At 73.6% G+C, this 111,335-nt stretch carries 111 protein-coding genes, 5 tRNA genes and 1 pseudogene (2 of these 117 only partly in view); 72 read left to right on the plus strand and 45 right to left on the minus strand.

Going from position 1 to position 111,335, the window contains the following annotated elements:
* From BJY28_RS06780 to BJY28_RS06805, 6 genes are all read right to left on the minus strand, one after another.
* A protein-coding gene (locus tag BJY28_RS06780) for an SGNH hydrolase domain-containing protein (protein WP_179462336.1) crosses the window boundary here: on the minus strand, nt 1-16 show its start. It extends 956 nt beyond the left edge of the window; only the first 16 of its 972 coding nucleotides appear in the window; the start codon lies at nt 14-16; the stop codon falls past the left edge of the window.
* Between the two features lie 122 nt (nt 17-138).
* A tRNA-Phe gene (locus tag BJY28_RS06785) sits at nt 139-215 on the minus strand.
* 25 nt (nt 216-240) lie between these two features.
* Nucleotides 241-314, minus strand: a tRNA-Asp gene (locus BJY28_RS06790).
* Between the two features lie 24 nt (nt 315-338).
* Nucleotides 339-411, minus strand: a tRNA-Glu gene (locus BJY28_RS06795).
* 110 nt (nt 412-521) lie between these two features.
* Complete coding sequence (locus BJY28_RS06800) at nt 522-1,610, minus strand: PHP domain-containing protein (RefSeq protein ID WP_179462337.1); 1,089 nt, start codon at nt 1,608-1,610, stop codon at nt 522-524.
* Between the two features lie 33 nt (nt 1,611-1,643).
* A complete protein-coding gene (locus BJY28_RS06805) occupies nt 1,644-3,095 on the minus strand; it encodes a GuaB1 family IMP dehydrogenase-related protein (RefSeq protein ID WP_179462338.1) in 1,452 nt (483 codons plus the stop codon).
* 34 nt (nt 3,096-3,129) lie between these two features.
* Between BJY28_RS06805 and BJY28_RS06810 the strand changes: the two genes are divergently transcribed.
* Complete coding sequence (locus tag BJY28_RS06810; protein WP_246313362.1) at nt 3,130-4,395, plus strand: DUF445 domain-containing protein; 1,266 nt, start codon at nt 3,130-3,132, stop codon at nt 4,393-4,395.
* A 17-nt stretch (nt 4,396-4,412) separates the two neighbouring features.
* On the opposite strand, the gene BJY28_RS06815 is transcribed toward BJY28_RS06810, so the two are convergent.
* Nucleotides 4,413-5,426, minus strand: a complete 1,014-nt coding sequence (locus BJY28_RS06815) for an Abi family protein (protein WP_246313363.1) — start codon at nt 5,424-5,426, stop codon at nt 4,413-4,415.
* A gap of 127 nt (nt 5,427-5,553) precedes the next feature.
* On the minus strand, nt 5,554-6,654 hold the full coding sequence (locus tag BJY28_RS06820) for an acyltransferase family protein (protein ID WP_179462339.1): 1,101 nt from the start codon (nt 6,652-6,654) through the stop codon (nt 5,554-5,556).
* Between the two features lie 87 nt (nt 6,655-6,741).
* Between BJY28_RS06820 and BJY28_RS06825 the strand changes: the two genes are divergently transcribed.
* From BJY28_RS06825 to BJY28_RS06850, 6 genes are all read left to right on the plus strand, one after another.
* Nucleotides 6,742-8,121 (plus strand): alpha-amylase family glycosyl hydrolase, encoded by a 1,380-nt coding sequence (locus BJY28_RS06825; RefSeq protein ID WP_179462340.1) that lies wholly within the window; start codon nt 6,742-6,744, stop codon nt 8,119-8,121.
* A gap of 69 nt (nt 8,122-8,190) precedes the next feature.
* Nucleotides 8,191-8,266, plus strand: a tRNA-Lys gene (locus BJY28_RS06830).
* A 192-nt stretch (nt 8,267-8,458) separates the two neighbouring features.
* Nucleotides 8,459-9,304, plus strand: a complete 846-nt coding sequence (locus tag BJY28_RS06835; protein WP_179462341.1) for an SDR family oxidoreductase — start codon at nt 8,459-8,461, stop codon at nt 9,302-9,304.
* Between the two features lie 75 nt (nt 9,305-9,379).
* Nucleotides 9,380-9,976 carry a TetR/AcrR family transcriptional regulator gene (locus BJY28_RS06840; protein ID WP_179462342.1) on the plus strand — a complete coding sequence of 199 codons (597 nt, stop codon included), beginning with the start codon at nt 9,380-9,382 and terminating at the stop codon, nt 9,974-9,976.
* A gap of 61 nt (nt 9,977-10,037) precedes the next feature.
* A complete protein-coding gene (locus BJY28_RS06845) occupies nt 10,038-10,520 on the plus strand; it encodes a glutathione peroxidase (RefSeq protein ID WP_179462343.1) in 483 nt (160 codons plus the stop codon).
* On the plus strand, nt 10,517-11,233 hold the full coding sequence (locus BJY28_RS06850) for an alpha/beta hydrolase (RefSeq protein ID WP_179462344.1): 717 nt from the start codon (nt 10,517-10,519) through the stop codon (nt 11,231-11,233). Before BJY28_RS06845 ends, BJY28_RS06850 begins: the two co-directional genes overlap by 4 nt.
* Here the strand turns inward: BJY28_RS06850 and BJY28_RS06855 are convergent.
* The gene (locus BJY28_RS06855) at nt 11,194-11,889 is read right to left on the minus strand and encodes a class F sortase (RefSeq protein WP_179462345.1); all 696 of its coding nucleotides are present in this window, start codon (nt 11,887-11,889) and stop codon (nt 11,194-11,196) included. The genes BJY28_RS06850 and BJY28_RS06855 overlap by 40 nt on opposite strands.
* Nucleotides 11,890-11,917: 28 nt before the next feature.
* Nucleotides 11,918-13,066: an excalibur calcium-binding domain-containing protein gene (locus BJY28_RS15835; protein ID WP_218875229.1), complete on the minus strand. Its 1,149-nt coding sequence runs from the start codon at nt 13,064-13,066 to the stop codon at nt 11,918-11,920.
* Nucleotides 13,067-13,464: 398 nt separating this feature from the next.
* On the opposite strand from BJY28_RS15835, the gene BJY28_RS06865 reads away from it, so the two are divergent.
* The 4 genes from BJY28_RS06865 (at nt 13,465) to BJY28_RS06880 (ending at nt 17,174) form a co-directional block, all read left to right on the plus strand.
* Entirely contained in the window at nt 13,465-14,199 is a 735-nt protein-coding gene (locus BJY28_RS06865) for an enoyl-CoA hydratase-related protein (RefSeq protein ID WP_179462346.1), read from the plus strand.
* Nucleotides 14,200-14,208: 9 nt separating this feature from the next.
* Nucleotides 14,209-14,811 (plus strand): hypothetical protein, encoded by a 603-nt coding sequence (locus tag BJY28_RS06870; protein ID WP_343037001.1) that lies wholly within the window; start codon nt 14,209-14,211, stop codon nt 14,809-14,811.
* Nucleotides 14,812-15,552: 741 nt separating this feature from the next.
* Nucleotides 15,553-16,176, plus strand: a complete 624-nt coding sequence (locus tag BJY28_RS06875; RefSeq protein WP_179462347.1) for a DUF47 family protein — start codon at nt 15,553-15,555, stop codon at nt 16,174-16,176.
* Nucleotides 16,177-16,178: 2 nt separating this feature from the next.
* Nucleotides 16,179-17,174 carry an inorganic phosphate transporter gene (locus BJY28_RS06880; protein ID WP_343037002.1) on the plus strand — a complete coding sequence of 332 codons (996 nt, stop codon included), beginning with the start codon at nt 16,179-16,181 and terminating at the stop codon, nt 17,172-17,174.
* A gap of 153 nt (nt 17,175-17,327) precedes the next feature.
* On the opposite strand, the gene pstB is transcribed toward BJY28_RS06880, so the two are convergent.
* The 8 genes from pstB to BJY28_RS06920 form a co-directional block, all read right to left on the minus strand.
* Complete coding sequence (pstB, locus tag BJY28_RS06885; protein WP_179462348.1) at nt 17,328-18,107, minus strand: phosphate ABC transporter ATP-binding protein PstB; 780 nt, start codon at nt 18,105-18,107, stop codon at nt 17,328-17,330.
* Between the two features lie 27 nt (nt 18,108-18,134).
* Nucleotides 18,135-19,244 (minus strand): phosphate ABC transporter permease PstA, encoded by a 1,110-nt coding sequence (pstA, locus tag BJY28_RS06890; protein ID WP_179462349.1) that lies wholly within the window; start codon nt 19,242-19,244, stop codon nt 18,135-18,137.
* A complete protein-coding gene (gene pstC, locus BJY28_RS06895) occupies nt 19,244-20,155 on the minus strand; it encodes a phosphate ABC transporter permease subunit PstC (protein WP_218913056.1) in 912 nt (303 codons plus the stop codon). Before pstC ends, pstA begins: the two co-directional genes overlap by 1 nt.
* A gap of 142 nt (nt 20,156-20,297) precedes the next feature.
* Nucleotides 20,298-21,401, minus strand: a complete 1,104-nt coding sequence (gene pstS / locus BJY28_RS06900; protein WP_179463993.1) for a phosphate ABC transporter substrate-binding protein PstS — start codon at nt 21,399-21,401, stop codon at nt 20,298-20,300.
* A 211-nt stretch (nt 21,402-21,612) separates the two neighbouring features.
* Nucleotides 21,613-22,566, minus strand: a complete 954-nt coding sequence (locus BJY28_RS06905) for an NUDIX hydrolase (protein ID WP_179462350.1) — start codon at nt 22,564-22,566, stop codon at nt 21,613-21,615.
* A gap of 2 nt (nt 22,567-22,568) precedes the next feature.
* Nucleotides 22,569-24,842 carry an RNA degradosome polyphosphate kinase gene (locus BJY28_RS06910; RefSeq protein ID WP_179462351.1) on the minus strand — a complete coding sequence of 758 codons (2,274 nt, stop codon included), beginning with the start codon at nt 24,840-24,842 and terminating at the stop codon, nt 22,569-22,571.
* Between the two features lie 17 nt (nt 24,843-24,859).
* Nucleotides 24,860-25,759: a mycothiol synthase gene (gene mshD / locus BJY28_RS06915; protein ID WP_179462352.1), complete on the minus strand. Its 900-nt coding sequence runs from the start codon at nt 25,757-25,759 to the stop codon at nt 24,860-24,862.
* Entirely contained in the window at nt 25,756-26,466 is a 711-nt protein-coding gene (locus BJY28_RS06920) for a response regulator transcription factor (RefSeq protein WP_179462353.1), read from the minus strand. Before BJY28_RS06920 ends, mshD begins: the two co-directional genes overlap by 4 nt.
* A gap of 69 nt (nt 26,467-26,535) precedes the next feature.
* Between BJY28_RS06920 and BJY28_RS06925 the strand changes: the two genes are divergently transcribed.
* From BJY28_RS06925 to BJY28_RS06965, 9 genes are all read left to right on the plus strand, one after another.
* On the plus strand, nt 26,536-27,375 hold the full coding sequence (locus tag BJY28_RS06925; RefSeq protein WP_179462354.1) for a hypothetical protein: 840 nt from the start codon (nt 26,536-26,538) through the stop codon (nt 27,373-27,375).
* Between the two features lie 48 nt (nt 27,376-27,423).
* Complete coding sequence (locus tag BJY28_RS06930; protein ID WP_179462355.1) at nt 27,424-27,918, plus strand: heme-binding beta-barrel domain-containing protein; 495 nt, start codon at nt 27,424-27,426, stop codon at nt 27,916-27,918.
* 92 nt (nt 27,919-28,010) lie between these two features.
* Nucleotides 28,011-29,039: a CAF17-like 4Fe-4S cluster assembly/insertion protein YgfZ gene (gene ygfZ / locus BJY28_RS06935; RefSeq protein ID WP_179462356.1), complete on the plus strand. Its 1,029-nt coding sequence runs from the start codon at nt 28,011-28,013 to the stop codon at nt 29,037-29,039.
* Nucleotides 29,040-29,234: 195 nt separating this feature from the next.
* The gene (locus BJY28_RS06940; RefSeq protein ID WP_179462357.1) at nt 29,235-29,927 is read left to right on the plus strand and encodes a helix-turn-helix domain-containing protein; all 693 of its coding nucleotides are present in this window, start codon (nt 29,235-29,237) and stop codon (nt 29,925-29,927) included.
* Nucleotides 29,924-30,583, plus strand: coding sequence for a hypothetical protein (locus tag BJY28_RS06945; protein ID WP_179462358.1), 660 nt, complete (start codon nt 29,924-29,926; stop codon nt 30,581-30,583). The genes BJY28_RS06940 and BJY28_RS06945 overlap by 4 nt, the downstream gene beginning before the upstream one ends.
* 58 nt (nt 30,584-30,641) lie before the next feature.
* A complete protein-coding gene (locus tag BJY28_RS06950) occupies nt 30,642-31,631 on the plus strand; it encodes an asparaginase (protein ID WP_179462359.1) in 990 nt (329 codons plus the stop codon).
* Nucleotides 31,632-31,638: 7 nt separating this feature from the next.
* Complete coding sequence (gene dtd, locus BJY28_RS06955) at nt 31,639-32,079, plus strand: D-aminoacyl-tRNA deacylase (RefSeq protein WP_179462360.1); 441 nt, start codon at nt 31,639-31,641, stop codon at nt 32,077-32,079.
* A 9-nt stretch (nt 32,080-32,088) separates the two neighbouring features.
* Nucleotides 32,089-32,409, plus strand: a complete 321-nt coding sequence (locus tag BJY28_RS06960) for a DUF2516 family protein (RefSeq protein WP_179462361.1) — start codon at nt 32,089-32,091, stop codon at nt 32,407-32,409.
* A 138-nt stretch (nt 32,410-32,547) separates the two neighbouring features.
* Nucleotides 32,548-32,913, plus strand: coding sequence for a cupin domain-containing protein (locus tag BJY28_RS06965; protein ID WP_179462362.1), 366 nt, complete (start codon nt 32,548-32,550; stop codon nt 32,911-32,913).
* On the opposite strand, the gene BJY28_RS06970 is transcribed toward BJY28_RS06965, so the two are convergent.
* The gene (locus BJY28_RS06970; RefSeq protein WP_179462363.1) at nt 32,901-33,743 is read right to left on the minus strand and encodes an O-methyltransferase; all 843 of its coding nucleotides are present in this window, start codon (nt 33,741-33,743) and stop codon (nt 32,901-32,903) included. The two genes, BJY28_RS06965 and BJY28_RS06970, sit on opposite strands and share 13 nt — an antisense overlap.
* Before the next feature lie 57 nt (nt 33,744-33,800).
* On the opposite strand from BJY28_RS06970, the gene BJY28_RS06975 reads away from it, so the two are divergent.
* The 4 genes from BJY28_RS06975 (at nt 33,801) to BJY28_RS06990 (ending at nt 37,148) form a co-directional block, all read left to right on the plus strand.
* A complete protein-coding gene (locus BJY28_RS06975) occupies nt 33,801-34,556 on the plus strand; it encodes a hypothetical protein (RefSeq protein ID WP_179462364.1) in 756 nt (251 codons plus the stop codon).
* Nucleotides 34,553-35,830 (plus strand): D-inositol-3-phosphate glycosyltransferase, encoded by a 1,278-nt coding sequence (mshA, locus tag BJY28_RS06980; protein WP_179462365.1) that lies wholly within the window; start codon nt 34,553-34,555, stop codon nt 35,828-35,830. The genes BJY28_RS06975 and mshA overlap by 4 nt, the downstream gene beginning before the upstream one ends.
* Complete coding sequence (locus tag BJY28_RS06985) at nt 35,827-36,348, plus strand: type III secretion system chaperone family protein (protein ID WP_179462366.1); 522 nt, start codon at nt 35,827-35,829, stop codon at nt 36,346-36,348. Before mshA ends, BJY28_RS06985 begins: the two co-directional genes overlap by 4 nt.
* Nucleotides 36,349-36,416: 68 nt before the next feature.
* Entirely contained in the window at nt 36,417-37,148 is a 732-nt protein-coding gene (locus BJY28_RS06990) for a phosphoglyceromutase (RefSeq protein WP_179462367.1), read from the plus strand.
* A 220-nt stretch (nt 37,149-37,368) separates the two neighbouring features.
* On the opposite strand, the gene phoU is transcribed toward BJY28_RS06990, so the two are convergent.
* On the minus strand, nt 37,369-38,046 hold the full coding sequence (phoU, locus tag BJY28_RS06995) for a phosphate signaling complex protein PhoU (RefSeq protein WP_179462368.1): 678 nt from the start codon (nt 38,044-38,046) through the stop codon (nt 37,369-37,371).
* A 155-nt stretch (nt 38,047-38,201) separates the two neighbouring features.
* Here phoU and BJY28_RS07000 point away from each other — a divergent pair, with 155 nt between their 5' ends.
* Entirely contained in the window at nt 38,202-39,392 is a 1,191-nt protein-coding gene (locus BJY28_RS07000; protein ID WP_179462369.1) for an ATP-binding protein, read from the plus strand.
* Nucleotides 39,389-40,069 carry a response regulator transcription factor gene (locus BJY28_RS07005; protein ID WP_179462370.1) on the plus strand — a complete coding sequence of 227 codons (681 nt, stop codon included), beginning with the start codon at nt 39,389-39,391 and terminating at the stop codon, nt 40,067-40,069. The genes BJY28_RS07000 and BJY28_RS07005 overlap by 4 nt, the downstream gene beginning before the upstream one ends.
* A gap of 117 nt (nt 40,070-40,186) precedes the next feature.
* On the opposite strand, the gene BJY28_RS07010 is transcribed toward BJY28_RS07005, so the two are convergent.
* Nucleotides 40,187-40,699, minus strand: a complete 513-nt coding sequence (locus BJY28_RS07010; protein ID WP_179462371.1) for a hypothetical protein — start codon at nt 40,697-40,699, stop codon at nt 40,187-40,189.
* 207 nt (nt 40,700-40,906) lie between these two features.
* Between BJY28_RS07010 and BJY28_RS07015 the strand changes: the two genes are divergently transcribed.
* The 9 genes from BJY28_RS07015 to BJY28_RS07055 all read left to right on the plus strand — a co-directional run bounded on the left by BJY28_RS07015 (nt 40,907) and on the right by BJY28_RS07055 (nt 52,280).
* Entirely contained in the window at nt 40,907-41,389 is a 483-nt protein-coding gene (locus BJY28_RS07015) for a CarD family transcriptional regulator (RefSeq protein ID WP_179462372.1), read from the plus strand.
* Nucleotides 41,390-41,399: 10 nt separating this feature from the next.
* Nucleotides 41,400-42,119 carry a 2-C-methyl-D-erythritol 4-phosphate cytidylyltransferase gene (ispD, locus tag BJY28_RS07020; RefSeq protein WP_179463994.1) on the plus strand — a complete coding sequence of 240 codons (720 nt, stop codon included), beginning with the start codon at nt 41,400-41,402 and terminating at the stop codon, nt 42,117-42,119.
* A gap of 165 nt (nt 42,120-42,284) precedes the next feature.
* Entirely contained in the window at nt 42,285-43,694 is a 1,410-nt protein-coding gene (locus BJY28_RS07025) for an MFS transporter (RefSeq protein ID WP_179462373.1), read from the plus strand.
* The gene (locus tag BJY28_RS07030; RefSeq protein ID WP_179462374.1) at nt 43,694-45,841 is read left to right on the plus strand and encodes a molybdopterin oxidoreductase family protein; all 2,148 of its coding nucleotides are present in this window, start codon (nt 43,694-43,696) and stop codon (nt 45,839-45,841) included. Before BJY28_RS07025 ends, BJY28_RS07030 begins: the two co-directional genes overlap by 1 nt.
* Nucleotides 45,838-47,262 (plus strand): FAD-dependent oxidoreductase, encoded by a 1,425-nt coding sequence (locus BJY28_RS07035; RefSeq protein ID WP_179462375.1) that lies wholly within the window; start codon nt 45,838-45,840, stop codon nt 47,260-47,262. The genes BJY28_RS07030 and BJY28_RS07035 overlap by 4 nt, the downstream gene beginning before the upstream one ends.
* A 69-nt stretch (nt 47,263-47,331) precedes the next feature.
* Entirely contained in the window at nt 47,332-49,935 is a 2,604-nt protein-coding gene (gene nirB / locus BJY28_RS07040) for a nitrite reductase large subunit NirB (protein ID WP_179462376.1), read from the plus strand.
* On the plus strand, nt 49,932-50,321 hold the full coding sequence (gene nirD / locus BJY28_RS07045) for a nitrite reductase small subunit NirD (RefSeq protein ID WP_179462377.1): 390 nt from the start codon (nt 49,932-49,934) through the stop codon (nt 50,319-50,321). Before nirB ends, nirD begins: the two co-directional genes overlap by 4 nt.
* Nucleotides 50,318-51,130, plus strand: a complete 813-nt coding sequence (gene cobA, locus BJY28_RS07050; RefSeq protein ID WP_179462378.1) for a uroporphyrinogen-III C-methyltransferase — start codon at nt 50,318-50,320, stop codon at nt 51,128-51,130. Before nirD ends, cobA begins: the two co-directional genes overlap by 4 nt.
* Before the next feature lies 1 nt (nt 51,131).
* Entirely contained in the window at nt 51,132-52,280 is a 1,149-nt protein-coding gene (locus tag BJY28_RS07055; RefSeq protein ID WP_179462379.1) for a uroporphyrinogen-III synthase, read from the plus strand.
* A 115-nt stretch (nt 52,281-52,395) separates the two neighbouring features.
* Here the strand turns inward: BJY28_RS07055 and BJY28_RS07060 are convergent, their stop codons facing one another.
* Nucleotides 52,396-52,698 (minus strand): YdeI/OmpD-associated family protein, encoded by a 303-nt coding sequence (locus BJY28_RS07060; RefSeq protein ID WP_179462380.1) that lies wholly within the window; start codon nt 52,696-52,698, stop codon nt 52,396-52,398.
* A gap of 68 nt (nt 52,699-52,766) precedes the next feature.
* Between BJY28_RS07060 and ispF the strand changes: the two genes are divergently transcribed.
* Nucleotides 52,767-53,255 (plus strand): 2-C-methyl-D-erythritol 2,4-cyclodiphosphate synthase, encoded by a 489-nt coding sequence (ispF, locus tag BJY28_RS07065; RefSeq protein ID WP_179462381.1) that lies wholly within the window; start codon nt 52,767-52,769, stop codon nt 53,253-53,255.
* Nucleotides 53,256-53,305: 50 nt separating this feature from the next.
* Here the strand turns inward: ispF and BJY28_RS07070 are convergent, their stop codons facing one another.
* Nucleotides 53,306-54,022, minus strand: coding sequence for a type 1 glutamine amidotransferase (locus BJY28_RS07070; RefSeq protein WP_179462382.1), 717 nt, complete (start codon nt 54,020-54,022; stop codon nt 53,306-53,308).
* Between the two features lie 188 nt (nt 54,023-54,210).
* Here BJY28_RS07070 and BJY28_RS07075 point away from each other — a divergent pair, with 188 nt between their 5' ends.
* The gene (locus BJY28_RS07075) at nt 54,211-55,299 is read left to right on the plus strand and encodes an S-(hydroxymethyl)mycothiol dehydrogenase (protein WP_179462383.1); all 1,089 of its coding nucleotides are present in this window, start codon (nt 54,211-54,213) and stop codon (nt 55,297-55,299) included.
* A complete protein-coding gene (locus tag BJY28_RS07080; protein WP_179462384.1) occupies nt 55,299-55,928 on the plus strand; it encodes an MBL fold metallo-hydrolase in 630 nt (209 codons plus the stop codon). The genes BJY28_RS07075 and BJY28_RS07080 overlap by 1 nt, the downstream gene beginning before the upstream one ends.
* A 121-nt stretch (nt 55,929-56,049) precedes the next feature.
* Here the strand turns inward: BJY28_RS07080 and BJY28_RS07085 are convergent, their stop codons facing one another.
* The 4 genes from BJY28_RS07085 to BJY28_RS07100 all read right to left on the minus strand — a co-directional run bounded on the left by BJY28_RS07085 (nt 56,050) and on the right by BJY28_RS07100 (nt 60,319).
* Nucleotides 56,050-56,310, minus strand: a complete 261-nt coding sequence (locus tag BJY28_RS07085; protein WP_179462385.1) for an HPr family phosphocarrier protein — start codon at nt 56,308-56,310, stop codon at nt 56,050-56,052.
* Nucleotides 56,311-56,326: 16 nt separating this feature from the next.
* Nucleotides 56,327-58,468, minus strand: a complete 2,142-nt coding sequence (locus tag BJY28_RS07090) for a PTS fructose transporter subunit IIABC (protein WP_179462386.1) — start codon at nt 58,466-58,468, stop codon at nt 56,327-56,329.
* A gap of 103 nt (nt 58,469-58,571) precedes the next feature.
* Entirely contained in the window at nt 58,572-59,555 is a 984-nt protein-coding gene (locus BJY28_RS07095) for a hexose kinase (protein WP_179462387.1), read from the minus strand.
* Entirely contained in the window at nt 59,552-60,319 is a 768-nt protein-coding gene (locus BJY28_RS07100) for a DeoR family transcriptional regulator (protein ID WP_179462388.1), read from the minus strand. Before BJY28_RS07100 ends, BJY28_RS07095 begins: the two co-directional genes overlap by 4 nt.
* A gap of 202 nt (nt 60,320-60,521) precedes the next feature.
* Between BJY28_RS07100 and ptsP the strand changes: the two genes are divergently transcribed.
* Nucleotides 60,522-62,219 carry a phosphoenolpyruvate--protein phosphotransferase gene (gene ptsP / locus BJY28_RS07105; protein ID WP_179462389.1) on the plus strand — a complete coding sequence of 566 codons (1,698 nt, stop codon included), beginning with the start codon at nt 60,522-60,524 and terminating at the stop codon, nt 62,217-62,219.
* A gap of 7 nt (nt 62,220-62,226) precedes the next feature.
* On the opposite strand, the gene BJY28_RS07110 is transcribed toward ptsP, so the two are convergent.
* Complete coding sequence (locus BJY28_RS07110) at nt 62,227-62,859, minus strand: TetR/AcrR family transcriptional regulator (RefSeq protein WP_179462390.1); 633 nt, start codon at nt 62,857-62,859, stop codon at nt 62,227-62,229.
* 269 nt (nt 62,860-63,128) lie between these two features.
* On the opposite strand from BJY28_RS07110, the gene cysS reads away from it, so the two are divergent.
* The 4 genes from cysS to BJY28_RS07130 are packed head-to-tail and all read left to right on the plus strand — an operon-like array spanning nt 63,129 to nt 66,648.
* Nucleotides 63,129-64,562, plus strand: coding sequence for a cysteine--tRNA ligase (cysS, locus tag BJY28_RS07115; RefSeq protein ID WP_179462391.1), 1,434 nt, complete (start codon nt 63,129-63,131; stop codon nt 64,560-64,562).
* On the plus strand, nt 64,563-65,516 hold the full coding sequence (gene rlmB, locus BJY28_RS07120; protein WP_179462392.1) for a 23S rRNA (guanosine(2251)-2'-O)-methyltransferase RlmB: 954 nt from the start codon (nt 64,563-64,565) through the stop codon (nt 65,514-65,516).
* On the plus strand, nt 65,513-65,992 hold the full coding sequence (locus tag BJY28_RS07125) for a hypothetical protein (protein WP_179462393.1): 480 nt from the start codon (nt 65,513-65,515) through the stop codon (nt 65,990-65,992). The genes rlmB and BJY28_RS07125 overlap by 4 nt, the downstream gene beginning before the upstream one ends.
* Entirely contained in the window at nt 65,989-66,648 is a 660-nt protein-coding gene (locus BJY28_RS07130) for a hypothetical protein (RefSeq protein WP_179462394.1), read from the plus strand. The genes BJY28_RS07125 and BJY28_RS07130 overlap by 4 nt, the downstream gene beginning before the upstream one ends.
* Nucleotides 66,649-66,669: 21 nt before the next feature.
* Here the strand turns inward: BJY28_RS07130 and BJY28_RS07135 are convergent, their stop codons facing one another.
* The 5 genes from BJY28_RS07135 to BJY28_RS07155 all read right to left on the minus strand — a co-directional run bounded on the left by BJY28_RS07135 (nt 66,670) and on the right by BJY28_RS07155 (nt 71,786).
* The gene (locus BJY28_RS07135; RefSeq protein ID WP_179462395.1) at nt 66,670-67,404 is read right to left on the minus strand and encodes an RDD family protein; all 735 of its coding nucleotides are present in this window, start codon (nt 67,402-67,404) and stop codon (nt 66,670-66,672) included.
* A complete protein-coding gene (locus BJY28_RS07140; protein WP_179462396.1) occupies nt 67,401-68,651 on the minus strand; it encodes a DUF4032 domain-containing protein in 1,251 nt (416 codons plus the stop codon). The genes BJY28_RS07135 and BJY28_RS07140 overlap by 4 nt, the downstream gene beginning before the upstream one ends.
* A gap of 16 nt (nt 68,652-68,667) precedes the next feature.
* Nucleotides 68,668-69,384 carry an ABC transporter ATP-binding protein gene (locus BJY28_RS07145; RefSeq protein ID WP_179462397.1) on the minus strand — a complete coding sequence of 239 codons (717 nt, stop codon included), beginning with the start codon at nt 69,382-69,384 and terminating at the stop codon, nt 68,668-68,670.
* Nucleotides 69,385-69,537: 153 nt separating this feature from the next.
* A complete protein-coding gene (gene otsB / locus BJY28_RS07150; RefSeq protein WP_179462398.1) occupies nt 69,538-70,320 on the minus strand; it encodes a trehalose-phosphatase in 783 nt (260 codons plus the stop codon).
* Nucleotides 70,317-71,786 carry a trehalose-6-phosphate synthase gene (locus BJY28_RS07155; RefSeq protein WP_218875238.1) on the minus strand — a complete coding sequence of 490 codons (1,470 nt, stop codon included), beginning with the start codon at nt 71,784-71,786 and terminating at the stop codon, nt 70,317-70,319. Before BJY28_RS07155 ends, otsB begins: the two co-directional genes overlap by 4 nt.
* 76 nt (nt 71,787-71,862) lie before the next feature.
* Between BJY28_RS07155 and BJY28_RS07160 the strand changes: the two genes are divergently transcribed.
* The 6 genes from BJY28_RS07160 (at nt 71,863) to BJY28_RS07185 (ending at nt 77,952) form a co-directional block, all read left to right on the plus strand.
* Nucleotides 71,863-72,291 carry a CBS domain-containing protein gene (locus BJY28_RS07160; protein ID WP_179462400.1) on the plus strand — a complete coding sequence of 143 codons (429 nt, stop codon included), beginning with the start codon at nt 71,863-71,865 and terminating at the stop codon, nt 72,289-72,291.
* Nucleotides 72,292-72,423: 132 nt separating this feature from the next.
* Entirely contained in the window at nt 72,424-74,139 is a 1,716-nt protein-coding gene (locus tag BJY28_RS07165) for a serine/threonine-protein kinase (protein WP_179462401.1), read from the plus strand.
* The gene (locus tag BJY28_RS07170) at nt 74,136-75,725 is read left to right on the plus strand and encodes a threonine/serine exporter family protein (RefSeq protein ID WP_179462402.1); all 1,590 of its coding nucleotides are present in this window, start codon (nt 74,136-74,138) and stop codon (nt 75,723-75,725) included. Before BJY28_RS07165 ends, BJY28_RS07170 begins: the two co-directional genes overlap by 4 nt.
* Before the next feature lie 218 nt (nt 75,726-75,943).
* Nucleotides 75,944-76,717: a transglycosylase family protein gene (locus BJY28_RS16595; protein ID WP_179462403.1), complete on the plus strand. Its 774-nt coding sequence runs from the start codon at nt 75,944-75,946 to the stop codon at nt 76,715-76,717.
* Nucleotides 76,718-77,031: 314 nt separating this feature from the next.
* A complete protein-coding gene (locus BJY28_RS16600; protein ID WP_179462404.1) occupies nt 77,032-77,754 on the plus strand; it encodes a transglycosylase family protein in 723 nt (240 codons plus the stop codon).
* 125 nt (nt 77,755-77,879) lie between these two features.
* Nucleotides 77,880-77,952: transfer RNA gene (locus tag BJY28_RS07185), tRNA-Thr, on the plus strand.
* Nucleotides 77,953-78,001: 49 nt separating this feature from the next.
* Here the strand turns inward: BJY28_RS07185 and BJY28_RS07190 are convergent.
* Both BJY28_RS07190 and BJY28_RS07195 read right to left on the minus strand, forming a co-directional pair.
* Nucleotides 78,002-78,310 carry an AzlD domain-containing protein gene (locus BJY28_RS07190; protein WP_179462405.1) on the minus strand — a complete coding sequence of 103 codons (309 nt, stop codon included), beginning with the start codon at nt 78,308-78,310 and terminating at the stop codon, nt 78,002-78,004.
* Nucleotides 78,310-78,993 (minus strand): AzlC family ABC transporter permease, encoded by a 684-nt coding sequence (locus BJY28_RS07195; RefSeq protein ID WP_343037003.1) that lies wholly within the window; start codon nt 78,991-78,993, stop codon nt 78,310-78,312. Before BJY28_RS07195 ends, BJY28_RS07190 begins: the two co-directional genes overlap by 1 nt.
* Nucleotides 78,994-79,068: 75 nt before the next feature.
* On the opposite strand from BJY28_RS07195, the gene BJY28_RS07200 reads away from it, so the two are divergent.
* The gene (locus BJY28_RS07200; protein WP_343037004.1) at nt 79,069-79,605 is read left to right on the plus strand and encodes a helix-turn-helix domain-containing protein; all 537 of its coding nucleotides are present in this window, start codon (nt 79,069-79,071) and stop codon (nt 79,603-79,605) included.
* A gap of 15 nt (nt 79,606-79,620) precedes the next feature.
* On the opposite strand, the gene BJY28_RS07205 is transcribed toward BJY28_RS07200, so the two are convergent.
* Nucleotides 79,621-80,034, minus strand: coding sequence for a type 2 periplasmic-binding domain-containing protein (locus tag BJY28_RS07205; RefSeq protein ID WP_179462408.1), 414 nt, complete (start codon nt 80,032-80,034; stop codon nt 79,621-79,623).
* A gap of 23 nt (nt 80,035-80,057) precedes the next feature.
* Nucleotides 80,058-80,729, minus strand: a complete 672-nt coding sequence (locus BJY28_RS07210; protein ID WP_343037005.1) for a response regulator transcription factor — start codon at nt 80,727-80,729, stop codon at nt 80,058-80,060.
* A 123-nt stretch (nt 80,730-80,852) separates the two neighbouring features.
* Between BJY28_RS07210 and gabT the strand changes: the two genes are divergently transcribed.
* The 6 genes from gabT to BJY28_RS07240 all read left to right on the plus strand — a co-directional run bounded on the left by gabT (nt 80,853) and on the right by BJY28_RS07240 (nt 86,133).
* Entirely contained in the window at nt 80,853-82,199 is a 1,347-nt protein-coding gene (gabT, locus tag BJY28_RS07215) for a 4-aminobutyrate--2-oxoglutarate transaminase (RefSeq protein WP_179462410.1), read from the plus strand.
* Nucleotides 82,200-82,386: 187 nt separating this feature from the next.
* The gene (locus tag BJY28_RS07220) at nt 82,387-82,722 is read left to right on the plus strand and encodes a PadR family transcriptional regulator (RefSeq protein ID WP_179462411.1); all 336 of its coding nucleotides are present in this window, start codon (nt 82,387-82,389) and stop codon (nt 82,720-82,722) included.
* Nucleotides 82,719-83,243: a hypothetical protein gene (locus BJY28_RS07225; protein ID WP_179462412.1), complete on the plus strand. Its 525-nt coding sequence runs from the start codon at nt 82,719-82,721 to the stop codon at nt 83,241-83,243. Before BJY28_RS07220 ends, BJY28_RS07225 begins: the two co-directional genes overlap by 4 nt.
* A 279-nt stretch (nt 83,244-83,522) precedes the next feature.
* The gene (locus BJY28_RS07230; RefSeq protein WP_179462413.1) at nt 83,523-84,521 is read left to right on the plus strand and encodes a glucosyl-3-phosphoglycerate synthase; all 999 of its coding nucleotides are present in this window, start codon (nt 83,523-83,525) and stop codon (nt 84,519-84,521) included.
* Nucleotides 84,518-85,384, plus strand: a complete 867-nt coding sequence (folP, locus tag BJY28_RS07235) for a dihydropteroate synthase (protein ID WP_179462414.1) — start codon at nt 84,518-84,520, stop codon at nt 85,382-85,384. The genes BJY28_RS07230 and folP overlap by 4 nt, the downstream gene beginning before the upstream one ends.
* Nucleotides 85,381-86,133 (plus strand): class III extradiol ring-cleavage dioxygenase family protein, encoded by a 753-nt coding sequence (locus BJY28_RS07240; protein ID WP_179462415.1) that lies wholly within the window; start codon nt 85,381-85,383, stop codon nt 86,131-86,133. Before folP ends, BJY28_RS07240 begins: the two co-directional genes overlap by 4 nt.
* 7 nt (nt 86,134-86,140) lie before the next feature.
* Here BJY28_RS07240 and BJY28_RS07245 read toward each other — a convergent pair whose 3' ends face one another.
* Nucleotides 86,141-86,905, minus strand: coding sequence for an SDR family NAD(P)-dependent oxidoreductase (locus BJY28_RS07245; RefSeq protein ID WP_179462416.1), 765 nt, complete (start codon nt 86,903-86,905; stop codon nt 86,141-86,143).
* Between the two features lie 156 nt (nt 86,906-87,061).
* A complete protein-coding gene (locus tag BJY28_RS07250; RefSeq protein WP_179462417.1) occupies nt 87,062-88,219 on the minus strand; it encodes an acyl-CoA dehydrogenase family protein in 1,158 nt (385 codons plus the stop codon).
* Between the two features lie 46 nt (nt 88,220-88,265).
* Here BJY28_RS07250 and BJY28_RS16820 point away from each other — a divergent pair, with 46 nt between their 5' ends.
* Entirely contained in the window at nt 88,266-89,435 is a 1,170-nt protein-coding gene (locus BJY28_RS16820) for an LCP family glycopolymer transferase (protein ID WP_179462418.1), read from the plus strand.
* Between the two features lie 36 nt (nt 89,436-89,471).
* Here the strand turns inward: BJY28_RS16820 and BJY28_RS07260 are convergent, their stop codons facing one another.
* On the minus strand, nt 89,472-90,260 hold the full coding sequence (locus tag BJY28_RS07260) for an SGNH/GDSL hydrolase family protein (protein ID WP_343037006.1): 789 nt from the start codon (nt 90,258-90,260) through the stop codon (nt 89,472-89,474).
* Nucleotides 90,257-90,934, minus strand: a complete 678-nt coding sequence (locus tag BJY28_RS07265) for a uracil-DNA glycosylase (RefSeq protein WP_179462419.1) — start codon at nt 90,932-90,934, stop codon at nt 90,257-90,259. Before BJY28_RS07265 ends, BJY28_RS07260 begins: the two co-directional genes overlap by 4 nt.
* Before the next feature lie 34 nt (nt 90,935-90,968).
* Between BJY28_RS07265 and BJY28_RS07270 the strand changes: the two genes are divergently transcribed.
* From BJY28_RS07270 to BJY28_RS07335, 15 genes and pseudogenes are all read left to right on the plus strand, one after another.
* Nucleotides 90,969-92,330, plus strand: a complete 1,362-nt coding sequence (locus BJY28_RS07270) for a pyridoxal phosphate-dependent decarboxylase family protein (protein ID WP_343037007.1) — start codon at nt 90,969-90,971, stop codon at nt 92,328-92,330.
* Between the two features lie 177 nt (nt 92,331-92,507).
* A complete protein-coding gene (locus BJY28_RS07275; RefSeq protein WP_179462420.1) occupies nt 92,508-92,795 on the plus strand; it encodes a DUF3263 domain-containing protein in 288 nt (95 codons plus the stop codon).
* An 8-nt stretch (nt 92,796-92,803) separates the two neighbouring features.
* On the plus strand, nt 92,804-93,247 hold the full coding sequence (locus BJY28_RS07280) for a GNAT family N-acetyltransferase (protein ID WP_179462421.1): 444 nt from the start codon (nt 92,804-92,806) through the stop codon (nt 93,245-93,247).
* A 205-nt stretch (nt 93,248-93,452) separates the two neighbouring features.
* Complete coding sequence (locus tag BJY28_RS07285; protein ID WP_179462422.1) at nt 93,453-93,926, plus strand: hypothetical protein; 474 nt, start codon at nt 93,453-93,455, stop codon at nt 93,924-93,926.
* Between the two features lie 138 nt (nt 93,927-94,064).
* On the plus strand, nt 94,065-94,637 hold the full coding sequence (locus tag BJY28_RS07290) for a hypothetical protein (RefSeq protein ID WP_179462423.1): 573 nt from the start codon (nt 94,065-94,067) through the stop codon (nt 94,635-94,637).
* A gap of 300 nt (nt 94,638-94,937) precedes the next feature.
* On the plus strand, nt 94,938-95,288 hold the full coding sequence (locus tag BJY28_RS07295) for a hypothetical protein (protein WP_179462424.1): 351 nt from the start codon (nt 94,938-94,940) through the stop codon (nt 95,286-95,288).
* Nucleotides 95,289-95,291: 3 nt separating this feature from the next.
* Entirely contained in the window at nt 95,292-95,534 is a 243-nt protein-coding gene (locus BJY28_RS07300) for a hypothetical protein (protein WP_179462425.1), read from the plus strand.
* Nucleotides 95,535-95,761: 227 nt separating this feature from the next.
* Entirely contained in the window at nt 95,762-96,370 is a 609-nt protein-coding gene (locus BJY28_RS07305; RefSeq protein ID WP_179462426.1) for a cupin domain-containing protein, read from the plus strand.
* A gap of 193 nt (nt 96,371-96,563) precedes the next feature.
* Nucleotides 96,564-98,189, plus strand: coding sequence for a chaperonin GroEL (groL, locus tag BJY28_RS07310; RefSeq protein WP_179462427.1), 1,626 nt, complete (start codon nt 96,564-96,566; stop codon nt 98,187-98,189).
* A 222-nt stretch (nt 98,190-98,411) separates the two neighbouring features.
* Nucleotides 98,412-99,956 (plus strand): Ig-like domain-containing protein, encoded by a 1,545-nt coding sequence (locus BJY28_RS07315; RefSeq protein ID WP_179462428.1) that lies wholly within the window; start codon nt 98,412-98,414, stop codon nt 99,954-99,956.
* Nucleotides 99,957-100,105: 149 nt separating this feature from the next.
* A complete protein-coding gene (locus tag BJY28_RS07320; protein WP_179462429.1) occupies nt 100,106-101,566 on the plus strand; it encodes an Ig-like domain-containing protein in 1,461 nt (486 codons plus the stop codon).
* Nucleotides 101,567-101,738: 172 nt separating this feature from the next.
* Nucleotides 101,739-101,792: pseudogene (locus BJY28_RS16825) on the plus strand (hypothetical protein); the annotation flags it as partial.
* A 121-nt stretch (nt 101,793-101,913) separates the two neighbouring features.
* Nucleotides 101,914-103,227, plus strand: coding sequence for an AMP-binding protein (locus BJY28_RS07325; RefSeq protein WP_425485720.1), 1,314 nt, complete (start codon nt 101,914-101,916; stop codon nt 103,225-103,227).
* A gap of 292 nt (nt 103,228-103,519) precedes the next feature.
* Nucleotides 103,520-104,275 (plus strand): ABC transporter ATP-binding protein, encoded by a 756-nt coding sequence (locus BJY28_RS07330; protein WP_179462430.1) that lies wholly within the window; start codon nt 103,520-103,522, stop codon nt 104,273-104,275.
* A gap of 1 nt (nt 104,276) precedes the next feature.
* A complete protein-coding gene (locus tag BJY28_RS07335) occupies nt 104,277-106,823 on the plus strand; it encodes an ABC transporter permease (protein ID WP_179462431.1) in 2,547 nt (848 codons plus the stop codon).
* Nucleotides 106,824-106,858: 35 nt separating this feature from the next.
* Here the strand turns inward: BJY28_RS07335 and BJY28_RS07340 are convergent, their stop codons facing one another.
* From BJY28_RS07340 to BJY28_RS07355, 4 genes are all read right to left on the minus strand, one after another.
* Nucleotides 106,859-108,238 (minus strand): condensation domain-containing protein, encoded by a 1,380-nt coding sequence (locus BJY28_RS07340; protein WP_246313665.1) that lies wholly within the window; start codon nt 108,236-108,238, stop codon nt 106,859-106,861.
* Nucleotides 108,239-108,329: 91 nt separating this feature from the next.
* Nucleotides 108,330-109,724, minus strand: coding sequence for a condensation domain-containing protein (locus BJY28_RS07345; protein ID WP_179462433.1), 1,395 nt, complete (start codon nt 109,722-109,724; stop codon nt 108,330-108,332).
* Nucleotides 109,725-109,929: 205 nt separating this feature from the next.
* On the minus strand, nt 109,930-110,226 hold the full coding sequence (locus BJY28_RS07350) for a WXG100 family type VII secretion target (protein ID WP_179462434.1): 297 nt from the start codon (nt 110,224-110,226) through the stop codon (nt 109,930-109,932).
* A 44-nt stretch (nt 110,227-110,270) separates the two neighbouring features.
* A protein-coding gene (locus BJY28_RS07355) for a DUF2339 domain-containing protein (protein ID WP_179462435.1) crosses the window boundary here: on the minus strand, nt 110,271-111,335 show its 3' portion. Its footprint extends 1,059 nt past the window's final position; only the last 1,065 of its 2,124 coding nucleotides appear in the window; the start codon falls outside the window, past its right edge; the stop codon is at nt 110,271-110,273.

The raw sequence follows: 111,335 nt of genomic DNA on the forward strand, positions 1-111,335 counted from the left end.
TCCGGGCGGTCGGCATGGCGGCATCGTCGCAGCCTCGCGGCCGAGATCTGGTCGGACACGACGAGACGCCGCCGGGTCGCCGGCAGGGGGACGACGAAGGGCGCCCCGCTCGGGGCGCCCTTCGTCATGCAGATCTCGTGGTGGCCAGGGGCGGGGTCGAACCGCCGACCTTCCGATTTTCAGTCGGACGCTCGTACCAACTGAGCTACCTGGCCGGGTCACGCCCGCTGACGTGACGAGCGACCCTGACGGGACTCGAACCCGCGACCTCCGCCGTGACAGGGCGGCGCGCTAACCAACTGCGCTACAGGGCCTTGTGGTGCAAGGCAGGACTTGCGTATCCCCAACGGGATTCGAACCCGTGCTACCGCCGTGAAAGGGCGGGGTCCTAGGCCGCTAGACGATGGGGACCTGTCGACCAGACCCCTCGCCGCGCAGCAGGCAGCACCCGAATCCGTCGAGGACGTCGAGAAGCATACGTCCCGAGCCCGCCAACGCCAAAACCGGCAGCAGGGCGGAGGTCAGGGTCCCGCCCAGCCGAGCAGCCGGTCGGCCGACCAGGTCGTCACCACCCGGTCCAGCGGAACCCCGAGCCGGGCGGCGCGCTGGGCGCCGTAGGCCTTCATCTCCAGCTGCCCGGGGGCGTGCGCGTCGGAGTCGATGGCGACGAGGCAGCCGATCTCCAGCGCCAGCTCGAGCAGGTCGTCCGGCGGGTCGCAGCGCTCGGGGCGGGAGTTGATCTCCACGGCGACGTCGTGCTCGGCGCACGCCTCGAAGACGGCCCGCGCGTCGAACTCGCTCTGCGGCCGGGTGCCCCGCGAGCCGGTGACCAGCCGCCCGGTGCAGTGCCCGAGCACGTCGACCCGCGGGTTGCGGACCGCGGCGAGCATCCGCTCGGTCATCGCCCCCTTCGCCATCCGCAGCGTGCTGTGCACGCTCGCGGTGACCACGTCGAGCCGGCCGAGCATCTCCTCGCTCTGGTCCAGCGAGCCGTCGTCGAGGATGTCCACCTCGATGCCCTTGAGCAGCCGGAAGGAGTCGCCGAGCGAGCGGTTGATGCCGTCCACCAGCCGCAGCTGCTGGCGCAGCCGGTCCGCGGACGGGCCGTTGGCCACCCGCAGCCGCGGGGAGTGGTCGGTGAGCACGAGCCACTCCTGGCCGAGCTCGACCGCGGTGAGCACCATCTCCTGGATCGGGCTGCCGCCGTCGGACCAGTCGGAGTGGCTGTGGCAGTCGCCGACGATCGCCGCGAGGTATTCCGCGGCGGCCGGGTCGAGGGTGGAGTCGCCTGCGCCGGCGGCAGCCTCGTCCTCGACCAGTGGTCCGCCGTGCTCGCGCTGCTGGCGCTCCAGGTAGTCCGGCAGCTCGCCGGCGACCGCCTGGGCGATCACCCCGGCGGTGGACCCGCCGATCCCGGCCAGCTCGGTGAGGGTGCCGGCCTCGGCACGCTCGCGGATCTCGTCTTCGCCGACCTCGTCGACCACGGCCACCGCCCCGCGGAAGGCCTCGACCCGGCGGCTGTGCTGGCGGCCGCGCTCGAGCAGGTAGGCGGTCCGGCGCAGCGCCTCGCGCGGCTCGACCGGAGCGGTCAGCGGGTCCAGCTGGTGCATCGGTACTCCCTTCGTCGCGGTGGGTCGGCCGGGTCACCACGAGGTGTGCAGCGGGCGCCCCTCGGCGTATCCGGCGGTGGACTGGATGCCGACGACCGCCCGCTCGTGGAACTCGGCCAGGCTGCTCGCCCCGGCATAGGTGCACGAGCTGCGCACCCCGGCGACGATCTCGTCGATGACGTCCTCGACACCGGGGCGCTCGGGGTCGATGTACATCCGGGCCGCCGAGATGCCCTCCTCGAAGAGGCCCTTGCGGGCCCGGTCGAAGGGGGAGTCCTCCGCGGTCCGGCCGCGCACCGCCCGGGCCGAGGCCATCCCGAAGGACTCCTTGTACTGCCGTCCGTCGGCGTCGACGACGAGGTCGCCGGGCGACTCCAGGGTGCCGGCCAGCCAGGAGCCGATCATGACGTTGCTGGCGCCGGCGGCCAGCGCGAGCGCGACGTCGCGGGGGTGGCGCACCCCGCCGTCGGCCCACACGTGCGCGCCCAGCTCGCGGGCCGCGGCGGCGCACTCCAGCACCGCGGACAGCTGGGGGCGGCCGACCGCGGTCATCATCCGGGTGGTGCACATCGCGCCGGGCCCGACGCCGACCTTGACGATGTCCGCGCCGGCGTGGATGAGGTCGCGGGTGCCCTCGGCGGAGACGACGTTGCCGGCGACCAGCGGCACCTGCGGGTCGAGCCCGCGGACGGTGCGCAGCGCCTCGAGCATCTTCTCCTGGTGGCCGTGCGCGGTGTCGATGACGAGCACGTCCACGCCGGCCTCGAGCAGCGCGGCCGCCTTGCCGGCGACGTCGCCGTTGATGCCGACGGCGGCGGCGACCCGCAGCCGCCCCTGGTCGTCGACGGCCGGGCGGTACATGCTCGCGCGCACCGCGGCCTTGCGGGTGGCGATGCCGACGAGACCGCCGTCGGCGTCGACCACCGGGGCGACGTGCCGGCGCGCGGCGTGCAGCGCCTCGAAGGCGGTCCGCGGGTCGTCCTGATCGCGCACCGTCATCGGGTCGGGGTACATCACCTGCTCGACCTGGGTGAAGCGGTCCACGCCCTGCAGGTCGCGCGCGGTGACCAGCCCGAGCACCCGCGGGCGGGCGCTGCCGGCGTCGGCGACGACCACCCCGGCGCCGTGCGCCCGCTTGCCGAGCAGCACCAGCGCCTCGCCGACGGTCTCGTGCGGGGCCAGGGTCACCGCGGTGTCGTGGACGAGGTGCCGGGACTTGACGTGCGCGACGACCTCGCGGACCACGTCGACCGGGATGTCCTGCGGGATGACGGTCAGCGCGCCGCGGCGGGCGGTCGTCTCGGCCATCCGGCGCCCGGCGACCGCGGTCATGTTGGCCACGACGAGCGGGACCGTCGAGCCGGTGCCGTCGGTGCTAGCCAGGTCCACCCCGTGGCGCGAGGCGACGTCGCTGCGGCGGGGAACCATGAAGACGTCGTCGTAGGTGAGGTCGTGCGTCGGCAGCAGGCCGTTGAGGAACTCCACGACGGTCCAGTCTAGGTCTGGTCCGTGGGAGAGGATGTGCGCCGTGAGCTTCCTCCAGGAGTCCCCGGCCGACGAGCGGCGACGGGCCGGGCTGCGCCGGATGCGTGCGGTGGCCACCGGGCTGCTGCTGCTCGCCGCGCTCGTCTACGTGCTCACCCTGCGCCTGGACCACGACGGGGTGTGGGGCTACGTGAGCACCGCCTCCGAGGCCGCGATGGTCGGCGCGCTGGCCGACTGGTTCGCCGTCACCGCGCTCTTCCGGCACCCGCTGGGGCTGCCGATCCCGCACACCGCCCTGGTCAAGCGCCGCAAGGACGAGCTCGGCCGCAACCTGCAGGAGTTCGTCACCGAGAACTTCCTCACCGAGGAGATCGCCCGCGACCGGCTGGCCTCCGCCCGGGTGGGGCAGCGGCTGGGCACGTGGCTGGGCGACCCGGCGCACCGTGAGCGGGTGCTGGTCGAAGGGGTCCGCGCCGGCAGCGCCGGGCTGCAGCGGCTGCAGGACGACGCCGTCCGGGACTTCCTCGACGAGCTGCTGCTGCCGCGCCTGGCGCGGGAGCCGGTGAGCCCGCTGCTCGGGTCGCTGCTCGAGGGGGTCGTCGAGGCCGGCAACCACACCGGTCTGGTCGACCTCGGCCTCGAGGAGGTGCACGGCTGGCTGACCGACAACCCGGACGCCTTCGCCGAGGTGGTCGGCGAGCGGGCCCCGTGGTGGAGCCCGCCGTGGGTGGACGAGCGGGTCATCTCCTGGACCTACCAGCAGGCGCTGGCCTGGCTGGCCGACGTGCGCGCCACCCCGGACCACCCGGCCCGGGTGGCGCTGGACGACCTGCTGCGGCGGCTGGCCGACGACCTGCAGCACGACCCCGAGGTGATGGCCGGCGCCGAGGCGCTCAAGGAGCGGCTGCTGGGCCACCCGCAGGTGCCGGAGACCGCGGTGGCGATCTGGCAGTCGGTGCGCACCGCGCTGCTCGCGGCGATGGCCGACCGGGAGAGCTATCTGTGGCGCCGCGGCGACGAGCTGCTGGCTCACCTCGGGGAGCACCTGGTGCACGACGAGGCGTGGCGGGCCCGGCTGGAGACCCACCTCGGCGAGGCGGTCGCCTTCGTCGTCAACACCTACGGCGACGAGCTGGCCGGGGTCATCTCGATCACCGTCGAGCGCTGGGACGCCGAGCAGGCCAGCGAGCGGATCGAGCTCTTCGTCGGGCGGGACCTGCAGTTCATCCGGATCAACGGCACGGTGGTCGGGGCGCTCGCCGGGCTGGTCATCCACGCCGTCAGCCAGCTGCTCTCCTGACGCGGTCAGCGGGACAGTCAGCCCAGATGACGGCTCCAGAAGGGGTCGGCCGACCAGTCCTCCGGGACCCCCATGCCGCGCATGTTCATGGCCGGGCGCGACTCGATCAGGTGGTGCAGCCTGCCTGCCCAGCTGCTGCGCGGCGAGACCGTGTCGAGGACCGATTGCAAGGACACCAGGGCCGGGTACACCCGTCGTCGCGACCTCTCGGGCAGCGCCTGATCGTGCTCCAGCCACGAGACCGACGGCGACCGGGGGATCTTCGGGTAGACGCCGAGACCGACGTTCCAGAGGCGGCCGTGGTGGGCGCAGATGTTGCGGATGCGGACGTAGGTCTGGAGCCACGAGGACAGGAGCGGCTCGTTCAGGCCGAGGCTGCGCGCGACAGCGGACTGGTCTGCACGGCTCTGGAGGTTGCGGTAGAGAGCGCTCAGCTGCCCGAGGGTCAGGGTCTCGACCATCAGCCAAGAGGGCGGGAGGTCGGGTGATCCGTAGGTCAGCAGGTAGTGCTCGAGAGCGGAGCGGTGGTCGAGGGAGCCTTCTGCCGTCTCGGCCCGGGTACGCAGCTTCTCCTGGCACGTCTCATGCACGATCTTCAGGAGCCGGTCGTGCTGGCTCTCCTGGCTGAAGTGGCGTGCGTGCGTGTACCAGTGGGGGTCGCCGTAGTGCGTGGACATGTGGTCGGTGATCGCTGCCCGCACCGCCACCTCCACCCGCTCCACGGCGTCGAGCACCAGGAGCCGCAGCGCCCGGTCGAAGGCGTAGAGGTCGAGCACCTGGTCGAACGTCGTCCCGTCGACGAACGCGTGATCTGAGCCGTCCTGCTGGAACGGGATCGTGTAGGGGGAGAGGCGGAAGTACCCGATGTGCCGGAGATAACGACGAGCCCGGTCTCGATCCGGTACCTGGAGACCGCGGTCGACCATGCGGGTGACGAGGTCATCGGCGCTGAGCGGAGGCTTCTCGTACGTGCGGGGGCCGCGCTGTCGTGCTGCGGCCATGTCGCCCCCCGTGCAGAGAAAATCCCCCAAGTGCGCATCGTGGAGAGGCGTGGGGGATGTTGTGCTCTTGAGGCTAGCAGGATTGGCGGGCCGAACGGCTGCTTCTGGCTCCGATGCCTGTGGACAACGGGATGCTGCAGCTTCGTCGCGCCGATACTCAGCGGATCGACCCGAGGCTGTGGTGCGGATCCAGCGAGGTTGCCGGTCGCACCGTCATCTCGCGCGTAGGCAGCAACGTCACCGGGGCGGCCCGCCCTGCCCGCAGCGCGGGCCGCTCCGCGAGCCGCCAGGACACCGCGGCCAGCGGCAGGGTGAGCGCCACCGACACCGCGGCGAAGCCCCAGACGGGCAGCAGCGCGCCGACCCCGAGGAGGGCGAGCAGCTGCTGCACCGGCCAGCCGTAGACGTACAGCCCGTAGGAGTGGTCCGCGCCGGAGCCGAGCGTCGTCTGCCAGGTCGCCCCCACGTGCAGCAGCAGGTAGGTCAGCGGCAGCGTGCCCAGCAGGTGCAGCGCGCTCGGGCCGGCCACGGCGAGGCCCAGCACGAGCGCGGTCGCGGCCAGCGCCGCCGGGGTCGAGGGGCGCAGCCGGTCACGCAGCGCGTAGGCCAGCATCCCGGCGGCGAAGAAGCCGAATAGGCGCAGCGCGCTCTCCAGCATCGTCAGGCTCCCCGGCAGGTCGCCGAGCGTCCAGGCGAGAGCCGGGATGCCCAGCGCCAGTACCGCCGAGGTGGCCAGCAGGTGGCGCCGGACCCACGGGATCCCGAGCAGCGCGCCGCACAGCAGGTAGGCACCGAGCTCGTACATCAGCGTCCACAGCGACCCGTTCCACTGGCCCGGCGACGGCGCCCCGGCGAGGGTGGCGCCGATGCTGTGCTCGGTCATCACCAGCAGCCCGTTGCCCAGGACGTAGTCGAGGGAGTCGCCCGGCTCCCAGCCGCGCCCGGTGACCAGCCCGCCGAGCGGCGCGAAGACCAGCGCGACGACGAGCAGCGCCACCCAGAAGCCGGGCAGGATCCGCCGGGCCCGCCGCGAGGCATAGGTGATCAGGTCGGTGCGCACCCGGCTGCCGGCGATGAGGTAGCCGGAGAGGGCGAAGAAGCCGCTCACCGCGACGTCCGCGACCTGCTGCAGGCGGCTGTCCTCGTAGCCGCCCAGCGACCAGGAGTGGCCGAGGATGACGGCGGCGGCCAGCACGAGACGCACCGCGCCCAGGGCGTTGTCGCGTCCGGACAGGGCGGAGCCGAGCGAAGGGGACATCGCCGCAGACCCTGACGTCCGCGCCGCAGAGGAACGTGGGCGGCCGCTGTGAGGACGCTGACCGCGCCGGTGGGTAGCGTGCGTGCCATGGAGCCGGAGTGGGTCGAGCACAGCATCTGGTGGCACCTCTACCCGCTGGGCTTCCTCGGCGCCGACCCGACCGGTGCTGACCGGACGCCCGGGCGCACCCTGGCCGACCTCGTGCCCTGGCTCGACCACGCCCAGGAGCTCGGCTGCTCGGGGATCGCGCTCGGCCCGATCTTCGCCTCCTCGACGCACGGCTACGACACCCTCGACCACTTCGCCATCGACGAGCGGCTGGGCACCGAGGCCGACTTCGACACCTTCGTCGCCGCCTGCCACGAGCGGGGGCTGCGGATCATGCTCGACGGGGTCTTCAACCACGTCGGCCGCCAGCACCCTGACCTGCTCGCCGCGCTCGAGGGCGGCCCGCAGGCGCCGACCGCCGGGATGTTCGCGCTGGAGTGGGACGAGCACGGGCGGGCGAGCATCGGCGACTTCGAGGGGCACGACCTGCTCGCGGCGCTGGACCACGGCTCCCCGCAGGTGCGCCGCCTGGTCACCGACGTCATGACCCGCTGGTGCGCGAAGGGGGTCGACGCCTGGCGGCTCGACGCGGCCTACGCGGTGCCGGCCGACTTCTGGGCCGGGGTGCTGCCGGCGGTGCGCGAGGCGCACCCCGAGGTCTACGTCGTCGGCGAGGTCATCCACGGCGACTACGTCGACATCGTCGAGCGCTCCGGGATGGACGCGGTCACCCAGTACGAGCTGTGGAAGGCGATCTGGTCCGGGCTGGAGGAGCGCAACCTCTACGAGACCGCGTGGACGATGGGCCGGCACGAGGAGCTGCTGGACCGCTTCGTGCCGTGGACCTTCGTCGGCAACCACGACGTCACCCGGATCGCCAGCCAGCTCTCCGACGAGCGGATGCTCGCGCACGCCCTCTTGCTGCTGCTCACCCTCGGCGGCACCCCGGCGATCTACGCGGGGGACGAGCATGCCTTCCGCGGGGTCAAGGAGGAGCGCGAAGGGGGCGACGACGAGATCCGTCCGCCCTTCCCGGACACCCCCGAGGGGCTGTCGTCGCTGGGCGAGCCGACCTATCACCTGCACCAGGAGCTCATCGGGCTGCGCCGTCGGCACCCGTGGCTGCACCGCGCGAGGCACGAGCAGCGGCACCTGGCCAACGAGCAGCTGCTCTACGTCATGTCCCCCCGGGAGGGGGCGACGGATGACGGGTCCGGGGGCGACGACGGGCAGTCCCGCGACGGTGACGACGGTGCTCCGGGCGGGGAGCGGCTCGTCGTCGCGCTCAACCTCGCCGACGACGGCGCGGTGCTGCCCGCCGACCCGGAGATCGCCGGTCTGCCGGTGCTCGCCGGCCAGGCCGAGGCCACCGAGGACGGGCTGCTGCTGCCGCCGCTGGGCTGGGCGGTCCTGGGCTGAGCTGCGTCGGCTCCGGGGTTGCTCCCTGGGCTCGGCCCTTCGGCGCTCGCGGCTACCCTGTGCCCGCCAGGGCCTCTAGCTCAACTGGCAGAGCTGCGGACTTTTAATCCGTAGGTTGTGGGTTCGAGCCCCACGGGGCCCACCACGCCACTCAGCGCCGGTCGATCCGCAAGGTGGTGCTGCGCGCCGGCTCCCGGTTCAGCGCCTGCGCCGGGCCGCCGTACTGGCAGTACCTGCCTGCTGCGCCGGTGCCGCGCGAGCATGGTTGGCTGAGGCTCGCCGTGAGCACGCCCGACACCGTGGGTCTCTGCCGGACCGCGGCCCGCCAGGAGGAACCATGGACACCCCGACCCCGATCGTCGTCACCGGCGCCACCGGCCGCCTGGGTGGCCGGGTGGCCAGGCTGCTGGCCGACCGCGGCGTGCCGCAGCGCCTCGCGGTGCGCTCGCCGGAGCGTGCACCGCAGCTGCCCGGCGCCGACGTGCTGCGCTGCGACTACGCCGACGGCGATCTCGTCCGCAGCGCCCTGGCGGGCGCCGAGACGGTCCTCATGGTCTCCGGATCGGAGACCCCGGACCGGGTAGACCAGCACCGCACCTTCATCGACGCGGCCGCCGACGCGGGGGTGGACCGCCTCGTCTATGTCTCCTTCTACGGCGCCTCGCCGACGGCCACCTTCACCCTGGCCCGGGACCACTGGGCGACCGAGGAGCACCTGCGCGCGAGCGGTCTGGCCACGGTGCTGCTCCGCGACTGCTTCTACCTCGACTTCCTCCCGGAGCTCGTGGAGGCCGACGGGGTCATCCGTGGACCGGCGGGGCAAGGACGGGTCGCCGCCGTCGCCCAGGACGACATCGCCGCCGCGGCCGCCGCGGTCCTGCTCGACCCACGACCCCACGAGGGTGCCACCTACGAGCTCACCGGCCCCGAGGCGATCACCCTCGGGGAAGCGGCCGCGACCATCGCCGCGGCGACCGGCCGGTCGGTGACCTACGAGGACCAGAGCGTCGCGGAGGCCTACGCCGGCCGCGCCGGGCAGGCGCAGGACTGGCAGCTGGACGCCTGGGTGAGCACCTACACGGCCATCGCCGCAGGCGAGCTGGCCGACGTCACGGACGCCGTGCCGCGCCTGACCGGCCGGCCGGCGCGGTCCCTGGCCGAGCTGCTGGCGCAGCGGGGCTGACGCCGCGCGGGCAGCACCACCCCCGGCGTATCGTGGTGCGCTGCAGCCGCACCGACGACGTCAAAGGGAGCCGGGATGAGCCTGGGCACCCCGCCGTCACCACCGGTGGACCGGCGCGCCCGGCGACGTCAGGCGACCGACGCCAAGATCGCCGCCACGGTGATCGAGCTGCTCCGGCGGGTGGGCCCGGACGGGGTGACCATGGACGCGGTCAGCGCCGCCTCCGGCGTCGCCAAGACCACCCTCTACCGCCGCTACGACGACCGCTACGCCCTGCTCGAGGCGGTGGCCCAGCAGCTCGAGGTGGAGACCCCCTTCGACGTCATCGCCACGGGGGAGCCCGGGCTGCGGGACCTGCTGCGCCGGCTGCAGGTGGACTTCGAGTCACGCCTCGGCTCGCAGGTGGTGGGTCGGCTGCTCGCGGCCGACGACGAGTTCATGGCGCAGTGGCGCGAGCGGCTGGTGCGTCCCCGGGTGGAGTCGCTCCGGGCTCATCTCGAGCGCGGCGCGGCCCGCGGGGACCTGCGCGCCGACCTCGATCCGCAGCTGGTCATCGAGATGATCGTCGGCAGCGCGGTGGTCGCCGACGCCATGCGCGGCGGGCTGCCGGCGGACTGGGCCGACCAGCTGGCCGCCACGCTCTGGCCGACGCTGGCGCCGACGTCAGCGTGACTCTGTCCGCTGCGCCGAAGATCACGCCGGACCAGCCGCCGCCGTCACCTACCGTGGAGTCATGACTGCACTCACCGACTTCACCGCCGACCGCCTCGAGGGCGGCGAGATGGACTTCGCCGAGCTGGACGGCCAGGTCGTCCTCGTCGTCAACACCGCCAGCGAGTGCGGCTTCACCCCGCAGCTGGAGGGTCTGGAGCAGCTCTGGCAGGACTACCGCGACCGCGGGCTCGTCGTCGTCGGCTTCCCGTGCAACCAGTTCGGCGGGCAGGAGCCCGGCGACAGCGAGGAGATCAGCGGCTTCTGCCAGCGCAACTACGGCGTCAGCTTCCCGATGATGGCGAAGGTGGACGTCAACGGCGACGACGCCCACCCCGTCTACCGGTGGCTCCGCGAGGAGAAGGGCGGCGTCCTCGGCTCGAAGATCAAGTGGAACTTCACGAAGTTCCTCGTCGGCCGCGACGGCCAGGTCATCGCCCGCTACGGCTCGACCACCAAGCCGCAGAAGCTCACCGGGGACATCGAGCGCGCGCTCGCCGCATGAGTGACCGCCCCGGCGCGACCGGACTCGACCGGGGCGTCCCCGACGTCATGGCGGCGATCCGTCCGGGCCGGCTGCGGATGACGGCGCGCACCGAGGCGATCGTCCTGCTGCTGCACGGCGGCCGTGCCGAGGAGCCTCAGCCGCACGCCTGGCGGGACGTCTCCTGGCTGCGGATGCTCCCCTTCGCCCGGGCGGTCCGTCGTGCCGGCCGCGGTCGGTTGGCCACGCTGCTGGTGCACAACACCGACGGGGGCTGGGTCGCCGCCAGCGGCAGCGGCGTGCTCCAGTGCCGCGAGCTCGTCCGGCGCCTGCAGGCCGAGCACGGGCTGCCGGTCGTGCTGCTCGGCCACTCCTCGGGCGGCTGGGTGGCGCTGCGCGTCGGGGGCGATCCTGGGGTGGCCGGTGTCGTCGCCCTCGCCCCGTGGGTGGCCGAGGACGAAGGGGTGGACCACCTCGTGGGTACCCCGGTCCGGGTCGCCCACGGCGACGCGGACACCGTGTGCAGCCCGACCCGGGCCGCCGCCTTCGTCGACCGGCTACGCGCCGCTGGCGGAGACGGGGTCTACCGCTCCGTGCCGAAGGGGGACCACGCCCTGCTGCGCCACCCGACCCGATGGCACCACCTCGCCGCGGCGGCGGTGCAGGACGTGCTGCCCGCCGGCGAGGGCTCGGGTCAGGCCGGGACCGCGGTGAGCACGACGTTGTCCCGGTAGTGGTGCTCGCCGCCGACCTCGATGATCGGGCCGCCGCAGGTGACCACCGCCAGCCGCCGCTCGCCGCCGACGTCGAAGAGGTCCCGCGGCAGCCCGGTCTTGATGTAGGTGCTCAACCCCGAGGCGACGAAGGTGGACCGCTCGCCGCGGGCGTCGGTGACGTAGACCAGGGCGCCCGGGGCGATCTCGCCCAGGCCGCGCAGCGCTCCCGGCACACCGTCGTGGTCGACGTGCCCGGCCAGCAACGTCGTCCCCGAGGCCGATCCCAGTGGCGCGGACCCGGTGTCCAGCCCCACGCGCCAGGCCTCGCCCGGCAGGGAGAGGCGGCCGCCGCTGAACCCTTCGTCGGTGAGCGTGGCGTAGACCCCCAGGCTCGGCACGTAGAGCCGGCTCGCGGCCATCTCGTCGGGGCTCATCGCCACCTCGGCCGCTGTGCTGCTCGATCCGGAAGCCTCGGACGTCCGGGTCGCGTCGTCGGGGTTGGCCTCGACCTCGGCGGAGCGCTGGTCGTCCGGGCTCGGTGAGGCCACGGCGTAGGTGCGCTCGGGCAGGGGCACCGCCGGGGGCGGGTCGCCGACCGTCAGCGCGCGGTAGCCGATCACCCCGCCGGTGACGACCAGGGCCAGGGCGAGCAGGCCCAGCAGCAGCCGTCGCACCGTGCGTCGCGTCAGGTGTGCCGGCTGGTCAGGCGCGGCGGCGGGCGCGCAGCCCCAGCGCGGCACCGGCGGCGACGAGCAGCCCGCCCGCGGTCAGGCCGGCGACGTCCGTGGTGCCGGTGGGGGCACCGCTGTCGATGTAGACCGGGTCGGTGCGCGGCGAGGAGTCGTAGGCGTGGTCCTCGCAGGCGATGCCGTCGTCGTCGGCGTCCAGCCGGTGGCTGTCGCTGGCCGGGCCGCCGTTGCTGGTGAAGAAGGTCTGGGCCTCGGCCTGGGTGGCGAAGTCGGCGCAGTCCTTGTCGTCGGCGGAGGCGCCCACCGTGACGTCGGCGGAGTCGTCGTCGGAGGCGGCGGCGACCGTCACGGACGAGCCCGACGCGTCGGACGCCTCGGTCCCGGTGGAGCCGTAGTCGTAGTCGTCGCAGGCCAGGCCGTCGTTGTCGCGGTCCAGGACGTCAGGGTCGCCGACCTGACCGTCCAGGTGGGCCTGGGCCTCGGGCTGGCTGGAGAAGTCCTCGCAGTTCTTGTCGTTCGCAGCGGCCGGTGCGCTCTGCGCGGCGGCGACCTCGTCGGCGACGGGAGCGGCAGCCTCGTCGGACGCCTCGGCCTCGGCGGCGCCGTCCTGGGAGGCAGCCTCCTGCGCAGCGGAGCTCTCCTCGGTCGCGGTCTGCGCGTCCGTGGTGGCGGCAGCGGCGGCAGTGTCGTCCTCGGTGCTCCCGGCCTCGTCGCCGGTGCTCTCGTCGGCCTCGTCGGCGGTTGTGTCCTGGGGGCTGGTCCCGCAGGTGGCGTCGACCAGCCCGGCGAAGGCCGCGGTGTCGCCACCGAGCGCGGCGTGAGCGACGTCCGCGCCGTCCGCCGGGACCGAGGCCCCGTCGTCGACGAAGGCGGCGGCGAGGGTGCTCGGGTCGCCGGTGGGGGAGAGCTGGTCGGCCGGGGCGATCACCACGGTGACGTCCGCGCCGGCACCGGACGGGGTCAGTCCGCGCCCGGTCAGCACATCGGAGACCGCGCCCTGCGTAGCGGCGTCGACCGACCCCCGGGCGTCGACGGCGAAGGTGGAGCCGGCCGAGCAGCTGACCGTCGCAGCGTTCGGGGCTGCCGAGGCGACGGAGGCGCCGAGCAGGCCGGTGGCGCCCATGGCGAACGTGGACGTGAGCAGCAGCGCAGACCGGCGCATCGAGACCCTCCCAAGTCGGTGCGTACGCGCGATCACGTCGGTGCGTACGCGCGAAAGGTACCAGCAGCCCGCCCCCTTCACGTCTCTTGCGGCCCCATGACCTGCGCAACTGCCCGGGCAGTTGCTCGTTCTGGTCCGCAACTGCCCGGGCAAATTGCAGTCCACCTCCGCAACTGCCCGGGCAATTCACACTCCTCCCGCAACTGCCCGGGCAATTCACACTCCTCCCGCAACTGCCCGGGCAAATTGCAGCCACCTCCGCAGCCGCCCGGGCGAACGCGAGTGGACGGGCGAACGCGAGTGGACGGGCGAGCGGCGGACAGTTGCGAAGGGGATGGGCGGTCGTCGGGTCACCGGGTGGGCTGCGCGGGGTCGGCGCGCGTGGCTACAGTCGTGCCGTGCCCGTGAGATACAGCGCCCCCGCGAGAGACAGCGCCGACGACCGGGTGGCCCGGATCGTCCTGGACCGCGCCGACGCCGGCAACGCCCTCGACCTCGTCACCGCCCGCGAGCTCAGCGACGCGGTCCGCCGCGGCCTGGGCAACCCCTACGCCGACGCGTTGGTGATCACCGCCGCCGGCCCCGACTTCTGCGTGGGCTCCGACATCACCGCCGCCGAGGCGGCCGACGACCCGACCAGCGCCACCTTCGACCTGGCGGCCGCCCTGGACGACCTCTTCACCACCCTCAACAGCTCCCGCAAGCCCGTCCTCGTCGGCACGCACGGGCTCGCGGCCGGCTCGGGGCTCGGGCTGGCGCTGGCCGGCGACCTGACCTTCAGCACCGGGGACGCCACCTTCGCCGTGCCGCCCCGCGGCGGCAGCGGCGCGCCCGACCCCGGCCTGGCCTGGCTGCTGCCGCGCGGCATCGGGCAGCAGCGGGCGCTCTCCTTCGCCCTCAGCCGGCGCACCCTGGACGCTGCCACCGCCGAGGACTGGGGGATGGTCATCGTCGCCGACGACGTCGCCGCGGCGATCGAGGAGGCGGTCGGTTGGCTGGGCGGCGAGAACGTGTGGTCCAGCAGCGAGACCCGTCGCCTGCTGCGCTCCTCGTGGGAGACCTCGCGCGCCGAGCTGTCCCACTCCGAGGCGGCGACCATGGTCCGGGCCGTGCTCAACCGAAGCCGGGCCTGAGGGGACGTCGTGGACGAGCAGCGTCGCCCCCGCCGGCCGTTGCACTTCGGCCCGGACGCGATGGAGGCCCACGGCGGCACCACCCCCGACCCGGCGGAGGCGGCCGAAGCGGCGCACCAGGCGGCGCTGACCGTGATCGAGGCCGGTCGCCAGGGAGCCTCGCCGGAGACCACCGCCCGGCTCGTGCGTCTCGTCGACGAGCTGGGCATCGACACCCTCGCGGAGCTGTGGTCGGCCCGCCCGGCGCGGAGCCTGCCCGGGGCGCTCTGGCGGCTCTACATGCTCCGGGAATGGGTGCAGCGCCAGCCGGAGCAGGCCGCGCGCGAGTACGGCGCCGGCATGGCCGCGGCCCCGGTGGCGCACGTGGTCACCGGGATCGCCGAACCACCCGGCCCGGCGGAGGTGCTCACCCTCGCCGACCGCATCCTCGGAGGCGTCTTCGACGGTGACCTGGCCGTGGCGCTGGAGCGGGCCGGGTCCTTCTGCCGGGTGATCGCCACCGGGCGAGCACATCTGGAGGACTCCGAGGTGACCGCCGCGTCGCTCATGCTCGGCACGGCCGAGGACCTGGAGGCCGCCGCGGGGGCCTGGCGGGCCGGCGCCCTGCACTGATCCGGCCGCCGCCGGCGCCCTTCGACCTGTGGTCGTGTCGCCCCGTTCGTCCGCAGCTGCCCGGGCAGCTGCGCAAGGGGCGAAATTGCCCGGGCAGTTGCGGGGGAGGGGTGACATTTGCCCGGGCAGTTGCGCAGGAGGGGTGACATTTGCCCGGGCAGTTGCGGGAGGAGTGTGAACTGCCCGGGCGATTGCGGGAGGAGGGGTGAAATTTGCCCGGGCAGTTGCGGAGGTGGGTGAAGTTTGCCCGGGCAGCTGCGGAAGGGGGAGGCGGCGCGGGAATGCATCGGGGGGCCGGGAGAGTTAGGCTCCCGTGAGGTGCACCGGGCTGCGGTAGCCCCGGGTCCCACAATTCGCCGCTACGAGCGGCCGCGCGCCGTGAGGCGCTCCCGGCCCGGTGCACCTCTCACACCCTTCCCGGCCTGCTGGCCTCTACCCTCCTGCGGGCCCCTCACCTCGGCTCCACTCCTCGCAGCCGCCCTCCCTCTCCGCCTCGGCCCTCTCCGCCGTCCCCACTCTCCGCACCGCGTCGGCTCCTGACCGTCACCGCTGCGTCACCGCCCTGACCTGCGCAGACGCCGCCGAGCCCAGCGCTCTGCCCCTCCCCGGGTGGACGGCCGGTGAACGACCGGTTTTCTACAGATGTCCGGGTGGCTCTACGCTGGGCCCGCCCACCTGGACCTCCCGACCCGGGACGCGCCTACCTGGACCTGCCCCACCTGGACACCGCTCGGAGCTGCTGTGGCCTTCCGCCTCACCCCGCAGGACACCTCGTTCCACGAGCTGTTCGCGGTCGCCGCCCGTCACGGGGTCGCCGCCGCCGAGCAGCTCGTCGAGCTCGCCGTGGCGGACCAGGACGACCGGCCGGCCGTCCTCGAGCGGCTCACCGCCACCGAGGCGACGGCCGACGAGACCACCCACGAGATCGTCCGCACGGTCAGCTCCTCCTTCATCACCCCCTTCGACCACGTCGACATCGTCGATCTGGCCGCCGCGCTGGACACCTGCGTCGACGAGATCGAGGCGACCGGCGCCCTGGTCGTCGCCTACCGGATGGGTGAGCTGCCCACCGGCTGCCTCGAGGTCACCGAGATCCTCGCCCGGATGGCCACCCTCACCGCCGAGGCGATGCCGCGGCTGCGCAACCTGCGCCACCTCGAGGGCTACTGGACCGAGGTGAACCGGCTGGAGAACCGCGCCGCGCAGATCCACCGGCGGCTGCTCGGCGAGCTCTTCGACGGCCGGACCACCGACCCGGTGGAGATCATCAAGCGCAAGGACGTCCTGGAGCGCCTCTCCGCCGCCGCCGACGCCTTCGAGACCGTGGCGCACCGGGTCGAGCGCATCGTCGTCAAGGGGTCCTGAGGGTGGACTGGCTCCCCGTGGCCGGGGTGGTGCTGCTCGCCATGGGCTTCAGCTACACCAACGGCTTCCACGACGCGGCCAACGCCATCGCCACCTCGGTCTCCACCCGGGCGCTCACCCCGCGCGCCGCGGTCGCCATGGCCGCGGTGGCCAACCTCTGCGGCGCCTTCTTCGGCACCCGGGTCGCCGAGACCGTCGGCAGCGGCATCATCGACCCGCCGAGCGGCTCCGAGGGCCTGCTGATCTGCACCGCAGGTCTGCTCGGGGCGATCAGCTGGAACCTGCTCACCTGGTGGCTGGGGCTGCCCTCGTCGTCCTCGCACGCCCTCATCGGCGGCCTCGGTGGCGCCGCGCTGGCCGGGGGCGCCGCGGTGCACTGGGAGATGGTGCTGTCGAAGGTGGTGCTGCCGATGGTCGCCAGCCCGCTGGCCGGCCTGCTGCTGGGCTACCTCGTGATGACCGCGATCCTCTGGCTCTTCCGGGACGTCCGCCCGGGGCGGGTCTCCCGGGGCTTCCGGGTGGCGCAGACCGGCTCGGCGGCGGCGATGGCCTTCGGTCACGGCATGCAGGACGCGGCGAAGACCGCCGGTGTCGTGGTCCTCGCCCTCACCGTCGGCGGGTACCAGTCCGGCGGCGACCAGGCGATCCCGCTGTGGGTGCTGGGGATGAGCGCGGTGGTGATCAGCGCCGGGACCTACGCCGGGGGCTGGCGGATCATGCGCACCCTGGGCCGCCGGATCATCGACCTGACCCCGCCGCAGGGTTTCGCCGCCGAGGTGAGCGCGGCCGCGATCCTCTACGTCGCGACCGCGCTGCACGCCCCGATCTCGACGACGCACGCGATCACCTCCTCGATCATGGGGGTGGGCGCGACCCGTCGGCTCAAGGCGGTCCGGTGGAGCGTGGTGCGCTCGATCGTCGGCGGCTGGGTGCTCACCTTCCCCGCCGCGGGCGCGGCCGCCGCGGCGCTCATGGCGCTCCTCGGCCTCGCGCTCTGACCGACCGTCGACCGCCGCCCCCTGCCGGTCGGCCCGATCCGAGCTGTCCGTCCCGTCCGGCCGACCAGCACCGACCGACCCCCGGGCACGGGGAAGGGCCGGCAGATCCCCCCTGTCGGATCCGCCGGCCCCGTCGGTGGGCCCCCGCCGCGCTCAGCCGAAGCGGCCCGAGATGTAGTCCTCGGTCGCCTTCTCGCTGGGGTTGTTGAAGATCTTCGTCGTGTCGTCGAACTCCACGAGGTGACCCGGCTTGCCGGTGCCCTCGATGTTGAAGAAGCCGGTCCGGTCCGAGCACCGGGCCGCCTGCTGCATGTTGTGGGTGACGATGACGATCGTGTACTTCTCCTTCATCTCGGCGATGAGGTCCTCGACGGCGAGGGTGGAGATCGGGTCGAGCGCCGAGCACGGCTCGTCCATGAGCACCACCTCGGGCTGCACGGCGATCGTGCGAGCGATGCACAGCCGCTGCTGCTGACCGCCGGAGAGGCCGGAGCCGGGCTTGTCCAGGCGGTCCTTGACCTCGGTCCACAGGTTGGCGCCGCGCAGGCTGGACTCGACGAGCTCGTCGGCGTCCTTCTTGTTGATCCGCTTGTTGTTGAGCTTCACCCCGGCCAGGACGTTCTCCCGGATCGACATGGTGGGGAAGGGGTTCGGCTTCTGGAAGACCATGCCGACCTTGCGGCGCACCAGCACCGGGTCGACGCCGCGGGCGTACATGTTCTCCCCGTCGAGGTCGACGGACCCGTCGACGCGGGCGCCGGGGATGACCTCGTGCATCCGGTTCAGCGCCCGGAGGAAGGTGGACTTGCCGCAGCCGGAGGGCCCGATGAGGGCGGTCACCGACCGCGGCTCGATGGTGGTGCTGACACCCTCCACGGCGAGGAAGCTGCCGTAGTAGATGTCGAGATCCTTGACGACGATGCGCTTGGACACGTGATTCCTTAGCTCGGGGCGGCCGGGTCAGCGACCGGTCTTGGGGGCGAAGAACTTGGAGATGAGCCGGGCGACGATGTTGAGCACCATGACGATGAGCATCAGCGTCAGCGCGGCGGCCCACATCCGCTCGAAGTACGGCTCCGGCGGCACGCCGGGGGTGGCGTAGCTGTAGTAGGCGAAGATCGGCAGCGTCGACATGCGCCCGTCGAAGGGGTTGAGGTTCGTCGAGTCCGTGGCACCGACCGTCACCAGCAGCGGGGCGGTCTCGCCGATGACCCGGGCGATGGCCAGGGTGACGCCGGTGGCGATGCCGGCCACCGCGGTGGGCAGCACCACCTTCGTGATCGTCAGCCAGCGCGGCACGCCGAGCGCGTAGCTCGCCTCGCGCAGCTCGTTCGGCACCAGCCGCAGCATCTCCTCGGTGGAGCGCACGACGACCGGGATCATGAGCACGGTCAGGGCGACCGCGCCGATGATGCCCATCCGCACGCCCACCTCGAACAGCTGGGTGAAGAGGGCGATGGCGAAGAGGCCGGCGACGATCGACGGGATGCCGGTCATGACGTCGACGAAGAAGGTCAGGCCCCGAGCGATGATCCCGTGGAGCACGCTGCTGCGCCCGTACTCGACGAGGTAGATCGCGGCGAAGATGCCGATCGGTACCGAGATGAGCGTGGTCAGACCGGTGATGATCAGCGTGCCCATGATGGCGTGGTAGGCGCCGCCGCCCTCGCCGAGCACCCCGCGCATGGAGTATGTGAAGAACTCGGCGTCGAAGCGGGCGATCCCCTCCGAAACCACGGTCCAGACCACCGAGACCAGCGGGATGAGGGCCAGGAGGAACATCGTCGTGACGACCCCGGTGACCACCCGGTCCACCGCGTGCCGGTGGCCCTCGACGCGGCGCGAGACGGCGAAGATCGCGACGAGGTAGATGGCCGCAGCGACCATCACGGTGAAGATCAGCGAGAAGCCCCACAGCAGCGTGACGATCAGCCCGCCGGCGACGAGCGAGCCGGCAACCACGGCCCAGCGCGTCGTCTGCGAGAGGGTGCCCTGGCCGCCACGGGCGAAGCCCTCGTCGTCGCCCGAGGGGCTCTGGCGGGTGTCGGTGGCGTTGTCCGTGGTGGTCATCAGTTGGCTCCGGAGAACTCGGACCGGCGGGAGACGATCCAGCGCGCGATCATGTTGACGATCAGGGTGACGAAGAAGAGGACGAGCCCTGCGGTGATGAGGGTGTTGACGTCGATCCCGCTGGACTCGGGGAAGTTCAGCGCGATGTCACCGGCGATGGTGCCCGGGTTGCCCGAGGTGGTGATCACCGAGGTGTAGCGCACCGAGGCGGAGAGGATGATCGCCACCGCCATCGTCTCGCCGAGCGCGCGGCCCAGGCCGAGCATGGCGCCGGAGATGATCCCGGACTTTCCGAAGGGGACGACCGCCTGCTGGATCATCTCCCAGCGGGTGGCGCCCAGGGCCAGCGAGGCCTCCTCGTGCAGCGCCGGGGTCTGCAGGAAGACCTCGCGGTTCACCGCGGTCATGATCGGCAGGATCATGATGGCCAGCACCAGGCCGGTGACGAGCATCGAGCGCGGGCTGGCGTTGCCGCCGAAGAACGGCAGCCAGCCGAGGTACTCGTTCAGGCCTCCCTGGACACCCATCATCCCGGGCCCGACGACGGTGACGCCCCACAGGCCGAAGATCACCGACGGTACCGCGGCCAGCAGGTCGACGAGGTAGCCCAGAGCGGTGGCCAGCCGACGCGGCGCGTAGTGGGTGATGAAGAGGGCGATGCCGATGGCCAGCGGGGTGGCGATGATCAGCGCGATCGCCGCCGACATCAGCGTGCCCACGAGCAGCGGCGCGATGTAGTGCACCAGCCCCTGCCCGCCACGCACCTCGTCCGGTGCCGCGGTGATCGCGGGCCACGCCTCCCAGAAGAGGAAGAACGCGACGAGGAAGAGGGTGACGAGGATGGTGAGGCCGGCCGAGGCGGAGAGGCCGAGGAAGAGACCGTCGCCGATCCGGCTCTTCGAGCCCTTCAGCTCGGCGCCTCCGGAGGTCTCCGGGGACTGGGTGGATGTGCTCACAGGGGGTGCTCCTGGTCGTGCGAGAGGGGGAGGGGCACGCGCGTCGGCGGCGGTCCACGCGATGGTGGACCGCCGCCGCGTCACGTGCGCGTCGAGATCACTCCGAGGCGGAGATCGCGTCGATGGCCTCTTCGGCGCGGCCGCGGAGGTCGTCGCTGATCGGCGCGGAGCCGGCCTGCTCGGCCGCGGCCTCCTGGCCCTCCTCGCTGACCAGGTAGCTCAGCCAGGCCTTGACGAGCTCGGCCTGCTCGGCGTCGTCGTACTGGGTGCAGGCGAGCTCGTAGGAGGCGAGCACGACCGGGTAGGTGCCCGACTCGGTGGTGTCGCGCGACAGGTCGGTGGCGTAGTCGTACTGGCCACGGTCCTCGACCTGCTCCGAGGCGTCGATGATCTTCGCGGCGGCCTCCGGGGTCGGGCCGACGTACTCCTCGCCCACCTTGACGTTGGCGGCCGGCAGGTCACCGATCTGCGAGACGTCGGCGTAGCCGATGGCGCCGTCGGCCTGGCCGATGGCGTCGACCACACCGGTGGTGCCCTTGGCGGCGGTGCCGCCGCTGACCGGCCAGTTGCCGTCGACCTCGTGCGGCCAGCTGTCCTCGGCGGCCGCCGAGAGGTACTCGACGAAGTTCTCGGTGGTGCCGGACTCGTCGGAGCGGTTGACCACGGTGATGTCGGTCGAGGGGAGGTCCGCGTCCGGGTTGTCCTCGGCGATGGCCTCGTCGTCCCAGGTGGTGATCTTCTGGTCGAAGATCTGCGCCAGGGTGTCGGGCGAGAGGTTGAGCTCGTCGACGCCCTCGATGTTGTAGGTGACGGCGATCGGCGAGATGTAGGCGGGGATCTCGATGAGGTTGTCCGCGCCGCCGCACTGCTCCTGGGCGCCGGTCAGCTCGTCCTCGTCGAGGTAGGCGTCGGAGCCGGCCCACGGCACCCCGCCGCTGACGAACTGCTCGCGGCCGCCGCCGGAGCCCACCGGGTCGTAGTTCACCGTCGCCTCGGGGTTGGTCTCCTGGAAGCCGACCTTCCAGGCGTCGACGGCAGCAGCCTGCGCCGACGACCCGGCGCCGCTGAGGGTGCCGGAGACACCCTCGCCGGAGCCCTCGCCGGAGCCGGTGTCCTCGTTGCTGGCACCGCAGGCGCCGACGGTCAGGGTCAGGGCCATCGCGGCCGAGAAGGTGAGGGCCTTGCGGCCGGTCGAACGCATCACGTCTGGTGAACCTCTCTCACAGGGGAGCTGGCGCGAGGCATCCCCCTCGATGCCCCGTGTCGTACGCGGGCAACCTAGGAAGCGACGGTGACCGGACGTACCGAGCCCGGTGAACGAGCGGTGAACCGGCCGTGCACACTGCGTGCGCCCGCGATCGTGGCGCGCGCCGCGGCGCCCGGTGAGCCAGAGTTGTGCGGTTCGGGAGGGGCTACGCGCGGTCCCGCGGGTGGTGCCGCTCGGCCGCCACCACCCGGGCGTCGGCCCCGGTGCCGACGACGTGCAGCAGCAGCACCTCGCCCTTCGCCATCCCGGTCTCCAGGGCGTCGCTGACCACCGACCGCGCCAGCAGCCCGTCGTCGCCGCGCGGCTCGACCCGCGCCAGCACCTCGTCGACCAGCCCGAGCAGCGTGGGGCCGTGGCTGCACAGCGCGCTCGCCACGCCGCGGTCGAAGACCCGGCGCAGGTGGTGCGGCGCCTTCGCCGGGTCGACGGCGTAGCCCTCCTCGGAGAGCCCCGGCTTGGTGCGCAGCTTGACCCCGAGCGCGGTGGCGAAGGGGGCGAGCGTGTCCGCGGCCCGGGTCGAGGGGCTGGTCACCAGCCGCTGCACGTCGTAGGCGCCGAGCAGCGGGACCAGCTCCCCGGCCTGCAGCGCCCCGATGTCGTCGAGCGGGCGCAGCCAGTCGTCACCGGTCCAGCCGCCGCGCGGCTGCGCCTTGGCGTGCCGCACCAGCGCCAGCGGCCACGAGGAGAGCACCCCGCGGGCGTCCGCCTCGGCGAGCGCGGCGAGCTGGTCCTGGTCGTGGGCGTAGCTGAGCCGACGGGCTGCGGTCGGCAGGTCCAGCCAGGCCACCTCGTCCACCTCGTGCTCCAGCGCGCCGTCGCCGCCGGCCACCTCGGCCGCCCAGTAGCGCACCTCCTTCACCTGCCGCCGGCCGTTGCCGGCGGTGTAGGTGGAGGTGGGCAGCGGCAGCCCGAGCCGCACCCGCAGCCCGGTCTCCTCGAGCGTCTCGCGCACCGCGGCGGCCGGGAAGGCCTCGCCGGGGTCGAGCTTGCCCTTCGGCCAGGACCAGTCGTCGTAGCGGGGCCGGTGCACCATGGCCACCTGCAGCGCACCGCGGCGGCGCCGCCAGGGGAGGGTGCCTGCGGCGAGGACGGCGGCCATGCTCAGCGCCGCGCCTTGCGGCGACGCTTGGCGTGCGCCCCGATGAGCCAGGACTGCACGTCCGGCAGGGGCTCGCCGGCCGCGTCCCGGTGCTCCCGGATCCACCGGCCGTCCCCGTCCAGCGCCCAGTGCGAGTACTCCTCGGACATGCCGCGCCGCAACAGGTCGAAGAGCAGGTCGACGTGCCGCGGCTCGGTGATCCGCACCAGCGCCTCGACCCGACGGTCGAGGTTGCGGTGCATCATGTCGGCGCTGCCGATCCAGGCCTCTCGCTCCTCCCCGGAGCCGAAGAGGAAGATCCGGCTGTGCTCGAGGAAGCGACCGAGCACCGAGTGCACCCGGATGTTCTCGCTGAGCCCGGGCACCCCCGGCCGCAGCGCGCAGATGCCGCGCACCCACACGTCGACCTCGACGCCGGCCTGGCTGGCCCGGTAGAGCGCGTCGATGATCTGCTCGTCCACGATCGAGTTGACCTTGATCGCCACGTAGCCGTCGCCGGAGCGTCCCTGGCGGGCGATCTGTTTCTCGATCCGGTCGACGAGCCCGTCGCGGATCGAGCGCGGGGCCACCAGCAGCCGCTTGAACTTGCTGCGCGGGGCCACCCCCGAGAGCTGGTTGAAGAGCTTGGTGAGGTCCTCGCCGACCTCCGGGTCGGCGGTGAGCAGCCCGAAGTCCTCGTACAACCGGGCGGTCTTGGGGTTGTAGTTCCCGGTCCCGACGTGGCAGTAGCGGCGGACCCCTTCGGCCTCCTGGCGGACCACCAGGGAGAGCTTGCAGTGGGTCTTCAGCCCGACGATGCCGTAGACCACGTGCACCCCGGAGTGCTCCAGCTTGCGGGCCCACTCGATGTTGTTCTGCTCGTCGAAGCGCGCCTTGATCTCGACGACCGCGAGCACCTGCTTGCCGGCCTCGGCGGCGTCGATGAGCGCGTCGACGATCGGGCTGTCCCCGCTGGTGCGGTAGAGGGTCTGCTTGATCGCCAGCACCTTCGGGTCGGCCGCGGCCTGCTCGATGAAGGCCTGCACCGAGGTGGAGAAGGAGTCGTAGGGGTGCTGCAGCAGCACGTCCTGGCGACGGATCTTGTCGATGATCGAGCGCGCCTTGGCCGACTCGGTGGGCGCCAGCTCGGCGTTGGTCCGGGCGACGAAGGGCGGGTAGTGCAGGTCGCTGCGGTCGATGTCGGCGATGTCGTTGAGCCCGCGCAGGTCCAGCGGCGCCGGCAGCCGGTAGACCTCCTCGTCGGTCACCCCGAGCTCGCGCACCAGCAGGTCCATGACGTGGTCGTCCATGTCCTCGTCGACCTCGAGGCGCACCGGCGGGCCGAAGCGGCGCCGGGTCAGCTCCCGCTCCAGCGCGGTGAGCAGGTTCTCGTTGTCGTCCTCCTCGACCTCGAGGTCCTCGTTGCGGGTGACCCGGAAGGTGTAGTGCTCGTGCACCTCCATGCCGGGGAAGAGCTGGTCGAGGTGCGCGGCGATGACGTCCTCGAGCGGCATGAAGCGGGCCTCGAAGAGGTCGGAGGTCACCGAGGCCCCGGCCCGGCGCACCTTCATGAAGCGCGGCAGCGACGGCGGCACCTTGACCCGGGCGAAGTGCTCCTTGCCGGTCTTGGGGTTGATGAGGATGACCGCGAGGTTCAGCGACAGCCCGGAGATGTACGGGAAGGGATGGGCCGGGTCCACCGCCAGCGGGGTGAGCACCGGGAAGATCTGCTCGGTGAAGAGGTCGCCCAGGCGCTCCTGCTCGGCGTCCTCGATGTCGCTCCACCGGACGATCGTGATGCCCTCCTCGGCCAGCGCCGGGCGCACCTCGTCCTCGAAGATCCGGGCCTGCACCCGGGTCAGGTCGTGGGCGACGACGGAGATCTGCTCGAGCACCTCCCGCGGCTCCAGCCCGGAGGCGGAGCGCACGGCGATGCCGGTGGCGATCCGCCGCTTCAGCCCGGCCACCCGGACCATGAAGAACTCGTCGAGGTTGCTGGTGAAGATCGCCAGGAAGCGGGCCCGCTCCAGCAGCGGGACGTCCTCGTCGGCGGCCAGCTGCAGCACCCGCTCGTTGAACTGCAGCCAGCTGATCTCGCGGTCGAGGAAGCGGTCGGCCGGCAGCGAGCTGTCCTGCTCGGCGTCCTCGTCGCTGGCCGCGCGCACGAAGCGCCCGTTCGCCGCCCGCGGCCGCAGCCACGGGTTCGCGGTGGGCGAGGAGGTGGTGATCGAGACGTCGGACGAGCGGGCGCCGCCGTCCCCGGTCCGGGTCTCCTGGGTGCTCTCCGGCTGCGGCATGACGCCCATCCTTCCAGTCAGCGTTGAACGGCCCGTGAATACATGACGTGCGCGTCCCGGCGCACGAAGCCCACCCTGCCGTAGGTGGCCAGCGCGGGCGCGTTGTCGCCCTCGACGTAGAGCTCCACCTCGCCCAGCCCGAGCCCGGCCAGGTGCGCCAGCCCGAGCCTCGTCAGCGGCCCGGCCAGCCCGCGCCCCTGGTGGTCCGGGCGAACGCCGACGACGTAGACCTCGCCGACGCCGTCCTCCACCTTCGTCCAGTGGAAGCCGACGATCTCCTCGCGCCCGGCCTCACCCTCGCTCTCGCCCTCGACGAGCAGCAGCAGCCCGGCCGGGTTGAACCAGTCCAGGCCCATCCGCTCGTCCAGACCTGTCTGGTCGAGGGCACCCTGCTCCGGGTGGTCGGCGAAGGCGGCGGCATTGACCGCCAGCAGCTCGGTGTCGTCCTGGCCGGGGACGAAGGGGCGCACCCGCACCCCGTCGGGGAGGTCGGGGGCGCTCGCGTCGTCGCGGGTGAGCGGCCGGGCCAGCACGAGCAGCTCGCGGGAGACCTCGAGACCGAGGGCGGCAGCCAGGGCGCGCGCGGCCGGCAGATCGCCGTGGGCCCACAGCCGGGCGTCGCCGCGCTCGTCGAGGACGTCCTGCACCAGCGCCCGACCCAGCCCGCGGCGGCGGGCGTCTGGGACGACGAGCGCCTCCGCCGAGCCGTCCTCGGCCAGGCCGGCGTAGCCGAGCACCGCGCCGTCGGGGGTGCCGTCGGCGGTGATCAGCCGGTGGTTGCCCGGGCGGGTCAGGGCCAGCTCGAAGGCCTCACCCAGCGGGGCCACCCCGTCGGTCGCGCGGGCGGCCGACGCCGCAGCGAGCACCGCCTGGGGGTCGGGCAGCTCGCGCAGCCGGGTCACGTCCGCGGTGCTCATGAGACCCCCACCGGGACCTCGGCCTCGACCTCGTCGGGGCTCTCCGGGACGAAGCGGTAGCCGACGTTGCGCACGGTGCCGATGAGCACCTCGTGCTCGCTCCCGAGCTTGGCGCGCAGCCGGCGGACGTGCACGTCCACGGTCCGGGTGCCGCCGTAGTAGTCGTACCCCCAGACCTCCTGCAGCAGCTGGGCCCGGGTGAAGACGCGGCCGGGGTGCTGGGCGAGGTACTTCAGCAGCTCGAACTCCTTGTAGGTCAGGTCCAGCGGCCGGCCGCGCAGCCGCGCGGAGTAGCTGGCCTCGTCGATGGTCAGGTCGCCGGTGGTGATCCGCTCGGCGGCCTCGTCGTCGTCCTCGCCGGCGCGCGAGGTGGCCAGCCGGATCCGCGCCTCGACCTCGGCCGGGCCGGCGCTGTCGAGGACGACGTCGTCCACGCCCCACTCCCCGTTGAGGGCGGTGAGGCCCCCTTCGGTGAGGATCGCGATCACCGGCGAGGAGGTGCCGGCGGTGCGGATCAGCCGGGTGAGCGAGCGGGCCTGCACGAGCTCGCGGCGGGCGTCGACGAGGATGACGTCCACCGGCGGCGCCTCGACCAGCGCCGACGCCTCCGCCGGGGAGGTGCGCACCAGGTGGCCCAGCAGCCCCAGCGCCGGGAGGACCTCGGCGCTGGGCGCGAGGTCGTCCGTGAGCAGGAGCAGGCGGGCCATGACCTCCAGGATATGCCTGTTGCTCGCGGCGCCGCCGAGGGTGACACCACGCGGGATAGGGTCGCCCCCGTGACGTCCGAGCGGTCCGCCGAGCCGGTGACGCGCGCCACGCTGCGTGCCCGGCACGTCGGTGACCCGGCCGCCGCCCCCCTGGACCCCGAGGCTCCGCCCGCTCGCCCGCGACCGCTGGTCGCCGTCGGCGCCGTGCTCGCCGGGCTGGTGCTGGCGGGTCTCTCGCGGCTCGACGGCAGCCTGCCGCTGATCGTCGGCTACCTCGTCCTCGGGCTGGTGGTGGTCGTCGGCTGGCCCCGGTTGCTCGGCTCGGCCACGCCGGTCGGGTCGTCGTTGGTGCTGCTCACCGCGCTGGTCGGCATCGCCACCGCGCTCGCGGTGCGCGAGCCGGTCGACCTCGCGCTGGTCACCGTCGGGGTCGGCGCGGGCGTCGTCGCGATGTGCCTGCAGCCGCTGGTCCAGGCCCCGGCGCGGGAGACGCTGGCGGCGCACCTGGCCGCCTCCGCCCTGGGGATCGCCGTGCTCACCTGCGGGGCGGTGCTGCTCACCGCGCCGGCCACCGGCGGCTACCCGGTGGCCGTCGCCGGGGTGGCCGTGGCCGTCGCGGCGGTCGCCGACCTGGCCACCGAGCGCCCCGGTCGCCAGGCGTGGATGCTGCCGGTGGCGGTGCTGCTCGGCGGGCTCGGCGGCCTGGCGACCAGCCTGGCCCTCGACGGAGGGCTCGGCGCCTGGGCGGCGCTGCTGGGGATGCTCGTCGCCGGGGTGGCCCTCTGCCTGCGCCGGATGCTCGCCCAGCTCCCGGCGATCGACTCGGCGGCGGCACCGGCGGCCGGCGTGGCCTCGGTGCTCGTCGTCGGCCCGGTGGTCCACCTGCTCGCCCGGGCGCTGCTGGGCTGAGCCGGGCGCCGCTGGGGCTGGTCGCCCTTCGGCACCTAGCATGGGGCGGTGTTCACCATCGACCCCACGCTGCACCCGGACATCGCCCCGCTCGCCTGGCTGGTCGGCCGCTGGGAGGGCGCCGGCGTGGTCGGCTACCCCACCATGGAGTCCGCCAACTTCGGCCAGGAGGTCTTCGTCACCCACGACGGTCGGCCCTTCCTCACCTGGCTGAGCCAGACCTGGCTGCTGGACGAGCAGGGCGAGAAGACCGAGCCCTACGCCACCGAGACCGGCTACTGGCGGGCGGCCGGCGAGGGCGAGGTGGAGCTGCTGCTGGCGCACCCGACCGGGATCGTCGAGATGTACTACGGCAGCGTCGAGCCGGCCCGGGTCGAGCTGAAGACCGACGGCGTCATCCGCAGCTCGGGTGCCGCCGACTACTCCGCCGCGCAGCGGATGTACGGCTACGTGAACAGCAACCTCATGTGGGTGATGGACATGGCCGCCGAGGGGCACCCGATGACCAGCCACATGAGCGCGGAGCTCAAGCGCGTCGAGTGAGCCCGGGGCCGCCGAGCCGCTGCCGGTGGTCCCCCGTCACCGGTACCCGGGCGAGGGTCGAGGGCGGAGAGGCGGGGACGTAGATTGGTGGCATGACCGATCTCGCGCCGTCCGTGCTGCTGGACACCCGTGGGGCCGTCCCCGGCGACGGCCCGGACGCTGGCGTGGCCGCCCACTACGGCGACCCGGTGCGCGAGCAGCGGCTGCTGCAGGAGGGCCTGGGCGTCGTCGACCTCTCGCACCGCGGGGTGGTCCGGCTGCGCGGGCGGGACCGGCTCTCCTGGCTGCACTCGCTCACCTCGCAGCAGCTGACCGACCTGGCCCCGCGCGCCTCCGCCGAGTCGCTCGTGCTCAGCCCCAAGGGGCACGTCGAGCATGCCCTGCACGTCGTCGACGACGGTGAGCAGACCTGGATCACCGTCGAGCCCGGGACCGCGCCGCAGCTGGCCGGCTGGCTGGACTCGATGCGCTTCATGCTCGACGTCACCGTCGAGGACGTCACCGACGACTTCGCCGTCCTGGGCGAGCCGATCGGACGGGCCGGCGTCGACGGCGAGCCGCCGACCTGGGTGGACCCGTGGCCCGGGCCGGTCGGCGACACCGCCGAGTACGGCCCGCCCACCGACGATCACCCCGCGCGTGACCGGGCCTGGCGCGAGCTGGTGGTGCCCCGCGGCGAGCTGGCCGACCACGTCGGCGACCGGGACCTCGTCGGCACCTGGGCGGCCGAGGCGCTGCGGGTGGTGGCCTGGCGGCCCCGGCTGGGCGTCGACACCGACCACCGCACGATCGCCCACGAGCTCGACTGGCTGCGCACCGCGGTCCACCTGCACAAGGGGTGCTACCGCGGGCAGGAGACGATCGCCCGGGTGCACAACCTGGGGCGTCCGCCGCGCCGGCTGGTCTTCCTCCACCTCGACGGCTCCGGGCACCTGCTGCCCGAGGCCGGCGCCGAGATCCGCCTCGGCGAGCGGGCCGTCGGCCGGCTGACCAGCATCGCCCGCCACCACGAGGACGGGCCGGTGGGCCTGGCGGTGGTCAAGCGCTCCACCGACCCGGAGGCCACGCTGCTCGTCACCGGTGACGTGACCGCGGCGCAGACGCTCGTCGTCGCCCCCTGACCCCCTTCGTCTCCCACCCCGACATCGCCGCCTAGAGACCCGGCTACCACGCAGTAAGTGTCGTGATCACAGCACTTACTGCGTGGTAGCCGGTTCTTGTGGGTGCCGCGGGGGGAAGGGGGAGTGAGGGAGGTCACGGCCGGTTCTCGCGTCTGCAGTTTGCATGTGCTTGCTGCAGCAAGCACAATGGAAGACATGAGCAAGAACCCGCTGGCACCGCTGAGCGACAACCTCGGCGAGTACCTCAAGGAGCAGCGACAGAGCGCACGGCTCTCGGTGCGTCAGCTCTCCGACCTCGCGGGCATCTCCAACCCCTACCTCTCCCAGATCGAGCGCGGGGTGAAGCGGCCCAGCGCCGAGATCCTGCAGCAGATCGCCAAGGGCCTGTCGATCTCCGCCGAGACCCTCTACGTCCAGGCCGGGCTGCTCGACCCCAGCGAGACCCCGGAGTCGGGCGGCAACGCCACCCGGACCGCGATCCGCTCGGACGCCGCGCTGACCAGCCGGCAGCGGCAGACGCTGCTGGAGATCTACGACAGCTTCGTCGGCGCGACGAGCGAGCCGGCCGAGGCCGCCGTGCCGACCGCCGCGTCGAAGGCCCCGGCCACGACGCAGCCGGCCACGAAGAAGTCGGGCACGAAGAAGCCGGCTGCGAGGACGAGCGCCGGCACCAAGGCGAAGCCGGCGAAGAAGTCCACCGCCACGAAGGCGAAGAAGACCACGGCCAGCACGGCCGGCACGACCTCGACGGGCACCTCCCGTCGACGCACCAGCGCCGCGGGCACCCGCTCCGCGACGACGAAGACCTCGGGCGCCACCGGAGCCGCCCGCACATCGACCAGCGGACGAGGAGCTGCCGCCGGTCGCAACCGAAGGAGTGACTCATGAGCATCAGCACCACCGTCAAGAAGGTCGTCACCGACCAGGCCTACGCCACCCTCGGCGCCACCGACCTCGCCGTCGAGCAGGTCCGCACCACCGGTGACCGGATCAGCGCCGCCGGCGCCGAGCTGGCCCCGGCCAAGGTCCAGGCCCGCGTGAAGTCGGCCCCGGCCGACGCCCGCACCTTCGTCGAGAAGGGCTACGCCGACCTGACCGACCGCGGCGAGAAGCTCGCCGAGCGGATCGCCAACCAGCAGTCCACCAAGGACCTGGTCAACCAGGCCGAGTCCACCATCTCCATGGGCAAGGGCTTCGTCACCACCGTCCGCAACGCGGTCGCCGAGGTGGAGCGCTCCGCCAAGGCCACCCTGACCATCGGCCGCAACCAGGCCGAGAAGGCCGCCGAGGGCGTCGCGGACAGCGTCGAGGTCAAGACCACCGACGGCAAGACCACCGTCTCGGTCGACGCCAAGAAGGCCGAGAAGGCCGTCGAGGACTCCGCCAAGGCCACCCGCACCGCGGCCAAGCGGACCTCCACCACCGCCAAGAACGCCTCCAAGAAGAGCAGCGCCGCGGCCAAGCGGACCACCACCTCGGCCCGCAAGACCGCCAACGCCTCGAGCAAGGCCACCAAGAAGGCCGCCGAGAAGGTCGGCGACTGAGCATCACCGACCCGGAGCCACCCCTGAGGCTCCTGCCAGGGCCGCTATCGTCGCTCGCGTGAGCGCGACCCCCGGCCCGCACCCCTTGGGCGACGCCCCCGCACTGGTCCACGTGACCCGCGGGGGCGTCGTCGAGTCCGTGCACCACGCCCGCCTCGTGGTGACCGGCCCGGACGGCCGCGCCACCATCGAGCACGGCGCCGTCGCGGAGCCGGTGCTGCCCCGCTCCTGCCTCAAGCCGGTCCAGGCGCTGGCGATGGTCCGCCTCGGGCTCGACCTGCCGCCGCACCTGCTCGCCCTGGTCTGCGCCAGCCACTCCGCCGAGCCGGCCCACCGGGAGGGGGTCGCCGAGATCCTCGCCCGGGCCGGGCTGACCCCGGACGACCTCGGCAACGCCCCCGAGCTGCCGCTCGGCGAGGTCGAGCGGGCCCGCTGGATCGCCGCCGGCCGCGACCCCGAGCCGATCGCCCAGGACTGCTCCGGCAAGCACGCCGGGATGCTGCTCACCTGCCACCTGCGCGGCTGGCCCACCACCGGCTACCTCGACCCCGACCACCCGCTGCAGCAGGCCATCCGGGACACGGTCGCCGAGCGCTGCGGCCCGGTCACGGCCACCACCGTGGACGGCTGCGGGGCGCACCTCTTCGCCGTCCCGCTGATCGGCGTCGCCCGGGCGTTCGGCGGGCTGGCCGCCGCCACCGACGGGCCGGAGCGCACGGTCGCCGACGCGATGCGCGCCGCCCCGGAGATGGTCGGTGGCGAAGGGCGCGACGTCACCGCCGTGATGCGGGCCCTGCCGGGCGGCATCGCCAAGGACGGCGCCGAGTCGGTCTACGCCGCCGGGACGCCGGACGGCACCGGGATCGCGCTCAAGGTGGTCGACGGCGCCGCCACCCCACGGGCCCGGGTCGCGCTGCTCGTGGCCGCGCTGCGCGCCGGCGGGCACGACACCCCCGGGCTCGCCGCCCTCGCCGACCAGCCGGTGCTCGGCGGCGGGCGCCCGGTCGGCGCGGTGACCGCCCTCGACCTCAGCGAGGACCACGGGTGACCGGCCGATGAGGACCGTGCTGCAACGGGTCAGCGCCGCCCGGGTGCGCGTCGCCGGCGAGACCGTCGGCGAGATCGGTCCCGGGCTGGTCGCGCTGGTCGGCGCCACCCACGACGACGGCCCGGCGCAGGTGGCCACCACCGTCCGCAAGATCGCCGAGCTGCGGATCATGGCCGGCGAGACCTCGGTGCTCGACGCCGGCGGCGAGGTGCTCGTGGTCAGCCAGTTCACCCTCTACGCCGACACCCGCAAGGGCCGCCGCCCCTCCTGGGGCGCGGCCGCTCCCGGCGACGTGGCCGAGCCGCTGGTCGACGCGGTCGCCGACGGTCTGCGCGAGCGCGGCCTGACCGTCGCCACCGGCCGGTTCGGCGCCGACATGGCCGTGGACGTCCACGGCGACGGGCCGGTGACGATCCTGGTCGACGCCCCGCCCGAGCCGCCGTCGTAGGCTGAGCAGATGGCCTCCCTCGTCGGCGACATCCAGATGCTCATCATCTACGGCCTCGGCCTGGTCGCCCTGATCGTCGAGGTCTACGCGCTGCAGCACGCGCTGCGCCAGCGCCCGGACGCCTTCGTGGCCGCCGGCAAGCGGACGAAGACGTTCTGGGGGGTCGCCCTCGGCGTCGGCGCCCTGCTCGGCTTCGCGGTGCTCGGTGGGGGCATCGGTCTGCTGTCCATCATCGGCTTCGTCATCGCGGCGATCTACCTCGCCGACGTCAAGCCGGCCATCGAGCAGGTCCTCGGCCGGGGCAACCGCTCGCACGGCCGCTGGGGCTGAGCGGACCCACCAGGAGGGCCCGACCCCGCCCGCGTGCCGCCCCACCGACGCGTCCGACCGGTGGCGGCAGGAGATCACCGGCCGCGTCATGCACAATGGCGGGCGCACGTCCTGACGTCCGACCGAAGGGGGATCGTGGTGACGGGGATCGAGGACCCGCGCGAGGCGACGTTCGTCTCCGAGCGACCGTGGGGGAGCTTCCAGCAGCTCACCCTCAACGAGCCGACCACGGTGAAGATCATCACCGTCGACCCGGGCCACCGGCTGTCGCTGCAGACCCATCAGCACCGCGCCGAGCTGTGGCAGGTGCTCGACGTGCCGATCGACGTCACCGTCGGCGAGGAGACCTGGAGCGCCGCACCCGGAGAGCAGGTCTGGGTGGCCCAGGGGGCCGTGCACCGGATGGCGAACTCCGGCGAGCGCCCGGGCCGGGTCCTCGAGGTGGGCTACGGGCACTTCGACGAGGACGACATCGTCCGGCTCGAGGACGACTACTCGCGCTGACCGGCCTCCGGGCGACCCGTCTCGCCGGGTCCGCCGGACGGCGCCACCAGCGTCCACGGCACGGTCACCTCGCCGAGGCGCCACCGCTCCCGGCCGCCGATCACCGCGTGCTGCGCGGCCAGCGTGTCCACCGCGGCGAGGAAGCGCTGCCGGGCGCCGTAGGGCGCCCACCCGGCGGCACGGGACCAGGCCTCGTCGAGATCGGCGAGCAGCCGGTGCACCGGCTCCCCCGGCACGTTGCGGTGGATCAGCGCCTTGGGCAGCCGCTCGGCGACGACCGAGGGCGGCCGGTCCACCGCGAGCTCGCGCACCCGCCACGACAGCGTCAGGGTGCGCGGCCCCTCGCGCCCCAGGGTCACCCAGGACCCGAGCCGGCCGAGCTCGTCGCAGGTGCCGTCGACGACGATCCCGTCGGGGTCCAGCCGGTCCCGGAGCGTGGCCCAGGCCGCGGGCACCTCCCCTTCGTCGTACTGGCGCAGCACGTTCAGCGCCCGGATCACCCGGGCGGTGCCGCCCCCCTGCAGCGGGACCTCGAACCCGCCCCGGGCGAAGGTGAGCCCCGGCCGGGACATCGGGCGGGCGGCCTCCACCCGGTCCGGGTCGATCTCCAGCCCGACCACCTGCGCGTCCGCGCGCACCGCCCGGACCCGGGCGTGCCACTCGGCCGTGGTGGTCCCGGTGGCGCCGTACCCCAGGTCGACGAGCATCGGCGCCGGTCCGGAGGTCAGCAGCCGCCGGTGCGTGCCCAGCAGCCAGCGGTCGACCCGTCGCAGCCGGTTGGGGTTGGTGGTGCCCCGGGTGATGCTGCCGACGGGTCGGGGGCTGGGCACGTCGCCAGCCTAGGCCGCCCGCCTATGGTGGACCTCGTGTGGCGACCCGACCGACGCGTGAGCTGGAGCATGGTGGCCCTGCTCGTGTCGCTGTGCGGTGCGCTGGTCATCGGGGTGCGCACCTACGGGCCGGGCCTGGTCGGCCGCGACTCCGGGGTGCAGCTGACCCCGCCGGGCCTGCTGCAGATCGCCCCGGGCGCCAGCGGGCTGATCACCCTCGGTGACGGGCGGGCGGTCTCCCTCGACACCGGCGGTCTGACGATCAGCGACGACGGCGACACCCTCTTCCGCACCGTCCGCGGCGGCTCCCCGGTCACCGCGGTCCGCGGGGACGTCAGCGGCGAGGGCAGCGACCGCCGCGAGGACCTCGACCGTGCGGTGAGCAACCTGCAGATCGAGCGGCTGGTCACCACCACCCCGGGCGAGGTGCGCTGGACCGGGGTGCTCGTCGACGGGGACGAGCGCCTGCCGACGATCATCACCGTCCGCTACGAGGACGACGTGATCGCTCTGGACGTGCACGTCGAGGGCGCCGCCGGGGTGGTCGTGCACTCGGCCCAGGAGTCAGCCAGCAACGGTCTGGACCCGTGGCTGCCCGAGCGCGACCTCAAGCGCCGGGCGTGGTGGGTGCACGACGACGCGCCGGCCGACGACGGGGTCTACCGGCACGGGCTGAGCACCGACGTGACCGTCGGGCCGGCGCAGGTCGACCGGGCGGTGGACCTGCGCGAGGTGGGGCACACCGACATCCATGTGTGGGCGCCGACCGCCGAGCTGACCGTCACCAGCGAGCGTCAGGGGCCGGGGGCATGAGCGTGCAGCGGGTGGCCATGCTCAGCGTGCACACCTCGCCGCTGGACCAGCCGGGCAGCGGTGACGCCGGCGGCATGAACGTCTACGTCGTCGAGACCGCCCGTCAGCTGGCGGCTCGGGGGGTCGAGGTGGAGATCTTCACCCGGCGCACCGCCGCCGACCAGCCCGCGACGGTGCCGATGGCGCCCGGGGTGGTCGTCCACCACGTCGATGCCGGGCCCTACGAGGGGCTGTCGAAAGACGAGCTGCCGGGTCAGCTGTGCGCCTTCACCGCCGGGCTCAGCCGGGTGCTCGCGGCGGCGCCGGACGGCTACTACGACGTCGTGCACTCGCACTACTGGCTCTCCGGGCAGGTGGGATGGCTGGTCGCCGACCGCTGGCGGGTGCCGCTGGTGCACACCATGCACACCATGGCGCGGGTGAAGAACGCCCAGCTCGCCGCCGACGACGTGCCCGAGCCGCCCGGCCGGGAGATCGGTGAGGCCCAGGTCGTCGAGGTGGCCGACCGGCTGGTGGCCAGCACCGACCGCGAGGCCGAGGAGCTCGTCGACCTCTACGCGGCCGACCCCGCCTCGGTGGTCGTCGTGCCGCCCGGGGTGGACCTGACCACCTTCGCCCCCGGTGACCAGGATGCGGCCCGGGAGGGGCTGGCCGTCCCGGCCGACGCGCTGCTGCTGCTCTACGTCGGCCGCATCCAGCCGCTGAAGGCCCCCGACGTGCTCGTCCGGGCCGCGGCCGAGCTGCTCGAGCGGCGCCCCGAGCTGCGCGAGCGGCTGCACGTCGCCGTCCTCGGTGGAGCCTCCGGCCGGGGCCTGGAGGCGCCGGACAGCCTGCGCGAGCTGGCCGCCGAGCTCGGCGTCGACGACGTCGTGCACCTGCACCCGCCGGTCAGCCGGGAGACCCTGGCCGCCTGGTACCGCGCCGCCGACGTCGTCGCGGTCCCGTCCTACAACGAGTCCTTCGGGCTCGTCGCGGTCGAGGCGCAGGCCAGCGGCGCGGTGGTGCTCGCCGCCGACCGGGGCGGCCTGCCGACCGCCGTCGGCGACGCCGGCATCCTGCTCGGCGACCACGACTCGGCGCGGTGGGCGGCCGAGATCACCCGGGTGCTCGACGACCCGGCCCTGGCCGCCGAGCTCTCGGTGCGCGCTCGTGCGCACGCCCAGGACTTCGGCTGGGACCGCACCACCGACCGGCTGCTCGAGGTCTACCGTGGGGCGGTGGCCGAGCGCGCCGCCCGAGAGGCGACGACCAACCCCCAGGAGGCGATCCGATGACGGCCGGCAGCGACCTGAGCCCGCAGCGTGCCGAAGTGGTGAGCACCGTCCGGCAGGTGCTCCAGGACTCCGAGCTGGAGTGGGAGCACGGGGCCCGCGGCGAGGAGGAGCTCGTCGTCACCCTCCCCGGGGAGAAGAAGTTGCGCACGGTCACCTCCCTGGTGGTCGGCGAGCAGGCGCTCTCGGTGTCCGCCTTCGTCATCCGCAACGCCGACGAGAACCACGCCGAGGTCTATCGCTACCTGCTCCGGCGCAACCTGCGGATGCCGTGGCTGGCCTACGCGATCGACGCCTCCGGTGACGTCTACGTCACCGGCCGGATCCCGCTGGGCGCGGTCACCGCCGAGCTGGTGGACCAGCTCTTCGGGGTGGTGCTGGACGCCGCGGACGCGCCCTTCAACGAGCTGCTGCTGCTCGGCTTCCGCTCCTCGATGCAGAAGGAGTGGGACTGGCGGGTCAAGAACGGCGAGTCGCTGCGCAACCTCGAGGCCTTCCGCTCGGTGCTCGAGCACGACTGAACGCCTGGCTGCGCGGGCCGCGTGGTCACGGGCCGCGTCGGCCACGCTCGCGCGGCTAGGCTGGCCGCATGTCGACACTCATCCTGCTGCGTCACGGCCGCTCCGACTGGAACGAGAAGAACCTCTTCACCGGGTGGGTCGACGTCGACCTCATCGAGGCCGGCCGGTCCGAGGCGGTCCGCGGCGGGGAGCTGCTGCGCGACAACGGCCTGCTGCCGGACGTGCTGCACACCTCGCTGCTGCGCCGAGCCATCACCACCGCCAACCTCGCCCTCGACGTCTGCGACCGGCACTGGATCCCGGTACGCCGCGACTGGCGGCTCAACGAGCGGCACTACGGCGCGCTGCAGGGCCTGGACAAGGCGGCGACCCGGGAGAAGTACGGCGAGGAGCAGTTCATGCTGTGGCGCCGCTCCTTCGACACCCCGCCCCCGGAGATCGAGGCCGGCAGCGAGTACGACCAGTCCGGCGACCCGCGCTACGCGGACATCGAGGTGCCACGCACCGAGTGCCTCAAGGACGTCATCGCGCGCCTCATGCCGTACTGGGAGGGGCCGATCCAGGAGGACCTCGACGCCGGCCGGACCGTGCTGGTGACCGCGCACGGCAACAGCCTGCGGGCCCTGGTCAAGCACCTCGACGGGATCAGCGACGAGGACATCGCCGGGCTGAACATCCCCACCGGCATGCCGCTGGTCTACGAGCTCGGCGAGGACCACATGCCGACCGCGCCCGGGCGCTACCTCGACCCGGAGGCCGCCGCAGCCGAGGCGGCCGCGGTCGCCAGCCAGGGGCGCTGAGGGCCCGGCGCGACAAGCACTGAGCACGACGAGCACCCGGGCACGACGAAGGGGGTGGACCACCAGCTGGTGGTCCACCCCCTTCGTCATGCCGGTGCGGTGGAACGGGCGAGGCGAGAACCTGCGGTGGGCGAGAACCCGCGGCGGGCGAGAACCTCTCGCTTCCCGGAGAAGCCTTCCCCCGCGACCGAGCCTTTATCGGGTTACCCGATAAAGGGGGTCAGATGATGTCGTCGCGCTCGTCGACGTCGGGGAGGCCGTCGAGCTCGCCGGTGACCATGTAGTTCACCCGGCGGGCGACCGAGACGGCGTGGTCGCCGAAGCGCTCGTAGTAGCGGCCGAGCAGGGCCATGTCGACCGCGGTACCCGGGCCGTAGGTCCACGACTCGCTGGTGATCCGGGTGTACATCTCGCGGTGCAGCGCGTCGAGCTCGTCGTCGATGAGCTCGACCTCGTGCACCTCCAGGCCGTCGTGCTCGGCGACGACGACCCCGGCCTTGGCGACGATCCGGTTGGCGACGTCACCCATCCGGGTGATCAGGTCGCGCAGCTCGTCGGGGACCGCCGGCTCGGGGTAGCGCAGCCGGGTCAGCTTGGCGACGTGGCGGGCGAGGTCGCCCATCCGCTCGATCTCGCCGGACATGCGCATGGCGGTGACCACCCGGCGCAGGTCGGTGGCCACCGGAGCCTGCCGGGCGAGCAGGTCGATGGCCAGCGCGTCCAGCTCGTGGCGGGTCTGGTCGATGGTGTGGTCGTCGGCGATGACCTGCTCGGCGACCTGGACGTCGGCGTCGAGGATCGCCTGGGTGGCACGCTCGACGGCGGTGCGGACCAGGGCGCACATCTCGACGAGGTCGCTGGTGACCTGGTCGAGGTCGCCGTGGAAGACTTCACGCACTACGGGCTCCTGTGGGCAGGGTCGGCCGGGGACGCGCGCCAGCAAAGCGCGCCCGTATGAACGTACCCGGGACGCCAGGTGAACAGGCGGTAGTCACCCGTTGGCCGCCCGGGACCGCGGCGGCGCAGGTGCCCTCGCCGCGTACTCTCGGTGACGTGCAGCCAACGACCGCGGCAATCCTGGGTGGCCTCGCCGGGATCTTCCTCTCGCTGCTGGTCTGGGCTGCCATCGTCTGGAGCGACCACGAGCGGGCGGTGCCGGCCGAGCCGGAGCCCGAGCTGCCCCCGGGCGTCGGCGACGTGCTGGCCGTGCTGCGCTCCAGCGGGATCGTCGTCGACGAGGCCGGTCTGGTGGTCACGACCAGCCCGGCGGCGCTCACCTTCGGCCTGGTCCGGCACGGCCGCCTGGTGCACCCCGAGCTGGCCGAGATCGTCGACCAGGTGCGCCGCGACGGCACCATCCGCGAGCACCATCTCGACCTGGCCCGCCGCGGCGGCCTCGGGCTGACCGCGCACGTCCAGGCGCGGGTCGCCCCGCTGGGCGCCCGGCACGTGCTGCTGCTCGTCGAGGACCAGTCCCAGGCGCGCCGGGTCGAGGAGGTCCGCCGCGACTTCGTCGCCAACGTCAGCCACGAGCTGAAGACCCCGGTCGGCGGCATCGCCATCCTCGCCGAGGCGCTCGTCGACGCCAAGGACGACCCGGAGACCGTGCACCGCTTCGCCCAGCGCATGCAGACCGAGGCCAAGCGGCTCTCCGCGCTCATCCAGGAGATCGTCGAGCTCTCCCGGCTGCAGGGCGCCTCGGCGCTGCTCGACCCGGGCCTCGTCGACATCGAGGACGTCGTCCAGCTCGCCCTGGACCACCTGCGGGTCGGCGCCGAGACCAAGCGGATCACCCTCACCGACAAGGTCGCCGACGACCTCTACGTCCGCGGCGACGTCGACCTGCTGGTGACCGCGGTGCGCAACCTCGTCGGCAACGCGATCACCTACTCCGAGGCCGGCACCCAGGTGGGCGTCGGCGCCCGGCTGCGCGGCGAGACCGTCGAGATCGCCGTCACCGACCAGGGGCCCGGCATCGCGGCGGCCGAGCAGGAGCGCATCTTCGAGCGCTTCTACCGCATCGACGCGGCCCGCTCCCGGTCCACCGGCGGCACCGGCCTGGGGCTGTCCATCGTCAAGCACGTCTGCGCCAACCACGGCGGCGACGTGCAGGTCTGGAGCGACGGCGAGCACGGCTCCACCTTCACCATCCGTCTGCCGGCAGCACCAGAGTCGCTGCCCGGCCGGCCGGCGGCGAACGCACCGTCCACCCTGGACGCATCATCGAAGGAGAACGCCCGATGACCCGCATCCTCGTCGTCGAGGACGAGGTGTCCTTCTCGGACCCTCTGTCGTACCTGCTGAGCAAGGAGGGCTACGACGTCGACGTGGCCGAGGACGGCAACGCCGCCCTGGCCTCCTTCACCAGCCAGGGCGCCGATCTCGTGCTGCTCGACCTCATGCTGCCCGGGCTCTCCGGGGTCGACGTCTGCCGGGAGATCCGGGCGACCTCCAACGTCCCGGTGATCATGCTGACCGCCAAGGACGGCGAGATCGACAAGGTCGTCGGGCTGGAGATCGGCGCCGACGACTACGTCACCAAGCCGTACAGCTCGCGCGAGCTGCTGGCCCGGATCAAGGCGGTGCTGCGGCGCGGCGCCGAGCCCGAGGAGCTGGTCCCGGCGACCGTGGAGGCGGGGCCGGTGCGGATGGACGTCGAGCGGCACGTGGTCACCGTCGACGGGCAGACCACCCCGCTGCCGCTGAAGGAGTTCGAGCTGCTCGAGCTGCTGCTGCGCAACTGCGGCCGGGTGCTCACCCGGGTCCAGCTCATCGACCGGGTCTGGGGCAGCGACTACGTCGGCGACACCAAGACCCTCGACGTGCACGTCAAGCGGCTGCGGGCGAAGATCGAGCCGGACCCGGCCCGGCCGCAGCACATCGTCACCGTGCGCGGGCTGGGCTACAAGTTCGAGGCCTGAGCCGAGCGGAACCTCGGGCGACATCCCGCGGGTCGAGGTGATCGGCGCCCCCTTCGGCGGCGTGGATCACCTCGACCGGAGGCGAAGGGGAGACGGGCGAAGGGGGACAGCCGCGGGTCAGTGCCCGCCCTCGCCCTCCTCGTGCTCGCTCTCGGTGGGGCTCGGGGTCCAGCCCTCGGGGGCGTACTCCTCGTAGTAGCCGTGCGGCTCGAGCAGCGGCACCGCGGCGGTGGTCTCGTCCGCGCCGGTGCTCATCGCCAGCTCGACGACGTCGCCGGGATTCGCCTCGCCCTGCCCCAGCGAGACGGTCTCGCCGTCGCCGGAGATCTGCACGATCTCGCCGGCCGGGACCTCGATCTCGACGTTCTCCGCCTGGCCGCCGACGGTCAGGGTGACCGCCTCGCTGCCGGAGTTCTCCACGGCACCGGTGAGCGTCGCCTCGCTCGTCTCGCGGCCGCCGACCAGCGCCAGGCTGCGGATGTCGACGTCGCCGAGGTCGACGTTGACGCCGTCGCTGGGGTCCATCGTCTCGGCGGTCTGGACCGGGGAGTTCACCCCGCAGCCGGTCGCCCCGGCCAGCGCGACCAGGGTCAGGGCCATACCGCCACGGTGCAGGAGGGAGCGCTTCACGGGGGCCAGCCTACCGGCGCAGCAACGGCTGTCGTGGACAGGTCGCCGGGCGTGCGTGACGGGCTCCGGCAGCCCCGCCACCAGGCCAGGTGTCGACGGGCGCGGCCCGTCTCGGATGGCGAGCGGTGGAGTCTAGGGCGGGGTGAGGTGAGCATGACCTACGACACGCCGTGATAATCTGGAGGTCGCGAAAGGGGAATCCTCCATATGGTTTTCAAGGTCGGCGAGACGGTCGTGTACCCCCATCACGGGGCAGCGCTCATCGAAGAGATCAAGGTCCGCACCATCAAGGGTGTGGAGAAGCAGTACCTCAAGCTGAAGGTCGCCCAGGGCGATCTCACCATCGAGGTTCCCGCAGAGAACTGCGACCTCGTCGGCGTCCGGGACGTCGTCAACAAGGAGGGCCTGGACCGCGTCTTCGAGGTGCTGCGCACCCCGCACGCGGAGGAGCCGACCAACTGGTCGCGCCGCTACAAGGCCAACCTCGAGAAGCTCGCCTCCGGCGACGTCATCAAGGTCGCCGAGGTCGTCCGTGACCTGTGGCGCCGCGAGCAGGACCGGGGCCTGTCCGCCGGCGAGAAGCGGATGCTGGCCAAGGCCCGGCAGATCCTCGTCTCCGAGCTGGCGCTGGCCGAGAAGACCGACGAGGACAAGGCCGAGGTCATGCTCGACGAGGTCCTCGCCTCCTGAGGCAGCCCCGCTGAGCACCGACGACTGCACGCACGACGCCCGCACCCTCGAGGGTGCGGGCGTCGTCGTCGTCGCCGCCGGGTCCGGCACCCGCCTCGGGGCGGACCGGCCCAAGGCCTTCGTCGAGGTCGGCGGCGACAGCCTCATCGAGCACGCCCTGCACGTCATCGCCGTCACCGGGATCGGCGAGGTCGTGCTCGTCGTGCCCGCCGACCGGGTCGCGCACGCGCAGGAGATGGTCGAGCTCGAGACCGGCTGCGGCTGCGTGCACGCCACGGTGGTCGCCGGCGGGGCCGAGCGCACCGACTCGGTGGCGGCCGGGCTGGCCGCGCTGCCGCCGCAGACCGAGGTGGTGCTCGTCCACGACGCGGCGCGCTGCCTCACCCCGCCGGAGGTCTTCACCCGGGTCGTCGACGCGGTGCGCGCCGGCGCGGCCGGGGTGGTCCCCGGGCTGCCGGTCGTGGACACCATCAAGGTCGTCGACGAGCGCGGCGTCATCACCGCCACCCCCGAGCGTGCCGGGCTGCGCGCGGTGCAGACCCCGCAGGGCTTCGCCGCCGACGTGCTCCGCGCGGCCTACGCCAGCGCCACCACGGCCACCGACGACGCCGCCCTCGTCGAGGCGCTGGGCCACGAGGTGGTCGTGGTCGAGGGTCACCCGCACGCCTTCAAGATCACCGGCCCGGCCGACCTGGCCGACGCCGAGCGCCTGCTGGCGCAGATGCGGTGACGCAGATGCGGTGACCCGGATCACCTCTCACACAGGGCTGCCGGCGCCTGTGAGGTGATGGTTACGGGCGTTTTACCGCCGCTGCCCGCCCCGCGTAACACGAGGTGAGCAGGGTGTGCTGCTGAGCGTCCCCGCCCTGGGGGACGACGGCGAAGGAGTGGCCCGATGACCCTCAGCGGCACGCCCCCGCAGGCACCGGACGGCACGACCACGGCCGCCGCGGCCGGCCCGAGCTCCGCGGCGCCGGCCACCGGCAGCGACGACAGCTTCGGCCTGGTCACCACCCCCGGCCGCTGGATCGAGGGCTGGGACCCGGAGAACCGCGGCCAGTGGCTCGCCCGCGGACGACGGATCGCCCGGCGCAACCTCGGCTGGTCGGTCTACGCCGAGTTCCTCGGCTTCTGCGTCTGGGCGGTGTGGAGCGTCGTCGTCCCGCAGCTCAACGACGCCGGCTTCGCGCTCAGCCTCGACCAGCAGTTCTGGCTCATCGCCCTGCCCAGCCTCGTCGGGGCGACGCTGCGGGTGCCCTACACCTTCGCCGTGCCGCTGGTCGGCGGCCGCAACTGGACGATCATCAGCTCGCTGCTGCTCATCCTCCCGGCCACCGCGCTGGCCGTCGTCGTCACCCGGCCGGAGACCTCCTTCGGCGTCCTGCTGCTCTGCGCGGCCCTGGCCGGGTTCGGCGGCGGCAACTTCGCCAGCTCGATGACGAACATCTCCTTCTTCTACCCGGAGGCGGAGAAGGGCAAGGCGCTGGGCATCAACGCCGCCGGCGGCAACCTCGGGACCGGCATCGTCCAGATGCTCGTGCCGCTGGTCATCACCATCGGTGCCGGGGTCCACCTGGAGCGGGCCGGGCTCGTCTTCGTCCCGCTGGCCCTGATCAGCGCGATCGCCGCCTGGCGCGGCATGGACAACCTGCGCGGCACGACCAACGACGTCGGCGCCTTCGCCGTGGCGCTGCGCCACCCGCACACCTGGATCATCTCCTTCCTCTACATCGGCACCTTCGGCTCGTTCATCGGCTACGCCGGTGCCTTCCCGACCCTGCTGGCCACCCAGTTCCCCGAGGCGCCGACCTCGCTGGCCTTCGTCGGCGCGATCATCGGCGCCGTCTCCCGGCCGCTCGGCGGGTCGCTGGCGGACAAGGTCGGCGGCGCCCGGCTGACCATCGTCGCCCTGCTCGGCCTGGCCGTCGGCGCGCTCGGCGCCATCGCCGCCCTGCGGGCGGAGAGCTTCGTCGGCTTCTTCGCCGCCTTCCTGCTGCTCTTCACCTGCTCCGGGATCGGCAACGGCTCGACCTACCGGATGATCCCGGCGGTCTTCCGCTCCGGCGTCAGCGCCGCCGACCTGCCGGTGGCCCGCAAGGCCGCGGCCGGGTGCATCGGCATCGCCGGTGCGGTGGGTGCCTTCGGCGGCTTCTTCATCCCCCGCGGCTTCGCCATGAGCACGAACGCCGTCGGCACCCTCGAGCCCGCGCTGCTCGTCTTCGTCGGGGCCTACCTGCTCATGGCCGCGCTCACCTGGACCGTCTACCGCCGCCGTGGCGCGGCCCTGGCGGCCGAGTCCATCTGATGACCGCGACCACCCCGGCGCCGACGGCGCTGCGCACCGTCGACAGCCACTGCCCGTACTGCGCGCTGCAGTGCGGGCAGCGGCTGCGGCCGACCACCGACGGGGTCGAGGTCGCGCCACGGGAGTGGCCCACCAGCGGCGGCGGGATGTGCCAGAAGGGGTGGACCAGCGCCTCCGTGCTCACCGCGCCCGGGCGCCTGGTCACCCCGTGGATACGCCCGGCGAAGGGGGCCCCGCTGCAGCCGGTCAGCTGGGACGCCGCGCTCACCCGGGTCGCCGACGGCATCCGTGAGGTGCAGGCCGCCCACGGCCACGACGCGGTCGCCGTCTTCGGCGGGGGCGGGCTGACCAACGAGAAGGCCTACACCCTGGGCAAGTGGACCCGCACGGTGCTGCGCAGCCGCTCCATCGACTACAACGGGCGCTTCTGCATGTCCTCGGCCGCGGCGGCCGCCAACCGCCAGCTCGGGATGGACCGCGGGCTGCCCTTCCCGCTGACCGACGTCGCCGGGGCGCAGGCGGTGCTGCTGCTGGGCAGCAACCTCGCCGAGACCATGCCGCCGGCGGTCGGCCACCTCACCGGGGCCCGCGGCGCCGGCGGGCTCGTCGTCGTCGACCCGCGGCGCAGCGTCACCGCCGAGCTCACCGACGACGGCGCCGGGGTGCACCTCGACCCGGTCCCCGGCACCGACATCGTCGTGCTGCTGGCGCTCATCCACGTCGTGCTCGCCGAGGGGCTCGCCGACGAGGACTACCTGACGGCGCGGACCACCGGGCTGGAGGACCTGCGCCGCAGCGCCTCCCGGTGGTGGCCGGAGCGGGCCGAGCAGGTCTGCGGGGTGCCGGCCGGTCGGCTGCGGGCGGTCGCCCGCACCCTGGCCGTCGCCGCGCCCGGGCACGGTGGGGCGGGCGCCTACATCCTCACCGGGCGCGGCGTGGAGCAGTCCAGCCACGGCACGGACACGGTCACCGCGGCGATCGACCTGGCGCTGCTGCTCGGGCTGGTCGGCCGGCGCGGCAGCGGCTACGGCGCGATCACCGGGCAGGGCAACGGTCAGGGCGGCCGCGAGCACGGGCAGAAGGCCGACCAGCTGCCCGGCTACCGCTCGATCGAGGACCCGGCCGCCCGGGCGCACGTCGCCGCGGTCTGGGGCGTCGACCCGGACGACCTGCCCGGCAAGGGGCCGGCGGCGATCGCGCTGCTCCGCTCGCTCGGCGAGGAGGGCGGCCCCCGGGCGCTGCTCGTGCACGGCGCGAACGTGCGGGTCAGCGTGCCCGGGGCCACCGACGTCGACCGGCGGCTGGCGGCGCTGGACCTGCTCGTCGTCGCCGACGTCGTCATGTCCGAGACCGCGCAGGCCGCCGACGTCGTGCTGCCGGTGACCCAGTGGGCCGAGGAGGAGGGGACGATGACCAACCTCGACGGGCGGGTGATCCGCCGTCGCCGCGCCGTGCAGCCGCCGGCGGGGGTGCGCACCGAGCTCGAGGTGTGGGCCGAGCTGGCCGACCGGCTGGGCTCGGGGGTGCGGATCGAGACGGAGGCGTCGGCCGTCTTCGACGAGCTCGCCCGGGCCAGCGCCGGCGGGGTCGCCGACTACTCCGGCATCGACCACGCCCGGCTCGACGCCGGCGAGGTGCTGCACTGGCCCTGCCCGGCGACGGGCGTCGGGCAGGCCGCCCACCCGGGCACCCCGCGCCCCTTCGCCGACGGCTTCCCCACCCCGGACGGGCGGGCCCGGCTGCTGCCGGTGACCTGGCGCCCGGCCAGCGACGACCGCCGCCCGGGGGCCCCGGTGCGGCTGCTCACCGGGAGGGTGCTGGCGCACTACCAGTCCGGCGCGCAGACCCGTCGGGTGCCCGAGCTCGAGGAGGCGGCCGGGGCCCCCTTCGTCGAGATCCACCCCACCCACGCCGCGGAGATCGGCGTCGCCGAGGGCGACCTGGTCCGACTGGCCGGGGCGCACGGCGAGGCCGTCGCCCAGGCGCGGGTCAGCGACCGGGTGCGCCCGGGCGAGGTCTTCATGGCCTTCCACTGGAGCGGCGAGGGGCAGGCCAACCGGCTGATCGGCGACGCCGTCGATCCGGTCAGCTCGATGCCCGAGCTCAAGCTCGCCGCGGTCACCGTCACCCGGGTCGGTGCCCGATGAGGCTGGTCGTCGTCGGCGGCGGCATGGTCGGCGCGCGGCTCGTCGAGGACCTCGTCGCCGGGGACGGCGACGGACGCTTCACCATCACCGTGCTCGGCGACGAGCCCGGCCCGAGCTACAACCGGGTGCTGCTCTCCGAGGTCGTCGCCGGCCGGGCCAGCGAGGAGTCCATCCGCTCGGCACCGCTGACCCACCCCCGGGTCCGGCACGTCACCGCGGCCGCCACCCGGATCGACCGGCAGGACCGGGTCGTCGTCGACAGCACCGGCGAGCGTCACCGCTACGACTTCCTCGTGCTGGCCACCGGGGCCGCCGCGCGGGTGCCCGAGGTCCCCGGGCTGGACCCGCTGCCGGGCGGGGTGCACGTGCTGCGCTCCCTCGCCGACGCCCGGGAGGTCGTCGCGGGCTGCGCCGACGCCACCCGTGCGGTCGTCGTCGGGGGCGGGGTGCTCGGCCTCGAGGTCGCCACCGGGCTGCGCGGCCGGGGGCTCGGCGTCTCGGTCGTCCACCCGGGCGGCTCGGTGATGGACCGCCAGCTCGACGCCGGCGCCGGCGGGGTCGTCGACCTGGCCATGGACGACCTCGGCATCGGCCGCCACCTCGGGGTCGGGCTGGCCCAGGTGCGCAGCGAGGCCGGGAGCATCACCGGTGTCGGGCTGAGCGACGAGCGGGTGGTGCCGACCGACCTCGTCGTCATCACCGCCGGGACGCAGCCCCGGACCGGGCTCGCCGAGCGCGCCGGGCTGCCGGTGCGCCGCGGGATCGTCGTGGGCGACGACCTGGCGAGCCCCGACGACCGGCGGATCTTCGCGGTCGGTGACTGCGCCGAGCCGCCGGAGGGCGGCAGCGGGCTGGTCGCTCAGGGCTGGGCCCAGGCCGAGCGCCTGGTGCACCGGCTGCTCGACCGCACCGGCGCGGGCGCCACCGCGGCACCGGCGGCGCCCGACGACGTCGTGAAGGTCAAGTCCGCGACCCTCGACGTGGTGACCATGGGGCTCAGCGGGCCCGGCGCCCGCCGCCCCGACGACCGCGCGCTGACCCTCTCCGATCCCGGCGCGGGGAGGCACCTGGAGGTGGTCGTCCGCGACGGCCGGCTGGTCGCCGCCACCTGCGTCGGCGCGGGCGAGCTGGCCACCCGGCTGGTGCTCGCCTACACCCAGCGCGAGCCGGTGCCGGCCGACCCGGCGCACCTGCTGCTGCCGGTGCGCCAGCCCGTCGCGGCTCCCGCCGACCCCGGCGCCCAGGTGGTCTGCCGGTGCACCGGGGTCAGCCGAGCCCGGATCGAGCAGGCCGTCGCCGACGGCGCGCAGGACGTGGCGGCGGTCTCGGCCACCACCCGCGCGGCCACCGGGTGCGGTGGCTGCCGGGACGAGGTGTGCGCGCTGGTGCGCGACCTCACCGCCGTCCCGGCCGAGGCGTGAGGGGAGTTTTACGACCGTGAAACACCGAGGTTGCCCACCCGGTAACACCCCCTTCGTAGAGTCCCGGCCATGAGCACCGAGACCCCCTCGCAGACAGGCCGACGGCACCTCGTCGTCGTCGGTGGCGGCATGGTCGCCCGACGTCTCGTCGACGCGATGATCGACCGCGGCGCCGCCGCCGACTGGCAGGTCACCGTGCTGGCCGAGGAGCCGCGCGCCCCCTACGACCGGGTGGCCCTCACCTCCTACTTCACCGGCCGGGACCCCGACGACCTGGCCCTCGGCGACCAAGAGCTGTGGGCGCACGAGGCGGTCACCCTGCGCCGCGGGGTCGCCGTCACCGGGCTGGACCGGCAGGCCCGCACGGTCAGCACCAGCGACGGCCGCACCCTCGGTTACGACCACCTCGTGCTGGCCACCGGCAGCCGGGCCGCGGTGCCGCCGGTGCCCGGCACCGACCTCACCGGCTGCTTCGTCTACCGCACCATCGACGACGTCGCCGCGCTGCGCCAGGACGTCGAGTCGCTGCGCCCCCGGGTGGGGGAGCGGCCGGTCCGCGGGGTCGTCGTCGGCGGCGGCCTGCTCGGCCTGGAGGCCGCCGGGGCGCTGCGGGCGCTGGAGGTCGAGACCACCGTCGTGGAGTTCGCCGACCGGCTCATGCCGCTGCAGGTGGACGCCGGCGGCGGCGAGGCGCTGCGTCGGCTCATCGAGGGCCTCGGGGTCAGCGTTCGCACCTCGACCGCCACCTCCAAGATCACCTCGCGCCGGGGCCGGGTGCACCGCATGCACGTCGGCGACGGGGACCCGCTGCCGGTCGACGTCGTCGTCCTGGCCACCGGGGTGCGCCCCCGCGACGAGCTGGCCCGGGAGAGCGGGCTGCCGGTCGGCGAGCGTGGCGGGGTGCTCGTCGACGACGGCTGCCGCACCGAGGACCCGGCGGTCTCGGCGATCGGCGAGGTGGCCTGCATCGGCGGCGCGGTCTGGGGGATCGTCGCGCCCGGCTACGCCATGGCCGAGGTGGCCGCGGACCGGCTGCTCGGCGGCAGCGCCACCTTCCCCGGGGCGGACACCGCCACCAAGCTCAAGCTGCTCGGCGTCGACGTCGCCAGCTTCGGCGACGCCTTCGCCGCCGCCGAGGACACCCTCGAGGTGACCATCTCCGACCCGGTGGCCGGGGTCTACAAGAAGCTCGTCATGAGCGACGACGCCCGCACCCTGCGCGGCGGGATGCTCGTCGGCGACGCCAGCGCCTACGCCGGGCTGCGCCCGATGCTGGACCGCGAGCTCGGCGGGGACCCGTCGGCCTACCTGCTGCCCGAGGGGGCCGCCGCACCCACCGGCGACGGGCTGCCGGACGAGGCCACGGTCTGCTCGTGCAACAACGTCAGCGCCGGCGAGATCCGCTCCGCGGTCTGCGACGGGGGGTGCACCGACCTGCCCGCGGTCACCGGCTGCACCAAGGCCGGCACCTCGTGCGGCTCCTGCCTGCCGCTGGTGAAGTCGCTGGTCACCGACGAGCTGAGCAAGGCCGGGATCGAGGTGAGCAACGCCCTCTGCGAGCACTTCGAGCTCTCCCGCGCGCAGCTCTTCGACGTCGTCAAGGTCACCGGGCTGACCACCTTCACCGAGGTGGTCGAGCGCCACGGAACCGGGCGCGGCTGCGACATCTGCCGGCCGACGGTCGCCTCGATCCTCTCCTCGCTGGGTCGCGGGCACGTCCTCGACGGGGAGAACGCCACCCTCCAGGACACCAACGACCACGTCATGGCGAACATGCAGAAGGACGGCACCTACTCCGTCGTCCCGCGCGTGCCCGGCGGCGAGATCACCCCCGAGGGGCTCATCGCCATCGGCGAGGTCGCCCGCGAGTTCGGGCTCTACACGAAGATCACCGGCGGGCAGCGGATCGACCTCTTCGGCGCCCGGCTGGACCAGCTACCGGTGATCTGGGAGCGGCTCATCGCGCACGGCTTCGAGTCCGGGCACGCCTACGGCAAGTCGCTGCGCACCGTGAAGTCGTGCGTCGGCTCCACCTGGTGCCGCTTCGGGGTGCAGGACTCGGTCGGCCTCGCGGTGGCGCTCGAGGAGCGCTACCGCGGGCTGCGCAGCCCGCACAAGATCAAGCTCGGGGTCTCCGGGTGCGCCCGGGAGTGCGCCGAGGCCCGCGGCAAGGACGTCGGCGTCATCGCCACCGAGAAGGGGTGGAACGTCTACGTCGGCGGCAACGGCGGCTTCACCCCCAAGCACGCGGTGCTGCTGGCCGAGGACCTGGACACCGAGACCCTGGTGCGCACCATCGACCGCTTCCTCATGTACTACGTCACCACCGCCGACCGGCTGCAGCGCACCGCGCCCTGGGTGGCCGGCTACGAAGGAGGCCTGGACGCGCTGCGCGAGGTGCTGCTCGAGGACAGCCTGGGCATCGGCGCCGAGCTGGACACGATGATGGCCGAGCACGTCGGGGCCTACGAGGACGAGTGGGCGGCCACCCTCGCCGACCCGGAGAAGCTGGCCCGGTTCACCCCCTTCGTCAACGCGCCGGAGACGGTCGACGACTCCCTGGCCTACGTCGCCGAGCGCGGCCAGGCCCGCCCCGCCACCGCGCAGGAGCGCGACGGATCAGCCGGCCCGGTGCTCGTCGCCGGCTCCACCCTGGAGGTGCGTTCCTCATGACCGCGACGACCGGACCGACGACCGGAGCGACGGCCGCAGCGACGGGCGCCACCGTGGACGTGTGCGCGCTGGAGGCGCTGGTGCCCGAGCGTGGTGCCGCCGCGATGGTCGAGGGCCAGCAGGTGGCCCTGGTGCGGCTGCATGACGGACAGGTCGCCGCCGTCCAGCAGCGCGACCCCTACTCTGGCGCGATGGTCCTCTCACGCGGTCTCGTGGGCACCCGGGGCGATCGCCCGGTGCTCATCTCGCCGATGTACAAGCAGGCCTTCGACCTCGAGACCGGGGCGTGCCTGGACAGCAAGGGCGAGGAGCCGCGCGACCTCACGGTGCACGACTGCCAGGTCGTCGCCGGGCGGGTGCACGTGCGCCTCGCCGGCGCGCGATGACCCGCCCCGGCATCCTCGGGCTGCGCCGCGCCCGCACCCACCGCCGTCCTGGCCCGGGTCGGGTGCTGGTCGTGGGCGGCGGCCCCGGGGCGGAGGACCTCATCACCGTGCGGGCCGCCCGGGCGCTGGCCGAGGCGGACGTCGTCGTCACCGACCGGCTCGGCCCCAGCGGTCTGCTCAGCGACCTGCCGCCGCACGTCGAGGTCATCGACGTCGGGAAGGCGCCAGGCCACCACCGGGCCACCCAGGAGGAGATCAACGCGCTGCTCGTCGAGCGCGCCGGCCGCGGGCTGGTCGTCGTCCGGCTGAAGGGGGGAGACCCCTTCGTCTTCGGGCGCGGCGGCGAGGAGGTCCGGGCCTGCCGGGCGGCCGGCGTCGACGTCGAGGTCGTGCCGGGGCTGAGCAGCGCGGTGGCGGTGCCGGCGCTCGGCGACGTGCCGGTGACCCACCGCGGCCTGGTCTCGGGCGCGCTGGTGGTGCACGGCCACGACGAGCTGCCGGAGTCGGCCCGCGCGGTGGCCGCGGTCGGCGGCAGCACCATCGTCATCCTCATGGGGGTCATGCACCTCGCCCGGCACGCCGCCGACCTGGTCGCGGCCGGTGCCGACCCGGCGACGCCGGTGGCCGTCGTCGAGGAGGGCAGCACGCCCCGGCAGCGGGTGGTGCGCGCCGACCTGGGCAGCATCGGCGAGGTCGCGGCGCATGCCCAGGTCCGCTCGCCCGCGGTGATCGTCGTCGGGGAGGTCGCCGCCGAGGGCTTCCTCGGCGAGATCAGCACGGTCGCGACGGACGTCGCGGCGAGCGCCTGACGTGGCCGCCCTGGGGCAGGCCCTCGCCGGCGTCACCGCCCTGGTCACCGCCGACCGCCGCGCCGACGACCTCGGTGCGGCGCTGGAGCGTCGCGGCGCCCGGGTGCTGCACACCCCGGCGATGACGATCATCCCGACCACCGAGGACGAGCAGGTCGTCGAGCGCACCCGCGAGCTCATCGCCCGGCCCCCGGACGTCGTCGTGGTGACCACGGCCATCGGGCTGCGGGCCTGGGTGGAGGCGGCCGACGCGGCCGGGCTGGGGGCGCGGCTGGTCGAGGTGCTGGCCGGTGCCCGGGTGCTCGTCCGCGGGCCCAAGGCGCAGGGCGCCGCGCAGGCGGTCGGGCTCACCCCGGACTGGATCGCCGAGTCGGAGACCACCGCCGAGATCACCGAGATGCTCCTGGACGACGGGGTGCGCGGCCGCCGGGTGGCGGTGCAGCACCACGGCGCGGGGGCGGACGGGCTGGACGAGGCGGTCGCGGCCGCGGGAGCCGAGGTGGTGGCCGTCGAGGTCTACCGCTGGGGTCCCCCGCCGGACCAGCAGGCGGTCGACGACGGGGTCCGTCAGGTGGCCGCCGGGCAGGTGGACGTCGTGCTCTTCACCTCCGCCCCGGCGGCGGAGGCGTGGATGCGCCGGGCCGAGGAGATCGGGGTGGTCGATCAGGTCGTCGGGGCGGAACGGGTGACCTACGCGGCGGTGGGGCCGACGACGGCCGGGCCGCTGCGGCGGCGGGGGATCGAGCCGCTGGTGCCGGACCGCAGCCGGCTGGGCGCGCTGGTGCGCGCGGTGGTGCACCACGTCGAGGAGCACCGGGAGACCGCGGTGACCACGGTGGCCGGTCAGCTGCACGTGCGCTCCTCGGTGGCGCTGCTCGAGGACCGGGTGCTGCCGCTGTCGCCGTCTGCGCTTGCCGTGCTGCGGCTGCTCGTCGACCGTGGCGGCGCGGTGGTCACCCGCGAGGAGGTGCTCGAGGTGCTGCCCGGCAGCTCGCAGGACCCGCACACCGCGGAGGTCGCCGTCGGCCGGCTGCGCACCGCGCTGGAGGACAAGCGGGTGGTGCAGACGGTGGTCAAGCGCGGCTACCGGCTCGCGCTGGCCGAGCCAACCACCGCCCCCGCACCCCCCTCCCAGATCGGACAGTCCTAGGACTGTCGCCCCGGACCGCCTGCGCGCGCGGTCCTGGGCGACGGTGCCGGTCCTTCGTCGTTGCGTGGACCTTGTGGTGGCGACGTGGCCGTCTGGTGCGTGCTCGCGTCTCGGCTCAGCGCCCGGTCTTCTCGCGGTGGCTGCACCCAGGCCAGCAGCACGGTCGGCGCATGCCCTCCTCGAGCTCCTCGATGGTGCGGCGCACCCGGCGCTCGCGGGTCGCCGGCTGCTTGGCGTCCTCGACCCAGCAGATGAACTCGTTGCGCGCGAGCACGGTGATGTCCTCCCACGCTGCACCGGCCTCGGCGCTGGCGGAGAGGGCCTGGCGAAGGTCGTCGGGCAGGGTGTGCACCGCGCCGTCGCTGAGGGTGCCCGTGCCCGTGCCGCTGCTCGCACCGCCGCTCGTGCCGCTGCTCATGCCGTCCAGTGTGCCCCTCGGCCCGCGGCCCGGACAGTCGTGGCCCGGCCGGCTGGCACACTGCCCGCATGACGCAGCTGCCGAGGGTCGGGGTCGGGGTCGACGTGCACGCGCTGGCGCCTGCGGACAGTGCCCGTGAGCTGTGGGTCGCCGGTCTGCGCTGGCCCGGGGAGCGCGGGCTGGACGGGCACTCCGATGCCGACGTGGCCGCGCACGCCTGCTGCGACGCCCTCTTCTCCGCGGCCGGGATCGGCGACCTCGGCGCCCACTTCGGCACCTCCCGGCCCGAGCTGGCCGGCGCCTCCGGGACGACCCTGCTGGCCGAGGCCGCACGCCTGGTGCGAGCGGCCGGCTTCGAGATCGGCAACGTGGCGGTCCAGGTCGTCGGCAACCGGCCGAAGGTGGGGACCCGCCGGGAGGAGGCCGAGGCGGCCCTGTCGGCCGCCTGCGGCGCGCCGGTGTCGGTGAGCGGCACCACCACCGACGGTCTCGGGCTCACCGGGCGGGGCGAGGGGTGCGCGGCGATCGCCACCGCCCTGGTCGTCGCCGCGGGCTGAGCCGCCGTCAGCAGACGGTGGCCAGCCGACGGTGGCCAACCGACGGCGGCTCAGCCGCCGGCGGGTGCCGCGACGAGCCCCGCCCAGGCCTCGACCACCGGTCGCCAGGCCGCGACGACCTCGTCGGCGCCCTCCGTCACGCGGCGCAGCATCGCCTCACGGTCCACGTCGGCGGGCGGCGGGTTCGTGGTCGCCCACGCGGCGAGCATGTCGGCGCTCGCCTCGGGGTGGCCCTGGATGCCCCAGACCGTCGCGGCGAAGCGGACCATCATGAGGTCGCCGAGGTCGTTGCGGGCCAGCACCTCGCTGCCGTCGGGCAGGTCGAGGACGACGTCGGTGTTCCACTGCGGCACCGCCGAGGTGGGCGCCAGCGCCGCGGCCAGCGGGTCGCCGCCCCCTTCGCCGGCCGCGGTGCGGGTCACCTCGTGCAGGCCGACGGTGTGCCCGGACGGGTTGCGCCCGATCCGACCGCCGAGCGCGACCGCCGCGATCTGGTGGCCGAGGCAGATCCCGAGCACCGGCCGCGACCGGGCCGCCGCGTCCGCGACCAGTGCCCGGGTGGCCGGCAGCCAGGGACCGTCCTCGTCGTCGGTGGCGCCCACGGTGCCGCCGAGGACGAGCAGGCCGTCGTGCTCGAGGCGCCCGGGGAGGGGGTCGCCGAGGTCGGGACGGCGGACGTCGAGGGTGAGGCTGCTCCCTTCGAGCCAGGCACCCACCCGGGCCGGCGGGCAGGTCTCCTGGTGCTGGATCACGAGCACCGTGCTCATCGGCGGACCTCGACGGAGTCGGCACGGGTGAGAGCGACGATCATGCGGCGAGACTAGCCCGGCCGCCGACACGTCAGAGAACCTCTCTCTCACCCGAGAAGCCTTCTCCGGGGACCGAGCCTTTATCGGGTTACCCGATAAAGGCAGGATGGGGCGGGAGAGTGCACGCCGAGCCGAAGGAGATCGTCATGCCGCAGACCGTCAAGGGTGTCGTCGCCCGCACGAAGGGGGCCGAGGTCGAGCTGCTCGACGTCGTCGTCCCCGACCCGGGACCGGGTGAGGCCGTCGTCGACATCCGCTCCTGCGGGGTCTGCCACACCGACCTGCACTACCGCGAAGGGGGCATCAACGACGAGTTCCCGTTCCTCCTCGGGCACGAGGCCGCCGGCGTCGTCGAGGCCGTCGGCGAGGGCGTCACCGAGGTCGCCCCGGGCGACTTCGTCGTCCTCAACTGGCGCGCCGTCTGCGGCCAGTGCCGCGCCTGCGCCAAGGGCAAGCCCTGGTACTGCTTCGCCACCCACAACGCCGAGCAGAAGATGACCCTCGCCGACACCGGCGAGGAGCTCTCCCCGGCGCTGGGCATCGGCGCCTTCATCGAGAAGACCCTGGTCGCCGCCGGCCAGTGCACCAAGGTCGACCCGGAGGCGGACGCCGCCGCCGTCGGCCTGCTCGGCTGCGGCGTCATGGCCGGCTTCGGCGCGGCCGTCAACACCGGCGGCGTCACCCGCGGCGACTCGGTCGCCGTCATCGGCTGCGGCGGCGTCGGGGACGCGGCCATCGCCGGGGCGCACGTGGCCGGGGCGACGACGATCGTCGCCGTGGACCGCGACCCCCGCAAGCTCGAGACGGCGAAGGGCTTCGGCGCCACCCACACCGTCGACGCCAGCAGCGAGGACGTCGTCGAGCGGGTCCGCGAGCTCACCGGCGGCTTCGGCGCGGACGTCGTCGTCGAGGCGGTGGGGCTGCCGCAGACCTACGAGCAGGCCTTCTACGCCCGCGACCTCGCCGGCACCCTGGTGCTCGTCGGGGTGCCCACCCCGGAGAAGGAGGTGACCCTGCCGATGATCGAGATGTTCGGGCGCGGCGGGGCGCTGAAGTCCAGCTGGTACGGCGACTGCCTGCCCAGCCGCGACTTCCCGATGCTCGTCGACCTCTACCAGCAGGGCCGCTTCGACCTGGACGCCTTCGTCACCGAGCGGATCGGTCTCGGCGACGTCGAGGCCGCCTTCGCCAAGATGCACGGCGGTGACGTGCTCCGCTCGGTGGTGGTGCTCTGATGACCGCACGCATCGAGCACCTGACCACCTCGGGCACCTTCGAGCTGGACGGCGGCTCCTGGGAGGTCGACAACAACGTGTGGCTGGTCGGCGACGACGAGGAGGTCGTCGTCATCGACGCCGGCCACGAGGCCGCGCCGATCCTGGAGCAGGTCGGCGAGCGCCGGGTGGTCGCCGTGGTCTGCACGCACGCCCACAACGACCACGTGAACGCGGCCGCCGAGGTCGCCGACGCCTCGGTCGCCCCGATCCTGCTGCACCCGGCCGAGGCGCCGCTGTGGGAGATGACCTATCCCGATCGGCAGCCCGACGGCGAGCTGACCGACGGGCAGACGATCACCGTCGCCGGCACCGAGCTCGAGGTGCGGCACACCCCCGGCCACTCGCCGGGCGCCTGCTGCCTCTACGCACCGGAGCTCGGCGTGCTCTTCTCCGGGGACACCCTCTTCAACGGGGGTCCCGGCGCGACCGGTCGCTCCTACAGCGACTTCCCGACGATCGTGGCGTCGATCACCGACCGGCTGCTCGGGCTGCCGCCGGAGACGCAGGTGCGCACCGGGCACGGCGACAGCACCACCATCGGCGACGAGGCGCCGCACCGGCAGGAGTGGCTCGACCGCGGCCACTGAGCCCACCCCGACCAGCACCCACCCACGCACCGACGACGAACGGGTCGAGGTGATCCACGCCGCGTGAGACGGCGCGGATCACCTCGACCCGTTCGTGCGTGTGCGTGAGCGCGTGAGGCGACTACTCGGCGTCGAGGTCCTGCGCGACCAGGGCGGCGATGGTCTCCACCGCGTCCTGGCTGTCGGACTCCACGGTGACCTCGGTGCCCTTCTCGGCGCCGAGGGTCATGATGAGCAGGGCGGAGGCGGCGTCCACCGGCTCGCCGCCCTCGACGGCGAGGGTGACCTCGGCGTCCAGCTCGTCCGCCTTCTCGGCGATGATCCCGGCGGGGCGGGCGTGCAGGCCGACGGCAGAGCCGACGACGACCTTCTGGCTGGGCATGTCCTTCTCCTTCTCGTCAGGCCGCGACGGTCGCGGTCTCGGTGGTGCTCGTGCTGGCGCCCTTCGGCTCCCGCTTCCACAGCGTCTTCAGGGCGATCACCGCGGCCGCTGCGACGACCGTACCGATGGCGATGGCCAGCGCGAAGAGCAGGAAGCGGTCGATCGCGAAGAAGACGAAGATGCCGCCGTGCGGGGCCTGCGACTCGGCGCCGAAGATCATGCACAGCGCGCCGGTGACGGCGCCGCCGGCCATCATCGAGGGGATCACTCGCAGCGGGTCCGCGGCGGCGAAGGGGATCGCCCCCTCGGAGATGAATGAGGCGCCCAGCAGCCAGGCGGCGCGGCCGTTCTCCTGCTCCTGCTCGGTGAAGAGCGCCTTGCGCACGGTGCTGGCCAGGGCCAGCGCCAGCGGCGGCACCATGCCGGCGGCCATCACCGCGGCCATGATCTTCATCGAGGCCGGGTTGTCGATCGACAGGCCGGTGGTGGCGAAGAGGTAAGCCGCCTTGTTCACCGGGCCGCCGAGGTCGAAGCACATCATCAGCCCCAGGATGATCCCGAGCAGGGCCAGCGAGCTGCCGGTCATCCCGTTGAGCTGCTCGGTCAGCCACTCGGTCACCGAGGCCAGCGGCCGGGCGAGGAAGAGGTACATCAGCCCGCCGACGACGAGGCTGGTGAAGAGCGGGATGATCACCACCGGCATGAGGCCGGCCAGCCAGCGCGGCGGGTTCAGCCGGGTGAAGCCGTAGGCGACGAGACCCGCCAGCAGACCACCGACGAGACCGCCGATGAAGCCTGCCCCGGTGGCCACGGCGACCGCGCCGGCGACAAAGCCGGGGGCGATGCCGGGCCGGTCGGCGAGGCCGAAGGCGATGTAGCCGGCCAGCGCCGGGACGAGGAAGCTGAACGCCAACGACCCCAGCGTGTAGAGGATCGCCCCGAGGTAGGTGAGGAGGGCCGAGCCGAAGAGGGCGTTCCCGCCCGCCTCGGGCAGGTTGGTCAGTGAGCTGTCGGCAACGATGTCGGCGGCAATGTCGGTGATGTCGTACCCGCCGAAGAGGAAGCCCAGGGCGATGAGCAGACCGCCGGCGGCGACGAAGGGGATCATGTAGCTGACCCCGGTCATCAGCGCCTGCTGGATCCGCTTGCCCCAGCCGAGCCCGGCGCCGCCACCGGCCGTGGCGGAGTCGTCCCGGCCGCTGCCGGCGGCGACCTTCCGCGAGGAGGGGTCGTCGGCCGCGGCCAGCGCCTCGTCGATCATCTCGCCGGGCTCGTTGATCGCCCGCTTCACCCCGGACTCGATGACCGGCTTGCCGGCGAAGCGGTCCTTGCCCTTGACGCCGACGTCGGTGGCGAAGATGACCGCGTCGGCGGCGTCGATCTGCGCCTGGGTCAGCGCCTGGGTGGTCGAGCTGCCCTGCGGCTCGACGTGGACGTCCACGCCCTTCTCGGTGCCCTTGTCGGTGAGGTAGTCCGCGGCCATGTAGGTGTGCGCGATCCCGGTCGGGCAGGCGGTCACCGCGACGATCGAGCGGCGCCGTCCGCCGTCGCCTCCGGAGGTGCCACCGTCCCCGGCAGCCGTGCCGGCGGCAGCACCACCACCAGCTGCGCCACCAGCCGCGGCTGCGGACGAGCCGTCGCCCGCGGCACCCGCGCCCTGCCCGGCGGCGGTGCTCCCGCCGTCGGCGGCGGGCTGGGGGTTGATCACCCCGTCGACGAGGGCGACCACCTCGGCGTCGCTGCCGGCCTCACGCAGCGAGGCGACGAAGTCCTTCTTCACCAGCGCCCGGGCCAGCTTGGTCAGCAGCTTCATGTGCTCGCTGCCACCGCCCTCCGGGGCGGCGATGAGGAAGACGAGGTCGGCCGGGCCGTCCTTGGCGCCGAAGTCGACGGCGGGGGAGAGCCGGGCGAAGCCGAGCGAGGCCTGGGTGACCGACGCGGAGCGGCAGTGCGGGATGGCGAAGCCGCCGGGCATGCCGGTCGGCGACTTGCCCTCGCGGGTCATCGCGTCGGCGATGAGCCCGTCGGTCGAGGTGGCCCGTCCGGCGTCGGCGACCAGACCGGCGAGCGCGGCGATCACCTCCTCCTTGCTCTCGCCCAGGGAGGCGTCGAGTCGGACGAGGTCGGGGGTGATGAGTGCCGGTGACTGCTCGGTCATGGCGGGCTCCTCGGGTCGGCTCCGGGGTGGAGCGGGTGCTGCGGTCGGTGCTGGTGAGGTCGGGTGCTGCTGAGGTCGGGTGCTGCGGCGGTCGGGAGAGCGGTCAGCCGGTGCTGATCGCCGAGGCGGTGATGTCGGTGGCGGTGCCGTCGCCGGCGAGACCGGCGTGCTCAGGGGTGGGCAGCCCGGTCCCGGGCAGCTGCGCCGCGGCCGAGCCGTAGGCGACCGCCAGAGCCAGCCGCTGCGGCTCGGCGAGCCCCCGCAGCGAGCCGAGCAGGTAGCCGGACAACGCCGAGTCGCCGGCGCCGACGGTGCTGCGCACGGTGATCCGCGGGGCGGCCGCGAACCAGGCGCCGTCCGCGGTGGTCAGCACCGCCCCGGAGCCGCCGAGGGTGGTCAGCACGGCGCCGACCCCGCGCTCCATGAGCCGACGGGCGGCCGCCACCGTGGGCGCGTGGTCGCCGGCGGCGGCCGCCGACTCCAGCTCCTCGGGGTCGCCGCCACCGAGCTGGGTGAGCTCCTCGGCGTTGGGCTTCATGAGGTCCGGCGCCGCCTCGGGGAAGGCCTCGGCCAGCGCCACCAGCGGCGCGTCCGAGGTGTCCACGGCCACGCGGGTCCCGGCGGCACGCAGCCGCGGCACCAGCCGGGCGTACCAGTCGGTGGGGGCGCCCGGCGGCAGCGACCCGCACAGCGCCACCCAGCGCGAGCCGGCCGCCTGCTGCACCAGCAGCTCCTCCAGCGCCGCGACGTCCGACCCGGTGAGGGTGGCCCCGGGCTCGTTGAGCTTGGTGGTGGTGCCGTCCGGCTCGGTGATCGTCAGGTTGGTCCGGACCGGGTGCTCGGTGGTGTGCTCGGCGGCGCGCACCCCGGCCTGCTGCAGCAGCGGGCGCAGCGGGTCCTGGGCTCCCATCGGCAGCACCGCGGTGGCCTCCACCCCGGCCATGGTGATCACCTTGGCGACGTTGACCCCCTTCCCCCCGGGGTCGTCGCGGACGTCGCCGAGGCGCAGCACGCCGCCGCGGACCAGCTCGCCGGGCAGCGAGGCGGCCCGGTCGACGCTGGGGTTGGCGGTGAAGGTGGTGATCACGCCGTCATCACCCGCACGCCGGTCTGCTCCAGGGCGGCCAGCGCCCGGGCGTCGATGCCGGTGTCGGTGACGACGACGTCCACGTCGTCCAGGCGGGCGAAGCAGTGCAAGAGCTCACGTCCGATCTTCGAGGAGTCGACGAGCGCGACCACCGAGCGCGCGCTGCGGTGCATCGCGCGCTTGACCGACGCCTCGCTCTGGTCGGGGGTGGACAGGCCGTGCTCGACGGTGATCCCGTCCGATCCGAGGAAGGCGACGTCGGTCCGCAGCCGCTCCAGCTGGCGCACCCCGGTCTCGCCGACGGTGGCCTGGGTGACCCCGCGGACGCGGCCACCGAGCAGGTGCACCTCGCCGGGGTGGGTCACCCCGAGCCGGGCGGCGATCGGCACGGCGTTGGTGACGACGAGCAGCTCGGAGCGGGCCGGCAGCACCTCGGCCAGCTGGGCGGTGGTGGTCCCCGCGTCCAGGACGACCGAGGAGCGTCCCTCGGGGAGCAGGCTCAGCGCGGTGCGGGCGATCCGGGTCTTGGCCTCGGCGTGCTCCAGCGCGCGCTGGGCGACCGGGGCCTCGCTGCCGGAGGTCTCGTCGACCGGCACGGCGCCGCCGTGCACCCGGCGGACCAGGCCCTGGGTGGCCAGCGCGTCCAGGTCGCGGCGCACGGTCTCCGGGGCGACGTCCAGCTCGGCGGCCAGGGTGGTCACCACGACCCGGCCGTCGCGGCGCGCCAGGTCGGCGATCAGCTGCTGCCTCTCGTCGGCGAACACGACGCCTCCTTGCGCTGCCCGGTCGGCTCTGACGAACTCCACCGACCCGGCTGAACCTGCCCGATCGTGTGGACTTCGCCTAAGTTCTATGCCCGGATCTGTGGCTTTGTCAAGGATGGACGGATACGATTGTGGCATCAGCCACAGCGCCGTGGGACGGCGCGCCACCCCTGACACGCAGGACTGACACGCAGGAGACGTGATGACGACGACGTCAGCAGCCGCGACCACCGCAGCGACCGTCCAGGGCACCGGTGTGGTGCCCGGGGTCGCCTACGCGAAGGCGGTCTGGACCAGGCCGCAGCCGGAGGTCGCGCTGCGCAGCGACGAGGTGCCCGAGGCCGACCGCGAGGCCGAGGCGCAGCGGCTGGCCCAGGCCGCGGCCACCGTCGCCGAGCGGCTGGAGCAGCGCGCCGCCCAGGTCACCGGGGTCGCCGCCGAGGTGCTCGGCGCCACCGCCGGGATGGCCCGGGACAAGGGCTGGCTCAAGGCGGGCACCAAGCGGGTCATGCAGGGCGAGGACGCCACCCGGGCGGCGATCGGGGCGACCGACCAGTTCGTGGCGATGTTCGAGAAGGCGGGCGGCCTCATGGCCGAGCGCACCACCGACCTCAAGGACATCCGCTCCCGGGTCGTCGCCGAGCTGGAGGGGCAGCCCGAGCCCGGCGTCCCGCACCCGGACCACCCCTTCGTGCTGCTCGCCGACGACCTCGCCCCCGCGGACACCGCCGACCTCGACCCCGAGCTGGTGCGCGCCCTGGTCACCTCGCTCGGCGGCCCGACCAGCCACACCTCGATCATCGCCCGCCAGCGGGGCATCCCCTGCGTCGTCGCCGCGGCCGACCTCGAGCAGGTCGAGGACGGCGCGATGGTGCTCGTCGACGGGGGCACCGGCACCATGGAGGTCGAGCCCGACGCCGAGCAGGCGCAGGCCCGGGCCGCGGCCTCGGCCGAGGAGCTCGAGCGGGTCCGGGCCTGGCGCGGCCCGGCGGCCACCAGCGACGGCGAGCGGGTGGACGTCCTGGCCAACGTCCAGCACGGCGAGTCGGCGCGGCAGGCGGCCGGTGGCCAGGCCGAGGGGGTCGGCCTCTTCCGCACCGAGCTGTGCTTCCTCGGGCGGGACAAGGAGCCCTCGGTCGAGGAGCAGGCGCAGATCTACGCCGAGGTGCTGGCCGCCTTCCCCGAGGGCAAGGTGGTCACCCGCACCCTGGACGCCGGCTCGGACAAGCCGCTGGCCTTCATCACCCAGCCGGACGAGCCCAACCCGGCGCTGGGGGTGCGCGGGGTGCGGATCGCCTCGCTCGACCCCGGGGTGCTCACCCGTCAGCTGGACGCGCTCGCCCAGGCCGCCGAGCAGGCCAGCCGGCCGCTCGCGGACACCTGGGTGATGGCGCCGATGATCGCCACCCCGGAGGAGGCGGAGAGCTTCGCCGGGCTGGTCCGCGATCGCGGCATGAAGCCTGGCGTCATGGTCGAGGTGCCCTCGGTGGCGCTGCAGGCCGAGCAGGTGCTGGCGCACGTCGACTTCCTCTCGATCGGCACCAACGACCTCTCCCAGTACGCCATGGCCGCCGACCGGATGAGCCCCTCGCTGGCCGGGCTCACCGACCCCTGGCAGCCGGCGGTGCTGCGGCTCATCGCGATGACCGCGGCCGCCGGGCAGCAGGTCGGCAAGCCGGTCGGGGTGTGCGGCGAGGCGGCCGCGGACCCGGCGCTGGCGGCGGTGCTCGTCGGGCTCGGGGTGACCTCGCTGTCCATGGCCGCCGGGGCCGTCCCCGGGGTGGGCGCCCGGCTCGCCCAGGTCTCCCGGGAGCAGTGCCGTCGGGCAGCGTCCGCGGCCAGCGCCGCGGCGTCCCCGGCGCAGGCCCGTCAGGCCGCCGGCGAGGCGCTCGCCGGCTGACGGCCGGTCAGTCGGTCGTGCCGCGGGCGCCCTGGCGCCGCCCGGTGCGGAAGAGTCCTGCCCGGGCGGCGGCGACCGTCGTCGCGGCGGCATGCTCGCCCAGCGGCTCGTCCGGCGTGCGGCGGTCCACCATGAGGCGGTAGTAGATCGGCGCGGCCACCGACCGGATCACCGCGTCCGGCTCGGTGCCCTCGGGCAGCTGCTCGCGCTCCACGGCCCGGACGGCCACCACCCGCACCATCCGGTACCACTCGCGGAAGATCGTCTGCAGCTGCCCGTCGAGGCCCTCGTCGTGGGTGCGGGCGGCGAGCAGCTCGGCGAACATCCGGCCGTTGTCCCCGGAGAGGGTGGCCGCCAGCGACCGGCCGTAGATGCGCAGGTCCTGCTCGAAGCAGCCGGTGTCCGGGACGACGACGTGCACCGCCGCGAGCGCGGTGACCAGGTCCGAGACGACCCCGTCGCGGGTCTGCCAGCGCCGGTAGATCGTCGTCTTGTGCACCCCGGCGCGCAGGGCGATCCGCTCGATCGTCAGCCCGGCGAACCCGACCCGCAGCAGCTCCTCGCGGGTCGCTTCGAGGACCGCGGTGCGGGTACGGGCGGTCCGCCCGCCGGGGCGCACCGAGCCGACGGGCTGAGGCATGGTGCCACCCTAACGCAACCGCTAGTTGCCCCGGGGGGTTATCGCCGTTCCACAATAGCGGTCTCCACCGTCGACCTCCGGTCGTGACGCCGGGACAGCACCTGGGTGCTCGCTCTCGTCCGTGCCGCTGCCGCGGCGACGGTGCTCCGGGGGGAGGGAAGCGGGTGGCGGGTTGCGTCTGGCCGGTGCACGGTCGGCTGCCTCGCCGCCCGCGACCCGGGGCCCGCCGGAGGACGGCGCGCGTCAGGAGCGCCGGTAGCCTTGCGCGGGTGACGCTCCAGCTCTACGACACCGCCACCCGCAGCCAGCGAGACTTCGTCCCGGTGGTCCCCGGCCAGGTGGGCATGTACATCTGCGGGCTGACCACCCAGGGGGCGCCGCACATCGGCCACCTGCGCTTCGCCGTCGCCTTCGACGTGCTGCGCCGCTGGCTGGTCCGCGGCCACGGCTACCAGGTGACGATGGTCCGTAACGTCACCGACATCGACGACAAGATCCTCGTCCGGGCCGCCGAGCAGGGCGAGGACTGGTGGGCGCTGAGCTACCGCAACGAGCGGCTCACCGCGGAGGCGCTGGACACCCTCGGCGTGCTGCCGGCCACCTACGAGCCGCGGGCCACCGGGCACGTCCCGGAGATGCTCACCCTGGTGGACGCGCTCGTCGAGGCCGGCCACGCCTACCCGGCCGAGGACGGCAGCGGCGACGTCTACTTCGACGTGCGCAGCTGGCCCGGCTACGGCGAGCTCTCGCACCAGTCGCTGGACGACATGGTCGCCGCCGACGACGCCGACCCGCGCGGCAAGCGCGACCCTCGCGACTTCGCGCTGTGGAAGGGGCACAAGGAGGGCGAGCCGGACACCGCCTCGTGGCCCACCCGCTTCGGCGCCGGCCGCCCCGGCTGGCACCTGGAGTGCTCGGCGATGGCCCGCAAGTACCTCGGCGACACCTTCGACATCCACGGCGGCGGCATCGACCTGCGCTTCCCGCACCACGAGAACGAGCAGGCCCAGTCGCGGGCCGCGGGGCTCGGCTTCACCCGGCACTGGCTGCACAACGGCTGGGTGACGGTGCGCGGGGAGAAGATGGGCAAGTCCCTGGGCAACTCCCTCGAGGTGCGCGAGCTGGTGCGCCGGCACGACCCGCTGACCGTGCGCTACTTCCTCACCGCGGCCCACTACCGCTCGATGATCGAGTACCACGAGGGCTCGCTGGAGGAGGCCGGCGCCGCGGTGGAGCGCATCGAGGGCTTCCTGCGGCGCGCGCTGCCGCAGGCCGGGATCCACGAGGCCGACCCCGAGGTCACGCTGCCCGACGGCTTCGCCGCGGCGATGGACGACGACCTGGGCGTGGCCGGGGCGCTCGCCGTCGTCCACGAGACGGTCCGGGCGGGCAACACGGCGCTGGACGAGGGCGACCGGGCCGAGGCCGCGCAGCTGGCCGAGCAGGTGGTGGCGATGACCGACGTGCTCGGCATCAACCCGCTCTCGGCGACCTGGGGCCGGGGCGGCGGCAGCCGCGAGGCCGACCTGACCGCGGCGCTGGACGTCCTGGTGCAGATGCAGGTCGAGGCCCGGGCCTCGGCCCGCGCGGCGCGGGACTACGCGACCGCCGACGCCATCCGTGACGGCCTCGCCGAGGCCGGGGTCGCGGTGGCCGACACCGCCACCGGGGCCACCTGGTCGCTGGCGAAGAAGGAGCAGTAGATGGCCGGCAACAGCCAGCGCAAGGGAGCGGTCCGCCGCACCGGCAGCAAGAAGGGGGCGACCGTCGGCTCCGGCGGGCAGCGCCGCCGTGGCCTGGAGGGCAAGGGCCCGACGCCGAAGGCGGCCGACCGGCCCAACCACAAGGCCTACCGCAGCGGCACGTCCTCGGGCTCGCGCCCGCCGGCCGGCGGCGGCCGGCGCCGCGGGGGCAGCACCGAGATGGTCGCCGGGCGCAACTCCGTGCTGGAGGCGCTGCGTGCCGGTATCCCGGTGCAGACCGTCTACCTGGCCCACCGGGTGGACAGCGACGACCGGGTCAAGGAGGCGCTCAAGGTCGTCTTGGACCGCGGCCTGGAGGTCCTGGAGGTGCCGCGCCAGGAGCTCGACCGGCTCACCGACGGCGCGGTGCACCAGGGGCTGGCGATCCAGGTGCCGCCCTACGACTACGCGCACCCGCGCGACCTGCTGGCCGCCGCGGCCGATGCCGGTGAGGATCCCCTGGTGGTGGCGCTCGACGGGATCACCGACCCGCGCAACCTCGGGGCGGTGGTCCGCTCGGTCGCCGCCTTCGGCGGGCACGGGGTGCTGGTCCCGGGGCGCCGCTCGGCCGGGATGACCGCCTCGGCGTGGAAGACCTCGGCGGGCGCCGCCGCGCGGGTCCCGGTAGCCCAGGCGAGCAACCTCACCCAGGCGCTGCAGGACTACCAGAAGGCGGGGGTCTTCGTCGCCGGGCTGGACATGGACGGCGACGTCTCGCTGCCGGACCTGGAGCTGGCCACCGGGCCGTTGGTGCTCGTCCTCGGCTCCGAGGGCAAGGGGCTCTCCCGTCTGGTGCGCGAGACCTGCGACCAGGTGGTCTCGGTGCCGATGAGCAGCAGCGTCGAGTCGCTCAACGCCGGGGTCGCCGCCGGGGTCTCGCTCTACGAGGTGGCCCGGCGCCGGTCCGGCCGATGAGCACCGACCAGGGCGGGCCGCGGCAGGTGCAGATCGCGGCCACGCTGATGCGCGTCGGGGCCGGCTTCTCGCTGCTCGGCGCGGTCGCCGCGCCGCTGCTGCTGGGACGCAGCCGGGAGCTCGCCGAGCAGGCCTTCGAGGAGACCGGCGCGAGCTACACCGCCTCGGACGTCGACAACGCGGTCTCCGTCGGCGCCGTCTACGCGGTCGTGATGGGCCTGCTCGCGGTGCTGCTGTGGCTGGTCCTGGCGCACTTCGTCACCCGCGGTCGGGCCTGGGCCCGCTTCGCCTCGACGGCGCTCTTCGTCATCGGGCTGATCTCCTACGGGCTGACCCTGCTGCAGGCGCCCACGCTGGTCGCGCTGCTCCTCGACGGTGCCGCGCTGCTCGTCGGCGCGATCGCCCTGATCTACCTCTGGCACCCGGCGACCCGGCCGTGGTTCCACCCCTTCGCCAGCCAGGAGGCTCGCTCGTGACCCAGCCCGGACCCACGCCGCCGACCGATCCCTTCCAGGGTCAGCCGTCCTACCAGGGCCCGCAGCAGAGCCACCCGCAGCAGGGTTACCCGCAGCAGCAGGGTTACCCGCCGCAGCCCGCTCCCGGGATGCAGACCTGGGGGGCCCAGCCCTACGGCGCTCCGCGCCCGCAGGCCGGGCCGCGCCCGGGCGCGGCCACCGCCGCGGTCTGGCTCACCGTGCTCGGCGGGGTGCTCATGCTGATCTCCTTCATCGTCAGCGCCGTGGTCACCGCCACCGGAGACACCCGGGACGAGCTCATCACGGACCTGACCACGGGGCCGGATCCGATGAGCTACTCGGCAGCCGAGGGCACGATCCTCGTCGCGGTCGTCCTCGTGGTCGTCCTCGGTGCGGTGCTCGCCGCGGTGTGGTGGGGCCTGGCCGCCTTCCTCGCCCGCGGTCGGGGCTGGGCCCGGATCACCGCGACCGTGCTGGCCACCCTCGCCGGAGTCGTCATGATCTGCGGGGCCCTCGGTCTGCTGATCGACACCACCGGCTGGGAGTCGGTCATCCTCAGCGCGCTGTCCACCGTGTGCGGGATCGCCGCCGTGGTGCTGCTGTGGCTGCCGGCCTCGTCCCGCTGGTTCGAGGCGAAGGCCCTGGAGCGCGGCTGAGGCCGACCCGCAGGCGCGCGCTCAGCGCTCGGTGCGCACCACCGCGGTCTTGGCGACGATGTCGCCCAGGGTCCGCCGGTCGGCGTCGAAGAGCATCCAGATCCAGTCGACGATGCCCAGCATGAGCACCAGCAGCTCGCGCAGCACCATGGCACCGAGGGTCGGCCGCCCGCCGTCCGCGGCGTTGACCACCTTCAGCCCGGTGACCCGGCGACCGATGCTCTGCCCGGTGCGCGAGACCCGCCAGATCCGGTTCCAGAACCACACGACGTAGATGAGCAGCGAGCTGACGGCGATGAGCACGATGCCGGTGATCCACATCGCGCTGCTGCCGGTGCCGGGGACCTCGCAGTCGGTCATGCTGCCGTAGGAGCACGGCTCGTAGTCGGGCAGGCCGACGACGAAGAGGACCGCCCCGACCGTGAGGAGGATCGCCGTGGGGACGCTGGCGAGGACCTGGTCGATGAGCCGCGGCAGCACCCGGTCGCTGAAGTCGGTGACCGGCCCGTAGCGCTGCTCCACCCACGCCCGCGAGCCTGGGCGGTTCGGGTCGTCGCCGGGGGAGGGGACGACGTAGGGGTTGTAGCCGTAGGGCCCGGGGTAGCCGTGAGCGGCGCCCGGGTGCTGCGGCGACGGGTGCGCGGGCGCGGGCTCCGGCGGGCGACGACCCTGCGGCGCGGGCGTGCCCTGCGGCGGTCCCTGGGGCGGCGGCCACTGCGGGGGCGGGCCCTCCGGGGGACCAGGGGTGCTGCTCATGCGCGTCCTTCCTCGGTGTCCGGCGGCAGGTAGCGGGCGTCGGTGCCCAGCACCGCGGCCTCGTCCGGCTTCTCCGGCAGCACGTCACGGACGTACTCGGTGATGGCGTCCTCGATGGGCACATCGTGCCCCAGCCGCTCGGCCATGTACCACCGGTGCTCGAGGATCTCGTGGAAGACCTCGGCCGGCTCCAGCTTGGCGCGCATCCCCGGCGGGATCGCCCGGCTCATCGGCTCGTAGACCTGACGCAGCCAGTCCCCGGCGACGATCGCCTCGTCCTCGCCCTGACGGTCGGTGGCCGCCCGGTAGGCGTCGAGGTCGTTGAGCAGCCGCCGCGCCTGGTTCTCCTCGACGTCCAGCCCGGTGATCCGCATCAGCCGCCGGCTGTGGTGCCCGGCCTCGACGACCTTCGGCTGGATCCGCACCGAGGTGCCGTCGAGGTCGGTGGAGATCTCCAGCTCGTCGACGTCGAAGCCCAGCGCGTTCAGCCGGCGGATCCGCTCGTCCACCCGCCAGCGCTCGCCGGCCTCGAACCACTCGTCGCCGGTCAGCTCGTCCCACAGGCTGCGGTAGCGGGTGATGATCTCGTGCGCCGTGGTGATCGGGTCGACGTCCTCGGGCAGCACGCCGGCGGCGGCCAGGTCCATGAACTCGCCGGCGATGTTGACCTGGGCGATGTCCAGGTCGTGCTCGCGCTGGCCGTCGCTGAGGCTGTCGTGCAGCTCACCGGTCTCGGCGTCGACGAGGTAGGCGGAGTAGGAGCCGGCGTCGCGGCGGAAGAGGACGTTGCTCAGCGAGACGTCGCCCCACCAGAAGCCGATGAGGTGCAGCCGCACCAGCAGCACCGCCAGGGCGTCGATGACCCGGGTGGCCGTGTCGGCCCGCAGATGCTGGCTGACCACCACCCGGTAGGGCAGCGAGAACTGCAGGTGCCGGGTGACCAGGCAGGCGTCCAGCGGCTCGCCGTCGGCGTCGGTGCGCCCGGTGACCACCCCGATCGGGTGCACGCACGGCTCCCCGAGACGCTCCAGGGCGCGCAGCATCCGGTACTCCGAGCGGGCCAGCTCGGCCTTGATCTCCTTGACCGCGACCACCCCGCCGGAGAGCTTGGCGAAGCGGACCACGTGCCGGGAGATGCCGCGGGGCAGGGCGGCCAGCCGCTCCTCGGGCCAGTCCTCGAGCGGCACCGACCACGGCAGGTCGAGCAGGGCGGAGTCGGGTCCGGCCGAGGAGATCTGCAAGGACATGCCCCCCAGTGTGCCCTCAGACCCCCAGGTAGGCGGCGACGAAGGGGTTCGCCGGCGCCTCCCGCAGCCGCTGCGGGGTGTCGCACTGCTGCAGCACCCCGTCGCGCAGCACCGCGACCCGGTCGCCGATCGCCAGCGCCTCGTCCGGCTGGCTGGTGGCGTACAGCGTGGTCACGCCCAGCCGGCGCTGCAGCGCGGAGAGCTGGTCGCGGGTCGCCGCGCGCACGGCTGGGTCCAGGGTCACCAGCGGGTCGTCCATGATGAAGACCTGCGGGGCGCGCACGATCGCCCGGCCCATCGCCACCCGGTGGCGCAGGTCCCGGGTCAGCTCGGCGGGGGTCTGGTCGAGCTGGTCGGTCAGGTCCAGCACCTCGGCGGCCTCGGCGACCCGCCGGGCCACCTCGTCGTCGTCGATCCCGGCCACCCGCATGGCGAAGCCGAGGTTGTCGCCGACCGTGAGGTGCGGGTAGAGCGCGTAGCTCTGCAGCACCATCGCCACGTCCCGCTCCCGCGAGGAGAGCCGGGTGACGTCCTGGCCGTCGAGCAGCACCCGGCCGGCGTCGACCTCCTCGAGCCCGGCGAGCAGCCGCAGCGTGGTGGAGCGGCCGCACCCGGCCGGACCGGCCAGCACGAGCAGCTCGCCGTCGGCGACCTCGAGGTGCAGGTCGCCCACGGCCGGCACGTCGAGGCCGGGGTAGGTCAGGGTCACCCCGTCGAAGGTGACTGCTGCCATCCTCGGCCCTCGTTCCCGTCTCGGCGCGGCGACGTCGCTCGCGGTTGCCCCCACCGTACGCGGCCCACCCCGGCGGCGCCCCCCGACCACCAGGCGTGACGTGCGCCTCTCTCCGGCTGGCCGGGCCGCTCGGATCGGCGCCGCCCCGCCGGCTCAGCCGGACCCGGCCCGCAGCTCCCGCAGCCGGCGCAGCACCGCCGGCACGTCCTCGGTGGTGGCCACCCGGTGGCCGGCCGCGGTCTCGCCGTCGCCGACCTTGATCCCCAGGTCGTCCGGTCCGAGCACGGCGAAGGCGTGCTCGTCGGTGACGTCGTCGCCCAGGTAGACGGTGGCGGCGACCCCGAGCTCGTCGGTCAGCCGCCGCAGCGCGCTGCCCTTGTCGGCCGGGACGACGGTGAGCTCGAAGATCCCCTTGCCGGCCATGAGCCGCACCCCGTCGCGGGCCGCGGCTCGCTCCGCGATCTCCTGGGCCTGCTGGGCTCCCACCTCGTCCTGCCCGCGGGAGTGGACCACCACGGCAGAGGGCTTGTGCTCCAGCCGGATCGGGCGGCCGGCCTCGGCCACCGCCGCCTCGACCTCGTCGGTGAGCGCCGCCAGCAGCTGCTGCTGGTCGTCGGTGAGCCCGAAGCCGTCGTCGCGGCTGCTCTGCGCCCCGTGGCTGCCGATCCGGGTGACCGCGGCGCCACGCTCGCCCTGCAGCCCGGTGAGCGTGCTGAGGGTCTCCAGGTCGCGCCCCGAGACCACCGCCACCCAGGTGCCGGGGCGCTCGCCGAGGGCCAGCAGGTCCTCGACGGTGCCCGCCTGCGGGCGGGCGTCCAGCGGGTCGAGGACGAAGGGGGCCAGCACCCCGTCGAAGTCGGTGGCCACGAGCAGCGTCTCCGCGGCGGCGACCCTGGCCAGGGCGCGCTCCAGCTCGGCCGCCGGGGTGGCGCTCACCGCTCTCCACCCGTCGTCGCGGCGGTCCCGGCGTCGCTGGCCGTCGCGGTGCCCGGCCGCTGCGGGGCCTGCTCGAGGTTGGTGAGGAAGCGGTCCGCCCAGCGCTGCACGTCGTGGTCGGCCACCCGACGCCGCAGCGCGCGCATGTAGCGGCGGCGGCTGCTCTCGTCGGTGCGCACCGCCCGGACGATCGTCTGCTTCAGCCCCTCGATGTCGTGCGGGTTGCACACGAACGCCTGGTGCAGCTCGTGGTAGGCGCCGGTGAACTCGGAGAGCACCAGCGCGCCGCCGTCGTCGTGACGGCAGGTGACGTACTCCTTGGCGACGAGGTTCATCCCGTCGCGCAGCGGGGTGACCAGCATGACGTCGGCGGCCTGGAAGAGCGCGGCCATCTCCTCCCGCGGGTAGGACTGGTGCAGGTAGTGCACCGCCGGCGAGCCGATCGCCGAGTGGGTGCCGTTGATCCGCCCGACGGTGCGCTCCACCTCGGTGCGCAGCTCCTTGTACGCCTCGACCCGCTCCCGGCTGGGCGTGGCCACCTGGACGAAGGTGACGTCCGGCGGGCTGATGACGCCGTCCTCGAGCAGCTCCTCGTAGGCCTTGAGCCGGTGCCGGATGCCCTTGGTGTAGTCCAGCCGGTCGACGCCGAGCAGGACCACCCCGGGGTCGCCGAGGGAGTGCCGGATCTCCTCGGCCCGCTCCTGCACGGCCGGCTCCTTGGCCAGCCTCTCCAGGCCGCGGTAGTCGATGCTGATCGGCACCGCGCTGGCCCGCACCACCCGCTGCCCGGCCTCGTCGGCGACGGTGACGGTCTCCCCCTTCGTCGTGGCGCCGATGAGCCGGCGGCAGGCCCGCACGAAGTTCTGCGCGTCGGCCACCCGCTGGAAGCCGAGGTAGTCCGCCCCGAGCAGCCCCTCGAGGATCTGGGCGCGCCAGGGCAGCTGGGCGAAGAGCTCCACCGGGGGGAAGGGGATGTGGTCGAACCAGCCGATCCGCACGTCCGGCCGCAGCCGGCGCACCAGGGCGGGGACGAGCTGCAGCTGATAGTCGTGCACCCACACCTTGGCGCCCGGCGCGGCGACCTCGCAGATCTGCTCGGCGAAGCGCTGGTTCACCCGCTCGTAGGCCTGCCACCAGGCCCGGTGGAAGCGCGCCGGGACGATGACGTCGTGGTAGATCGGCCACAGCGTGTCGTTGCTGAAGCCCTCGTAGTAGAGCTGGATCTCCTCGGCGGACAGGGCCACCGGGTGCAGCCACATGCCCTTGTCGGCGAAGGGCGCCGGCGCCTCGCCGGGCTCGCCGGCCCAGCCGACCCAGGCCCCCTCGCGGTCGCTCATCACCGAGTCCATGGCGGTGACCAGGCCCCCGGGGGAGCGGCGCCAGACGCTGCCCTCGGGGGTGCTCACCCGGTCGACCGGGAGGCGGTTGGCGGCGATGACCAGGTCGTAGGTGCGACGGGTGGTCACGGGTGGGCTCCTTGTCGTGCGGGTGATCCCCACGATAGGCCTACCGCGGCACCCGCTTCGGGCGTACCGTCCTGTCATGAAGATCTCGGACGTGCTGCGCAGCAAGGGCTCGGACGTCGTCACCGTCCGGCCAGAGACCAGCGTCGGTGAGCTGCTCGGGGTGCTCGCCGACCACGGCATCGGAGCGGTGGTGGTCACCGGTGAGCAGGACGAGGTGGTCGGCATCGTCTCCGAGCGGGACATCGTGCGGCGGCTGCACGCCCAGGGGCGGGACGTCGTCGACGGCCCGGTCTCGGGGATCATGACCGCCGAGGTGCAGACCTGCGTCGCCGCGGACGACCTGACCAGCGTCGAGGCGACGATGACCGAGCGGCGGATCCGTCATCTGCCGGTGGTGCACGACGGCTCGCTGGTGGCCATCGTCAGCATCGGCGACGTGGTCAAGCACCGGATGCGCGACCTCACCGCCGAGCGGGACCAGCTCGAGGCCTACATCCACCAGTGAGCCGGGCTCCTGCCCACCGCGTCGCCCGCCACGCCGGGCGACGCGCCGGTGTCCCGCACCAGCCGGGAGGCACAGCCGGCTGTCAGGTTTCCCTCCGGGACCGTACAGCCGGTTGGCTCTACCCTGGAGGACATGGAGACAGAGCTCATCGGGGACGGGCGCACCCCTGAGGAGCCCGAGGACGACGCCAGCGTGCCCGGCTTCCACAAGATCGGGCCCTACCGGGTGCTGCAGCAGCTCGGTGAAGGGGGCATGGGCGTGGTCCACCTGGCCCTCGACGGCCGGGGCAAGGCGGTCGCGGTCAAGGTGCTCCGGCCGCACGTCGCCGACGACCCGGACGCCCGGGCCCGGCTGGCCCGCGAGGTGGAGACCCTCGGGCGGGTGCGCTCGCCGCGGGTGGCGCCGGTCTTCGACGCCGACCTGGAGGCCGACCAGCCCTACATCGTCACCCGCTACGTGCCCGGACCGTCGCTGGACGCCAAGGTCCGCGACGACGGCCCGCTGGGCCCGGACGAGCTGCTCCGGCTGGCCCGCGGCCTGACCGAGGCGCTGGCCGCGATCCACGAGGTCGGGGTGGTCCACCGCGACCTCAAGCCCGGCAACGTGCTGCTCCTGGACGGCGACCCGGTGGTCATCGACTTCGGCATCGCGCACGTCGCCGAGGCCTCCCGGATGACCATGACCGGCCTGGTCATGGGCACCCCGGGCTACCTCTCCCCGGAGATCGTCGAGGGCGCGGACGTCGGCCCGGAGACCGACTGGTGGGCCTGGGCGGCCACGCTGGTGCACGCCTCGACCGGCCGTCCCCCCTTCGGTCGAGGCGGCATGGAGGCGGTGCTCGCCCGGGTCTGCCGCGGCGACGCCGACCTGCGCGACGTCGACCCGGGGCTGGCCCCGCTGCTGCACGCCGCGCTCGACCCGGACCCCGCCCGCCGGCCGCGCTCGCCGGAGGTGCTCACCGCCCTGGAGGCCTACGCGCAGGGGCGCCCGGTGACCGAGGCGCTGCCCTCGCGCTCGCGGGTCATGCCGACCCAGCAGCCGGCCGGCAGCACCCGGGTGCTGCCGGCGGAGCAGGCGGCGCCGCCGGCCCGGCCGCAGACCGACCCCTGGGGCGGTCCGGTGCACCCCGCCTACCAGGCGGTGCCGCCGCCGGCCCCGCGCCCGGCACCCGCGCCCCTCCAGCCGCGACCCGGGTCCTCGGCCTGGCCGATGCCCGGGCCCGACCGGCAGGGCGACCCGCGGATCGGCCGTGCCCGGCGCAGCGACGTGCTGGCCGCCGCGCTGGCCGCGCTCGTCGCGCTGACCGCGGTGGCCCCGCTGGTGGCGCTGACCGTCGGCATCCTCTTCTCGCTGGTCGCCCGCACCGTGGACCGGTCGATGACCGCGACCGTGATGCGCCGGCACCGCCAGGGGGTGCGGCGCAGCGACACCGCGATGGCCGTGGCCGCCTCGCCCTGGCACGTCGTCATGGCCGCCCTGGCCACGCTGCTGGCGATGATCTTCCCGCTCGTCGTCGGCGGCTGCGCCACCGTGGCGGTGGCCGTGCTGCAGTCGCTCGTCGACGGCTTCGGGGTCCGGCTCGGCTCGCCGCTGCCGCTGGCCGCGGGCGGCCTCGTCGCCGCGCTGGTGGGCTGGTTCGGGCCCGCCTCGCCGTCGCTGCGCCGCGGCAGCCGCAGCCTGGCGCGCGGCGCCACGCCGTCCTCGCCGATGCGCTGGGCGGTGGTCGGCGTGCTCGTCGGCATCGCGCTGCTGCTCGTCGGTGCGATCCTCGTCGACGGCCTCGACGTCTCCTGGTGGCCGCTGGCGGAGTCGCCGCTGCCCGACGCGACCGAGCTGCCTGGTCGATGAGCGTCCCCCCACCAGGCGTGCCGGGGGCGGACGACACCCCGCTCGCCGTCCCGCAGCGACGCCCGCGACGCCGTCCCACCCTGCGCGGCGAGGCACCCACCGACACCATGCCGCTGGTCGGCTCGCTGCGCGGCACCCCCTACCGCGACCCCCGCGTCACCAAGGCGGTCGCCGAGGAGCGCTCGGCCAACGAGGCGATCGACCTGGCCCTGCGGGTGGCCGAGGTGATGCTGCGCTGCGGCGCCAGCGCCCGGACCGTCGAGGCGGCCGCGGTCGCCGTCGGCGTCGCCTCCGGCCTGGACGACATGGACGTCGACCTGACCATGCAGTCGATGCTCATCCAGTGCCGCACCTCCACCGGCGCGACCTACATGCGGCTGCGGGTGGTGCGCTCGCCCACCCAGGACTTCGGGCGGCTGTCGGCGGTGCACGCCCTGGTCGACGACCTGGTCTCCGGCGAGATCGACACAGAGCAGGCGAGCACCCGGCTGCGCGAGATCAGCCACACCCCGCGCACCTGGTCGCGCTGGATGACCGCGCTGGCGCACGGCTTCATCGGCGCCGGCGTGGCGCTCTCCCTCGGTGCCGGCTGGGTCGGCGTGCTGGTGGCCATCCTCAGCGCCGGGGCGGTCGACGGGGCGCTGCGCCTGGCGGACCGGCTGCGGCTGCCCGACTTCTACCTCGGCGCCATCGGTGGCGTCGTCTCCACGGTGGTGGCCTTCACCGCCTACGCCCTGGGCAACGCCGGCCTCGAGCTCATCCCGATGAGCTCACGGGACTTCGCCTTCGTCATGGCCGGCGGCATCGTCATGCTGCTGCCCTCGCGCTCGCTGACCTCGGCGATGGAGGACGTGCTCACCGGCTACCCGGTCACCGGGACCGCCCGGCTGCTCGAGGTCATGCTGCACACGGTCGGTCTGATCGTCGGTGTCGCGGTCGGCCTGGGGGTCTCGCTGCAGCTCGCCGGGACGCTCGACCTGGGGCTGCTGCGGCCGCCGATCGACCAGCTCGGGTACGCCTCGGCGAACCAGCAGAGCGTGCTCATCGGCTCGCTCGTCGTCGGCGTCGGCGGCACGATCCTCGCCCAGAACCGGCCCAAGATGATCGTCCCGGCCGGTCTGCTGGCGACCCTCGTCGTCTATCTGGCGACCCTGCTGGGCAGCGCCAGCGTCGGCCGGGTCACCGCCGCCGGGATCGCCGCCGTCGTGCTGGGCTTCACCGCGCGGTGGGTGGCGCTGCGGCTGGACGCGCCGCCGGTGACCCTGGCGGTCCCCGCCTCCTACGGGCTGATGCCCGGTCTGTCGATCTTCATCGGGCTGTACCAGATGGCGGACGAAGGGGAGGCCGCGCTGACCACGAGCACGGACAGCGGCCTGGTCTCGGTGCTGCTGGCCCTCGGTGTGATCTTCGCCATCGCCACCGGCACCACCCTCGGCGAGCTGCTGGCCGCCCCGCTGGACCGGACGGTGGCGATGCGTCGTCGCCAGGTCGCCCCTGGTCAGCGGCCCGCGGCGGTGGGCTACTCCCAGGCGCCCGCGGGGGAGCGGGCCTCTGCCGAGCCGGATCCGGAGGGCTGGTCGAGCTGACCGCGGGACGACCGTCCTGGCCGTGACCGTCGGCGGCAGGCGCCCGTCGGTCGGGTGCTCGGGCCGGTGCCCGCCTGGGTATCTCAGGGTCGTTGGGCCCGGCCCCGCGGCCGAGCGTGTTGACCTTCTAGGTCACGGGACGGTAACGTCGCCGCCGGTCGCGACCGAGAGCGTCGGGCCGCCTCCCCTGAATCACCCCTGGAAGGACCCCTTCTCGCATGTTCTACGCGCCCAAGCACGCCAAGGTCGCGCCGACGTCGCCGACCCGTCGCCGGGTCGCGGGTGTGGCCCTCGCCGGTGCCACCGCCACCGCGGGCACCGTCGCCACCGCCGCCTCCGCCTCCGCCACCACGTCCGCTCCCTCGGCCTCGACCGCCTCGAGCGCCGCCACCGCGAACGTCTGGGACCGCGTCGCCGCCTGCGAGAGCGGGGGCAACTGGTCGATCAACACCGGTAACGGCTTCTACGGCGGTCTGCAGTTCACCGCGCAGACCTGGCGCGGCTTCGGCGGCGCCCGCTACGCCCCCTACGCCCACCAGGCCTCGAAGTCGGAGCAGATCACCATCGCCAAGAAGGTGCTGCGCGGGCAGGGCCCCGGCGCCTGGCCGGTCTGCTCCCGGCGTGCGGGTCTGACCACCGCCAACGGGCTCGCCGCCAGCAGCGGCAGCAGCACCTCCTCCCGCTCGACCTCCCGGGTGAGCCTGACCTCCGGTCGGCTGACCGAGGACGGCCAGCTCGGCGCCCGCACCAAGGCCGCCATCGAGGAGTGGATCGGTGCGCCGACCGACGGTCGCCTCGGCACCAAGTGGGACATCCACCGCCTGCAGCGTGAGGTCGGCGTCCCGCAGTCCGAGCGCAACGGCTGGATGCACAAGCGTTCCTTCGTGCTCAAGCTGCAGAAGCGCTTCGGCGCCACCCAGAACGGCGTCTGGGGCCAGGAGCTCACCCGCGAGATGCAGGAGTACCTGAACTGGAAGCTCGCCCGCCGCTGAGCCCGGCCGCAGCCACCTGCACCCACGAAGGGGGCCCGCACCGTCACGGTGCGGGCCCCCTTCGCCGTCCCCTCCCGCGCTCCCCTTCACCGCACCCACGACGACCCGGCTACCACGCAGTAAGTGCTGTGATCACGACACTTACTGCGTGGTAGCTCGGTCTCTGGGCGAGGGTGCGAACGGGGCTGGAGCGGCTGGAGTTACAGGTCTGTATTTATGTGGCAACTGTTGTTTGTGTGACGTGAGGGTCTCTAGCGTCGTGCGGCGGCGGCACCCGTGTGCCGCTGACTGCCCCTGACGACGAAGGACGCCACATGCTCAGCACCAACGACTTCCCTGATCGCCGCGCGCCGCGGATCGGCCGGCGTGCTCGGATCGCCGCCGGCGCCCTCGGTGTGGTCGGGCTGGCCGCCGGTGGCATCACCGTCGCCTCCAACGCTGGCGCCTCGGACACGGTCTGGGACCGGGTGGCCATGTGCGAGAGCACCGGCAACTGGTCGATCAACACCGGCAACGGCTACTACGGCGGCCTGCAGTTCTCCTTCCAGACGTGGAAGGGGTTCGGCGGCCAGCGCTACGCCTACACCGCCGACCGGGCGAGCAAGGCCCAGCAGATCGCCATCGCCCAGGAGGTCCTCAAGGTGCAGGGCCCCGGCGCCTGGCCGGTCTGCTCGGTGCGCGCCGGGCTGACCCGCAGCAACGGCCTCGCGGTCAACCCGTGGACCGGTGGCCAGCGCCCCTCGCGGGACAGCGGCCGCACCACGGTGAGCACCAACGGCGAGCTCGCCGTCGACGGGATCCGCGGGCCGAAGACCAACGCCGGCATCGAGCGCTGGATCGGCGCCTCGCCGGACGGCGTGCTCAGCTCCAACGACAACCGCCTGCTGCAGCGCAAGCTCGGCGTCGGCCAGGACGGGATCGTCGGCCCGGTCACCACGAAGGCCCTGCAGCGGCGGGTCGGCTCGTCCCCTGACGGCGCCTGGGGCCCGAAGACCACCGCGGCGCTGCAGCGCTACCTCAACCGGAACGTGCTCTGAGCCGGACGGGCACCGACCACCAGGGAGCGGTCCTGCCGACCCGGCAGGCGTGACGGCAGGCATGACGACGGGCGTGGTCAGGCTCGATAGCATCGAGCCTGGCCACGCCTGTCGTGCGTGGTCACGCTGGCGTGGCGCAACCGGTAGCGCACCTGTCTTGTAAACAGGTGGTTGGGGGTTCGAGTCCCCCCGCCAGCTCCGGAAGGGGGCGCCTGCCCCGGGTCGGCCGGCAGGCCGAGCCGCCGCCTCAGGCCAGGCCGAACAACCGCCCCAGCGCGGCCGCCCCGGCACCGGCGAGGACGACGACGAGGAAGGGCGCCCGCAGCACCAGCGCCACGACCGCGGCCCCCAGCGCCAGCAGCCGGGCGTCGAGCACGACGGCCTGGCCGTCGCCGACGGCGTTCATCGTCACCAGCGAGGCCAGCAGGCCGACGGTCATGCACGCCGAGACCCGGACGATCTCCGGCCGCTCGAGCACCCGCTGCGGCACGAGGTAGCCGGCGAGCTTGGTGACGTAGGCCAGCGCGCTGGCCGCGAGGATCCACAGCAGGCTCATCAGGCCACCCGCTCGCGCCGCGACCAGCCGATCGCGCCGGCCACGGCGGCGGCGACGATGATCGGCACCCCCGGCGGCAGCAGCGGCAGGCAGACCACGGTGACCACCGCGCAGACCGCGGCGATCGCCCACGGCTCCCGGCCGTGCAGCCGTGGCCACAGCAGCCCCGTGAAGGCGGCCACCGCCGCCCCGTCATGGCCCCACTGCTTCGGGTCGCCGAGCGCGTCGCCGGCCAGGGCCCCGACGAGGGTCATGAGGTTCCACAGCGCGAAGACCCCGAGCCCGGCGGTCCAGAAGCCGCGGATCTGCTCCTCGCGCTCCTCCTGGGCGAGCCCGGTCGCGGTCGACTCGTCGATCGTCACGTGCGCCGCGAGCAGCCGTCGCCAGCCGCTGGGGCGCAGGAAGGCGTTGACCTGCATCCCGTAGATGCCGTTGCGCAGGCCGAGCAGGCTGGCCGCGCCGAGCGCCGAGGCCGGGGTGCCGCCACCGCCGATGACCCCGATGTAGGCGAACTGCGAGCCGCCAGTGAACATCAGCAGGCTGAGCGCGCAGGTCTCCAGCACGGAGAGGCCGTTGGCGACCCCGAGCGCGCCGAAGGAGATGCCGTACGCCCCGGTCGCGACGGCGATGGACAGCCCGGCGCGGACGGCGGGGCTGCTGCGGTCGAGGGTCGTGGCGGTCACGGGTCTAGACTGACCACCATGCCAAGCGTTCGTCAAGCCGAACACCATGATCGCCATGGAGAACGAGGTGACGCGGTGGCCCGGCTGGCCGCCGCGGTGCGGACCGAGCGCGAACGGGCCGGCCTGAGCCTGTCCGAGCTGGCCCGCCGCGCCGACGTGGCGAAGTCGAGCCTCTCCACCCTGGAGTCTGGGCAGGGCAACCCCGGCGTGGAGACGGTCTGGGCGCTGGCCACCGCGCTGGGGGTCCCCTTCGCCGCGCTCATCGACCCGCCGGAGCCGGAGCGCCAGCTGGTCCGCGCCGGGGACGGCGAGGTGACCTGGTCGGAGTCGGCCGAGTACGCCGCGCTGGTGCTCTCGCACAGCCCGCCGCAGGTGCGGCGCGACATCTACCGGATCGACGCCGAGCCGGGCCGGGTCAAGCGCTCGGCGGCCCACGCCGCCGGCACCGTTGAGCACGTCGTGCTGGTCAACGGCCGCGCGCGGGTCGGTGAGGTGGACGCGCTCGTCGAGCTCGGTCCCGGCGACTACTACCGCTACCCCGGCGACGTGCCGCACGACTTCGAGGCGCTGCAGCCGGGCACCAGCGCGGTGATGATCTCCCAGCAGCGCTGACGGCCCACGACCGGCTCAGCCGCCGAGGTGCTCGGCCATCGAGTCGCGCAGCGCCTCCTCGTCGTCGGTGACCAGGGCGCTGGCCCCGTCGCGCTCGGCGGCGACCGTCATCCCGTCGGGCACCTGGTCGGCCGGGATCCCGATGACCACGTCGATCTCACCGCGCTCCGCCGCGGCGGCCAGGGCGTCCGGCTCGCCCACCTGCCAGGTGGGCTCGGCGCCGATCGACTCGGCGTAGCCGGTGATCGCGTCGGCGAGGCCGCCGGTGACCTCGCCCCCTTCGCCAGGAACCACCGCCGGCGGGCTGTCCACCGCCCCGACGGTGAGGATGCCGGTGCTCTCCGCCCGCCCCAGCGCACCCGGCGAGGACGAGCAGGCGACGACCGTCAGCAGCAGGGTGAGCGCGGCGGCGCGCAGGGCAGGACGCATGGCGCCATCATCCCCGACGAGCCTCAGGAGGCCTCGCCGTTGGGGTGGGCGATCCGCACCCGGTTGCGGGCGAAGCCGTGGTCGATGCCCCAGAGCACCGCCTGGCTGCGCGAGGTCACCCCCATGGTCCGGTAGGCCGAGCGGATGTAGGACTTCACCGAGTTGATGCTCAGGTAGGCGCGGGTGGCGATCTCCTGGTTGCTCAGCCCGTCGGTGATCAGCGCGACCACCTCCGACTCGCGCGCGGTCAGCCCCTCCCGCTGCCCGGGCCAGGAGACACCCTCGGCCGGGGTGTCGTCCTCGTCGTGGATGAGATCGAGTAGCACCTCGCCGGCGTGGATCCGCTCCAGCGCCCGCACCAAGGCGCCGGCCTCGATCCCCTTCGGCAGCGCCGCCTCGATGCCGCGCCGACGGGCGTCGGCGACGAGCTCGGGGGTGAGCACCCAGGTGTAGAGCACGGTGCGCCGGACGCGGGGGTTGCGGATGACGTCGTCGACGCTGTCGTCCTCCAGCGCGGGGGTGGAGAAGGTGTCATACAGCGCGATGTCGACCTCGCGGATCACCCCGGCGTCGGAGTCCATCTCGACGATCTGGACGCGGTCGCCGAAGGGCGCGAGCATGGCGGCGATGCCACGGACCACGACCTCGTAGTCGTTGACCACGGCGAGCCGGATGGGGGACGCGGGCTCGGTCACGCCTCCACGGTACTCCGCACCGGATGGTGGACGCCTCAACCGGGTGGGCCCGGCCATCGCCGCGTCCTCTCCCGGGCTCCGGGGGTGAGGGCGCCCGCCGACGCCCAGGTCTAGGCTCGACCCGTGAGCGAGATCACCCAGCAGCGCATCCTGACCACCGCGATCCCGGGCCCCCGGTCCGCCGAGCTGCACGCCCGCAAGGCCGCCACGGTGGCTGCCGGCGTCGCCCCCGGGCTGCCGGTCTACGTCGAACGGGCGGCCGGCGGGGTGCTCCGTGACGTCGACGGCAACCAGCTCATCGACCTCGGCTCGGGCATCGCCGTGACCACGGTCGGCAACGGCAACCCGCGGGTGGTCGAGGCGGTCCAGCGCCAGGTCGCCGACTTCACCCACACGTGCTTCATGGTGACCCCCTACGAGGAGTACCTGCAGGTGTGCGAGCAGCTCGCTGCACGCACCCCGGGGGAGCACGAGAAGCGCACCGCCCTCTTCAACTCCGGCGCGGAGGCGGTGGAGAACGCGGTGAAGGTCGCCCGGGTCACCACCGGCCGGCAGGCGGTGCTCGCCTTCGAGCACGGCTACCACGGCCGGACCAACCTCACCATGGCCCTGACCGCCAAGAACATGCCCTACAAGCAGGGCTTCGGCCCCTTCGCCGGCGAGGTCTACCGCGCGCCGATGGCCTACCCCTACCGGTGGCCGACCGGGGAGAAGCAGTGCGCCCAGGAGGCCTACGACGCCTTCGCCAGCATGGTAACCACCCAGGTCGGCGCCGAGAACGTCGCCGCCGTGGTGGTCGAGCCGATCCAGGGCGAAGGGGGTTTCATCGTCCCGCCGGAGGGATGGCTGGCCCGGATCCGGGACTTCTGCACCGAGCACGGGATCGTGCTCATCGCCGACGAGGTGCAGTCCGGCTTCTGCCGCACCGGCGACTGGTTCGCCTGCGACCACGAAGGGGTGGTCCCCGACCTCATCACCACGGCGAAGGGGATCGCCGGCGGGATGCCGCTGGCCGCGGTCACCGGCCGGGCCGAGCTCATGGACGCCGTGCACCCCGGCGGGCTGGGCGGCACCTACGGCGGCAACCCGGTGGCCTGCGCCGCGGCGCTGGCGTCGATCGAGACGATGGCCGCCGACGACCTCGCCAGTCGGGCCCGGGAGATCGAGGCGCTCATGCGCCCGCGCCTGGAGGCGCTGGCCGACCGCACCGGGATCGTCGGCGAGATCCGCGGCCGCGGCGCGATGCTGGCCGTCGAGCTCGTCGAGGACCTCGACCTGCGCACCCCCGCGCCGCAGCTGGCCGCGGCGATCAACCGGGCCTGCCACGAGCGGGGCGTGGTCACCCTCACCGCCGGGACCTTCGGCAACGTCTTCCGCTTCCTGCCGCCGCTGACCATCACCGACGCGCTGCTCACCGAGGCGATGGACGTCCTCGACGAGGCGGTCGACCAGGTGCTCGCCGCCCGCTGACCCACCCGGCGCCGGGCCTCGTGCGCAACTGCCCGGGCAAATGTCGGGCCCTGTGCGCAACTGCCCGGGCAAATTGCGGGCCCTGTGCGCAACTGCCCGGGCAGTTTCTCTGGAGTGTGCCGCGCACGGTCAGTACTTGTCTTCCGCAGTACTTGTCATTGTATAGTACTGGCCATAGTATCGACGCATGCCCGGACACGACCCGCAGATGCTCAAGGGGGTTCTCGCGCTGCTGCTGCTGCAGCTGCTCGAGCGCGAGGACGCCTACGGCTACGCGGTCGTCGTCCGGCTTCGTGAGGCCGGCATCACCGAGCTGGCCGAGGGCAGCGTCTACCCGGCGCTGACCCGGATGCAGCAGGCCGGCTGGCTGGAGTCCTATCTCGAGGCCTCCGGGTCCGGCCCGGCGCGCAAGTACTACCGGATCACCGACGCGGGACGGGCCGAGCTCACCGAGCGCCGGGCCGCCTGGGGTCGGCTGCAGCAGACCGTCCGCACCGTTCTCGAGACGAAGGGGTCGTCATGAGTGCACTGGACACCGTCCGCCGAGAGATGCTGATCAACCGGTTCTCCGGCTGGCTCGAGTACTACGGGGTGCCGCGGCGACAGCGCCGGGCCGAGTGCGCCGAGCTGCGCGGCAACCTCGACCAGGCGATCGCCGCCGAGGGCTACCGGGCCGCGGCCGACAACCTCGGCCATCCCCGCGACCTCGCCCGGGCCGTCGGGGAGGGCTTCGCCTCTCGTCCGCGCTGGGTGCTCGGCCTCTACGCCCTGCTCGCGGTCGTCGTGGTGCAGACCCTGGCGCTGATGGGCACCATGATCGCCTTCGCGGGCGGCGTCGAGGCCAGCGGTGTCACCGGCCGGGAGGTCTCCGGCAGCGTCTTCCCGTGGGTCGGCGCGACCTTCTTCTACGAGGAGAGCGGCGAGACCCTCTCCCTCGGGGTGGACTGGCCCTGGCTGTGGCCGATCACCCTGCCGCTGCTGGCCTGGTTCGTCACCGCCCGTCCCTGGCGTCTGCTCACCAGGCGAGACGCTACCCACTCCTAGCAGGCGTAGTACTACCTGATGTAGTACGGTCGCACGGTCAGTCAGAGGTCGTGTCCACCTCCCCCCGATCCACGACCTGCTGGCCATCGACCGGCGGTCACCGGCTCCTCTGGGGGACAGGGGGCCGGTGGCCGCCACCTTCGTCTCCGGGCGCCGCGGCGCTGAGAGGTTCGACTGGGACGTCGCGGCCGGGCGCTCCCGACCGGACGCCGGTCACCGCCGTGGACTAGCGTCGTGCCCGGACCGACCGGACCGCGGCCGGCGACGAGACGAGGTGCGATGCGCGCAGGCACGACCGCGTGGCTGACGCAGCGCACCCGCACGCACACCGACTGGTCCCTGGCTGAGCTGCTCGCCGCCAAGACGGACTCCGACCACCGGGTCAGCGTGGTCATCCCGGCCAAGGACGAGGCAGCCACCGTCGGCGAGGTCGTCGCCGGGATCCGCGCCGCGCTCATCGACGACGCGACCGCCGACCTCGGCGCGCCGCTCGTCGACGAGCTCGTGGTCATCGACTCGGACTCCGAGGACGGGACGGCCACGGTGGCCCGTGAGCACGGTGCCGAGGTCTACCGCAGCGAGGCCGTCCGCCCCGAGCTCGGCAGCCACCCGGGCAAGGGCGAGGCGTTGTGGAAGTCGCTCTTCGTCAGCACCGGCGACCTGCTCGTCTTCGTCGACGCCGACCTGCGGCTCTGGGGGCCGCACTTCGTCACCGGGCTGCTCGGGCCGCTGCTGACCACACCGCACGTGCAGCTGGTCAAGGGCTTCTACGACCGGGTCCTCGACCACGGCGACGGCCGCCCCAGCACCGAAGGGGGACGGGTCACCGAGCTCGTCGCCCGACCTGTGCTCGACCTCTGGTGGCCGGACCTGGCCGGGGTGATCCAGCCGCTGGCCGGCGAGTGGGCCGCCCGCCGGGAGCTCATGGACGCGTTGTCGCTGCCCACCGGCTACGGCGTCGAGATCGCGACGCTCATCGACACCTACGAGCGGCACGGGCTGCACGCCGTCGCCCAGGTCGACCTGGGGGCTCGCGCCCACGAGCACCAGAAGGACCACGACCTCGCGGTGATGGCCGCCGAGCTGCTCGCCGTGGCCCGGGCGCGCTGCGACGGCGCGACCCCTCCCGGGGACCGGCTGGAGCAGCACACCCGCGACGGTGGCTGGCGCTCGCGACCGGTCCCGCTGCTCACCCGACCGCCGGCCGGCCCGCTGCGCGCCGAGACCGACCCGGGACCGGCCGGCGCCGCGGTCCCGGTCGGGGTCGAGCCGCGATGACCCTGCGGCTCGGGCGGGGCAGCTTCGTCGACACCGACCTGCTCGTCATGGCGATCGTCAACCGCACCCCGGACTCCTTCTACGACCGGGGCGCCACCTTCGCCGACGAGGCGGCGATGGCCCGCGTGGACGAAGCCGTCGCGCACGGCGCCGACCTCGTCGACATCGGCGGGGTGAAGGCGGCGCCCGGCGGCGACGTCGGGGTCGCCGAGGAGATCGACCGGGTGGCCGGCTTCGTCGCGGCCGTCCGGGAGCGCCACCCCGAGCTCGTCATCAGCGTCGACACCTGGCGCCACGAGGTGGCCCAGGAGGTCTGCGCCGCCGGCGCGGACGTTCTCAACGACGCCTGGGGCGGGGTCGACCCCGGGCTGCTCGACGTCGCGGCGGCCCACGACGCCGCCGTGGTGTGCACGCACACCGGCGGGGCCGCGGTGCGCACCCGCCCCTTCCGCACGACGTACGCCCAGGACGTCGTCGCCGACGTCCGCGACGGGGTGCTCGACTACGCCCGGCGGGCCCTGGAGGCCGGGGTCGCCCCGGAGTCGATCCTCATCGACCCCGCCCACGACTTCGGCAAGAACACCCACCACACCCTCGAGGTGACCCGGCGCCTCGACGAGCTCGTCGGCACCGGCTGGCCGGTGCTCGTCTCGCTGTCGAACAAGGACTTCGTCGGCGAGACCCTCGACCGGCCGGTGGACCAGCGGGTGGTCGGCACCCTGGCCACCACCGCCGTCTCGGCGTGGCTCGGTGCCCGCGTCTTCCGGGTGCACGAGGTGGCCGAGACCCGGCAGACGTTGGACATGGTGGCCACGCTGCGCGGCGAGCGGCCCCCGGCCCGGACGATGCGGGGGCTGGCATGAGCCTGGTCGCGGCGGCCGTCGTACCGGCGGCGCCGGCCCTCATCCCCGGCCTCGGTGGCGCCGCCGACCCGCTCGCCGAGGTGCGCGAGGTGGCCCGCAACGCGGTCGCCGACGCCGTGGCCGAAGGGGGAACCGACCCGTACGTCGTCGTCGTCTCGAGCGTCGAGGCGAGCCTTCTAGGAGGCAGGACCGTCCGGCGCTGGGCCATCGGTGCCCCGTCGGGGGCCGGCCGCTTCCTCGGCACCGGCGCCCCCGACCGGGCGCTCCCGGCCGGGCTGGAGATCGGCCGGATGCTGCTGCCCGAGGGGCTGGAGGCGGAGCTGCTGGGCGTCGCCCAGGACGCCGGTACCCAGGAGTGCCTGACCGTCGGGCGGCACCAGACCGATGGCGCGGACACGGTGCTGATCGTCGTCGCCGACGGCTCGGCCACCCGCACCGAGAAGGCACCCGGTCACCTCGACCCGAGGGCGGAGGGATTCGACGCCGGGCTGGCCCGGGCCCTGGCCGAGGTCGACGGGCGGGCGCTCGCGGACCTCGACCCGGAGCCCGCCGAGGCGCTGTGGTGCCGAGGGAGGGCCGCCCTCCAGGTGCTCGCCGGTGCGCTCGCCGCGGGATCCGGCGCGGGAGCCGGTGCGGACCCGAGATCCGGTGCGGATCTTGGGCCCGGCGGCCGGTCGCGGCTGCGGGGTGAGGTGCTGCTGGACGAGGCGCCCTTCGGCGTCGGCTACCTCGTCGCCACCTGGCGCTGAGGCCGGCTCAGCGCGGCGGCATCCGCAGCGCGCCGTCGAGACGGATGACCTCGCCGTTGAGCATGCCGTTGGCCACGACGTGCCCGACGAGCTCGCCGTACTCCGGGGGCTGGCCCAGCCGGGAGGGGTGCGGGATGCCGGCGGCCAGCGCGGCGGTGGCCTCCTCGGGCAGCCCGGCGAGCATCGGGGTCATGAAGGTGCCCGGCGCGATGGTCACCACCCGCACCGCCTTGTCCGCGAGGTCGCGCGCGGCCGGCAGGGTGAGCCCGACGACTCCACCCTTGCTCGAGGCGTAGGCGGCCTGGCCGATCTGCCCGTCGTAGGCGGCGATCGAGGCGGTCATGACGACGACGCCGCGGTCGCCGTCGACCGGCTCGAGCTCGGCCATCGCGGCCGCCGCCAGCCGCAGCGTGTTGAAGGTGCCGATGAGGTTGACCTCGATGACCTTCCGGTAGTCGGCCAGCACGTGCGGACCGCGCTTGCCGACGACCCGCCCCGGGGTGCCGATCCCGGCGCAGGTCACCGCGATCCGCAGCTCCCCGAGCTCGCCGGCGGCGTCCACCGCGGCCTGGACCTGGTCCTCGTCGGTGACGTCCGCCGCGACGAAGCGGGCCCGGTCGCCGAGCTCGGCGGCGAGCTCGTCCCCCTTCGCCCCGGGGAGGTCGACGATGACGACGGCGGCACCGGCGCCGTGCAGGTGCCGCACGGTGGCCTCTCCGAGCCCGGAGGCTCCACCGGTGACGAGGGCGACGGTCGAGTCGGTGATCTGCATGCCGCTGAGCATAGTGACGACCACCACAGGGCCCTCGACCGCGTCGGGATACCTCCACCCAGGGTGGTGGGGACTCGGTGGAGGTGATGGGACGCGCCCCGGCGCGTGCGGATACCTCCACCCAGGGTGGTGGGGACTCGGTGGAGGTGATCGAGCTCAGCCGGTGAGGTCCTTGAGCAGGTTCCGGGAGATCACCAGCCGCTGGATCTGGTTGGTCCCCTCGAAGATCTGGGTCACCTTGGCCTCGCGGAAGTAGCGCTCCACCGGGAAGTCGGCCGTGTACCCGGCGCCGCCGAGCACCTGGATGGCGTCGGTGGTCACCCGCATCGCGGCGTCGGTGGCGATGAGCTTCGCCACCGCCGCCTGGGTGGAGAAGGCGCGGCCGGCGTCGCGCAGCCGGGCCGCGTGCAGGTAGGTGGCCCGCGCCGAGGTCACCGCCGCCTCCATGTCGGCGAGCATGAAGGCCAGGCCCTGGTGCTGGGCGATCGGCCGGCCGAACTGCTCCCGCTCGGCGGCGTACCGGGCGGAGACGTCGAGCGCGGCCTGGGCCAGCCCGGTCGCCGCCGCGGCGATGCCGAGCCGACCGGCGTCCAGCCCGGCGAGCGCCATGCCGATCCCACGGCCCTCCTGCCCGACGAGCCGGTCGCCGGAGACCGGCACGTCGTCGTAGATGACCTCCCGCACGGTGTCGCCGTGCAGGCCCATCTTCTTCTCCGGGGCGGCGAAGGAGAGCCCGGGGGCGTCCGCCGGGACGACGAAGCAGCTGGCCCGGTCGTCGCCGGTCTTGGCGAAGGTGGTGTAGAAGTTGGCGTGCCCGGCGTGGCTGATCCACGCCTTGCGTCCGCGGATGCGCCAGTCGTCGCCGTCCGCGGTGGCCCGGGTGGTCATCGCGCCGATGTCGCTGCCGGCCAGCGGCTCGGAGAGCGCGTAGGCGCCCAGCTGCTCGCCGGAGAGCATGCCGGGCAGCAGCGCCGCCTGCTGCTCCGGGGTGCCGAAGGTGTGCACCGCGTAGCAGGTGAGCGAGTGCACCGAGACGCCGACCGCCACCGACATCCACGCGGAGGCGATCTCTTCGACCACCTGCAGGTAGACCTCGTAGGGCTGGTCACCGCCGCCGTGCTCCTCCGGGAAGGGCAGCGACAGCAGCCCTGCGGCGCCGAGCTCGGCGAAGACCTCCCGCGGGAAGTGCTCTCCCGCTGCGGCGGCCGCCTCGGTCTCGTCGACCGCAGGTCGCAGCGACCGGTCGCAGATCGTGCGGGTGAGCTCGATGAGGTCGTCACCGATCTCGGTGGGCATCAGCCTCGTTGCTGGCATGTCCCGACGATATCGCTGCCTGCGAGGGGTGTGATGCCATGGTCGGGTGACCCCGCACCGTCGCCGCCCCGCCAGGACTCGTCCCCGCCTCGTCACCGGCGTCGCCGCCGCGAGCGCGCTCGCGCTGCTCGCCGGGTGCTCCGCCGGCGACGAGGGCAGCGGCGCCAGCAGCGGCTCCGGGAGCTCCTCCGGGACGACGTCGTCCGGCGCCTCCAGCGCGAGCCCGAGCAGCCCGGTCGCGACCACCGACATCGGTGACGCCCCCGAGCCGCTCGTCGAGGCGGTGGCCCGCCGCTACGGCGGCGAGGACGTCGAGGGCAGCACCCACCTCGGCCGCTGGCGCGGCCAGCGGGTCGCCGTGGTCACCGCCGAGCAGGACGTCACCCTGGCGATCGAGTCGACCACCCGGCGGAGCTGGAAGGTGGTCGGCGGCTGGTGGCCCAGCCTCGGCGAGACCGAGGGGGCCGAGGACCTCGGGGGGCGCCGGCACGTCCTCGTCCTGGGCAGCGACGCCCGGGAGGGCCAGGACCCGACGCGCACCCGGGCCGACGCCATCCAGCTGCTCGGGCTCGACGGCGACGGGGGCGCCGGGCTGATGGGCTTCGCCCGCGACCTGTGGGTGCCGATCCCGGGTCACGGCACCGGCAAGCTCAACTCGGCGCTCACCCTCGGCGGCCCGGACGCCGAGGTCGGCGCGGTCGAGGACGTCTCCGGGATTGATGTCGACGGTTACGTGCTCACCGGCTTCGAGGGGTTCGAGAGCATCGTCGACGAGCTGGGAGGGCTCTCCTTCGTCGCCCCCTTCGACATGGACAGCGACCTGGCCGGCGGGAAGATCAGCGCCGGCCGGCACACCCTCGACGGCGGCGAGGCGCTCGCCTGGGCGCGCGAGCGCAAGTCCCTGCCCGGTGGCGACCTCGACCGCTCCGGCAACCAGGGGCTGCTGCTCGCCGCCGCCGCGGTGCAGGCCCGGGCCGAGGGCCCGGCCCGGCTGCCGCGGGCGTTGAGCATCCTCGACGAGCACACCGAGTCCGACCTCAGCGCCGAGGAGATGCTGCTCTTCTCGGCGAGCTTCTACCGGGTCAGCCCGACCCGGGTGGGCCGGGAGGTGGCCGGCGGGTCGCCGGCCACCCGATCCGGGCAGTCGGTGATCTTGCTCGACGACGACGCCCGCTCGGGCTTCGCCGACTTCCGGGACGGGCGGATCGGCGGCTGACCCCCCGCGCCCGGTCCGGTCAGCCGCCTCGTGCGATCAGCCGCCGAGCGGTGTGATCTCCGGCCGCTTGGCGTCCCGCAGGTCGCCGGAGGAGATCCCCTTGACCCGCCGCTGCACCCACGGACCGGCGTAGGTGCGTGCCCAGGCGGCCCCCTTCGCCGCCCGCTCCCGCGCCGGCAGCGGCGGGGCCGGGTCGAGCCGGTCGCGCCAGCCGTCACCGGTGGACTGCCCGAGCGCGTGCAGGGCCGCCTGCGCGACCCGGTGGTGGCCCTCGGTGGAGAGGTGGATCCGGTCCTCGCCCCACATCCGCCAGTCCCGCACCGACTCCAGGCCCCACAGGTCGAGCACGTGCGCCGCGTGCCGCTGGGCGATGGAGAAGACGTTGGCGCTGTGGATCGCGTGCCGCCCGAGCAACCCGCGGAAGAGGCCTGCCTCGGCGGGGTTGCTCGGGGTGGCCATGAGCACGTCGGCGCCGGCCGCACGCGCCCGGGCCACCGCGCTCTCCAGGGTGGCCGCCAGCCGGTCGAGGTCCACCCGCGGGCGCAGGATGTCGTTGCCGCCGCCGACGATCGAGACGAGGTCGGGGCCCATCGCCAGCGCCTCGTCGAGCTGGCGCCCGACGACGTCGTCGACCTTGCGGCCGCGGATGGCCAGGTTGGCGTAGCCGAAGGGGGCCTCGGTCCGCTCGGCGAGCTCGGCGGCGAGCAGGTCGGCCCAGCCGCGGTAGGCGTCGGGCCGCGCCGGGTCGGGGTCGACCATGCCCTCGGTGAAGGAGTCGCCGACGGCGACGTAGCGGGTCCAGGGGTGGGTGGTGCGGCCGGTCACGGCAGCCTCCAGTCGATCGGGTCGGCGCCCTGCCTCACGAGCAGGTCGTTGGTGCGGCTGAAGGGGCGGGAGCCGAAGAAGCCGCCCCGGACGGACAGCGGCGAGGGGTGCGCGGACTCGATCCGCGGCACCTCGCCGAGCAGCGGCGCGAGGTTGCGGGCGTTGCGGCCCCAGAGGATCGCGACCAGCGGCCCGCCGCGCGCAGCCAGCACCTCGATGGCCCGCTGGGTGACCTGCTCCCAGCCCTTGCCCTGGTGCGAGTTGGGTCGGCCCGGGCCGACGGTGAGCGAGCGGTTGAGCAGCATGACGCCCTGCTCGGCCCACGGGGTGAGGTCGCCGCTGCTCGGCGGGTCGGCGCCGAGGTCGTCGACCAGCTCGGCGTAGATGTTGATGAGGCTCTTCGGCAGCGGCCGCACGTCCGGGGCCACGGCGAAGGAGAGCCCGATCGGGTGCCCGGGGGTGGGGTAGGGGTCCTGCCCGACGACGAGGACCCGCACCTCGGGAAGCGGGACGGTGAAGGCCCGCAGGATGTGCTCCCCGGCCGGGAGGTAGCCGCGGCCGGCGGCGACCTCCTCCCGCAGGAAGTCGCCGAGCCCGGAGATCGTCTCCTCCACCGGGGCCAGGGCCTGCGCCCAGGTCGGGTGGACGAGGTCGGCGAGGGGACGTGCAGGCACGACCGCCAACCTACCGGCGCCCTAGAGTGCCCTCGTGCACAGCCATCGTGACCCCACCCTGCACGACCTCGGCCGCTCGGTCCTGCGCTACGCCGACGAGCGGCTGCGGCTGGACCCGGTGCCGCTGGACCGGCCGATGACCCCGGAGGAGCTGCAGCAGCGGGCCGGGCGGACGATCACCCCCGACGGGATCGGCGGCGACCGGGCGATGGACGTCTTCACCGAGGTGCTCGCCCCGGCCTGCCTGAGCATCGACCACCCGCGATACCTCGCCTTCATCCCCTGCGCCCCGACCAACGAGGCGACGATGTTCGACCTCGTCGTCGCGGCCAGCTCGATCTACGGCGGCTCCTGGCTCGAGGGCTCCGGCGCGGTGCACGCCGAGAACGAGACGCTGCGCTGGATCGCCGACCTGGCCGGGCTGCCCGAGCAGGCCGGCGGCGTCTTCACCCCCGGCGGGACCATCGGCAACCTCTCCGCCCTGGTGGCCGCCCGTTGGTCGGCCCGGCGCGAGGCGGCCCGTCGCGGCGACGGCAGCCGGCCCTACCGGGTCGCCGCGAGCGCCGGGGCGCACTCCTCGATCGCCTCCGCGTGCGAGGTGATGGACGCCGAGCTGGTGCCGGTCCCGCTCGACGAGAGCTGGCGGCTGACCGGGGAGAACCTGCGCGCGGTGCTCGCCGAGCACGGCCCGGAGAGCTTCGTCGCCGTGGTCGCCACCGCCGGCACGACGAACTTCGGCATCGTCGACGACCTGGACTCCATCGCCGAGGTCTGCGCCGAGCACGGCATCTGGCTGCACGTCGACGCCGCCTACGGCGGGGCCGGGCTGGCCGCCCCCTCGATCCGGGAGCGCTACGTCGGCATCGAGCGCTGCGACTCCTTCATCGTCGACCCGCACAAGTGGCTCTTCGCGCCCTTCGACTGCTGCGCGCTGCTCTATCGCGACCCCACGGTGGCCCGGGCCGCGCACACCCAGCGGGCCGGCTACCTCGACGTGCTCACCGAGGCCGCCGACTGGAACCCGGCCGACTACTCGGTGGGCCTGACCCGCCGGGCCCGCGGGCTGCCGCTGTGGTTCAGCCTCGCGGTCAACGGCACCGACCGCTACGCCGCCGCCGTCGAGCGGACGCTGGAGGTCGCCGCGGTCGCCGAGGCGGAGATCGCCCGGCGCCCGGAGCTGGAGCTGGTGCACGAGCGGGACCTGACGGTGGTGGTCTTCCGGCGCCTCGGCTGGACGGCCGCCGACTACCACGCCTGGTCGGACCGGTTGCTGGCCGAGGAGCTCGCCTTCGTCGTGCCCACCACCCACGACGGCGAGACGCTGGCCCGCTTCGCCGTCGTCAACCCGGAGACGACGCCGGAGGACATCACGATGATCCTCGACACGATGGCCTGAGGGCGGCCCGACCCCTGACCCACGTGTGACGGATGTGGCTGATGAGGTCGAAGGGGGAGGAGTGTCTCCTGTCCAGCCGCCACGCCGAGAAGGAATGACACTGCTGTCATTCCATGGGTAGGCTGCGGTCACGACGCAGCCCACGCGTCGCTCGAGCCGCCGCACGAAGGGTCCGCCGTGAACCTCGCCAACCAGCCCGCCCGGTCCACGACCGAGCCGCTCAGCGACCGCGACCGCGAGATCCTCGCCTTCGAGCGGCAGTGGTGGAAGTACGCCGGCTCCAAGGAGCAGGCGATCAAGGAGCTCTTCGACATGAGCTCGACGCGCTACTACCAGGTGCTCAACGGTCTCATCAACAACCCCGCCGCCCTCGCCGAGGACCCGATGCTCGTCAAGCGGCTGCGCCGGCTGCGCGACCAGCGCCAGCGCACCCGCTCGGCCCGCCGCCTCGGCTTCGACGGCTGAGCCGAGCCGTGCGCATCGTCCGGGCTGAGGCCGACGATGCCTTCATCGTCGCCGCGCTGCTGCTGCAGCAGGCCCGCGAGGCCGCGGGCGCCCCGGTCCCGGGATACCTCGACCGGGCGGCGACCGCCTGGCTGCAGGCGGGCGCACCCCCGACCTGGTACGCCGAGCACGACGGCGCCCACGCCGGACTGGTCCTCGGCTCGCCGCTGCCGCAGGCGCCGCGACCCGGCATGACCCCGGGGATCGGCCCGTTCTGGATCAGCGAGCTCTTCGTCGTGCCCGACCACCGTCGGCAGGGGGTCGGCACCGCCCTGGTCCGGCACGTCGAGGGATGGGTGCGTGGCCAGGGCGGCACGGCGCTGCGGCTGCACGCCCAGGCCGGCTCCGAGCCCTTCCTGGCGGCCCTCGGGTACGCCCGCAGCGACAGTCTCCGAGAGCGACGCCTGGCCTGATCTGCGCCGACGCTTCGGCGGCTGGTCCGACCGAAAGGTCACGAAAAGGTCACAGCGCGCCTCGGGGCGCAACGCCTGGCGGTCCCACCGCGTCTGTGCTCATGAGGGGAAGCGAAGGGGACGGCGGGTCCGGTGCGCAGGGGGCACCGGACCCGCCTGCTTCGTCTCCCGCCCGGCGGGCGCCGCGCTGCGGCACAGTGGGGTCATGAGCGAGCACGTCACGCCGGACTGGAGCACGCCCGAGGGGCTCGCCGCGATCGCGGCGCACCTGCGGTCCCAGATCGACGGCTACCGGGATCCGGTCGCCTGGTCGCTCGCCCTCAGCCCGGCGACGAGCGACCCGGAGTGGGAGCTGGCGCACGTCAACCGCCCAGGGGGTCGGCACGCGCTCCCGGCGGTCGTGCTGGCCACCGTGCTCGGGCACGACGGCAGCACCGCCACGCTGCCGGTCCGCACCGACCAGCTGGAGGCCGCGATCACCTCGCTCTCGCCGGCCGAGGCGTGCACCAGCCTGGACCACCCCAACCTCGCGGCCTGGCGGGCCGCCGCGCAGGCGCTGGCCGACAACCCCGTCCGGGAGGCGGTGCTGGTCTGGGTCGCCGACCTCGACGACCCGGTGAGCAGCGACGTCGACGGCGAGATGCGGGCCGCGATCGAGGGCCTGCACCCGCGCAGCTGAGGCGCCCTCGCCGTCGGGCGGGACGAGGTGCGTGCCGTGACCGAAGCGTGATGCCCGACCTGCCAACCGGTGCGCCGGCATCGACGTCGTGGGGGGTGACGGAGCGGACGCGCCGCTCCCCGCACGAAGGAGACGACGATGACCACCACCACCCGGACCATCGGCCGTGGAGCCGCCGCGCTGGCCGGCGCGACGATGCTGGCCGCGACCCTCGCCCAGCCCGCGAGCGCCAACGATGACACCGCCCAGAACGCGACCGGCGAGGTGTCGGTCCTCGCGGTCCTCGACGGCAGCCTGGACGGCCAGCTCGGCAACCAGCACCGGCTGACCTACCGCACCGACGCGGAGGGCGTCGCCTGGCCGGCCGGTCTCACCAAGATCCAGTCCTACTACTGCCCCAGCGGAACCGACGCGAAGATCACCCAGCGGTGGACCTCCAGCCGGTGCGTCTCCCGCGGGACGAGCTACCTCGACTTCGACGAGGATGACCACCGGGTCAGCTCGACCATGCGGTCCGCGGTCATCGACGGCACGCTCACCTCGGGCGGGAAGAGCTTCGCGGCCGACCTGACCCTCGTGGCCACGGGCGAGCCCACCGTCACCCAGCGTCCCCCGCTGCAGCAGGTCGACGCCCTCGTCCGCGGCACGATCGACGACGCGCGGGTCCGCGCCGACGCCCGCGAGGCCAGCATCCACCGCTGGGGGAGGTGACCGGAGGGCGAGAAGGGAGGTGGGCTCGCCGAGGCCACCCCCTTCGTGTCGCATACTCGGCCGAAATTGCCCGGGCAGTTGCGCGCCCCGGCGGGATTTGCCCGGGCAGTTGCGCACCTGGCGGGATGTGCCCGGGCAGTTGCGCGCCCCTGGGCGAATTTGCCCGGGCAGTTGCGTGCCCCCGCGCTCGGCCCGTGACCGAACCGTGACCTCGCCGGGGTGAACCCCGGCGCCGCCGGCTCGCGTGAGTGTGGGGGACGGGGTGCAGATGGGCGCCCCGCTGACGGGAGGACACGATCGATGACGATCCGTACGCGCATCACCACCGCAGGAGCGGCGCTGGCCTCGGCCGGGCTGCTCGTCGCCACCCCGACGGCGCAGGCTGCACCCGACGGCACCGACCGCGCCGACGCGCGCACCGAGGGCAACGTCCAGGTCCTCGTGGTGCTCGACGGCAGCCTCGACGGGCAGCTTGGCAACCAGCACCGGCTGTTCTACGACACCGACCCCACGGGGTACGCCTCCCGGGCGCTGTCGATCGAGTCGTACTACTGCCCCAGCGGCACCGGCGCCAAGATCACCCGCTTCTGGACCTCGACCCGGTGCATCGACCGGGGCACGCGCTACCTCGACGCCGACACCGACGACTAGTGGGTGAGCTCGACCGTGCGCTCGGGCAAGGTCGCCGGACGCCTCACCTCGGGATGGAAGAGCTTCGACGCCAACCTGACCCTGCGGGCGACCGAGGAGCCGCAGACCATCGACGGGATCCGGCCGGGGTACAGCCGGCTGAAGTTCGCGCACGGTCGCGTCTACGGAACCGTCGACGACGCCCGGGTGCGGCCCAGCAGCGACAACGGCGAGACCACCGTCCGGCTGCACCGCCACCTGCGCTGAGACCAGGGTCGCCGACCCTGCTGCGGCGGGAGGCCGGGCGCCGTCCTGGGCGCAGGGGCCCAGGGCGAGGTCCCGGCCTCTCTGGCCGTCGCCCCGCCCGGGCCGTGGCGTGCCCGGGCGGGGCGACGGCACTTCCCTGTCCAGCACCTTCCCGCGGCGGCGAGATCGGGCCATGATGAGCGGTGACGGTGACGCACGAGGCTGCTGACCGTCCTGGAGGAGGCGTCATGGTCAGGATGATGGGCAGCAGCCGCGCTGCGCGGCGTGCGACCGGGCTCGTCGCCACGCTCGCCTGGGTGGCGCTCCTCGCGCCGACCGCGTCGGCGAGCCCTGCGACCAGCACCGGGCCCCGGGGTCAGGTGATCGCCGACCACGTCGAGGTCTTCGCGGTGCTCGACGGCCGGCTCGACGACGTCATGGGCAACCAGCACCGGCTGATGCTGCAGACCGACCGCTCCAGCGCGTCCTGGCCGGGGAGCAACGCCCGCATCCTCTCCTACTACTGCACGGCAGGTGCCCGGGTCACGATGAGCTGGACCTCCAGCCGCTGCATCAGCCGGGGCACCTCGTACCTGCGCTACGACGACGGCGACTACCGGGTGAGCCCGACGATGCGGACCGCCGTGGTGGACGGGACGATGGAGGCGGGCCGGGCCCGGATCGCCTTCGATCTCACCCTCGTCGCCCAGGGGTCTCGCACCTCCACCCGCGACGACCAGGGTCGGATCCGCCGGGTCTGGCCGGCCCGGGCGTGGGGTCGGGTGGACGACGCCGCGATCCGCCCGGACGCCCCGGGGAAGCGCAACGCGATGATCGTGCGGGTGGAGCGCGGCTGAGCCGCGGACCCCGTTTGCACTCTCCGGTCGAGAGTGCCAATAATGGGCATTAGCACTCTCATGCTGAGAGTGACAGTCCTGACCGGTCAGGTGAGGGACGCCGCCGCACGGTGACGTGAGCCGCGCGGGAGCGGCCCGTCCGTCGCGGGCACCCCCGGTCGCACCCTTCGATTCGTGTGGAGGAACCACCCGGATGGCCAAGCTCATCGCTTTCGACGAGGAGGCCCGGCGCGGTCTCGAGCGGGGCATGAACACCCTCGCCGACGCCGTCAAGGTCACCCTCGGCCCCAAGGGCCGCAACGTCGTCCTGGAGAAGAAGTGGGGCGCCCCCACGATCACCAACGACGGTGTGTCCATCGCCAAGGAGATCGAGCTCGACGACGCCTACGAGAAGATCGGCGCCGAGCTCGTCAAGGAAGTTGCCAAGAAGACCGACGACGTCGCCGGTGACGGCACGACGACGGCCACCGTGCTCGCCCAGGCGCTGGTTCGCGAGGGCCTGCGCAACGTGGCCGCCGGTGCCAACCCGATGGCCCTGAAGCGGGGCATCGAGAAGGCCACCGCCGCCGTCTCCGACGAGCTGCTCGGGATGGCCAAGGAGATCGAGACCAAGGAGCAGATCGCTGCCACGGCCTCCATCTCCGCCGCCGACAAGGAGATCGGCGCCAAGATCGCCGAGGCCATGGACAAGGTCGGCAAGGAAGGCGTCATCACCGTCGAGGAGTCCAACACCTTCGGCCTCGAGCTTGAGCTCACCGAGGGCATGCGCTTCGACAAGGGGTACATCTCCGGCTACTTCGTCACCGACACCGAGCGCATGGAGACCGTGCTGGAGGACCCCTACGTCCTCATCGCCAACTCCAAGATCGGCAACATCAAGGACCTGCTCCCGCTGCTGGAGAAGGTCATGCAGTCCGGCAAGCCGCTGCTGATCATCTCCGAGGACGTCGAGGGCGAGGCCCTGAGCACCCTCGTGGTCAACAAGATCCGTGGCACCTTCAAGTCGGTCGCCGTCAAGGCGCCGGGTTTCGGTGACCGCCGCAAGGCCATGCTCGCCGACATCGCCATCCTCACCGGTGGTCAGGTCATCTCCGAGGAGGTCGGCCTCAAGCTGGAGAACGCCGACATCGAGCTGCTCGGCAAGGCCCGCAAGGTCGTCGTCACCAAGGACGAGACGACCATCGTCGAGGGCGCCGGCGACGCCGACCAGATCGCCGGTCGGGTCGCCCAGATCAAGGCGGAGATCGAGAACAGCGACTCCGACTACGACCGGGAGAAGCTCCAGGAGCGCCTGGCCAAGCTGGCCGGCGGCGTCGCCGTCATCAAGGCCGGCGCGGCCACCGAGGTCGAGCTCAAGGAGCGCAAGCACCGCATCGAGGACGCGGTGCGCAACGCCAAGGCCGCCGTCGAGGAGGGCATCGTCGCCGGTGGTGGCGTCGCCCTGCTGCAGGCCACGAAGGTCGCCTTCGACAAGCTCTCGCTCACCGGCGACGAGGCCACCGGCGCCAACATCGTGCGCGTCGCGGCCGAGGCCCCGCTCAAGCAGATCGCGGTCAACGCCGGCCTCGAGGGCGGCGTCGTCTCCGAGAAGGTCGCGCACCTGCCCGCCGGCGAGGGGCTCAACGCCGCCACCGGCGAGTACGTCGACATGATCGAGCAGGGCATCATCGACCCGGCCAAGGTCACCCGCAGCGCGCTGCAGAACGCGGCCTCGATCGCCGCGCTCTTCCTCACCACCGAGGCGGTCGTCGCCGACAAGCCGGAGAAGGCCGCCCCGGCCATGCCCGGTGGCGACGAGATGGGTGGCATGGGCTTCTGAGCCCAGACGCCCAGCGTCTCGACCGACAGGCGGCCCTTCCCCACAGGGGGAGGGCCGCCTGTCGTCGTCCTCACAGGCGCCGACGCAGCGGCGTGAGGCTCCCGACGCGTCTGTCATGGTGAGTGGCAGCAACCGGGGGGTTGTTCGTCATCACGATCGGGCCGCGACCGCGGATGCGGCGCGGCCCCGCCCTGGCCCAGACGAACGGGAGTACCCATCACCATGTCCGCACCTGCCGTCCCACGACGCGGTATCACCCGCACCGTCGTCGTCCTCGTCGTCGCCGCGATGCTGCTCATGCTCTCGGGGATCGTCGGTCTCAGCGGTGCCCGGGCGGCCGACTGCACGCCGCGCGCGATCACGGCCGACGAGGTCACTGGCTTCGACGTCTCGGCCACCAACGGCACGGACGAGATCTCGGCGTGGGAGAAGGTACGGGCCTCGCTCGACCTGACTCTCGAGGGCGGCCACTGCGCCGGCGACTCGATCACGGTCACGCTGCCCGCCGAGCTGAACATCTCCAGCTTCCCCGACGGTCAGATCACCGACGCCGACGGCGAGGTCGTGGCCACGACGAGCATCGAGGGCCAGGAGGTGACGATCACCCTCACCGACTATGTCGAGTCCCGGGTGGACGTCACCGCCACCGCGTGGTGGGAGATGCAGATCAACGCCACGATCGAGCCGGGCACGACCCAGGACCTCGTGTGGACCGTCGACGGCGAGACCGTGCGCACCCCGATCCAGGTGGACGAGTGCCCGGGCTGCGGGAACCCGCGGCCGCGACCGGCGAAGTGGGGCCTGCTCCGCGCCGACGGCAGCATCCTCATCCACCTGGAGACCCCGCTGGCCACCCGCGACAACCAGATCATCGAGTTCACCGACACCCTTACCAACGGGGGCCAGCAGATCCGGTGCTCCCGCGCTCCGTGGGGCCAGGCCTTCACCGGCCGCAACCAGGGGGGAGACCTGGAGAACGGGTCGAACCGCGCGGTCCGGATGACCTCCTGCACCGACACCGAGATCTCCGGGCAGATCACCCTGGACGAGGGCGAGCAGGGCCGGGTGTACTTCTACGTCGACGTCGACGACGTCACCGCCGGCCCCTGGCGAGACCGGGCCACGTTCGTCTCCGGCGACCAGACCTGGACGACGACCGCCGAGGTGGTGCGGCGCAGCCAGGGCGGCTCCGGCGACGGTTCCACGACCACGACGGACGACCCCACCACGGACGAGCCGACCACGGACGAGCCGACGACGGACGAGCCGACGACGGACGAGCCGACGACGGACGAGCCGACCTCGGACGAGCCGACCACGGACGAGCCGACCTCGGACGAGCCGACGACGGACGAGCCGACCACGGACGAGCCCACCTCGGACGAGCCGACGACGGACGAGCCCACGACGGACGAGCCGACGACCGACGAGCCGACGACGGACGAGCCCACGACCGACGAGCCGACGACGGAGGGTGCGCCGGTGCCGGTGCCGTCCTTGACCAGCGGCACCCCGGTGCCGGAGGCGGGTGCTCCCCAGGGTGCGGGTTCGCCGCAGGTCCCGGGTGGTGAGGCGCCCACGCCGAGCGTGGTGCGGGACCGATGGTGCGGGTTCGGGCTCGCGCAGCCTGCTGCCCTTCGTGGCGGCCGGGATGCTGCTGGCGGCGGCCGGTGCGCTGGCCCTGCGACCGTTGGCCGCTCGACGGCACTGATCCTGTCGGACCCATCCACGGGCGGCCTTCCCCACCACGGGGAGGGCCGCCCGTGATGCATCTCGCAGCCACGGAGGCAGCGTCCGGGGCCGGCCGTCGCGTCCAGGGTGGTGAGGGCGCGCGGCACCGGGGCACGCACCGGGCCGCCGCCCATCTGGGGGGAGGGGGGTCCTCGCCCGACAGTGCGAAGGAAAGGTATGCCTGCATGACTGAACGAACCGCGCCACGACGAGGAGCCGGCCGTGTCGTCGTCGCCCTGGTCGTCTCTGCCCTGCTGCTGACGATGTCCGGCATCGTCGGCTTGACCAGCGCCAGCGCCGCCGACTGCACCGCCCGCCCGATCACTGCCGACGAGCTCACCGACTTCAGCGTCGAGGCCACCGACGGCTCGGACACCCTCTCCGCGTGGGAGAGCGTGCGCGCCTCGCTCATGCTCGACCTCGAGGACGGGCACTGCGCCGGCGACTCGATCACCGTCTCCATGCCCGAGCAGCTGGGCATCTCCAACTTCCCCGACGGTCAGCTGACCGACGAGGACGGCAACGTCATCGCCACGACGAGCATCGAGGGTCAGGAGGTGACGATCACGCTCACCGACTACGTCGAGACCCACGTCGACGTCTCCGTGGAGGCCTGGTGGCAGCTGCAGATCAACGCCGACCTCGAGCCCGGCACCACCGAGGACCTCATCTGGACCGTGGACGGCGAGACCGTGACCACCCCGGTCGAGGTCGGCCCGTGCCCCAACTGCGACGCGCAGCACACCGACCCGAACAAGTGGGGCACCCCGCGCCCGGACGGCACCATCGTCATCACCATGGAGACGCCGTTGGCCACCCGTGACGACCAGATCTTCGAGTTCACCGACACCCTGACCAACGGTGGCCAGCAGATCCTCTGCGACCGTGGCGCCCGCGCCTACGCCTTCTCCGAGCGCAACCAGTGGGGCGACCCGAGCAACGCCACCGGCACCGCGGTCGACGTCACCGACTGCTCCGCCACGAGCGTCACCGGATCGATCACCCTCGACGAGGGCCAGCAGGCACGCATCAACGTCTGGGTCTCGGTCGACGACCAGAACGCCGGCCCGTGGACCGACTCGGTCACCTTCGTCAGCGGCGGCCAGACCTGGACCGAGACCGCCCGCGTGACCCGGCGCAGCTACGGCGGCGGCGGCAACGGCTCGACCACCCCGACCACGGACGAGCCGACGACGGACGAGCCGACCTCGGACGAGCCGACCTCGGACGAGCCGACCTCGGACGAGCCGACGACGGACGAGCCGACGACGGACGAGCCGACCTCGGACGAGCCGACCACGGACGAGCCGACCTCGGACGAGCCGACGACGGACGAGCCGACCACGGACGAGCCCACCTCGGACGAGCCGACGACGGACGAGCCGACGACGGACGAGCCGACGACCGACGAGCCGACGACGGAGGGTGCGCCGGTGCCGTCCTCGACGAGTGGGTCTCCGGTTCCGGAGGACGGCGCGGCGCCGGCCCCGGGTGGTCCGGGTGCTGAGGCGCCGACCCCGAGCGTGGTGCAGACCGATGGTGCGGGTTCGGGCTCGCGCAGCTTGCTGCCCTTCGCGGCGGCCGGGATGCTGCTGGCGGCGGCCGGTGCGCTGGCCCTGCGACCGCAGGCCGCTCGACGGCACTGACCCGGTCGGACCCATCCACGGGCGGCCCTCCCCAGCACGGGGAGGGCCGCCCGTCGTCGTCGCCACCAGACGTTGCGTGAGGCCGCCCCGCCTGGCACGCCGCGCGTGCCAGACTCCCGACATGTATCCCGGAACCTGGGCCGCCGTCGCCCCGGACAAGCCCGCCCTGATCATGGCCGGCAGCGGTCGCGCCCTGACCTACGCCGAGCTCGACGAGCGCAGCCTGCGGCTGGCCAACCACCTGCGCGGCCTCGGGCTGCAGACCGGGGACGTGGTGGCGCTGCTGTCGGGACAACACCCCCGAGACGTACGAGGTCTACTGGGCGGCGCTGCGCTCCGGGCTCTACATCACCGCGGTCAACCACAACCTCACCGCCGCCGAGGCCTCGTACATCATCGAGGACTGCGACGCCCGCGCGCTGGTCGTCTCCGCCGGGAAGGCCCAGGTCGTCGACGGTCTCGACGTCGCGGTCGAGCACCGCCTCGTCTACGGCGGCCAGATCACCGGCTACGACGACTACGAGGCCGCCATCGAGGCCGCCGGTACCGCGCCCCTGCCCGAGCAGCCGCACGGCGACGACCTGCTCTACTCCAGCGGCACCACCGGCCGCCCGAAGGGGATCAAGCTGCCGCTGCCGGAGATCCAGGTGGACGAGCCGGGCTACCGCTACGTGACGATCTTCGGCGGCCTGTACGGCTTCGACGAGGACACCGTCTACCTCTCCCCGGCGCCGGTCTACCACGCGGCCCCGCTGCGCTTCGGCGGCGTCGTGCACGCGACCGGCGGCACGCTGGTGATGATGGAGCGCTTCGACGCCGAGGGGCTGCTCGGGGCGGTCGAGCGCTACCGGGTCACGCACACCCAGATGGTCCCGACGATGTTCGTGCGGCTGCTCAAGCTCGACGCCCAGGTGCGCGGGGGCTACGACGTGTCCTCGCTGCGCTGCGTCGTGCACGCGGCCGCCCCGTGCCCGGTGGACGTCAAGCGGGCGATGATCGACTGGCTCGGCCCGATCATCCACGAGTACTACGCCTCCACCGAGTCCAACGGCGCGACGATGATCGACAGCGAGCAGTGGCTGGCCCACCCGGGCTCGGTCGGGCTGCCGCTCATCGGGGTCCCGCACGTCTGCGACGAGACCGGGGCGGTGCTGCCGCCGGGCGAGGTCGGCACGCTCTACTTCGAGCGGGAGGAGCTCGACGGGCCCTCCTTCGCCTACCACAAGGACCCGGAGAAGACGGCCAGCACCCAGCACCCCGAGCACCCCAGCTGGACCACCGTCGGAGACCTCGGCTACCTCGACGAGGAGGGCTACCTCTACCTCACCGACCGGGCCGCCTTCATGATCATCTCCGGCGGCGTCAACATCTATCCGCAGGAGATCGAGGACGCCTTCACCCTGCACCCGCAGGTGCTCGACATCGGTGTCGTCGGGATGCCGGACGACGAGATGGGGGAGCGGGTCGTCGCCTTCGTCCAGGTGGCCGAGGGGAGCGAGCCGGGGGAGTCCCTGCGCGAGGAGCTGGTGGCGCACGCCCGCACCCACCTGGCCGGCTACAAGGTGCCCCGGGAGTTCGTCTTCCTCGAGCAGCTGCCGCGCACCCCGACCGGCAAGATGGTCAACCGCGAGCTGCGCACCGCCTACCCCGGGTCCTCCTGACCGAGCCCGTCGGCCGAGCGACATCGACCCGCCGGTCGGCGTCCCGGCACGCCACGCTCGACCGGGATGACGCTCTGTCACGTCCAGGACATGACAGATGTCGTGACCCTGACGCGGTGTCAGGCCCTAGCGTCTGGGTCGACGCCCTCGGCGTCGGACGGTCCGGACCGGGGCTGTCCCGACCCTCGACCAGGGGAGTGCCACCGGTGATCCGGGGGGACAGCCCCACCGACGCGGACACCCCGCCCGGCCTACGTTGCTGGTGCCGCACCACGACAGGAGAACCCTTGCCATGACCCAGCAGCCAGCTGCCAGCACCCACGACCTGAGGAAGGTGTACGGCCGCGGGGACGCGGGCGTCGCCGCCCTCGACGGTGTCGACCTCGAGATCGAGTCGGGCCGCTTCACCGCGATCATGGGGCCCTCGGGCTCCGGGAAGTCCACCCTGATGCACTGCCTCGCCGGGCTGGACTCGGTCACCTCCGGGTCCGTGCACATCGGTGACATCGACATCACCCGGCTCAAGGAGAAGGAGCTGACGAAGCTGCGCCGCGACCGGGTCGGGTTCGTCTTCCAGGCCTTCAACCTCATCCCGACCCTGTCCGCCCAGGAGAACATCCTGCTGCCCCTGGCCATCGCCGGCCGCAGCGCCGACCCGGAGTGGTTCGACCTGGTCATCGACACGGTCGGGCTGCGGGAGCGGCTGAAGCACCGCCCCAGCGAGCTCTCCGGCGGCCAGCAGCAGCGGGTCGCCTGCGCCCGTGCCCTGGTCAGCCAGCCGGACATCATCTTCGCCGACGAGCCCACCGGCAACCTCGACTCCACCTCGGGCGCCGAGGTGCTGGGCTTCCTGCGGCGCAGCGTCGACGACTTCGACCAGACCATCGTCATGGTCACCCACGACCCGGTGGCCGCCAGCCACACCGACCGGGTGCTCTTCCTCGCCGACGGACAGATCCGCGACGAGCTGCACCAGCCGGACCGGGAGACGGTGCTCGAGCGGCTCGTCGGGCTGACCGCCCAGCCCCAGCCCACCGGGACGGCGTGACATGCTGCGGGCCACCTTCACCAGCCTCATGGCGCGCAAGATGCGCCTGCTCATGTCGGCGACCGCGATCATCCTCGGGACCGCCTTCGTCGCCGGCTCGCTGATCTTCACCGACACCCTCGGCAAGACCTTCGACGGCATCATGGAGGGCTCCGTCGGCGACGTCGTCGTCCAGGAGGCGGGCTCCTCGGGCTCGGTCGAGGACATGGACGTCGCCGCCACCTCGACCATCGACCCGGCCCTGGTCGACGAGCTGGCCGCCCTGCCCGGTGCCGAGCAGGCCGACGGCAACGTCGACGCCGTCGGCGTCTTCGTCGTCGGGGAGGACGGCAACGTCGTCGGCGGCCAGGGTGCCCCGGCGCTGGCCTTCAACTGGACCGACGCGCCGAACCAGCTCGGCAACCAGGTCCTGAGCCTCACCTCCGGCCGGCAGCCCGAAGGGGACGGCGAGGTGGTCATCGACGACCAGACCGCCGAGCGCGCCGGCTACCAGCTCGGCGACGAGGTCCCCTTCGTCAGCTCCGGCAGCACCCCGGAGTTCACCGCCGAGCTCGTCGGCACGGTCGAGTTCGGCGACGGCGGTCTCGCCGGCGCCTCGATCTCGGTCTTCGACACGCCCACCGCGCAGGAGCTCTTCCTCGACGGCGAGGACGTCTACACCTCGGTGTGGGTGACCACCGCCGAGGGGACCAGCCAGCAGGAGCTGGCCGACGCGGCCGCTGGCCTCGTGCCCGAAGGCTTCGAGGCCCGCGCCGGCGAGGACGTCGCCGGGGAGACGCAGGAGGCGACCGAGGAGTCGCTCTCCTTCATCACCACCTTCCTGCTCGTCTTCGCCGGCATCGCCCTCTTCGTCGGCTCCTTCCTCATCATCAACACCTTCAGCATCCTCGTCGCCCAGCGCGGCCGGGAGCTGGCGCTGCTGCGCGCGATCGGCGCCAGCCGCCGACAGGTGACCCGCTCCGTGCTCATCGAGTCCCTCGTCGTCGGCCTCGTCGGGGCCACCGTGGGTCTGCTCGTCGGGATCCTGCTGGCACAGGGGATCAAGGCGCTCTTCGCCCAGATCGGCCTGGACATGTCCGGCAGCTCCCTGGTCATCGCGCCGCGCACCGTGGTCGCCGCCTACCTCGTCGGGATCATCGTGACCATGCTGGCCGCGTGGATCCCCGCGCGGCGGGCCGGTCGGGTGCCGCCGGTGGCGGCGATGCGGGACGAGGTGGAGGTCTCCAGCCGCGGTCCCCGGGTCCGCCTGGTGCTGGAGGTGGGGGTGCTGCTCGCCGGCATCGCCGCCTTCCTCGTCGGCCTCTTCGTCGTCGACACCCGGCAGGTCTGGTGGATCGGGGCGGGCGTCGTCGGCATCGTCCTCGGTGCCTCCTTCCTCGCTGCGATCGTCGGTCGGCCGGTGATCAGCGGCCTGGGAGCGATCTACCGCCGTCTCTTCGGCACGGTCGGCACGATGGCCGAGCAGAACACGACGCGCAGCCCCGGCCGGACCGCGGCCACCGCCTCCGCCCTGATGATCGGGATGACCCTGGTGGCTCTCATGGGGGTGGTCAGCCAGAGCACCAAGGCGAGCGTGGACAAGCAGATCGCCGAGTCCTTCCGCGCCGACTACGTGCTCTCCAACGCCGTCGGCCAGCCGTTCTCACCGGCGATCACCGAGCGCGCCGCCGAGGTCGAGGGGGTCGCCGAGGTCTCGCCCGAGCGCTACCTCGGCGCCGAGATCGACGACGCCGAGAGCTACGGCGCGGCCGTGGACCCCTCGACGTACGGCGAGATCCAGGGCATCGAGATGACCGAGGGGAGCTTCACCGACCTGACCGACGGCGGGGTGCTGCTCAGCGAGGACCAGCGTGCCGGTCGCGAGGTCGGTGACACGGTGGCGGTGAGCCTCGGCGGCCCGGCGCGGCAGCTCGAGGTGGCCGGCTTCTACGACGCCGACCAGGCCACCGGGTGGCCCTTCTACCTCAGCCTCGACGGGGCGACCGCCCTCGGTGCTCCCGAGGCGGACAACTCCGCCTACGTCGTGCTGGCGGAGGGCGTCGACCAGGCGGCCGTCGCCGACCGGCTGGGCGCGCTCATCGAGGAGCAGCCGCTGGTGACGCTCAAGGACCAGCAGTCCTACGCCGACGAGCAGCGCGGCTTCATCGACCAGCTGCTCTACATCATCTACGCGCTGCTCGGGCTGGCGATCATCATCGCCATCCTCGGCATCGTCAACACCCTGGGCCTGTCGGTCATCGAGCGCACCCGGGAGATCGGCCTGCTGCGTGCGGTCGGGCTCTCCCGCCGCCAGCTGCGGCGGATGATCCGGCTGGAGTCGGTGACGATCGCGCTGCTCGGGGCCGTGCTCGGGATCGTCATCGGCGTGGTCGCGGGCGTGGCGATCCAGCGGGCCCTGGTCGAGGACGGGATCACCGAGCTGGCGATCCCGTGGGGCCAGCTCGTGGCCTTCGTCGTCGCCGCCGGCCTCGTCGGGGTGCTGGCGGCGCTGCTGCCGGCCCGTCGGGCGGCGAGGATGGATGTGCTGGAGGCGATCTCGAGCGAGTAGCCGCTCTCCGTGCTGCGGGCGCCCGTCACCGACCCTCAGGTGACGAGCGCCCGCAGCAGCCCGCCGGCGTGGCTGAAGAAGCGGGCCACGTTGGCCACCGCCTCGGGGGTGTCCGGCACCGAGCAGGTGACGTGCAGGTCCTCGTCGGTGCGGTTGACCCAGACGTTGACGTCGTCGTCGTAGCCGGATCCGGTGAGGCCGTAGAAGTCCCGCTCCACCCACGTCTCGTTGCCGGGGATCTTCCGGCCGTCGAGGTAGGAGACGATCGGCGGGCGACGGTCGCCCTGCAGGTCCAGCCCGAGGGTGCTGCCCAGGAGCTGGACGACCCGCACGACGGGCACCTGGGCGGCGACCTTGGCGTCGGCGAAGACCTGGCGCACCCGCAGCGCGGTGCCGAGCAGGTCGTCGTCGCGGCGGACCTTGACGTGGATCGGGATGAGGTTGACCAGCCAGCCGGAGGCGAGCATGAGCTCCGGGGTGTCCCGGGTGATCACCGGGTTGAGGAAGCGGTAGGCCCGGGCGCCGGCCAGGTCCCGGGCGGTGAGGGCGAAGGCGGCGTAGACGAGGGCGGCGAGGCCGACCCCTTCGTCCTTGGCCAGCTGCTCCAGGCGGGCGGCCTCCTCGCCGACCAGCAGCACGTGGTGGCCCGGCACCAGCCAGGCCTTCTCGCCGGGGGCCAGCCCCAGCGGCATCGGGAAGGAGCCCAAGGATCCCTTGCCCTTGAGCCCGTACCCCAGCCAGCTGCGCACGGCCGGGTGACGTCGGGAGACCTCGGCGAAGGTGACCCGCTCCGTCGCTGCGTGGTCGACGAAGCTGGTGGTCGGCGGCATCTCCACCGCCTCGCCGGTGCTGCGGCGAGCCTCGTAGCCGGCGGTCAGCTCGTAGAAGGCCACCAGCGCGGAGAAGCCGTCCGAGTAGACGTGGTCCATGCCGACGTAGACGACGGTCCGCTCGGGCTGCTCCACGGCCAGCAGCGCCCAGCCGAGGTCGTCGAAGGGGGTGCACGTCGCGGTGAGCAGCCGGTCCACCGCGGTGTGCGTGTCCGTGGGCTCGACCGCCTCGCCGTGGGGGACCAGCGCGAGGTCGAGGTCGTCGCCGGCGACGGCGTGCCGGGCGTACCCGGTCTCCCGGTCGGGGGCGTCGACGAACCACCCGCGCATGACCTCGTGCCGCAGCGCCCAGTCCCGGACGGCCGCGACCAGCGCCTCCCGGTCCAGCGGGCCGGTGATGGAGAAGGAGATGCACAGCCAGCTGGCGTCGTGCAGCTCGCGGGACTCCATGGCCCGTCGCAGGTCCAGGTGCTGCTGCTGCATGAAGGAGGGGGGCCGCTCGTCGGGCGTCGGCTCGCCGCGGTGGCCAGGGCGGAGCACGAGCAGCTGACCGCCCTGGGTGGGATGGTCGGTGAGGCGCTTCATCTGCACGGGTGGGACCTCTTCGTCGCTCGGGCGTGGACAGGCTCAGACGTGGGCAGGTTTTGGCTCGGGTAAGGCTCAGGCGTGGACCGGCTCAGGCGTGGACCGGCTCGGGGCGGTGGTCCGGCCGCTGACCGGCGGCCGCCCACCCGGTCAGCTGCTCCAGCTCGTGCCGGCACCGGTCCACCACCTCCTCCAGCCAGCGGCACCGCTCGGGGCCGGCCAGGTGCCGGGTCTCCAGGTGCAGCCCGGTCGCGGAGAGCTTGAGCCACAGGTGCACCTCGTCGCTGGGCGGGACCGGCCCGGCCCAGGTCGATGCCCCGTCCTGCGCCCAGCGCTCGTGGCCGGGCACGGCGGTGAGGTCGACGAGCGAGACGACCACGTGCGGGCGGGGCCAGCGCCCGACCGTGCTGGCCACCAGCGGCACGTCCAGCGCCCCGGCGCGGGCCACCTCGCCCCAGCCGGCCGCCAGCTCCCCGGCCCGGTCCAGCAGCGGGAGGCTCGCGTCGGTCCGCGGGTAGGGGGCGACCCCGGCGTACCAGCCGATCGAGTCGGTCCGCTCGGCCCCGCGACGGTTGTGCGTGGAGACGAGATAGGGGTAGGGGCCGGGCAGCTCGGGTGCCAGGGCGGCCTCGAGCGCGACGAGCAGGACGAAGGGGAGCCGGGCACCGGCCTCCGCGGCCCGGGACCCGATCTCCGCCAGCATGTCGGCGTCGGCGACCAGCCGCGACCCGGTGCGCATGGTGGCGGCCGGCCAGCTGTCGGCGGTCGGGGCGCCCGGTGCCGGACCGCCCGGCCGGGTGAGCGCCGCGCGCCACAGGTCGAGGCTGGGGTCGGCCGGGTGGAGGTCGGCCTGCTCGCCGGCGATCCGGTGGGCGGCGTCGACGTGGCTGGGCGCGGCGGCGGGCGGAGGTGCACCCGCCAGCACCCCGTCGTGCAGGTCCGGGAGCTCGCTGAGGGCGAGGTAGGCGGACAGCCCGTCGAAGGCGATGTGGTCCACCGCCAGCGCCAGCGTGGTGATGTCTCCGGTGCGCACCGTCACCGCGCCGAAGCACGGCCAGCTCGTCGTGTCGGCCCACCGCCGGAACCAGTCGAGGGCGCGGGCGACCACCTCGTCCTCGTCGGCGGCCGGCGTGGTCTCGGGCCGGAAGTCCAGCGTGCCCGGTCCGGCCGTGCGGCGGTGCAGGCGACCGTCGTGCTCGACGAGGCCGCTGCGCAGCGCCTCGTGCCGGTCGACGAAGCGGCGCAGGGTCTCGGCGACCGACGCCTCGTCGGCGTCCCGCAGCCGGATCCCGATGGCGATGAAGGGAGCCGACTCGTCCTCCGGCAGCCGCGCGGTGCGCTCGGCGTGGCGGCGGCGCTGGTCCGGCGTCGGCTCGCGGGGATCCAGCGGCGGGCCGCCGGCCGCGTCCTCGCGGCGGGGGCAGGGCCACCAGGTGGTGACCGGGCCGACCGGCAGGTCGCCCGAGATCATGGGTCCGAAACGCATCGCGGTCCTCCTCCGCTGCAGTCCGCCCCCGTCAGCGCTTGGAACGTAGCAACGACGCGGCCGCCCTTCATGCGCTCCGGGGCAGTGCACCGGGTGAGGATCGTCATGGTCGGTTCGGCGCGACGGACCCGGTCTCGACCTGCTATGCGCAGCACGACGGGGGACCGGTCAGCACCGGTCCCCCGTCGGCTCCCTCCCCCGGGTCCTAGCGGCCGCCCATGGAGGCGCGGACGCCGTCCTCGGTCTCCCGGTAGGCCTCGCCGGCCTCGCCGAGGACGCGAGCGATGGTGTCCAGGCTGTCCTTGACCTGGCGCTGGGTGGCCCGCCACTCGGTGACCAGGTCCTGGAAGGACCCGGAGGCCGAGCCGGTCCACTCGTCCTGCAGAGAGATCAGCCGCGACATCATGGCCGCGACCGTGCTCTCCACCTCCTCGGAGATGCGTGCGGTGTCGGTCGAGCTGCTGGCGAGCCGGTCGGTGCTCACCGCGAAGGTGCTGCCCATGTCTGCTCCTGTCTGCGTCGCGCGGGCCGTGGTGGCCCGGTGACTCAGAAGGTAGGCCGGATCGGCGGAACCGCCGCGAAGTTCTCCACAGGTCCGCCGGGGGCGGCACCGGTCGGTCCGCCGGGGGCCGCGCCGGTCGGTCCGCCGGGGTGCCCCGGGGCCGCGCCGGTCGGGCCACCGGGCCCCTGCTTCGGGCCGCGGTCGCGGTCCAGGAGCGAGGCGAAGCCGACGCCCATGACGAGCAGCAGCAGCCCGCCGACGATGAAGCTGGCCACCCGGGCGATGCCGTCGAGGAAGGCGAGGTCGAAGAGGATCAGCTTGCCGGCGCAGCCGGCGGCCAGCAGCAGCGACGCGGGCACGAGCGGCTCGATGCTGCGTCGGGTGCCGATGACGAGCATCGCGGCCGCCGCGGCCAGCCAGAGCACGGTGGCCGTGGCCTGCCCGGCCACGAAACCGGCCTCAGCGCTGCCGAGACGCTGGCCCAGGAGCGTGGCCGCCAGGATCGCGACCGCGCCGGTGGCGAAGAGGGCCGAGCCGCCGAGCGTCATGAGCAGTGCTCGCTCCAGCCCGTGGCGCCAGCCGCCGAGCGCGGCCACGGCCAGGGCGGCCGTGATGACGAGGACGGTCAGCAGGTCGGCCAGGGTGGTGTCCTCGGCGAGCGAGCGGATCAGCAGCTGCGGCATCACCGGGAGCGCGGCGATGAGCGCGATCGCGGCCGTCCCTGCGGCGGTGGCCAGGACCGCCGGCTGGCGCAGCACGAGGGTGATCAGCACCCAGGCGAGGGCGACCGTGGCGAGCAGGGTCGCGGTGGCCTGGCCGCTGTCGCCGGCGCGCACCGCGGCCAGCACCGAGGCGAGCCCGGCGGTGGCGATGCTCACCTCGGCCAGGCGCAGGTGCAGCGCCTCGACCGAGGGGGCGAGCCATGCCACCAGCCCGTGGGCGGCGACGACGAGCAGCAGCGCGACGGTGCCGATCCACCGGTCGTCCAGGGTGGCCGCCAGCAGCGCGGGCAGGGTCGCGACGAGGGCAAGGGCCCCGAGCTGCGGGGAGAGCCGTCCGTGCCGCAGGCCGAGCAGCGTGGTGCTGAGCACGATCGCCATGAGCAGCAG

This window comes from Janibacter alkaliphilus (genome assembly GCF_013408565.1).
Taxonomy (GTDB): Bacteria; Actinomycetota; Actinomycetes; order Actinomycetales; family Dermatophilaceae; genus Janibacter; species Janibacter alkaliphilus.

Excerpts from the sequence above, each read along its gene's own strand:
- BJY28_RS06800 (WP_179462337.1), bottom strand. The coding sequence starts at position 1,610 with ATGCACCAGCTGGACCCGCTGACCGCTCCGGTCGAGCCGCGCGAGGCG.
- BJY28_RS06810 (WP_246313362.1), top strand. The coding sequence starts at position 3,130 with ATGTGCGCCGTGAGCTTCCTCCAGGAGTCCCCGGCCGACGAGCGGCGA.
- BJY28_RS06820 (WP_179462339.1), bottom strand. The coding sequence starts at position 6,654 with ATGTCCCCTTCGCTCGGCTCCGCCCTGTCCGGACGCGACAACGCCCTG.
- BJY28_RS06825 (WP_179462340.1), top strand. The coding sequence starts at position 6,742 with ATGGAGCCGGAGTGGGTCGAGCACAGCATCTGGTGGCACCTCTACCCG.
- BJY28_RS06835 (WP_179462341.1), top strand. The coding sequence starts at position 8,459 with ATGGACACCCCGACCCCGATCGTCGTCACCGGCGCCACCGGCCGCCTG.
- BJY28_RS06840 (WP_179462342.1), top strand. The coding sequence starts at position 9,380 with ATGAGCCTGGGCACCCCGCCGTCACCACCGGTGGACCGGCGCGCCCGG.
- BJY28_RS06845 (WP_179462343.1), top strand. The coding sequence starts at position 10,038 with ATGACTGCACTCACCGACTTCACCGCCGACCGCCTCGAGGGCGGCGAG.
- BJY28_RS06850 (WP_179462344.1), top strand. The coding sequence starts at position 10,517 with ATGAGTGACCGCCCCGGCGCGACCGGACTCGACCGGGGCGTCCCCGAC.
- BJY28_RS15835 (WP_218875229.1), bottom strand. The coding sequence starts at position 13,066 with ATGCGCCGGTCTGCGCTGCTGCTCACGTCCACGTTCGCCATGGGCGCC.
- pstA (WP_179462349.1), bottom strand. The coding sequence starts at position 19,244 with ATGACCACCACGGACAACGCCACCGACACCCGCCAGAGCCCCTCGGGC.
- pstS (WP_179463993.1), bottom strand. The coding sequence starts at position 21,401 with ATGCGTTCGACCGGCCGCAAGGCCCTCACCTTCTCGGCCGCGATGGCC.
- BJY28_RS06905 (WP_179462350.1), bottom strand. The coding sequence starts at position 22,566 with ATGGCCGCCGTCCTCGCCGCAGGCACCCTCCCCTGGCGGCGCCGCCGC.
- BJY28_RS06910 (WP_179462351.1), bottom strand. The coding sequence starts at position 24,842 with ATGCCGCAGCCGGAGAGCACCCAGGAGACCCGGACCGGGGACGGCGGC.
- mshD (WP_179462352.1), bottom strand. The coding sequence starts at position 25,759 with ATGAGCACCGCGGACGTGACCCGGCTGCGCGAGCTGCCCGACCCCCAG.
- BJY28_RS06920 (WP_179462353.1), bottom strand. The coding sequence starts at position 26,466 with ATGGCCCGCCTGCTCCTGCTCACGGACGACCTCGCGCCCAGCGCCGAG.
- ygfZ (WP_179462356.1), top strand. The coding sequence starts at position 28,011 with ATGACCGATCTCGCGCCGTCCGTGCTGCTGGACACCCGTGGGGCCGTC.
- BJY28_RS06940 (WP_179462357.1), top strand. The coding sequence starts at position 29,235 with ATGAGCAAGAACCCGCTGGCACCGCTGAGCGACAACCTCGGCGAGTAC.
- BJY28_RS06945 (WP_179462358.1), top strand. The coding sequence starts at position 29,924 with ATGAGCATCAGCACCACCGTCAAGAAGGTCGTCACCGACCAGGCCTAC.
- dtd (WP_179462360.1), top strand. The coding sequence starts at position 31,639 with ATGAGGACCGTGCTGCAACGGGTCAGCGCCGCCCGGGTGCGCGTCGCC.
- BJY28_RS06960 (WP_179462361.1), top strand. The coding sequence starts at position 32,089 with ATGGCCTCCCTCGTCGGCGACATCCAGATGCTCATCATCTACGGCCTC.
- mshA (WP_179462365.1), top strand. The coding sequence starts at position 34,553 with ATGAGCGTGCAGCGGGTGGCCATGCTCAGCGTGCACACCTCGCCGCTG.
- BJY28_RS06985 (WP_179462366.1), top strand. The coding sequence starts at position 35,827 with ATGACGGCCGGCAGCGACCTGAGCCCGCAGCGTGCCGAAGTGGTGAGC.
- BJY28_RS06990 (WP_179462367.1), top strand. The coding sequence starts at position 36,417 with ATGTCGACACTCATCCTGCTGCGTCACGGCCGCTCCGACTGGAACGAG.
- BJY28_RS07005 (WP_179462370.1), top strand. The coding sequence starts at position 39,389 with ATGACCCGCATCCTCGTCGTCGAGGACGAGGTGTCCTTCTCGGACCCT.
- BJY28_RS07015 (WP_179462372.1), top strand. The coding sequence starts at position 40,907 with ATGGTTTTCAAGGTCGGCGAGACGGTCGTGTACCCCCATCACGGGGCA.
- BJY28_RS07025 (WP_179462373.1), top strand. The coding sequence starts at position 42,285 with ATGACCCTCAGCGGCACGCCCCCGCAGGCACCGGACGGCACGACCACG.
- BJY28_RS07030 (WP_179462374.1), top strand. The coding sequence starts at position 43,694 with ATGACCGCGACCACCCCGGCGCCGACGGCGCTGCGCACCGTCGACAGC.
- BJY28_RS07035 (WP_179462375.1), top strand. The coding sequence starts at position 45,838 with ATGAGGCTGGTCGTCGTCGGCGGCGGCATGGTCGGCGCGCGGCTCGTC.
- nirB (WP_179462376.1), top strand. The coding sequence starts at position 47,332 with ATGAGCACCGAGACCCCCTCGCAGACAGGCCGACGGCACCTCGTCGTC.
- nirD (WP_179462377.1), top strand. The coding sequence starts at position 49,932 with ATGACCGCGACGACCGGACCGACGACCGGAGCGACGGCCGCAGCGACG.
- cobA (WP_179462378.1), top strand. The coding sequence starts at position 50,318 with ATGACCCGCCCCGGCATCCTCGGGCTGCGCCGCGCCCGCACCCACCGC.
- BJY28_RS07060 (WP_179462380.1), bottom strand. The coding sequence starts at position 52,698 with ATGAGCAGCGGCACGAGCGGCGGTGCGAGCAGCGGCACGGGCACGGGC.
- ispF (WP_179462381.1), top strand. The coding sequence starts at position 52,767 with ATGACGCAGCTGCCGAGGGTCGGGGTCGGGGTCGACGTGCACGCGCTG.
- BJY28_RS07070 (WP_179462382.1), bottom strand. The coding sequence starts at position 54,022 with ATGAGCACGGTGCTCGTGATCCAGCACCAGGAGACCTGCCCGCCGGCC.
- BJY28_RS07075 (WP_179462383.1), top strand. The coding sequence starts at position 54,211 with ATGCCGCAGACCGTCAAGGGTGTCGTCGCCCGCACGAAGGGGGCCGAG.
- BJY28_RS07080 (WP_179462384.1), top strand. The coding sequence starts at position 55,299 with ATGACCGCACGCATCGAGCACCTGACCACCTCGGGCACCTTCGAGCTG.
- BJY28_RS07085 (WP_179462385.1), bottom strand. The coding sequence starts at position 56,310 with ATGCCCAGCCAGAAGGTCGTCGTCGGCTCTGCCGTCGGCCTGCACGCC.
- BJY28_RS07090 (WP_179462386.1), bottom strand. The coding sequence starts at position 58,468 with ATGACCGAGCAGTCACCGGCACTCATCACCCCCGACCTCGTCCGACTC.
- ptsP (WP_179462389.1), top strand. The coding sequence starts at position 60,522 with ATGACGACGACGTCAGCAGCCGCGACCACCGCAGCGACCGTCCAGGGC.
- BJY28_RS07110 (WP_179462390.1), bottom strand. The coding sequence starts at position 62,859 with ATGCCTCAGCCCGTCGGCTCGGTGCGCCCCGGCGGGCGGACCGCCCGT.
- rlmB (WP_179462392.1), top strand. The coding sequence starts at position 64,563 with ATGGCCGGCAACAGCCAGCGCAAGGGAGCGGTCCGCCGCACCGGCAGC.
- BJY28_RS07125 (WP_179462393.1), top strand. The coding sequence starts at position 65,513 with ATGAGCACCGACCAGGGCGGGCCGCGGCAGGTGCAGATCGCGGCCACG.
- BJY28_RS07135 (WP_179462395.1), bottom strand. The coding sequence starts at position 67,404 with ATGAGCAGCACCCCTGGTCCCCCGGAGGGCCCGCCCCCGCAGTGGCCG.
- BJY28_RS07140 (WP_179462396.1), bottom strand. The coding sequence starts at position 68,651 with ATGTCCTTGCAGATCTCCTCGGCCGGACCCGACTCCGCCCTGCTCGAC.
- BJY28_RS07145 (WP_179462397.1), bottom strand. The coding sequence starts at position 69,384 with ATGGCAGCAGTCACCTTCGACGGGGTGACCCTGACCTACCCCGGCCTC.
- BJY28_RS07160 (WP_179462400.1), top strand. The coding sequence starts at position 71,863 with ATGAAGATCTCGGACGTGCTGCGCAGCAAGGGCTCGGACGTCGTCACC.
- BJY28_RS07165 (WP_179462401.1), top strand. The coding sequence starts at position 72,424 with ATGGAGACAGAGCTCATCGGGGACGGGCGCACCCCTGAGGAGCCCGAG.
- BJY28_RS07170 (WP_179462402.1), top strand. The coding sequence starts at position 74,136 with ATGAGCGTCCCCCCACCAGGCGTGCCGGGGGCGGACGACACCCCGCTC.
- BJY28_RS16595 (WP_179462403.1), top strand. The coding sequence starts at position 75,944 with ATGTTCTACGCGCCCAAGCACGCCAAGGTCGCGCCGACGTCGCCGACC.
- BJY28_RS16600 (WP_179462404.1), top strand. The coding sequence starts at position 77,032 with ATGCTCAGCACCAACGACTTCCCTGATCGCCGCGCGCCGCGGATCGGC.
- BJY28_RS07190 (WP_179462405.1), bottom strand. The coding sequence starts at position 78,310 with ATGAGCCTGCTGTGGATCCTCGCGGCCAGCGCGCTGGCCTACGTCACC.
- BJY28_RS07205 (WP_179462408.1), bottom strand. The coding sequence starts at position 80,034 with ATGCGTCCTGCCCTGCGCGCCGCCGCGCTCACCCTGCTGCTGACGGTC.
- BJY28_RS07220 (WP_179462411.1), top strand. The coding sequence starts at position 82,387 with ATGCCCGGACACGACCCGCAGATGCTCAAGGGGGTTCTCGCGCTGCTG.
- BJY28_RS07225 (WP_179462412.1), top strand. The coding sequence starts at position 82,719 with ATGAGTGCACTGGACACCGTCCGCCGAGAGATGCTGATCAACCGGTTC.
- BJY28_RS07230 (WP_179462413.1), top strand. The coding sequence starts at position 83,523 with ATGCGCGCAGGCACGACCGCGTGGCTGACGCAGCGCACCCGCACGCAC.
- folP (WP_179462414.1), top strand. The coding sequence starts at position 84,518 with ATGACCCTGCGGCTCGGGCGGGGCAGCTTCGTCGACACCGACCTGCTC.
- BJY28_RS07240 (WP_179462415.1), top strand. The coding sequence starts at position 85,381 with ATGAGCCTGGTCGCGGCGGCCGTCGTACCGGCGGCGCCGGCCCTCATC.
- BJY28_RS07245 (WP_179462416.1), bottom strand. The coding sequence starts at position 86,905 with ATGCAGATCACCGACTCGACCGTCGCCCTCGTCACCGGTGGAGCCTCC.
- BJY28_RS07250 (WP_179462417.1), bottom strand. The coding sequence starts at position 88,219 with ATGCCAGCAACGAGGCTGATGCCCACCGAGATCGGTGACGACCTCATC.
- BJY28_RS07285 (WP_179462422.1), top strand. The coding sequence starts at position 93,453 with ATGAGCGAGCACGTCACGCCGGACTGGAGCACGCCCGAGGGGCTCGCC.
- BJY28_RS07290 (WP_179462423.1), top strand. The coding sequence starts at position 94,065 with ATGACCACCACCACCCGGACCATCGGCCGTGGAGCCGCCGCGCTGGCC.
- BJY28_RS07295 (WP_179462424.1), top strand. The coding sequence starts at position 94,938 with ATGACGATCCGTACGCGCATCACCACCGCAGGAGCGGCGCTGGCCTCG.
- BJY28_RS07305 (WP_179462426.1), top strand. The coding sequence starts at position 95,762 with ATGGTCAGGATGATGGGCAGCAGCCGCGCTGCGCGGCGTGCGACCGGG.
- groL (WP_179462427.1), top strand. The coding sequence starts at position 96,564 with ATGGCCAAGCTCATCGCTTTCGACGAGGAGGCCCGGCGCGGTCTCGAG.
- BJY28_RS07315 (WP_179462428.1), top strand. The coding sequence starts at position 98,412 with ATGTCCGCACCTGCCGTCCCACGACGCGGTATCACCCGCACCGTCGTC.
- BJY28_RS07320 (WP_179462429.1), top strand. The coding sequence starts at position 100,106 with ATGACTGAACGAACCGCGCCACGACGAGGAGCCGGCCGTGTCGTCGTC.
- BJY28_RS07330 (WP_179462430.1), top strand. The coding sequence starts at position 103,520 with ATGACCCAGCAGCCAGCTGCCAGCACCCACGACCTGAGGAAGGTGTAC.
- BJY28_RS07335 (WP_179462431.1), top strand. The coding sequence starts at position 104,277 with ATGCTGCGGGCCACCTTCACCAGCCTCATGGCGCGCAAGATGCGCCTG.
- BJY28_RS07340 (WP_246313665.1), bottom strand. The coding sequence starts at position 108,238 with ATGAAGCGCCTCACCGACCATCCCACCCAGGGCGGTCAGCTGCTCGTG.
- BJY28_RS07345 (WP_179462433.1), bottom strand. The coding sequence starts at position 109,724 with ATGCGTTTCGGACCCATGATCTCGGGCGACCTGCCGGTCGGCCCGGTC.
- BJY28_RS07350 (WP_179462434.1), bottom strand. The coding sequence starts at position 110,226 with ATGGGCAGCACCTTCGCGGTGAGCACCGACCGGCTCGCCAGCAGCTCG.